The following is a 107434-nucleotide window of genomic DNA, read 5'->3' as shown; positions in this document are numbered from 1 at the left end:
GGGGCGGGTGTGGAGTTGGCGGGGTCGGGTGGGTGGTTGTTCACTGCGCGGTTGTCTTCGCACACCCATCCCTGGCTTAACGAACACCGCGTCGGAGACACGATCTGTGTGCCGGGGGCCGCGTTGGTCGAGTCCGTGCTCAAGGCAGGGGCGGAGGTCGGTTGCGAGGTGGTCGAGGAGATCACCATCACGGCTCCGCTCGTCGTGCCGGACGAAGGGCGACTGCACCTCCAGGTACTTGTCGCCGCACCTGATAGCGACGGCCTGCGCGGGGTGACGGTGTTCGCGCGGTCGAACCCCACCACCGAATGGGCCCTGCACGCCGAGGGGCGTCTCAGCCAGCTACGGGAGGAGAGCGAGGGCGATCTGTCGCACTGGCCGCCCCCTGGGAGCGAGCCCGTCGCGGTAGACGACCTTTACGAACGGTTCGAGCACGCGGGCCTGCATTACGGTCCGAAGTTCCGAGGCGTTCGAACAGCCTGGCGACTCGGCGACGAGATGTTCACTGAGGTCGGGCCCACCACTGACGTGGCGTCCGCGGGATTCCTCCTGCATCCAGCCCTCTTCGACGCCGCGGTGCACTCGGCTGCGGTGGCAGCGGACGGAAGCGAAAACAGGCTCCCCTTCTCGTGGGAGGGCGTCACCCTGCATTCGACGAACGCGTCTGCGTTGCGGGTCCGGATCACCCCGACCGGGCCGAACCGGGTCGCGGTGTTCGCGGCAGACCAGGACGGGCGTCCCGTGGTCAGTATCGACGCACTCGGTCTTCGAGCCGTAGCCGCCCCCTCGCCCGACGGGGAAGGACAGCTCCACCGTCCCGCGTGGGTCGAGACGGCCCCGTCCGTTGCCCCGGTCGAGCCGGACGCTGACTGGGCCGTGGTCGGTGGGGACGATCCCCTCACGGAGGGCGGCCGCCCTTGGGAAGTCGCTAGGTTCGCCGATCTGCACGGGCTCAGGGAGGACTTGAACTCCGGAACGCCCGCCCCCTCGGTGGTGGTCGTCCCGCTCGTGGCGGTGGAGGGTACCGATGCGGCAGCCGCGGCTCGCAGTACCACCGCGCACATCCTCGCCCTGGTCCAGGATTGGCTAGGGGATCCCCGGTTCGGTGCCTCGACACTAGTGTTCCTCAGCCGAACGGCACCGAGCGCTCCTCCGGTTCCGTCGTACACGGCAGTCGCCGCCGCGCGGGCCCTGGTGCGCTCGGCGCAGACGGAACACCCCGGCCGCTTCCACCTGGTCGAGTGCGACAGGAATGAACTTGGGACCGCCGAGTTGGCCAGAGCCCTGACTCTGGGCGAACCGCACGTTCTCCTCCGCGACGGCGGGGTGTTCGTACGAGACCTGGTGCGGGACGAGGCTGTCGGCACAGTGCCGGATTGGGGCGACAGCGCGTTGATCACTGGCGGCACCGGCGCACTCGGAAGCCAAGTGGCACGCCACCTGGTTGCGGTGCACGGGGTCCGGCGCATCGTGCTGGCGAGCCGTCGGGGTTCGGCTGCGCCGGGAGCCGAGAGCCTGGTCGCGGAGCTCACGGAACTGGGTGCCGAGGTCCATGTACGCTCGGTGGATCTCACGGACAGGGAAGCCGCCGCGTCCCTGTTGGCTGATCAACCGGTCACGGCGGTGGTGCACGCCGCGGGAGTCGTCGTGGACCGGGTCCTCGAGTCACTTCGTTCCGAGGACGTCACCGCTGTCTTCGAACCCAAGGTGGACGTGGCCCTCCACCTGCACGAGCTCACGCAGGACAGCGACCTTCGTGCCTTCGTCCTGTTCTCGTCCGTGGCCGGGGTGCTCGGTGCTCCGGGTCAGGGCAACTACGCGGCCGCCAACGGGTTCCTGGACGCGTTGGCCGAGCAGAGGCATGCCGCAGGTCTTCCGGCCACCTCCATCGCCTGGGGTCTGTGGGAGACGCCCAGTGGATTGACGGCCGCACTGGGCGAACGGGACCGGAGTCGGATGGTATCCGCGGGTGTCCAGCCGATGTCCGCGGAGAGCGGGCTCGATCTGCTGGATCGGGCCGTTGCCGCGTCCGCTCCGCTATGGGTCGGGGCGCGAATTCTTCCAGACCGACTCCCTGCGCAGGCTGGCGGTTCCTTCGCAGCCCGGACACGGCGAATCGGCTCCGCCGGTACCACGCGACCGGCGGGGAACACGCCTCGGGAGGAACGTCTCGTCGTTCGCCTTCGCCAGTTGTCCGGCGCCCAGAGGTCCCAGGCTGCGTTGTCGGCCGTTCTGACGGAAACCGCCCGGGTGCTTGGACACAACGGAACCGGCTCACTGCGTGGTGACCGGGACTTCAAGGAACTCGGATTCGATTCGCTCACGGCCGTGGAACTGCGCAACAGGCTTGACGAGGTCACCGGGATGCGTCTCCCGGCGAGCCTCGCCTTCGATCACCCGAACCCGCGTGCACTCGCCGAGTACTTGCTGTCGCTGCTTCGCGAACACGAATCCGCCACAGAGCAGGAGGAGCGCGTCCGGCGGCTGCTGGCCGATCTTCCGCTGGCACGGCTGCGCGAGGCCGGGTTGTTGGACGGACTCCTGGGACTCGTGGATGAACCGGTGTCGACGGTCCGTCGCACCGATGACCAGATCGATGCCATGGAAGCGGACGACCTGGTCGAGATGGCACTGCGGCAGAACAGCTGACGGATCTCGCAGAAGAAGGGTGGAGCATGGCAAGCCAGGACAGCCGCGTGCTGGACGCGCTCAGGGCGTCGCTCAAGGAGTCAGCACGTCTGCGCGAAGAGAATGAAGATCTGCGGACCGCGGCGGCCGAACCGATTGCGATCATCGCGATGAGTTGCCGGTACCCCGGTGGAATCGCGTCCCCGGAAGACCTGTGGGACCTAGTGGAAGCCGGCGGGGACGGCGTTGGGCCCTTTCCGCAGGACCGGGGGTGGGCCCTGTCCGACCTGTTCGACGACAACCCGGATCACCGGGGGAGCACCTATGCGCGGGAAGGCGGCTTCCTCAGCGGGGTAGGCGACTTCGACGCCGCCTTCTTTGGGATATCACCCCGTGAGGCGATCACCATGGACCCGCAGCAGCGGCTCCTCCTCGAAGCCTCCTGGGAGGTGTTGGAGAGGGCCGGAATCGCCCCGACCTCCGTGCGGGGCAGCCGAACGGCGGTGTTCGCGGGTGTCATGGCCAGCGGATACGGAACGCGTCAGTTGCTGGCCGAGGGCGGTGCCGGCGAGTACGAGGGATACCTGGGCAACGGAAGCCTCGGCAGTGTGACCTCCGGGCGCATCGCTTACGCGCTGGGGCTGGAAGGGCCGGCGATCACCGTGGACACTGCGTGCTCGTCCTCGTTGGTGGCCCTCCATCTCGCGGCCCAATCGCTACGTCGGGGCGAGTGCTCCATGGCCTTGGCCGGCGGTGTCACCGTGATGTCAACGCCTTCCCTGTTCGTCGAGTTCAGTCGACAGCGGGCCCTGGCGCCGGACGGGCGTTGCAAGTCGTTCAGTTCGACCGCGGACGGCACCGGTTGGTCCGAGGGTGTCGGTGTGTTGCTTCTGGAGCGGTTCTCCGACGCCAGGCGCCTCGGCCACCCGGTGCTGGCCGTGCTCCGGGGATCGGCCGTCAACCAGGACGGTGCCTCGAACGGCCTGACCGCACCCAACGGTCCCGCACAACAGCGGGTGATCCGGGCGGCATTGGCCGACGCCGGGCTCGGCGCCGCCGACGTGGACGTACTGGAGGCCCATGGCACCGGAACGCGCCTGGGCGACCCAATCGAGGCGCAGGCCGTGCTGTCCACATACGGTCAGGACCGACACGTACCCCTTCTTTTGGGCTCGTTGAAGTCGAACCTCGGCCATGCCCAGGCCGCGGCGGGCGTTGGTGGTGTCATCAAGATGGTCCAGTCGATGCATCACGGCATCCTGCCCAAGACGCTCCACGTCGAGGAACCGAATCCGCAGGTCGACTGGGCCGGCGGCAGGGTGCGGCTGCTCACCGAGCAGGAACCCTGGCCGATCGTGGACAGGCCACGCCGCGCAGCCGTTTCAGCGTTCGGGGTGAGCGGCACGAACGCGCACGTGATCCTTGAGCAACCGGGTGGAGCTGCGGCGGTCACGGAAGCGGAGCCCTCTGAGCCCCAGGAGCCGGGGCAGACCCTGACGATGTGGCCGGTGTCCGCGGCCGACGGTCCTGCGCTCCGGGCTCAGGCACGCGGCCTCGTCACCCGCCTGACCGATTCCGCAGAGCTCCCCGCGGACGTCGGATGGTCCCTGGCGACCACGAGGGCCGCCCTGGAGCATCGTGCCGTCGTACTCGGCACCAGCCGCGACGAACTACTGGCAGCCCTCGGCACCATCGCCGAGGGCCGGATCACCACGGCTCCGGTGGGACAGGCGGTCGAAGGCGGAGCGGTCTTCGTGTTCCCGGGCCAGGGCAGCCAGTGGGTGGGCATGGGCAAGGAGCTACTCGGGGAGTCTCCGGAGTTCCACGCCTCGATGAGACGCTGCGCCGAGGCGCTCGCCGAACACGTCGACTGGGACCTCTTCGAGGTGCTGGACGACCCCGAGGCCCTGAGTCGTTGCGACGTCGTCCAACCGGTGCTGTTCGCCGTCATGGTGTCCCTGGCAGCGCTGTGGCGGTCGTACGGAGTGCAGCCTCTGGCGGTGGTCGGCCATTCGCAGGGAGAGATCGCAGCTGCGCACGTCGCCGGGGCACTCAGCCTGCGGGATGCCGCTCGGGTCGTGGCGGTACGCAGTCGACTGATCGCGCACTCGCTGGCCGGGCGCGGGGGCATGGTGTCGATGCCCTGTTCCGCGGACGAAGCGACGGCCATGCTCCTTCCCTGGGGCGGCCGGCTCACTGTCGCCGCGTACAACGGCCCCACCAGCACGATCGTTGCTGGTGACGCGGCTGCGGTAGACGAACTGGTGAAGAGCTGCGAGGTGAGGGGAGTCCGGGCGCGCCGGGTTCCGGTCGACTACGCCTCGCACAGCGAGCACGTCGAGTCCGTTCGAGAGGAACTGCTCACCAGGCTGTCCGGTGTGCACCCGAAGGACGCCGAGCTCACCTACTACTCAGGTCTGACGGGCGGCCCACTCGAACGCACCGAACTCGATGCGTCCTACTGGTACGAGAACCTACGACAGCCGGTCGACTTCGCCCGTGCGGTGCAGGCCTTGCTCGCCGACGGACACCGCCTGCTCATCGAGTGCAGCCCGCGTCCGGTGATGGCGCCGGCGCTGCAGGGAGTGGTGGACGAGGCGCAGTCGCCGGCGGTGGTCCTCGGCTCGCTCCGCAGGGAGAAGGGTGGACTGGCGGAGTTCCTGAGGTCGCTCGCCGCGGCCCAGACACATGGGGGAGACATCGACTGGACGGCGGTGTACGGTGCCGGCCGACGGCGTGTGGACCTGCCGACCTATCCCTTCCAGCGGCGGCGGTTCTGGCTGGACGATCCCCGCGGTGCGGCGTCCGATCCCGGGGGACTCGGACTCGACCCGCTGGAGCACGGTCTCCTTGCGGCCGGTACGGCCCTGCCCGACTCGGGCGGCCACCTCTTCACTTCCCGGCTGTCAGTCTCCACCCACCCGTGGCTCGCCGATCACGTGGTCGGTGGCACGATCGTGGTGCCCGGAGCGGTCCTGGTAGAGATCGCCGTTCGAGCGGGTGATGAACTCGGCTGCCGTCGGATCGAGGAACTGAGCGGGCTCAGGCCGATAGTGCTGTCGCCGACCTCGGCGCTCCGGCTGCGTGTGACGGTGGGCGGCGCCGACCCGGAGGGCACGCGTACCTTCCACGTGCACGGGAAGGACGAGGCGGAACCCCGGGAATCCGAGTGGACCCTCCATGCGACGGGCACGCTCGTACCCGGACCGGGGGTCGGGCCGGCGGGTCCGGAGCGGTGGTCTCCGGTGGGAACGGAGCTGGACGTCGACGGCATGTACCGGGACCTGGCGAGCACCGGGCTGCACTACGGACCCGCGTTCCGAGGACTGCGCAGGGCCTGGCGTGCCGAGGGCGGTACCACGCACGCCGAGGTGACCCCGCCTGAGGGGATCGACACCGAGGGATACGTCCTGCACCCCGCGCTGCTGGACGCAGCGCTGCACGCGGTGGCCGCACGCGCTTCGGGAACGGCGGCGGAGCCGCGGCTCCCGTTCGTGTGGTCCGGTGTCACCCTGCACGCGACGCAGGGCACCCGGCTGCACGTGCGCCTCACGGAGACGGGTGACGACGGATCGGTCTCCGTCGACATCAGCGATCCGACCGGAAACCCCGTCGCGACGATCGCACGGGTGGTCACTCGGCCCCAGGGGACCTCCCCGCCGACGACAGTCCCTGATCCCCGTTCCGGCATGCTGTACCGGCCGGTATGGCAGGAACGGGAAGCCCCCGCGCCGGACGGCGTGCACTTCGTGGACCACCTCGACGAAGTGCCCGAACTGCTCGACCGCGGTGACGTCGTCGCTGTGGAACTCGGGTACGAGCCCGGTGACGGGACAGGAATCGGCGCGGCCGCCCGTGAACTGACCACCCGCACTCTCGCCCTCGTACAGGCGTGGCTCGCCGAACCGCGATTCTCCGCGGCGCGTCTGGCCCTGGTCACCCGCGGCGCAGTGGGGGGCGAGCTGACCGACCCAGTTCTGGCTGCGGCCTGGGGGCTGGTCCGCACGGCCCAGTCCGAGCACCCGGGTACGTTCGTGCTCGTCGACGTCGGGGCCGACGGTGACCTCGCCCTCGTCGGTGCGGCTGTGGCAACCGGTGAACCACAGGTTCTGGTCCACCAAGGTGCCCTCCGCACCCTGCGACTGCGGGTCGCGGACCGTTCCGCCGAGGCCGAGGAACAGCCCCGACGGTTCGCGGGCCCCGAGGGAACGGTTCTGATCACCGGGGGCAGCGGAGGCGTGGGGCGTCTACTCGCTCGGCACCTCGCGGTCCGACACGGGGTGCGGCACCTGACGATTCTGTCCCGTCGGGGTCCGAGGGCGCCCGGGGCCGACGAACTGGTCGAGGAACTCGCCACGCACGGGGCGGCGGTCGACCTCGTCTCCTGCGACGTGTCGGACCGCGATGCCCTCGACGACACCCTGAGGAAGCTGGAGCGCCCCCTGCACGCAGTGGTGCACGCGGCGGGTGTTCTGGACGACGCCGCGATCACCTCGCTGACGCCAGGGCACATCGAGGGGGTCCTCGCACCGAAGGTGGACGGCCTGGTGCACCTGGACGAACTGACCCGGGGCACGGACCTCACCCACTTCCTGGTGTTCTCCTCGCTGGCCGGCGTCCTCGGCGGGCCTGGCCAGGGTAACTACGCCGCTGCCAACGCGTTCCTGGACGCCTTCGCACTCCGGCGGAGCCGGGAGGGTCGGCCCACCATTTCGCTGGCGTGGGGCCTGTGGGAGGTCGACAGTGACATGACTGGACACCTCGACGCAGCCGATCGGCGGCGGATCAGCCACGGAGGAGTGCTTCCCCTGGCGGACGAGCCGGGCCTGGCGCTGTTCGACGCCGCCCTGGAAGACGGGGGACCGTGGCAAGCACCTGCACGGCTGGACCTCAATGCTCCCGGCGACCGGGCGGCCGCCCCACCGTTTCCCCTGACCGATCTGGCCTCTGGCTGGCCGACCGCACGCCCCACGGCGGCCCCGGCGGGGGAGGGCACGTCACTGGCTGAGGAACTCCTCGGCCTGACGCCGACCAACCGGGAACAGGTCCTGAGGGATCTTGTGTTCGGACAGGTTGCGGCGGTCCTGGGGCACGAGCAGGTGGCGCTGGATTCCTCGCGCCCGTTCAGGGAACTCGGCTTCGATTCGCTCACTGCGGTCGAGCTCCGCAACCGACTCAACGCGGCTACCGGTCTGCGGCTGCCCGCGACCTTGGTGTTCGACCATCCCAGCCCGGGAGAGCTGCTGAACCATGTGAGGGCGCAGTTGGTGGGGGACCGATCCGCCACGGACCGGCTGTTGGATGAACTGGACCGAATCGGGCAGTCCTTCGCCCGGGTGGCTGCCACGAAGGACGAGCGCGCCGAGGTGAGGTCCCGACTTGAGGAACTGCTCACCAGGTGGGGCGCCGAGCACAACGGTTCGGCTGCCAAGAAGTCCATCGAGGCGGCCAACGACGACGAGATGTTCGCTCTGATCGACGCCGAATTCGGCGCTCCGTAACCGCCCGACTAGGAAAGGTGTTGAGGCTGCCATGCGGGTGATCTTCGCGTCGTTCGCTCTGAAGACTCACTTCTTCAGCCAGGTTCCGCTTGCCTGGGCACTCCGTTCGTCAGGCCATGAGGTACGCGTGGCGAGCCAACCCTCGCTGACCGAGGCGATCACGGCCGCGGGCTTGACTGCCGTTGCCGTGGGGACGGACCACTCATGGCGGGAGACCATGTCGGGAGCCTCGGCACCCCACTCCGACTGGGACGCCGGACTCGACCTTGACCCGACGCGACCGGGAGTCCACCACTGGGAGGTGCTGCGGGGGGTCAACGCTCAGCTCACGGAACGGTTCTTCGCGTCGGCCAACAACGACTCGATGGTGGACGACCTCGTGCGGTTCGCACGAGGATGGCGTCCGGACCTGGTCATTTGGGAGCCGTTCACCCCGGCGGGCGCCATCGCCGCGGAGGCGTCGGGGTCCGCACACGCCAGACTGCTGTGGGGTGCCGACCTCTTCGTCGACCAGCGGCGGGAGTACCTCCGGGAACGACTACTCCAACCGGCTGAACAGCGCAAAGACCCGCTTGCCGAGTGGATGTCGGGCAAGGCGGAGAAATACGGGTTGTCCTTCGACGAGCGGCTGCTGCGCGGGCACTGGACCATCGACCAGATGCCGGCAAGCATCCGTCTGCCGCTCGGCGAGCGCACCCTCCCCATGCGCTACATCCCCTACAACGGGCACTCCGTCGTTCCGCCCTGGTTGCGCGAGACGCCAACCCGTCCTCGCGTGTGTGTCACCTTCGGAACCACCGCGCGGGAGGGGACCGGGGACGGGGCGGAGTCCCTGACCAGGATCCTCGAGGGTTTGGACGGTTTGGACGTCGAGGTGATCGCGACCCTCGACGCGGCCCAGCTCGGGACGATGTCGAAGGTCCCGGACAACGTGAAGCCCTTTGACTTCGTGCCGCTGACCGTCCTCCTGCCCGGTTGTTCGGCAATCGTGCACCACGGCGGTGCCGGAACATGGTCGACCGCGGTGGCAGCCGGTGTTCCGCAGTTGATCGTTCCCTCGGAATGGGATGACTACTACCGAGCAAGGCGAACCGCCGAACTCGGGGCCGGTCTCGTCGTCGCACACGACGGTCTCGACGCGGCGGCCGTGCGCGCCGGCGTTCAACGGCTGATTGCCGAACCCCGGTTCTCGGACGGTGCTGAACGACTACGGGGTGAGATGGCGGCCGATCCGGCACCGGGCGATCTGGTCCACACGCTGGAGAAGTGGACGCTGGAGCAGTTGGAATCCGGGTACTAAGGCCGTGATGACATGCGGGGAATAGTTCTGGCCGGCGGTTCGGGGTCGCGACTTCGACCACTCACGCTGGCCCTGTCGAAGCAACTCATGCCCATCTACGACAAGCCCATGGTCTACTATCCGATCTCCACGCTCATGATGGCGGGTATCACCGAGGTCCTCCTCGTCACCACCCCTGACGATCAGCAGCAGTTCCAGCGACTCCTCGGCGACGGTGGACAGTGGGGGATGAACTTCAGCTATGTCGCCCAGAATCAACCCGAGGGGATCGCGGAGGCACTGGTTCTCGGCGCGGGATTCATAGGCGATGAGCAAGTAGCCCTGATCCTTGGTGACAACATCTTCCACGGTGCCGGTCTAGGCACCAGGTTGTCGGAGCAGACCGTGGTCGAGGGGGCTCGTGTCTTCGCCTACCCGGTAGCGGACCCCACCCAGTTCGGTGTCGTCGAGTTCGACGAACTCGGCAAGGTGACCTCCATCGAAGAGAAGCCCGAGAAGCCGAAGTCCAGATACGCGATCCCGGGGCTGTACTTCTACGACCAGCAGAGCGTGGAGATCGCCCGCAAGCTGAAGCCCAGTTCGCGGGGGGAACTGGAGATCACCGCAGTGAACGAGGAGTACCTCCGTCAAGGAAGGCTCCGGGTGACGATTCTGGACCGCGGGGCAGCGTGGCTGGACACGGGCACCTTCGAGGCGCTCGTGCAGGCGTCGGAGTACGTACGGGTCGTCGAGCAGCGGCAGGGCTTCAAGATCGGGTGTGTTGAGGAAGTCGCCTGGCGCATGGGGCTGATCGACGACCATCAACTGCGTTCCCTGGCAGAGCCGCTGCTCAGGAGTGGCTACGGCACGTACCTGTTGGACCTCCTGAATGGCCCGGAGGCTCCGCACGAAACGACCAGCCGGCGGGCGCGGAGACTCCGGGTCGCCCCGTGAACCGGGCGCCTCGGCGCACGGCACGAGGAGCGCTGAGAACGTCGGGTGGGCTCATCTCGGCGGCCGGACACCGCACCACCGTCGGGTTCCCGTGAGCGGCGCGGCAACCCACTAACGCCCGCGGCCGAAGAGGCGCCGGATCGCCGCGCAGTGATCGACCGGAATCCGATGGGTCTCGTCGGGTGACTGCCGCTCCATAGCAGGCCAAATTGATGGGGAGAACTACGTGACCATTTATGTGTGGGACTACCTGGCAGAGTACGAGACGGAGAGGACGGAGATCCTGAAGGCCGTGGACAAGGTCTTCAGCTCCGGCCAACTGGTACTCGGTGAGAGCGTGGCGAGCTTTGAGTCGGAGTTCGCCGAGTATCACGGCGCCGAGTTCTGTGTGGGCGTTGACAACGGAACCAACGCACTGAAGTTGGCGCTTGAGTCCCTGGGCATCGGACCGGGTGACGAGGTCATCACCGTGTCCAACACGGCTGCGCCGACGGTCGTCGCCATCGTGAGCACGGGCGCGACGCCGGTGTTTGTCGACGTCCGCGAGGTCGACTACCTCATGGACACGGGCCTGGTGGAGGACGCGATCTCGCCGCGAACTAAGGCGATCCTCCCCGTCCACCTCTACGGCCAGTGTGTCGATATGGATGCGCTCCAGCTCATCGCCGACCGACACGGCCTCTTCATCGTGGAGGACTGTGCACAGGCTCACGGGGCCCGCCACCACGGCAGGATCGCCGGCAGCATGGGTGATGCCGCCGCGTTCTCCTTCTACCCGACCAAGGTCCTGGGTGCCTACGGCGACGGCGGCGCGGTCATCACCTCCCATGAGTCCACGCACCGTCAGTTGCGCCAGCTGCGCTACTACGGCATGGAGGAGACCTACTACGTGGTGCGAACTCCGGGCCACAACGCACGACTGGACGAAGTGCAGGCCGAGATCCTGCGCTGCAAGCTGGCCCGCCTACCGCAGTACCTGGAGGGTCGACAGGCGGTGGCGCGCCGCTACGAGGACGGACTCGGCGACATGGTCGGCCAGAACGGCCTGGTACTTCCCGCGGTGAACGAGGGGAACACCCACTCGTACTACGTGTACGTCGTGCGGCATGCCCGCCGTGACCACATCATCAGTGCCCTCAAAGAACAGGGGATTTCACTCAACATCAGCTATCCATGGCCCGTGCATCGCATGTCGGGATTTGCGCACCTAGGTTGGGAGGCCGGGTCGTTGCCCGTTACCGAATCGCTCGCCACTCAGATCTTCTCCCTGCCGATGTACCCGTCGCTTTCCGAGTCCCGACAGGACAAGGTCATCGATGCGTTGCGCGGCGTACTGGAAAGTCTCTAACGAAGTGGGAGGTGCAGGTCGATGCAGGTAAATGAGCTGGACATTGAAGGGTGCTTCGAGTTCACTCCGGAGGTGTATAGGGACCATCGCGGTCTCTTCTCCTCCCCGTACCAGGACAATCCCTTCGTGGAAGGAGTGGGGAAGTCTATATTCCCGGTGCGGGACATCAGCTACAACATCTCGGATCGTGGTGTTCTCCGCGGAATCCACTTCACCAAGGTGCCGCCCGGTCGGGCCAAGTACGTGTACTGCCCCACCGGCCGGGTGAACGACTACCTCGTTGACCTGCGGATCGGCTCTCCGACCTTCGGCGAGTGGCGAGTTGCCGAGCTGAGCGGAGAAAACCCCAAGTCGCTGATGATTCCGGATGGAGTAGGTCACGCCTTTTTGGCACTTGAGCCGAATTCCATGCTGGTCTACGTCATGGCGGGCGGGTACGTGCCCGAGCACGAGTACGCGATATCCCCCTTTGACCCGGAGGTGGGTCTGGAGATTCCGGAGGGCTATGACATCGCCCAGTCGGAGCGGGACCGCGCAGCCCCTACGCTCGCCCAGGCGAGGGAACTCGGCATGCTTCCCGACTATGAGGCGTGCAAGCAGGTGGAGGCAGAGCTGTGGAGGTGAGGAGGCCTTTGATCGTGTTGCTTGGTGCAGCCGGCTTCATCGGATCTGCAGTGCTGACGGAACTGGCGCGACTGCCAGTGCGCATCAGATGCGTCGGCCGTCGTCCCCTCGCGGCTCCGCCCGGTGTCAGGGCGGAGATCGAGGTACTCGAACGTGACCTCGTGGAGCCCGGGGCGATGGCATCCGCGGTGGACGGTGCCGACGTCATCGTTCATGCAGTGCTCTACAGCGCGGCCACGTCGACCTGGCGCATCGAAGAGGGTGACACATCAGCCGAACGCGTCAACGTCGGCCTGATGGGTGATCTCGTCGACGTCCTTTCCGGGAGCGCGGCAGAGCGGCCACCGAAGGTGGTCTACATCGGAACCGTCATGCAAGCGGGCCCCCACGACAAGGGGCTGTTGGATGGAACGGAGGTCGACCGGCCGGTCACCGAGTACGACCGTCAGAAACTCGCCGCGGAACGAGTGCTGTTGGACGGACACGGCAGCGGCGTTCTCCGCGGTGTCTCGCTCCGGTTGCCGACCGTCTTCGGCCCTGGGCGGGGAACCGGCGCGTTTGACAGGGGCGTGGTGTCAGCCATGGCTCGCAGGGCGCTGGACGGCAACCCGCTCACCATGTGGCATGACGGCACGGTCGAGCGGGATCTGGTCTACGTCGACGACGTGGCTCGGGCCGTCGTGGCGGCGGTGGACCACGTGGAGCACCTGGGCGGCCGGAACTGGCTGATCGGCACCGGCGTCGGAGAGCCACTGGGGCCGGTGTTCGAGCAAGTCGCCACCCTGGCGGCCGAGCGGACGGGGAAGCCGCGGGTTCCGGTGGTGTCCGTCGAGCCTCCAGCAGGGTCGGAGCCGACGGACTTCCACAACGTCGTAGTCGATGCCAACGCGTTCCGCGGGGTGACCGGCTGGCGCCCTCAGGTGTCTCTGGGGGAGGGCCTGCGCCGCACCGTGGAGTTCCTTGCGGAAACGGGAAAGAGGGTCGCGCCGTGAGGTCGGGCGGGTCCCCTGCGCTGCGCTCCAGAGCCGGATCGGAGCCGGAAGCCCGACTTGCCCGTTCCGCCGCGGATCGAACGGGCCGTCACCTACGCACCGAGGACGTCGTCCATTGGCTCGCAGCGCGGTACGAATCCCACGCATTCCAGGTGGAGGGCGTTCCACTCGACGAACTGAACGGGTGGCACTTCGAGGCGGACACAGGAAACCTCGTCCACGAGAGCGGCCGGTTCTTCTCCATCGTCGGCATCTCGGCCTCGGTGAGCCACGCGGAGATCCCGGCCTGGCAGCAACCGATCATCCGTCAGCAAGAGGTGGGAATCCTGGGGCTGCTCGTCAAGGAGTTCGACGGGGTTCCGCACTTCCTGATGCAGGCCAAGATGGAGCCCGGCAATCCGAACCTGATCCAGCTCTCTCCCACGGTGCAAGCCACACGGAGCAACTTCGAACAGGTGCATCGGGGTTCTTCGGTGAGCTACCTGGAGCACTTCGTGCATCCGGAGCACGTAATCGCCGATTCGCTTCAGTCGGAGCACGGGTCGTGGTTCCACCAGAAGTTCAACCGCAACATGGTGGTGGAGACTCACGCAGACGTTCCGCTGCACGATGACTTCTGCTGGTTGACCCTGGGACAGATCGGAAGGCTGCTCCGTCTGCCGAACGTGGTGAACATGGACGCGCGGTCGATCATCTCGTGCCTGCCGCTCGTACCGGACGGAGGCTCCGCGCTCCACACCGACTTGGAGGTGACGTCCTGGTTGGTGGGGGAACGCGCACGACATTCCACCGAAGTGCGGCTCATAGGACTGGACGAGGTCGACGGGTGGCATCGAGAAGCGGAAGCCGTCGCCCGCCCGGACGGACGCTACTTCCGTGTGCGGGGGGTGACCGTGCGGGCCGGTAGCCGGGAGGTGCCCTCGTGGAGTCAGCCACTTCTCGAGCCCTCCGGCGTCGGTGTTGCCGCCTTCGTCTTCCGCCGTATGGACGGTGTCCCACACCTCCTGGTCCAGGCGAAGGTGGAGGCGGGCTTTCGAAACGTGGTGGAAATGGCGCCCACCGTGCAGTGCACTCCCGAGAACTGGACGGGTCGTGCACGGATAGGCCGTCCGCGTTTCCTCGACTACGTGGTGGCCTCGGCCGATGCGGGAGCGGCCGACTACGACGTGGTGCAGTCAGAGGAGGGCGGGAGGTTCCTGAACGCGGAGATCCGCTACATCTTCGTGCAGGCCGGCGGGGACGAGTCAGCCGGTGACCCGCCATCCGGCTTCCGGTGGCTGTCCGTGGAACAACTGCGGCACATGACCGCGGGGGGGCACGTGGTGAACGTGCAGGCGCGAACCCTCCTCTCGCTCGTCAACTCCGGTGCCGTCGTTCTGTGAGCGCACCAGGGTGCGACCAGTAGCCGAGTCCGTCCTGCTTGCTCGTCAGGATCCGTTTCGTCACGGATGCGCGCGAGGAAGCGTGGCCGGGCAACCGTGTCCCGGTGAGGAGGCACGGAATACATGTCGTGGGGGTGGAAGCATGCGTCTTCTCGTGACCGGCGGGGCCGGTTTCATCGGTTCCGAGTTCGTCCGTCAGCTGATGTCCGGCCGGCTGCGGACCGAACTCGCCCCGGACTGTTGGAACACCGACCCCGAACTGCAGGTGACCGTCCTCGACAGCCTGTCCTACTCGGGCGTACGGGAGAACCTAGAGGATTTGGAGGGGACGCCGGGCTATCGGTTCGTCCATGGCGACATCCGTGACACTGCCCTCGTGGGCGAGGTGATGGACGGACAGGAGGCGGTGGTCCACTTCGCGGCGGAGACCCATGTGGACCGGTCCATCAAGGAGGCCGCACCGTTCGTCACCACCAATGTTCTGGGTACGCACGTCCTCTTGGAGGCTGCCCGCGCTCATCGGGTGCGACGTTTCCTCCACGTGTCGACCGACGAGGTGTACGGGTCGATCGATGAGGGGTCGTGGGGGACCGACCAGCCTCTCTCCCCGAACTCGCCGTACGCAGCGTCGAAGGCCGCCTCGGATCTCCTCGCCCTGTCGTTCCACCGTACTTTCGGGATGGACGTAGTGGTGACGCGTTGCTCGAACAACTATGGGCCGCGCCAGTTCCCGGAGAAGGTCATCCCCCTATTCGTGACGCGTCTGCTGGAGGGGCTGCCGGTGCCCCTGTACGGCGACGGCAGCCATGTACGGGATTGGCTGCACGTGAGCGATCACTGTCGTGGAATCGCGTTGGCGCTTTCCCGGGGCCGGGCCGGGGAGGTCTACCACTTCGGTGGGGGACGCGAGCTGAGCAACCTCGAACTCGCCGCTGAACTCGTTCGACTCACGGGTGCGAGGCCCGACCTCATTCGACGGGTTTCCGACAGGCGCGGCCATGACCTCCGCTACTCACTGGACATTGGCCGCAGTCGACGGGAACTGGGCTACGAGCCTCGGGTGCCGTTCGGTCGGGGGCTCTGCGACACCGTCTCCTGGTACCGCGACAGCCGGTCCTGGTGGGAGCCTCTGACGAACCGGGTCGAGGAATGTGCGGGGGCCGTCGGCTGAACGGGTGCGCGGGTGGGTGCCGTTCTGTTGCACGGCACCCACCCGCGGACTTCATTCCTGTCGAACGCTGGCCTCGACCCGCTCGGGTTCGAGCCCGAGCCCGTTGCCCCCGGCAAGCATGTCGTTGCACACGCGGTGGAAGTGCGTGATGATGCACTCCCGCTCGCTCAGGATGTTCTGTTGGTAGACGGACGAGTGCGTCGTTGCTCTGACGTCGACCCATTCGTCAACGTCCTGCTGGATGACCGCCTTGTAGAGTTCCCAGTAGAACTCCACCAGCCGGAGGTACTCGGGATCGTCGTTCTCGTCGGTCTTGTACCGCAGTTCCCAGGCTTCGAAGCGCGTCTTGTCCACGCTGAGCGGGACAGCTCGGAAGACCTGGGTGTGCAGGGCCTGACAGTTGGCCACGGCCGTGGGAAAGAGTTGGTAGTTGCAGATCGCATGGGCCGTGTGGTCCAGGGTGCGCTGGAGCTCTTCGAGGACGCCTAGGAACGGGACGAAGTACATGCCGTTGCGTCCGTGCACGTGTGTGGTCGAGTGCCGGGCGTCCTTGCCTTCCTTTCCGCCCATGCCGTGCAGGGCCTGAGCGTGGTAGTACTCGCCAAACGCGTCGATCGCGACCTTCCAGTTGACGTCCACCTCCCACTCGACCTTCTCGACGAGTTCCATGTCCTCCATCCGGAAGGCGCCGAGGTCAGCAGCCACTTCTGGCGCGATCCAGTCCTCAAGCGGCCCGGCCACTCCGGGGCCGGCCAGTACAGCCCACACCCAGCCACCCCACTCGCCGAGGTCGAGGCCCGGGGCACACAGACCGGCTAAGGCGTTCTTGTCGAAGTCCTGACGGTCGGGGACCCCGGTCACCCTGCCATCGGTGCTGTAGGCCCAGTTGTGCCAACGGCAGGTGAAGCGGCGTGCATTGGTGCCACTCTTCTCCACGATCCGGGCGCCCCGGTGCTGGCAGACGTTGTGGAAGCCCGTGAGGCCGCCGTCTTCCAGCCGAGTAATGACGATGCTCTCGCCGTGCCCCTCCCAGACGTGGTGGTCACCCTCCTTGGCGATCTGCTCAGACCGGCAGATGATCTGCCAACTGCGGTTGAGGACGCGAATGCGTTCTAGTTCGTACCGCTCCGGGTCGCGGTAGACATCGGCGTCGAGAATCGCCGGTCCTATCGGGGGCACGTTCGGGACGCCGGGCCCGAAGCGTGCGGGCAGGTCGCCTCGGGTGGGTTGGAAAACCATGGTGAACCTCCACTGGGTCGGAGTAGGTTCTTTCGGTCTTGGTCCGTACCGGGTTTAGGGTAAGAACAGGCCAGTGGCTAGCGTGCGTCACTGGTCACGAAACTCTCCAGAGGGAGGCTAACGCTCTACACAAAGAGATATCAAGGGGTTCCATTGTCGTTCAGGAATGCGCCGTGTAAGCGGAGTGGGGCATGTTGGATGAATAAGTGAATCGGAATCATCCGCGCCGCGGAGGGAGATGTTGCTGTAGTCAACAACTTTCTGCTTCCTGTTCTGCCTGGCCTCGGCTGTTTGAGGGGTTCATGATGGCGAGTAAAGGTATCTTCGGATTTTCCGTGAGGTTCGGAACGGGGGGAGGGTGATTCTTGGCTCGACGTGAGTCTTGGGGGCTCCCCGTCGTACCCGGACATTCCGGAATCCTCTGCGGCCCGGCTCTGTTGCTCCTCGTCAGTAGAGTTGCCGGAGTGGTGCGGGGCCGCGCGAACCGCAGCGGTGAGAGGTGTGAAATCTGCGCCCCGGTTTGAATCATTCAGCTGCGCCGACATGGTGCGCATCGACTGAATGGTGGTCTCGTGGCGTGATTTCCGGGGCGAGAGAAACATCTAGCCGGAGCGTGAGGCGAATTTTCTCGTCCGCTCGCCGCTTGGGGGCGGCTGGTGCTGAGGTGTCCGGTGAAATGAGTAACTTCGGGCGCGTAGCCGTCTGATCGTCGTCCACCCTGGTGGAGGGACGTCCGTGGCGTGTTCCGCCAGCGGACCGGTCTTCCAGCGGACGCCATCGGAGCGTTCTTGGCGCAGGACGTCGCCGAAGTCGACGAAGAGAAGTTTCGGTAGGCCGAGCACCCGTGTCACCCACCGGTCGGTATCGTCCATCCATGTGATGGCCTCACACGGCTCGAAACCGGGCCGGAACAAGGACCGTCCGTGCTCCGGGTTGAGCCAGACCCGCAGGGGGCGCCACCGGGACGAGCGGCCCCGTGCTCCTCGTGGGTCCGCTCTCGCCGTCCAGGAACTCACTGGTAGATCCCGGGACGCCTCTCCGGCCTGGTCGCATGTGGGTTGAGCGGCCTGTCGACGTCGAGGAACAGCATGGGTCGGTTCACGGCTCCTCGGGTTTTGCTGATCATCGGCCCGCCCCGGGAGGTGCGGCTGCGGAGAGCGTCTTGGCGGTGGGCCGGTGTGTGGTGATCACGAGGTGGGTGTGATCACCACATCAGAGCCGTCCTGATGCCGCTGGAGCACCTCCTGTGCTGCTGTCCGACGGTTGCCATGTCGCCCGGACCAGGGCCCGTTCGGTGCCGGCGAGGTAGACGGCCGCGGCGAGCCAGGCGCGGGCGTACGCGTCGGGGTCGGCCTCTTCGGTGCGACCGAAGACGTCCCGGCCGCGCCGGTCCGCCTCCGAGGCCAGCTCCGTCAACAGGTCCCCTGCCGCACGGAATCCGACTCGGCGCAGGGCCGCGGCGGCCCCGGCACGATCGCCGTCGCGCGCGGGTTGGGCGACGGCTCGACGGCCACCCGACACGGCGACCTCGACCAGCCGCCGCAGCCGCCACAACGGTGCCTCCGCCACCGGGTCCGGTGGGACCCCGGGGAGCCCTGCCGTCTCCGGCAGTGCGTCGCCGGGCGGCAGATGGACGCCTTCGAGGCGGTCGTAGCCCAGGTCGGCGTGGCCCGACCACTCCTCCGGCAGGCGCAGGGTCGTCGTGTCGTCGTCCGGCAGCGGCCCGACGGCCAGGGGTCGGAGCGTGGCGGCGCGGTCGGGGTCCGGACGGCCGATGACACGCAGCCGCAGCCCGGGACGGGACGCCAGCCGACGGAGGTTCGCGGTGTGCGCCAGGTCGGGATGGCCGTGGGCCGGCAGCAACCGGATCAGCAGGCCGTCCCGGTCCACCCCGCCGGGCAGCAACTCCCGGGCGAGCACGTGGTCGTTGAACGCTCCGACGATGACCAGATCACAGCCGACCAGCTCACCGGCCGACTGCCGCACCTGCTCGGGGTCGCCCACCGGAACGTTCCCGAGCCCGCCGCCCACGGACTCGGCGAGGGGCCGCGCGAACAGGGCGGCCAAGGACCCCGAGGTCCAGGACCGGCCCGGGATCGGCGTCGCCCGGACTCCCTTGCCCGCTCCGAGCCGACCGTCCGACGAGAGGGTCGCCCCCGAGACCAGCAGCCCACCGCGCGAGAGCCGGGCGTGATCGAGGCTGCCCGAGCCCAGTGCGACCGTGGCCGTCGCGGCGCCGCGCGCACGGGCGGAACCGCCCGGTTTGACGTCCGCGACGCTGAACCAGCGCCCGTCGTCGGAGATGACGTGCGTGACCACCCCGCCGAACCCGGTGGCCGAGATCACCGGCTCCCGACACACTCCGTGCACGCGCAGGGCGCCTTCCGGGCGGTAGGCGCGGCGGGCGGACCCGATCCACGCCGGGTCCGGCGGCTCCGGGCCGGTCAACAGGGTGGTGGTCAGCAGGAGTTCACGTAGGTTGTCGGCCAGGTCGGCCAGCCGGTGGCCGTCCTGGCGGGAGCGGACGCCCCGCAGTCCGCGCACCACCCGCAGCGCCGCACCCTCCGCGCGGTACAGCCCGGCGAGTCGCGCCGAGTGCGAGGCCCGCAGCAACTCCGCCTGTGCGACCGCGCCCGCCGCGGGCACCCCGGCGGCCAGTGCCGCCACCGCAGCGGACCACAGGGCGCGGGCGGCGTCCCGTTGCGCGGTCGTGAGGTCGGTCCGCGCCGGGACCCCCACGGCCTGCGCGGCTGGCGCAGCGCCCGGGGCTGCCCCCGCGCCCCCGCCGGTCGCCGCGCCCCCCTCGGTCGCCGTACCGGGGTCGGCCGTCGTACCGGGATCGGCCACCGGGCCCGCGGGGGGCACCTGGTCCGCGTCGGCCACCGGGCAGGCGCTCAGCACGGTGGCCCGGTGCAGACACCTCGGCGCCAACAGGCAACTGCACACCACCTGCTCGGCTTCCGTGACCGCTCCGGAAGGACCGGGGGTGAGGACGACCTCCGCGTCCGCACCGCACCGCACCCGCCGCTCGGCGCCCTCCACGACGACGGCAACGGCCGCAAGGGCCTCCACCGCGGCGTCCAGCTTCTTGCGCAGCCGGGAGGTCAGACCCGCCACCGCGGCAGCGGTCACCTCGGGTGCGGCCGGGGGAAGTTCGGTGTTCATCGGGACTCTCCGCGGAGGCGTTCGCCCACCCAGCGGGCGAGGGCGAGAGGACTGAGGGCGGCGACGGGCATGCCGGCCGCGACCAACTGTTGGGCGATGGGCACGGAGTAGCGCGGGCTGCCGTTGTCGTCCAGCGCGGCACAGCCCAACAGGTGCACCCCCGAACTCGCGAGGGCCCGCACCTCGCCGAGCAGCCCGCCGAGCGGGTAGCCCTCCTCGAAGTCGCTCACCACCACCACGAGGGTCCGGCTCGGCACCGTCACCAGGGAGCGGGCGTGGGCCAGACCGGCCGCGATGTGGGTGCCGCCGCCCACGCGCACCTCCAGCAGCAGGGACAACGGGTCGTCGACCCGGTCCGTCAGATCGATCACGTCCGTCGAGAACGCCAGGAAGTGCGTGCTGAGCGTGGGCACACCGCCGAGCACGGCCGCCGTCAGCGCCGACCAGATGACGGAAGCCTCCATGGACCCGGACACGTCGACCACCAGGACCAGCCGCCAGTCCGCCTCCGTACGGGAACGGGTGCTGAACACCGGCCGCTCCGGAACCACCAGGGTGCTGCCGTCGGCTCTTTTGCGGGCGTGGACGAGGTTGGCCCGCAGGGTGCGCGGCAGGTCGATCCGGCCTCCCGGACGGCGGGTCGGGCGGGGCGTGGCGAGTCCGGTCAGCGCCGGACGCATCCGGGTGGCCAGCTCCTTGGCCAGTTCGTCGACCAGTCGGCGCACCAGCGGGCGCAGTCGCGCGAGTTGCTGCTCCGGCAGCCCGCCCGCCAGCGACAGCACGGACGTCAGCAGATCGATGGACGGACGCACCGCCCCGGGGTCGAGTTCGGTCAGCACGTCGCTGCGTCCCTGGTCGGCGGCGCGCGCCAGGACCTCCTCACGCACCTCCGCGCCGAACAGCGCCTGGAGTTCCTCGGCCCATTCGCGCGCGGTCGGGAAGGACGTGTCCTGTCCGCCGCCGTGACCGCCTTCCCGGCCCAGGTCCGAGGAGCCCTCCCCGCGGCCCGTGCCGTACAGCTCGTCGAGTGCGTGGGCGTATCGACGGGCGTCCGTCGGGAGCCGGTCGTGTTCCCTGCCGAGCAGCAGCCGCCACCGGTCCGTCGCCGACAGACGCAGTACGCCGGCGCACGGCTCGCCCGCGTCGGACCCGCGCGGTACCACCGCGCGGGTGGCGTCGGCGGCCGGTGCCCCAACGACGCGCGCCCCAACGACGCGTGCCTCAACAGCTCGTGCCTCGGCGGTCAGTGCCTCCGCGGCCGGCGTCTCGGCGGGCCGGTGCGGCGCGGAGGCCGGTCGTAGGGAGGCCGCTTCCGCACGGCCGACCTCGTCCGCCGCCGTCCACAGGGCCAGGAGCTGCGGGGAAGCACCCAGCGCGAGGTCGAGACGGTCGCCCAGCCGTTCCGTCACGGTGTGCAACAGCCGGTCGCGGCCTGCGGGGGTGAGCGTGTCGAAGCCACCGCGCAGCGCCGGCAGCCGGTCCAGGAAACCCCGGTCGTCGAGCGAGTCGATCCGGTCGAGCAGCGGGTCGAGGGCGGTAGGTGCCGACTGGAGCAGCGGCGCGGCCCCGGTCAGCAGCCCGACGAGCCGACGGGCCAGCGCGCGCCGTGCGTCGGGACCGGTGGCCGTGTCGATCCAGCCGGCAGCCCGGGAACCGAGCGTCTCGGCGTCCTCCAGGTCGAACAGGACCCGGCAGGCCAGAGCGGCGCCCTGGATGAGAGGGGACGCGGAGTCCGCGAGGCGGGCCAACGCCTCGTCCATCCGCAGCCCCAGGCGGAGTTCACCGGCGCGCGCGGCCAGGGCGACCAGCGCGGCCGCCTCCTGCGGGTCGTCGCTGCCCGCCAGCCCCGGCAGGGACCGTACCGCCGACTCCAGGAGGTCGGCGGCGAGCGAACCCGCCGCCTGCCTGCCCGCAGGCGTCGTGCCGGGCAGGTGTCCCCGGCGCAGCGCCTCCAGCAGGTCCAGCCCGGTGAGGATCTCGGGGATCGTCGCGGACGCGGGCAGCACCTCGGCGGCCTCGGCCAGCCGCTGGGCGACCAGCGCGGGCAGATCGCAGCGCGCGGCGTCCCGCAGCCCCGTCAGCATGAGGGCGCAGGTGGGGCCGCCGTCGGCCGACTCCCTGCGGAAGGTCTCCCGCAGCGTGCCCTCCGCCGCCAGCGCGGCGCTCACACCGCGCACCCCGGCCAGGTCGAGCCGGACGGGCACGGCGGGGACCCACGACAGCCGCCACCGTGTGGAGAGCGCGGCGGAGTCGCCCGTACCGGACACCGCCACCGGCTCGCCGTATCCCACCCCGCACACCTCCAACCGGCGCAGGAGGATCTCGCGGCGGTGGTCGAGGGCCGAACGCAGCGGGTCGAGCCGCAGCTCGCGCGGCGCGGGATCGTCCGGTCCGGGCAGCCGCAGGGCGGCGAGTTCGGTCTCGACGGACGGCCCGAGCCCGGAGCGCGGTGTGCCCGGGGCGACCCGGCCGCGCTCGGTGCCGACCAGGACCACTTCCAGGGCCCGCGCCAGGGCCCGGCCGCGGCCGAGCGGTTCGCCCTGACCCAGGACCACCGTGAGGGCTTCGAGGAGTTCGCTGCGGCCCGGGGCCGGCAGCCCGCGCAACCGGGCCAGGTCACCGGCCACGCGCAGCGTCTCGCGGGCCTCGCCCGTCCCCGCCGTGTGCCCGGCCGCCCGCAGCTCCCGGCACACCCGGGTGATCGCCCCGGCCGCGGCGTCGTGCAGCAGCTCGGGATCGCCCCCGGCGCCGAACACCGCCTGCTGCCAGCGCGGATCGCGGATGCCTGCGGGATAGCCGGACCGGGAGTCCAGCAGGTCGAACGCGTAGGGCACCAGGGAGGTGACGACGGCGGACGGGTCCCCCGGTCGCGCCGTTGCCGTCGCTGCCGCACTGCGCGCCGCCGCCCCTTCCGCGGTCGGCGCCACCGGCACGGTCGTGCCGTCGGCCGGGGGCCGCCGGGCCGTCACATCGGCCAGTGCCGGGGCGTGGAAGGCGCCGATCACCGCCGCGACCCGCCGTCCACCCGCCGCCGCGAGGGCGATCGTGTCCCGCATGTGGGCCTCGCGCGCCAGGTCCACGGCGGACACCCCGCCGGACGACGCGGCGTCCTGGCGCAGTGCCCAGCCGACGCTCAGCGCGGCCCGGCGCAGCACCTCGGGAGCACAGCCCGGGGCGCGCACCTCCACGCTGCGGTCCCACAGGTCGTCCCCGGCCCGGCCGGTCCCGGCAGCGGTGAGCGCCTGCGCGAAGGAGGTGGGTGCGGACCGGTCGGCGGACCCGGCGACCGCCTCGCGCAGGTCCCCGGGGGCATCCGGGTCGGGGCCGTCCCAGCGCGGGTCGGCCATCGGCAGATCGCAGCAGACGACCTCCACTCCCCGCTCCCGGGCCCAGCGGACCGCGGCGAGTTCGGGGGAGAAGTCGGCGAACGGGTAGAAGCCGAGCCGCCCGCCCTGCCCGGCGCCCGCGAGTGCGACCGGCGCGAGGGTGCCGGGCGCGCCGAGGTGGACGAGCCACGGCTGGAAGTCGGTCGGCAGTTCCACGCACACCACGTCGGCGCCGGCCGCGTCCAGCAGTGCGGGCACCGCCGCGGCGAGCGCGGGGCTGTGGTGCCGTACGCCCAGCAGGTACGGCACCGCCGAGCCGGCGAGGGCGTCGAGCGCCGCCCGCGGCTCTTCTGCGAGCGCCGCCCGCGGGTCCTCTACGGGAGCCGCCCGTGGGTCTTCCACAGGTGCCGCCTCCGGGTCCTGAGTGCGTGTCACCGGAGGTTCTCCCGCAGGTCCCACAGACGGCGCCAGGTCGGCGAACCGTCCTCGGCGCGGCGGCGCACGGGGCCGTCCCAGTACCCCAACAGGCGCGCGTGGTCACCGGGATCGTCCTTGCGGACCACGCCCAGCAGATGACCGGGGACCAGGTCGAGACCGTCCCCGGCGGGCAGATAGGCGGCGGACACCCCGAGGGAGACGGCGACCTGCACCGCCTCCGCGGTGGACATCACCGTGCCGGGGCGCTCCACGTCCCAGCCCTCGGCCGAGCGCCCGGCCCGCAGGTCCCGGAAGACGGTCACCAGGACGTCGAGCACCGCGTCGTCGACGGCGAAGGCCGCGCCCGCCCGCTCGACGGCCGCGACGGCCTGCCGCTTGACGAGCGCGGTCTCGGCCTCGACGTCCGGGATCGGGTGCACCGTCTCGAAGTTGAACCGGCGCTTGAGCGCGGCGGACATCTCCGACACGCCGCGGTCGCGCAGGTTGGCGGTGGCGATGACGGTGAACCCGGCGGCCGCGGCCACCTGCGCCTCCGCCGTGCCGGACAGTTCGGGCACGCTCATCCGGCGGTCGGAGAGGATCGACACGAGCGCGTCCTGCACCTCGGGCAGGCAGCGGGTGATCTCCTCGACGCGCGCCACCCGCCCGGAGCGCATCGCGCTGAGGACCGGTGAGTCCACCAGGGCCTGGGGAGTGGGTCCCTGGGCCAGCAGGAGGGCGTAGTTCCAGCCGTAGCGCAGGGCGTCCTCGGTGGTGCCCGCGGTGCCCTGCACGGTCAGTGCGCTGGTGCCGCAGACGGCCGCCGACAGCAGCTCCGAGAGCAGCGACTTGGCCGTACCCGGCTCGCCCACCAGCAGCAGGCCGCGTTCGCCGGCGAGCGTGACCACGCACCGTTCCACCAGGGCGCGTTCGCCGACGAACTTCGGGGCGATGACGAGCTGGCGGGGCAGCGTCTCATGGGGCTCGGGCAGGCGGAGGGGATCGCCGGCGCTGCCGCAGACGAAGGTGATGACGGAACGGGGCGTCAGCAGCCAGCCGGGCGGACGCGGGCCTTCGTCATGGGCGGCGAGGAAGGCGAGTTCCGTGGCGTGGCGCTCTTCGGCGGGCGAGGTCTGCCGGGGCGGAAGGGCCGTCGCCGTGTGGGTGAGGGGCATGGATGTCCTTGCTGGGTGGGTGGGTCGGGTCGGCGTCGAAGATCCAGTGATCGTCGACGAGCGGGGGAGTCGGGAGGGGCGGGGGCACCGGTGGTGTCCGGTGCCCCCGGCGCGGTCTGGGCCGACGGCGGCGCCTCGCGTCGGTCAGCGGCGGCGACCCCGTCGCACCTTCAGCTCCTCGAACCGGGGCGCGTCGCCGTCGAGGACCCGCTGCCAGGCCCTGCGGTACAGGTCGGCGACCGGTTCCGTCGGCACGATCACGCCCAACGAGACGTGTTCGCCGTGGACCACGTCGAACAGCGGCAGCTTCCAGCGCTCCAGCGGCACCCGGGGCGCCGGCTGTTCCGCCCAGCCGCCGGGCAGGAACAGGGAACGGCCCGCCCGGGTCCGGGTGGCCCGGACCACGAGGTCGGTGGCGGCCAGTTCGGCGCGGGCCGCCTTGAGCCGGGCCGGCTTCCAGCCCGTCCACCGGGCGGTGGACCGGTCGGTCGGGTCGGGCATGGCGAGCAGCATCAGGTAGAGCGTGGCCGCGTCCTCACCGAGCCCGTACTCCTTGGCCGCCTCGGTGACCAGGTCGGGCACGGAGCGGCCCGGGTCCTGCGGCCACCAGGTACCGGACTGGTCGCCCCCGCCCCCGCCCCCGTCCTCGCTCCCGACCGGCTGTGCGGGGTCGGCGAGGAGGGCCGCGAAACGCGGGTCGGACACCAGCCGCAGGGCGACCTCGGCCTGGTAGGGGTGGCCGTCGGTGCGGGTGGCGGGCAGATGGGGGTCCTGGCCGGCCTCGTCGAGGAGGTCGACGCGGATGCCCGGGGCGGGCTGGTCGTCGTGGGTGGCCAGGACGACGGCACCGTAGCGCTCGAATCCCGGGCCGGTCTCGGTGGGTGCACCCGCCGTCTTCCGGAACGCGGGGAGGTTGATGTAGCGGCCGAGGTCGAGCATGAGGCCGGGGGCCGCCAGTCGTGCCCGTACGGCGGTGAACGCGGCCGGCAGCGCGGCGCGGACCGGATCGCCCGCGGGCAGCCGGTGGGCGAGCCAGGCCGTGAGGGCCACCGTGCTGACCAGGGTCGACACGGTGAACCCGGTGTCGTCGCCGACGGGCCGCACCCGGTCGCCGTTCACCGCCCAGCGCAGGTCCCGGGTGAGCTGCGGGGCGCCGGCCGGGTCCAGCAGCGCGGGCAGGGCTTCCCGTACGGGCCACACCGCGTGCTTGAGGGCGCGGACGGCGTCGCCGAGCAGTTCCTCGGGCACGGCGGGCCGCCTGCCGACCCGGGCGTTCCACACGGCGGCGCCCGCGGCCACGTCCGGGCCCTCGGTCCACAGCCGGACCGGGTCGGTGGGCAGCAGGGCGGCCAGGACCGCGGCGCGCACGGCGCCGTCGAGGGTGCGCAGTTCGTCCTTGGCGACCGCCGCGGGAGCGGCCTTCACCCCGATGGCGTTGCGGGCCGCGGTGGTGAGGAAGGTCCGCTCGTAGGCGTCGACCCGCGGCAGCCCGGCGATGACGAGCCGGGCCATCGTCTCGGTGGTGCCCGTCAGCCGGGCGAACTCCTCGGCAGCCGCGGGGAACCACGGCGCGGGACCGCGCGCGCCGAGCTCGGCCAGGAACTCCCCGAGCCGGACCGGGTGTTCGCCCCGGTCGAGCGGGTCGCAGGACAGCATGTGGTAGGGCTCCGGCGCGGCGAACCGGCCCGCGGGGTCGTGGAAGAGGCCGGTGAAGTCGCAACCGTCGTCGCCCGGGGACCCGTGTGAGGTCACCGCGAGGAAGGCGCCGTCCGCCAGAGGCAGCAGGCCGTTCCAGGAGCCCTCCCGCTCGTCGTTCGAGGCGGTGCGCAGCCGGTGGGCGTCCAGGCGCAGGGTCACCGTGCGCCAGCGGCCGGACTCCGTGGACCCGCCCATGCCCAAGCGGTCGAATCCGGCCAGCAGGAGCCGCAGCGCCTCGCGGTGCTCATCGGTGGTGGTGCCGGCGGCGGCCCGGTAGGCGACCGCCGACATCCGGGCGATCACGGTGGACAACTCCGGCCTACCGACGGGCAGTTCCGGTCCACCGAGATGCAGCCTGCCGTCGGCCCGGCCCGGTCCCGTGTCGGTGGCCTCACCGGCCCGGGTCAGCATGCGCAGGGCGCGGAAGACGGTGTCGGCCCGGTCGTCGCGGTGCCACCAGTGGCCGCTCGACGCATCGAAACCGCTCATCGCGTCGCGCAGCAGCAGGTCCGCGGGCCCGGCCGGGCCCTCGTCCGACGGGCCGCCCTCCAGGGCCCGGGTCAGCCGGGTCGCCGCCGCGTCCAGGACGCCCTGCTGGGCCGCCGCGTAGCGCACGACCGAGGCGATGCCCTTCAGCAGGGCGGGGTGGGTGACGGACAGCAGGGCCCGGATCGCCCGGGGCAGCGCCTCGGTGTCCTGGTCGGTGGCGGCCGCCAGCAGGGCGACGGCGGTGTCGCGGTCGATGCGGCGCAGCCCCGCCGAACCCTCCGGGTCGCGCGGGGTCAGGCACTCCCAGTACTGCACCGGCGGCAGCAGGAGGGTGCCCGCGCCGAAGGGGCCCGCCGTACGGTCGGTCTTCGCCCAGGCGGTGACGACGCCCTCCGCGTCCACCAGGTCGAGCTGCCAGCCGTTGCGCACGACCGCGGTGGGCCGCTCGGCGCCGGGGAACAGCACCAGCGTGTACGGCAGGCCGGCCGCGGCCGGGAGCGTGAGGGTGTGCCCGGCGAGGTCCTCGACCCGCACGGAGCCGTCCGGGAGCGTCAGCCTGCGCAGGCCGACGAGTCCGTGCACGGGTGCGCTGGCGGGGGCGGCACCGGTCGTGGGGGAGGGCCGCAGCCGGCCGCCCGCGAGACTGCTGCCCGCGGGGGCGTCCCGCAGGGCGTCGGCGAAGAAGGCGGGCCGGCTCATCCGGCCGCGGTCGCCGGTGACCGGGTCGTACTCGTACCAGCCGTGCGCCGCGCGGTCCTCGCCGTCCGCGTGCCACACCCAGTAGGAGGAGCCGTCGAAGAGCAGCGGGCTCTCCTCGGGCACGGTGGTGTCGCCCGCGTGCACGACGCCCCGGCCGGTGGTCCGGCCGCCGCCGGGCAGCGGCAGGGTGATCGGGAAGTTGCCCCGGTACCAGTCCATTTCGGTGCCGCGGGTGGAGCGCGGGCCCTCCAGCGCCTCGACGCGGTCGGCCCGGCCGTGCCAGTAGCCGCGCAGACCGCCGCTGCTGCTGTTCCAGTAGACGAGGAGTTCGCCGTCGACGTGGTGGAAGCCCGGGTCGCCGTGGCGCCCGCCCGCGGGGATGCGCAGGTCGTGGGTGAGCAGGGTGCCCTCGGCGCCGATCACCCGGGCCTGGGCCGTGCCGGCGACCACGAGGTGCGGCCAGGCGTCGGCGACGATCAGATCCTCCACCTGGGACTTCGGTACGAGGTCGGCCACCGCCTCCTCCCAGGCGGGCCAGCCGAGTTCGTCGAAGATCCCGGCCCGCAGGGTGCGTATCAGTACGGGGGCCAGGTCGGTGGCGACGGCCTCGCGCACCTCGTCCTCGGCGAGCGCCAACGCCTCGGCGGGCAGCCACTTCAGCCGGTCCAGCGCGGTGGGCAACTGGGGCAGACCGGCCACGGTGAAGCGTTCGACGGTCGCCGTGACCCAGCGGGCCAGCAGCGGGCGGCCGCCGGGGGACGCGGCGAGCCGACGGATGGCCCGCAGCGCGTCGTCGTGGTTGCCGAACTGTTCGGCACCCTTCAGGAAGGCGTCGTGGAACCGGGCGTCGGCGCCCAGGAACAGCAGGTCCCGGTGCCCCTCGCCCTGGGCCCAGGCGGTCAGCGGCAGGGCGTCGCCCTGCCCCGGGGCGGCCACCGGGACGTCCAGGGACAGCAGCAGGTCGATCAGGTCGATGTCGTGCGTGACCCGCAACGCGCCGCCGGACGCACGCAGTTCGGTCCGCAGGCGGTCCGCGATCCGTTCCACCAGCTCGTACAGTTCGGGCGTCCGGGTCGAGCCGCGCCAGGAGCGCGCCCGCTCGCGGAAGACCAGGAAACGTCCCAGCCAGCCCGCCGCTCCGTCCTGCGGCCGCTCCTCCTGGGGCAGCGAGGCGTCCCCCAGGCCCGCAAGGGCGCCGGAGTCCTCCAGCACCTTGAGCCACAGCTCGGGCATCCCGTCGTCGTGGCTCGCCGGGACCGTGTCCAGCAAGGTGCCGCGCACCCGCCGGTCCCGGGAGGCCAGCGCCACCAGCGCGGTCCGGTGGCCCTTCCACCAGCCGGCCGCGGCACGCAGGGTGGCCGGCAGACCGAGGAGCTCGCAGAGGTACTCCTGCTCGGCGAGGTCGGCGTCCCGGCCGGCGGCGCGGGCCAGCTTGCGCAGGTCGCCCGCCATCTGCGCGGACGGCGGGAGGCCGCCCGCCGTGCGGCGCAGACACAGCCGGGTGAAGCGCCGCAGCGCCTCCTCGGCCGGTACCCGGGCGGACAGCTCCCTGCCGTAGGCGGACAGCACCTTCACCGGCAGCGCGCCCGCCAGGGCGAATTCGAGGAACACCGCGTCCAGCCGGTCCTCCTCGATGACCAGCCCGTGCTCCGCCTCGGCCTTGCGGGCCCGGGTGAACAACTGGGCCGCGTAGGTGGTGCTCTCCTCGGTGAGGAAGACCCGGGCCGCCTGCTCGTAGAAGGTCGGCAGGAAGTGCGGGACGGAGGCCGCCAACCGCGCGCCGAGTTCCGTGTAGGCGTCCATGGCGGCCTTGGGCCGGGACTTCACCTGCCGCGCCACCCGCTCCAGGTCCGGTACGACGCCGAGCGCGTGGTGCCCGTCCGCGGGGTGGTGCACTAGCACCCACTCCGGGAAGCCCAGCGACTGGCGCAGCCCCAGCCCCACCACGGCCGGTTCCGCGTCCTGCTCCAGGCCGAGGAAACCGGCGGCGAGGTCCTCCGCCGCGCCCAGCTCACCGGCCACCAGCCGCACCACCACCCGGTCGTCGAGCCCCGGGTGGCGGTAGCTGCGCGCCGTCAGCGGAACCGCCCGCTCGCCCGCGTCCCGCGTGTCCGGCGGCAGCACCGCGCCCGCCGCGAGCATGTCCTCGTACGACACCTGCGTCCCCCCGCTCATGCGTCCTTGCCCTTCTCGACGTCCCGCCCGGCGTACAGCGCCGCAGCCATCCGCATCCCCTCCGACCAGGCCACCGGCCCCACCTCGTGCACGTGCACGGCACGGCCGTCCGGACCGCGCCAGGTGAGCCCACCGGTCTCCACCGAGTCCTCCCAGTACGGCTCCCCGATCCACACGGAGGCTTCGACGGTGCGTCCGCCGTCGCGCACCCGGGCCGTGGCGTAGCCGCCCGAGACGCGGTAGCCGAGGGAACTGGCGCGCGCGGCGAGGGCGAAGCGCGAGCGGAAGGAGCCGCCGGCGAACTCGCGTATCTCGGTGGTCTTGGGGTCGAGGTCACCGGGCCGCTGCCAGGTCGCCCGGTGGATCTGCTCGACGCGCTGGACGACGCCCAGCTCCGCGGCGAACTCCCGGAGGTCGTCGAGGTCGGGCAGCAGGACCGGGTGCGGCAGGGTCACCGTGCGCGGGGAGAGGCGGACGGTCTCGCCGTCCAGGTTCACCAGCCGCAGTTCGCCGTCCTCGGTGGTGCCCCGCAGCAGGCCGACCTCGTCGGGGTCGTCGCCGACCACGGCCAGGTCGCGCAGGGCCGCCTGCCAGGCCTCGTCCGGCCACACCCGGGCCAGCAGGCCGGTCGGCACGGGCAGCGACGACACCATCCAGGAGTCCACCTGCGCGACACACCCCGCGGCGTGTCGATCCAGCCATTCCGCGAACCGCCGCAGCCGGTCCACCTCGGGGTGGTCCTTGAGGGCGCGCGGCAGGGACTTCAGCTGCCGCCCCGCCGCCCGACCCGAAGTGGCACGTGCTGCCACCCGTCCATCCATCAGGGCGACTTCGTACCCGTCACCCGCCGACAGCCAACCCACGATCCCCGCCTCACGCGTCAAGACAGCAAGAAGAACGCACAGTTCAACCGGGAAGTGCCGGCATCACTGCGACGACAAGCGGAACGTTAGCGGCGATCACTGACAATCGACCCGGGAAGCCGCGGGCGGACTGCGGGAAGGGGGCGGCGAGCGCGGTGCGGGGAGCACTCCGGTACGCACGTCACTGCTGGTCGCCGGGGTCGACGGGCCCCGCGCCGGGGGGCTGGTTCCGGCCACTGGTCCGGTGCGCGGTCCCGGGGCGGGGGGCGCCCACCGAGGGGCGACGGCGTACGGCGGCTCGGGCCGCGGTGTCCGCCACCGTTGCGGGGATGCCGGTCACCGGTCCCGCACCGCTGTAGCCGAAGGGGTCGGCGTCCCGGTGACCAGGGGCGGACCGCGCGGTGCGGCGGAGGACCGGCGGCCGGGCGGGCGGGGCGCTGTCCGCACGGCCGCGGGCGGGTCATCGGGGTGCCGGGTGCGCCCCGGTCGTGACCGCGCGGCGCGCGGCACCGCCCCGGTCGCCCGCGCCTACTTCTGGTCCTCCGCGCCCGCGGTGCCTGAGCCGGTCGGCGAGGTCGGACGGGGCGCGGAGGAGGCGCCGGCGGCGACGGGAGCGGGGCCCTTGCGGCCGAAGAGCCCGATGAGGGCGGTGAGCGCCGAGAGGGCGCCGAGCGTGGCCCACCCGGCACCGTAGCCCGCGGTGGGGACGATCTTGCCGAAGGCGATGGGGAGGGCGAAGCCGCCGATCGCGGCGAAGGTGAGCATGAGTCCGATCGCGGTGCCGATGTGCTCGGCGTCCACGCGTGAGATCTCGGCGGGGACGCACAGCCACGCGGGGAAGCTGAAGAGGAAGACGAACCCGATCAGGGCCGAGAGGAACCACAACAGGGGGGCCGATCGAACGGGGACCAGGAAGAGGGCGGCGCTCATGGCGAGGAACGGCACGACCATGATCAAGCGGTAGTTCTTCAGCCGGTCCGCCACGTATCCGCCGAGCAGACTGCCCGGGATGCCCGCGAGGGCGAACACCGCGCCGAGCAGGCCTCCTTGGCCGCTGGTGAACCCGAGTTCGTCGATGGCGTACTCGCCGATCAGCTGGGACGCGGTGATGTAGGCGCCGTACACCCCGACCATGGCTGCGCCGTAGATCCACAGTTGCCGGTCCCACAACGCCTTGGCGAGGCCCGCTCTGGTGATCTCGGCGCCGGCGAGTCCCGCTACGTCCACAGGGGTGGCGAACCACGCGGCGACGGCTGCCGCCACGACGAGGTTGACGGCCCCGCAGAGGATCAGCATGGTGCGCCAGCCGACGGCATCGGTGAGGGCGACGCACCCGTAGAGGCCCAGTGCGGCCCCGATGCTGAACGCGGCGCCGCCGGTGATGCCCAGCGCGAAGTTGATCTCGTGGTTGCGGAACCAGACGCTGACCGCGCTCACGGACACCGAGAGGAAGATCGATCCGCCGATTCCGGCCAGTACGCGGTACACGGCGAGGTCGGTGTACTCGACGGCGACTCCGGAGAGCACGCCGCCGACGCCCTCCAGGACGATCCCCAGGACGAGCGTGCGTTTGAGGCCGAGCCGGGTCGCGAGGAGGCCGGCGGGAACGTGGACGACGCCGTACCCGATGAGGAACAGGGCGATCAGGAAGGCCAACTGCGAGAAGGACGCCCCCAGGTCCTCGCTGAGCGGGGTGAACGCCGAGGCGATGTTGAACCAGTTGAGCGTCAGGCCCACGTAGCCGGCCACCAGGAGGGCGAGCATGCGCCATCGGGCGGTGTAGACGTCTTCGGACATGGCGGGAGATCCCTTCGATGAGGTGGACCCCGGGAGCGGGGCGAGTGGGGGACCGACCGTCGACCGGTGGGGGGAGCGCGTGTTCGTGGTGCGTGCACGGGAGGGCGGTTTCCTGCACCGGCGTCGCGGGGCGGCGGCGCCGTTCGGCGCTTCGCGGCTGCTGACGCCGGGGACCGTGATCCGGCTGAGCCGGCCGCCCCCTCCGAATCCTGCTGAATCCCGGCGAATCCCGGTGAATGCGGCTGAATCCGGAGGGGAACGTGCGGGAGAGGGCGAGGGTTGTTCGGCGCGCCTCTCCCGCTGCCCGGCCGGGGGGCGACCGCCGGGCTATCGCTTCCTGACCGCGATCGCCTCGAACTCGACGATGAGCTCCGGCTGCACCAGCCCCGCGACGAACACGAAGGTCGAGGGCGGGCGGGTCGGCAGCCACCGGTCGCGGACCGACCGGATCTCTTCCAGCGCCTCCGGCCTGGCGATGAAGCCGGTGATCTTGACGATGCGGTCCATCGAACTGCCCGCCGCCTCCAGGGTGCGGGCCAGGTTGCGGAACGCCTGCTCGGTCTGTGCGAGCGGATCGTCCACCCCGACGACGTCGCCCTGCTCGTCCCAGCCGATCTGGCCGGAGGTGAAGACGAGTTCGTCCACGGTGCCCGCCCAGTGCCACGCCGTGCCCGACAGGACACCGGGCACCTCGGTGACGAGGCCGAAGTCGGCGGCCACGTCAGTCCTCTTCGACGAGCGCGATCGCCCGGACCGGCCCGGCGGTGCCGTTGGCGATCTTCAGAGGCATGGCGATCACCTGGAAGCCGTGCGGGGGCAACTGGTCGAGATTGGCCATCTTCTCCATGTGGACGTACTCCTTCTCCAGCCCCAACAGGTGACAGGGCCAGAGGAACTTGGGGTCGTGACCGTGCTCGTGGTAGTCCGCCGCCCACGCGGCGTACGGCCGGTCGTAGCTCCATGCGTCGGTGCCCACGGTGGTGACGCCCTGGTCGAGCATCCACTCCAGGGCCTCGCGGCTCATGCCGCCGCCCCTGGTCATGTACGTGTCCGTACCGAAGTACTTGTCGTTCCCGGTCATCGACAGCACGATGTCGCCGGGCTTGAGCGTGTAGTCGATGTCGCGGAACTTCTGCCGGAGCGTGTCGAGGGACACCTCCTCGCCGTCCGCGCAGTCCTGGATGTCGATCACCACCCCGTCGCCGATGCACCGCTCCAGCGGCCATTCCTCGATGGTCTTGGGCCGGGAGCCGTCCGCCATCACCGGACCGAAGTGCCAGGGGGCGTCCATGTGCGTCCCCGTGTGGTCGGTGATCTCCAGGTTGCAGATGGCGTACGCCTCACCGGGGGTGGGCCAGTCCTGCGGGTCGATGTCGTAGTTGTCCTTGTTCCACTTCGCCCCCTCGGAGTGGGGGACGAGGGTGACGCCCTTGCCGTCGAGGGTCGGATCGGTGTCGACGGTCATCGAGAGGTCGACGATTCTTCTGGCCATGGGACGGCCTCGCTTTCCGCTTGTATCCACTTAATGGATATGGAGTCAACTCTGCGGACGTTGTGTCCGAGAAGGTAGGGGTGGTGGCGGAGCCCCGTCAATGGGTGTGCGGCTCCTCTTGCGGCTCCTCCCGGTGGGAGGGGGCGCCCCGCCCCGGGCCGGTGGGCGCGCCCCGTCGCGTGCCCACCGGGTCAGGCGTCGGGCACCTGGCCGCCCGACGGGGGCCGGACGCGGCCCGGAAGGGGCAGGTCAGGGCCCGGGAGGGGCAGGTCAGGGGCTGGAGGTGACAGCCCCTGGACCGGAGCGGCGGGGTCCCGGCCCGGAGGGGCGGGGTCCCGGCCCGGAGGGGCGGGGTCCCGGACCGGAGAGGCGGGGGCAGGGCCCGGAGCCCGCCGCCCGTCCCGTCGCGCCGCGGAGCCCCGGACGAACGCCTCGACCCGGGTGCGCAGTTCCCCCGTGGGGGCGAAGCACGCACGTCGCAGCGCGGCGGCGTCGACGGCGGGCCCGGACGGCGACGGAGCGAGCACGCCTTCGGCGATCCGTTTGTTGGCGGCGGTCGCCCCCGGTGCCAGCCGGGCCGCGCGCCGGGCCAGGTCCAGTGCCGCCGCGACGTGCCCGTGCTCGTCGGTGAGTTCCGCCAGGACTCCGGCCCGCCAGGCGCGCCGGGCGTCCACGCGCCGCCCCAGCAGGAGCATCTCGCGGGTCAACGAGCCGCCCCAGACCGAAGCGAACCGCTGGACGCCCGCGTCGGAGTAGACCAGACCGAGGTCGCCGGCCGGTACGCCGAACACGGCGCTGCGGGTGGCGACGCGCGCGTCGCAGCAGCAGGCCAGTTCCAGACCGCCGCCCAGCGCCGGGCCGGTGATGGCGGCGATGACCGGGAACCCGGAGTTCCTGATGGCCCCGAACACGGCGTGCGCGGGATGGGCGATCAGTTCCTCGGCGCGCCGGGCGAACCCGGGTCCGGCGACGCTGTGCAGGTCGTAGCCCGCGCAGAACGCCGGGCCGGTGCCGGTGAGCACCGCGGCCCGGGCGTCGATGCCTTCGAACGCCCGGGCCAGCTCGTCGAGCGTCCGGGCGTCGAGGGCGTTCCGGCGGCCCGGCCGGTCGATGCTGACGACGGTGATGCCCGGTTCCGCCTCCTCGACGCGGACCCGGGGGCGTGCGCCCGGGTCACCGGCCATTCCCGCCCGCCCGCTCTTCGGCCAGCCGCAGGAAGGGTTCCAGGGCCCCGGGGTCGGCCAGGGCCGCCCGGTCCACCACCCGACCGGGATCGGCGCCCATCAGCAGCCGTTTCACCGGAACCTCCAGGGGCTTGCCCGTGCGGGTCCGGGGGACCGCATCGATCCGGTGCACCGCGTCGGGAACGTGCCGGGGGGAACAGTCCGCGCGCAGTTGGGCCGCGATCGCCCGGCACAGGTCCTCGTCGAGTTCGTGCCCCGGGGCCAGGACCACGAACAGCTCCAGCCGTGAGGTGCCGTCCGGATCGGCGAGGTCGACGGCGAGTGCGTCGACCACCGGGTCGAGGGTCAGGACGGACCGGTACAACTCGCTGGTGCCCATGCGGATCCCGCCCCGGTTGATCGTCGCGTCCGAGCGTCCGTGGACGACCACCCCGCCGTGCGGCCCGACCTCCAGCCAGTCGCCGTGGCGCCATACGGGCGGGTCGACGGCGTAGTGGGCGAAGTAGGCGTCGTGGTAGCGCGTGCCGTCGACGTCGCCCCAGAACTTCACCGGCATCGACGGCATCGGCGCGGTCAGCACCAGTTCGCCCCGCTCGCCGATCACCGGGCGGGCGTCCTCGTCCCAGGCGGCGACGGGCGCGCCGAGCGACCTGCGTTGCAACTCGCCCCGCACCACCGGCAGCGTCGGCACCCCGCCGAGGAACGAGGTGCACACGTCGGTGCCGCCGCTGCTGGAGAACAGCCAGAGATCCGGGCCCAGTTCCTCGTACACCCAGTCGAAGACCTCCGGGGTGAGCGGGGAACCCGTCGAACCGACCGCGCGCAGCCGTGCCAGTCCTCCGTGCGCACGCGGGCGTACGCCCTCGGCCCGGGAGGCGGCCAGGAAGCCGGCGCTGGTGCCGAAACACGTGGTCCGCGTGGCCTCCACCACGTCCCACATCGCGGCCGTGTCGGGATGGCGCGGGCTTCCGTCGTAGAGCACGATCGCGGCGTCGGTGAGCAGTCCCCCGACGAGGAAGTTCCACATCATCCACCCCGTGCTGGTGAACCACAGGACACGGTCGTCGGGGCGGGCGTCGACGTGCAGGTGCAGCTTCTTCAGGTGTTCCAGCACGATGCCGCCGTGCCCGTGGACGATCGGTTTGGGCACGCCCGTGGTGCCCGAGGAGTAGAGGATCCACAGGGGGTGGTCGAAGGGCACCCGGGCGAAGGAGAGCGGTGCCCGTTCGCGGCAGAAGTCGTCCCAGGTGACGGCGGGGCCGAGACCGGCGAGCGGGCCGCCCGGGCGCAGGTGCTCGACGAGGACGACCCGGTCCAGCGTGGGCAGCCCGTCGACCATCCGGCGCACCGTGTCCAGGCGGTCGACCTCGCGTCCGCCGTAGCGGTACCCGTCCACCGCGATCAGTACGGTGGGGTCGATCTGCCGGAAGCGGTCCAGGGCGCTCGCGGCGCCCGTCTCCGGGGCGACGACGGACCAGATCGCCCCGAGGCTCGTCGTCGCCAGCAGGGCGACGACCGCCTCGATCGTGTTGGGCAGGTAGGCGGCCACGCGGTCGCCGCGGCCCACTCCGGCCGCGACGAGTCCGGCCCGGGCCCGCGCCACGCGGTCGTGCAGTTCCGCCCAGGTGACGTCCACGGGGGGTCGGGACTCCGAGGCGCAGACGATCGCCACCCGCTCGGGGTCGCGCCCGGCGAGGATGTGCTCCGCGTAGTTCAGGGCGACCCCGGGGAACCAGCGGGCACCGGGCATGGTGCGACCGTCGAGCACGGTCGTGGGGTCGCCGTCGGCGCGCACCTCGAAGTGGTCCCAGATCGCCTTCCAGAACCCCTCGATGTCCTCGACCGACCAACGCCAGAGGGTGTCGTAGTCGGGACAGTGGACGCCGCGCTCCGCGGCCAGCCAGTCCTGGAAGCGGGTGAGTGCGCTGGCGGCGATCCACGGTGCGGAGGGCGTCCACAGCACCGCACGCGGCTGATCGGGCGGGTTCAGCATGCGAGGGCCCTCATCAGGTGTTCGGTGTACCGCATGAGCTGGTGGTCCTTTCCGGGAGGGGCGATCAGCTGGAGTGCCAGGTGGTGGTGGCCCGGTCCCAGCGGCACGGAGACGGCCGGGAGTCCGTGGGCGCCGGCGGCCCGGGTGAAGCGCGAGGCGTCGACCACCGCCGCGGGCCCGGTGACGGGCGGCGCCGCCATCGGCGTGGTGGGCAGCACGATGACGTCGACGTCGGTGAAGGCGCGCCGGGCGTGACGGGTCTCCAGCGACAGGGCCGATCGGGCCCGCGCGTACGCGTCCGCCGCCATGCGGCTGCCGTGGTCGAGCGCCGCCCGCACGCCCGGCTCGTCCGGCTCGATCCGGCCGGCCCAGCGGAGCGCCAGTTCGCGGGTGAGGACGGGGCCCAAGCCGCGCGGTCGCAGCGCGAACCCGACCTCGGCCACCGGGTGACCGGTGCCGGCGAGGCGGTCGACGACGCTCCGGAACGCCGCGGCGATCGCGGGGGCGAGCGGCCCGTGCTCCGTCAGGTCCGACGGCACCCCGATGCGCGGCGGGGCACCGCTGCGGTCGACGTCCGGTGCGTCCGGCACGCCCAGGGCCTCGGCGGCGGTGCGGCAGTCGCGGAGCGAGGTGGCGAAGACTCCGACGCTGTCCATCGAGGGGGCCAGCGGAGCACAGCCGTCCATCGGCACCGCGCCGTGCGACAGCTTCGCGCCGAAGGTGCCGCACCACGCGGCGGGCACCCGTACCGAACCGGCGGTGTCGCCGCCGAGCGCCAGCGGGACGATCCCGGCGGCCACCGCGGCGGCCGACCCGCCGGAGGAGCCGCCGGGCAGGGCGCCGGGGACCGCGGGGTTCGGGCACGGCGGCCGGCCGGGGGCCTGTCCGGTCATGCTCCAGCCGAGTTGGTCCATCGCGGTCTTGCCGATGACGACGGCGCCGGCCGCCCGCAGCCGCCGGACGACCGTCGCGTCCGCGGCGGCGCGGTGGATCGGCGTGCGCAGCCCCGCAGTGGTGGGCATCCCCGCGACGTCGAAGCTGTCCTTCACCGCGACCGGCACACCGGCCAGCGGCCCCAGCGCCTCGCCGCGTGCCCTTCGGCGGTCGATCTCGCGGGCGGCTTCCAGGGCCTGCCGGTCCACCGCCCAGAAGATGCCGTCCGCCGCGACGGCCGCCGCGAGCGCCCGGCGGCACACCTGCTCGGCGGACCAGGTGCCGGCGCGCACCGCCGCCGCGACTGCCGTGGCGTCCCGGGGTCCTTGACCCGGGTCGGTGCTCCGCGCCGTCACGGGGTGCTCCCGGGGAACCCCACGGGACCGGTCTCGGGGCGCCCCGCCCGACGGTTTCGGCGGGGGTGGAGCGGGCAGGGCCGGACGGGACGTCCCACCGTCCGGCCCCGCCCGGGCAGCGGCTTCACCGGGAGGTCCCGGCGGACGCCGCCAGGGCGTCGCGCGCCTTCAGGAACGGTTCGAGGGGCAGTCGGGTGAGGCCGGCGCCGACCTGGCCGCGGCCCGCTTCCCGGTGCGCGAAGCCGTTGTTGACGACCGGGGTGATCCCGGTCCGGCAGACCAGGTCGACGTCGATGCCGACGGGCGTACCCCGGAAGCCGTCGAAGGGGATCAGGAACCGCCCGCTGCTGCCGCGGCAGATCCGCCGCATCTCTTCGACCAGCGCGACGGCCTGCTCGTGGGAGCCCCCGATGAACGAGCTGATCGCCGGGGCCGCGGTCAGGGCGAACGCGCCGAGTCCGACCGTCTCGGTGATGAAGGAGTCGCCCATCGCCGGGCAGGCGTCCTCGACGGTGAAGCCGGGGAACACCTTCGGTTCGCCCACGGGCGCGGGCGCGGTGAACCAGCCGTCCGCCCCGCTCACCCGCACGCCCAGCCGGCGGCCGTTCGCGCACATCGCGGTGACCAACCCGCGGGTGTCCTCGGCCGCGTGCGCGGCGTCCCCGAGCACCTTGGCCGCCGCCATCGAGAAGGCCAGGAAGGCGTGCGGATTGCCCGAGAGGAACTCCAGGACCGCGACGGCCGTGTCCGGGTCGGGGGAGACCCGGACGACCCCCGGTGCCAGACGGGCCACGAGGGCGGCGGTGCCGGCGACATTGCGGTTGTGGCACTCGTCCCCGCGGCGCAGGCCCTCCGCCTGGAGGGCGGTGACGTCGATCCCGCCCCCGTCCTTCAGCGTCGCGTCGAGCACGGGGACGAGCACGTCCCGCATCCACCGCAGCCGGTCCAGGACGCGTTCGTTCGTCGAGCCGAACCGCAGCGCCTCGCCGAGGCCCTCGTTGAGCGGGGCGAAGGCGGTCCGGCCGTCCGCGCCCGTCACGACGACGACGGCGGTGCCGGGGGAGACGACGCCCGCCATCGCGCCCACCGCGCCGACCGAGTGGCACGGCACCAGGGACACGCCGCCGGAGTCGAACAGTTCGCCCGCCGTGCGCAGGTCCGCGGCCTGGCCTTCGAGCACGAGGGCCCCGAGCACGGCACCGCGCATCGGTCCGGGCGGTGCGTCCCCGTCCAGCGGGGGACCCGCGTGCAGGAACGTGCGGACGCCGACGGCGTCCGTCACCTCACCCGCCCACCGGACCCCCGTGGCCACGGCCGTGCCCCCGGTGAGCGCGCTCCATCCGTCGCTGTTCGTCATGCGCGCGGCGGCGTCCACAGGACGGGGTCGCTGGCCGGTGTCATCTTCGCGAGGATCAGTTCGTCGAAGGCGTTGGCCGTTCCCCACTGGTCCTGCTCCTCGGGCGTGGTGCCCCAGACCTTGGGCGTCCAGCCGTGCTCCTCGTCGATCTGGATCAGTTCGGTGGTGTACTCCATGACGAAGCCGCTCGACGGCTCCTGGAAGTACGAGTACGTGTTGTCCCCGGCGCCGTGCCGCCCGGGACCCCACAGCGGCTGGACGCCGGCGCGCATGATCCGGCCCGTTCCGCGCATGAACTCGTCGATGCCGTTGAGCTCGAAGGACACGTGGTTCAGGCTCGTGTGCTTCGACTTGGCGAAGGCGATGATGTGGTGCCAGCTCCCCGTGCGCATGAAGCAGAAGAAGTCCTGGAGCCAGTCGGAGATCTTGAACCCCAGCACCTCGCCGTACCAGGCGACCGTCCGGTTCACGTCGGTGGTGTTGAACACCACGTGACTGATGAACTTCGGCCGCGACTCACCGCGTTCGACCGGCCGGTGGGCGCGCTGCTCGACCTCGGTCGCCAGTTCCAGGGCGCGGCCGTCGCAGTCGAAGAAGGCGCAGGAGTAGCCGCCCCCCAGCTCCGGCCGGTCGCCGGGCTCGCGGATGATCTGCGCGCCGCTGCGGGCGACCCGCTCGAACAGGGCGTCCACCCCGGCCCGGTCGCGGACGTCGAACGTGGTCAGCTCGATCCCGGCGACGTCGTTCTGACGCAGTTTGACGATGTAGTTGCTGGGACACCCGGACCCGAACCAGCTCCGGCCCCGTTCCTCCTCGACCAGGTCGAGCTGCCAGAGGTCCCGGTAGAAGCCCCGTGCCACGGGCAGGTCCGCCACGGCGATCGCGACGGACCGCACGCTCGTGATCGGATGCGGCCCCGAGGGCGAGGCGTGGGCGGAGGGGGAGATGGACATGCGACTCTCGCTTTCTGGCCGAGGGCTCGGCCGTCGTCGCCCGGCAGGGCGGTGGCCACGCTCACCACGCAGTGGCGATGTACTTCGACTCCATGAATTCGAGCATTCCTTCGAAACCGCCCTCGCGACCGAGGCCGCTCTCCTTGACCCCACCGAACGGTGCCGCGGGATCGGAGAGGAGTCCCCGGTTGACGGCGACCATGCCGGCCTCCAGCCGGTCGGCGATCCGCAGCCCCCGGCGCAGGTCCGCGGTGTAGACGTACGCCGCGAGGCCGAGACGGGTGTCGTTGGCGGCGCGCACGACCTCGTCGTCGGTGTCGAAGGCGATGAGGCTGGCGACCGGGCCGAAGACCTCCTCGCGCACGACGTCCGCCCCGGGCGGGACGTCGACGAGGACGGTCGGCGCGTAGAAGGCGCCTTCCCCCGGTGGCCGTGCGCCGCCCGTGAGGATCCGGGCCCCGGCGGCCACCGCGGACTCCACCAGGGCGGCGACCTTGTTCACGGCCCGCTCGTTGATCAGGGGCCCGCATTCGCTCGCCGGGTCGGTTCCCGGGCCGACCTTCAGCGCCGCGAACCGGTCCGCGAGGCGGCGGGAGACCGTCCCGATGAGGGAGCGGTGGACGTAGATGCGGTTGGCGGCGGTGCACGCCTGGCCGCCGTTGCGCATCTTCGCGATCATCAGGCCCTCGATCACCTCGTCCGCGTCGGCGTCGTCGAGCACGATGAAGGGGGCGTTCCCGCCCAGTTCCATGCTGGACTTGAGCACCGTGTCGGCCGCTTCGTGCAGCAGGACGCGTCCCACCTCGGTGGAGCCGGTGAACGACAGGGCCCGCACCCGCGGGTCGTGCAGCATCGCGCTCACCACCTCGCCGGAGCGGCGGGTGGTGACCACGTTGATCACCCCGTCGGGGACCCCGGCCTCCGTGCACAGCCGGGCGATCAGATAGGCGGTCAGCGGGGTCTCGGTGGCCGGCTTGAGGACGACCGGGCAGCCGGCGGCCAGCGCCGGCGCGATCTTCCGGGTGGCCATGGCGGCGGGGAAGTTCCACGGGGTGACCAGCACGGCGACGCCGATGGGCTCGTAGGTCACCACGATCCGGTTGGCGCCGCCGGGCGAGACGCCGAGCTGGCCGACGGCCCGGACCGCCTCCTCGGCGTACCAGCGGAAGAACTCCGCGGCGTAGGTGACCTCGCCCCGGGCGTCGGCGAGGGTCTTGCCGTTCTCCGCCGAGATGAGCCGGGCGATCTCGTCGGTGCGCTCGGTCATCAGTTCCCAGCAGCGCCGCAGGACCTCGGCCCGGTGCCGGGGGCTGGTCGCACGCCAGGAGTCGAACGCCTCGGCGGCGGCCCGGACCGCGGCCAGGCCGTCCTCGGCGCTGCCGTCCGGCACGCGGCCGAGCAGCTTCCCCGAGGACGGGTCGCGGACGTCGATGGTGTCGCGCGGGCGGCCGGGCGGCGCCGCGCCGATGATGAGATCGGAGAACAGCGGTTCGGTGGACGTCGTCATCGAAGGTCCTTCGCTCTGCGGGCGGGGAGACGGCATCAGGCCGGGTTGCGGCCGAGGAAGAACTCGTGGTCCGGGGAGTCGGTGACGTCCAGACCGCCGGCCACGGCGGCGGCGCGCAGCTGCGCCATCTGGCCGTCGTTGATGCGGGACAGCGGTGCGCGCATGGGGCCGCCGTTGAACCCGTTGAGCCATCCCTGGTACTTCCACAGGTAGCGGTGGACCATCGCGGTGCCCGCCACGGCCTGGCCGACCACCGCGGAGTCGGCTTCCCGCACCGGGTGGATCCGCCAGTAGATCTCCATCGCCTCGTCGAACTTGCCCGCGCGCAGCAGGTCGAAGTAGCGCGCCACCCAGGGGCCGTACGCCTCGTAGTTCGAGGTGCCCATCCACTGCATCCCGTACATCGAGTGCCAGGCCGGGGAGTTGGACTCGATCGGGTCCATGACGATCACCTGGTCGCGGTACTTGTGGAAGATCTCCGCGATGCCGCCGACGCCGGGGCCGCCGACCTCGCTCTTCACCGCGACGACGTTCGGGATCTCGTCGATCATCCGGCCGATCAGCTGCGGCGAGAAGTGGCTCGGGTGCAGCCGGCGGAAGTTCCACAGGTGCATCGCGAAGACGATGACCCCGAGGTTGGTGCTGTCGGCGACGGCCTTGGTGTAGTCGAAGACCTCCTGCTCGCTCTGCGGGTAGAAGGTGAGCGGGTAGGAGAGGAGGACGTACGTCGCCCCGCGCTTCTCCGACTCCTGGACCAGGCGGATGTTGTCCTGGAGGGTCGGCAGCGCGGCGTGGACGACGGTCTGGAGACCGTCCCCGGCCTCGTCGACGGCGATCTCGGTGACGCGGATCAGCTCGTCGAAGGTGGTGCCGCACTCCGCGACGATCAGCGCGGCGGACATCCCGAGTTCCTTCTCCAGGGCGATGTCGTGGCGGACGGCGCGTTCGTTGATCTCGTTCAGATCACTGGTGAACGTCGGCATCAGGCATCCGCAGATGCCCTTCATGTTCTCCCAGGCCCAGGCGCGGGCTTCCAGACGCGAGTAGCTCATGGACGGATCTCCGTTCGACGGGGTGGACGTCGATCACGACGGACCGACGCGGGTCGGGACGCGGCGGGCAGCGGGCCTCGGCGCGTCAGAATGCGGACCGAACGTCAGATATCCAGATAGTGGATGACGTGACCGCTTAGTGGATAGTGGCGGAGGCTAGCAACCCCGTCCGGGTCGGTCAATGGGTCGCGCACGCCCTTCTCGAAGGTGACGGTGAGCGGGGCGAGTCGGACGTTTTTCGATGCTTCCGGGGGCATTGACACCCGGTTTTCCCGGTTGTAGCTTCACCGCACCCACTTAGTGGACACCATGTCCACTGTGCGGATATTGCCTGCTCGGAGACAGGAGTCTGCGGATGAACAAGGCAGAAAAGACCGAAACCCGGGTGAGCCGGCAGTCGTACTGGGGCGACGACGCGTTCCACCTGGAGATGGAACGGATCTTCCGGCGGTGTTGGCTCTTCGTCGCCCACGAGAGCGAGATCGCCCGCCCCGGCGACTACGTCACCAGGAACCTGGGCGGTGAGGACGTCATCGTGACCCGCGACGAGAGCGGGGAGATCCGGGCGTTCCTCAACTCGTGCACCCACCGGGGCACCCAGCTGTGCCGGGCCGACCTCGGCAACTCCTCGCACTTCCGGTGCAGTTACCACGGCTGGACCTTCGCCAACTCCGGTGACCTCAAGGGCGTCCCGGAACGCAAACAGGTCTTCGACGCGTCCTTCGACAAGTCCGCGTTCGGCCTGGTGCGCGTCCCCCACGTGGACACCTTCCACGGCCTGGTCTTCGCGAGCTGGAACCCGGACGCCCCGCCCCTGGCCGAAGAGCTGGGCCCCGCCGCCTGGTACCTGCGCGGGGTCCTCGACAAGGGCGGGGACCTGGTCGCGGCCGGCCCGCCCGCCCGCGCCCGCGTCCGCACCAACTGGAAGCTCGGATCGGAGAACTTCGCCGGCGACGGCTACCACCTGGCGACCACCCACCAGAGCCCGATCGAACTGGGCACCTACCTCAACACCGACGCGTTCCCCCAGCTCGAAGGGGTGTCGATGGCCGACATGCGCGGACGGTGCATCGTCGCCGGCAACGGCCACACCTTCCGCGTGCAGCACTACGACCTGCCCGGGACGGAGCCGGTCTTCCTCGGCTACCCGCCCGAGAAGTGGCAGACGATGGCCGAGGGCCTGGACGCCGGACAGGTCGACCTGATGTCACGGCTCTCGGTGCTCCACGGGAACGTCTTCCCCAACCTGTCGCTCATCGACGCCGCCGCCCTCACCTCGGGCGACGACACCCCGGCCGTGTCCTACGTGCAGTTCCGCGTGTGGCGGCCCCTCGACAGCATGCACTGCGAGCTGATGCTCTGGGCGCTCGTGCCGCAGTGGTACGACGAACAGCAGCGCACCCATTCCCTGCGGGCGAACCTGCGCATGGTCGGCCTGGCGGGCATCTTCGACACGGACGACCTCCAGAACTGGACGAGCGTCGCGGACATGAGCCGGGGCGCCGTGTCACAGACCGAGGACTTCGTCTACGAGGGCGGTCTCGGGGCACCGAAGGACACCGAGAAGTCCTGGCCCGGCGACGTCTACGACATCGACCACTCCGAGACCAACCAGCGCGAGCTGTACCGCCGCTGGGCGGAGCTGATGGACGACACCTCGTTCGCCTCCACCGGGGCGGGACGGAGGACAGCCCGATGAACGCACCCGCCCGGCACCTCCCGCCCGGCCGGACGCCCGACCCCGGGACCTCGGACGCGCTGCGCCACTTCTTCGACGTCGAGGCCCGACTGCTGGACGCGTACGCCTACCCCCAGTGGCTGCCGCTGCTGGAGGAGGAGTTCGTCTACCGCGTCCCCGTCACGGTCACCCGCGACGACCCCGCCCTGCCGCCGAACGTCCCCGGGGCCTACCTGGTCGACGAGTCGCGGGAGTCACTGGCGTCCCTGTGGGCCCGCCGCTTCGAACCGGAGCACATCGACTTCGCCTGGGGCGAGGTCCCGCTCCACCGCATCCGGCGGTTCGTCACCAACGTGGTGGCGGAACCCGGCGAGCGGGACGGCGAGTTCCTCGTCACCAGCAACGTGCTGATCAGCGTCACGCACCAGTCGCACCCCGCCGTCCTCGCCCCCGCGGGCCGCTGTGACGTGGTGCGCCGGCGCCCCGACGGTTGGGGGCTGGTGAGCCGCACCGTCGCCCTGGACGAGAGCGTCGTCCGGCTGCCGCACCTGCGGATGGTGATCTGAATGACCCCGCAGGTCCCCGGGGCCGGCGGCCTCCCGGGCGACGCGGAGGACGTCGTCGAGACGGAGTTCACCGTGGTCAACGAGTTCACGGCCGTACGCATCAGCAAGGTGCGGACCCGCAACGGCCACCGGGTCGAGATCCGGTCGCTGCGACTGGGCTTCCACGTCCGGCTCGACCCGCTCGCCCTCGAAAGCCTCAGCTGGCAGTCACCCGACGTGTTCTCCCGGTTCCTCGACCAGCCCTTCGGGCCCGCGGCCGGCCCCGCCCCCCGGTGACCCGCCCCCGGCACGCCCGCCCGCCCGCCCCGGCACGCCGCCCCGACCGCTCCCACCACCCCGACCGCTCCCACCACCGCTACCGAGAAGGACACCCAGGATGCTCCTCCTGACTGACGACGAGGTCCGGAACTGTCTGCGGATGGACCGGCTCGTCGACGCACTGCGCGACGGCTACCGCATCGAAGCCGCAGGCTCCGTACAACTCCCCGACCGCGTCAACCTCGCCGCCGGGCCCGGCTTCTTCCGCCTCATGCCGGCCGTCGTCGGCGGCGCCGGGCTCATGGGCTTCAAGGTCTTCAACCAAGTCGGCGCCGGCGGCGTCCAGTACCTGATCGGCCTGTACGACGAGCGCTCGGGCGAACTGCTGGCCCAACTCGACGGAGCCTTCCTGACCGCGGCCCGGACCGGCGCGGCGACCGGCGTGGCAGCGGGCCTGCTCGGCCCGCGCGGCCCGGTCGAGGTCGGACTGATCGGCTCCGGACTGGAGGCGGAGACCAACCTCGCGGGCACCTGCGCGGCCCTCGACGTCACCGCCGTGTCGGTGTTCAGCCCGAACGCCGAACGCCGGAAGCGGTTCGCCGAACGGATGGCCGAGCAGTTGGGGATCCCCGTCGTCCCGGTGGACCGTGCCGAACGGGCCGCCGCGGCCCCGGTGGTGGTCGTGGCGACCAACACCGGCATGGGCACCGGGCGGGTGGCCCTGCGCGGACAGTGGCTCGGCCCCGGCGCGACCGTGCTGTCGATCGGCTCCACCATGCCGGAGCTGCGGGAACTCGACGTCGACGTGATCGACCGCGCCGGCCTCGTCGTCAGCGACGCACCCGCGCAGGCGCGCGGGGAGTCCGGTGATCTGATCGCCGCCGACGAAGCCGGGGTCCTGGACGGCAAGCTGAGGTCGCTCGCCGAACTCACCGCGGACGGGGCGCACCGGGCGGACCCGGCGGACATCGCGGTCTACAAGTCCGTCGGCACCGCGCTGCAGGACCTCGTCGCGGCCCGCCTGGTGTACGAGCACGCCCGCACCGCCGGCACCGGCCTCGAAGTCGACCTGCTGCGGGTCAAGAAGCCGGCCGGCTCATGAGCGCCCCCGCCGCCGGCCGGCGCGCGGCCCTGGTCACCGGAGCCGCCAGCGGGATCGGCGCCGCGACCGCCCGAGCCCTCGGCCGGGCCGGGTACGCCGTCGCCGCCTGCGACCTGTCCGGCCCCGGCGCGCACCGGACCGCCGACGACATCCGCTCCACCGGCGGGACGGCCATGGCCTACCGCACGGACGTCACGGACGGGTCCGCGGTCGCCGAGGCGGTGCGCGCCGCCGAACACGACCTGGGGCCGCTGGACGTCGTCGTGCACGCGGCCGGCATCTTCGACCAGAACCAGCCCTTCACCGAACTACCCGACGAAACATGGGAGTTGGTGCTCCGTGTGAACGTCCGGGGCACGGCCAACGTGCTGCGGGCCGCGCTGCCCGCACTGACCGGTCGGGGCCGCGGCAGCATCATCACCGTGGCCTCGTCGGCGGGACTCGTTCCCCGGGGCGGCGGAGCCGCCTACATCGCCTCCAAGCACGCGGTGGTGGGCCTGACCCTGAAGGTGGCCGCCGAGGTCGCGGCCCAGGGCGTCCGTGTCAACGCGGTCGCCCCCGGCTGGATCCCGACCCGGCTCTTCGAGACCAGCGCGACCGCCCTGCGCGCCGGGTCGGCCCGGCCCGGCGCCGTCCCGGACGAACCGGCCCCCGTCGGCGGCACGATCCCGATGCGGCGCCCCGGCACGGCCGACGAGGTCGCGGACGGGATCGTCTTCCTCGCCGACGAGCGCTCCCGCTACATCACCGGCGCCGTCCTGCCGATCGACGGCGGCTACCTCGTCGCCTGACGAGGCCGTGCCCCCTCCCGAAACCGCCGGCGTCCCGGCACCATCCACGATCCAGAGGTACTGCCATGAAAGTCACCGCCCATCTCACCAAGTGCCGTGGGTACGGCAGTTGCATGCTCGAAGCCCCGACCGTGTTCGATCTGGACGAGGACGACAACCGGGTCGTCGTGCTCGACGAGGAACCGCCGGAGGAACTGCGCGCCAGGACCGAACGCGCGGTGCGGTCCTGCCCGGCCCGTGCGCTCCAGGTGACCGGCTGATGGCCCGTACCGAGCACGTGACGATCGTCGGTGCCTCCCTGGGCGGGATGTCGCTCGCCCAGGAACTGCGCCGGCTCGGCTACGACGGACGGGTCACCCTGATCGGGGCGGAGCGCACCCGCGCCCACTACGACCGCACTCAACTGTCCAAGGACCTGCTGACCGGCCGCGCCGAACCCGAGTCCCTCTACCTGGCGACCGAGGACGAGATCGCCGAACTCGCGCTCGACCTGCGCACGGGCCGTCGTGCCACCGGGCTGCGCACGGGCGAGGGGGGCGCGACCGTCACCGTCGACGACGGATCGTCCCTGGCCGCGGACGTCGTCGTGATCGCCACGGGTTCCGCCGCCCGCCGGCCCCGCTTCCCGTCCGACCTGCGGGGGGTCCACTGCCTGCGCAGCCTCGGGGACGGCCTCGCGCTGCGCGCCGCGCTGGCCGACGCGAAGGACGTGGTGGTCCTGGGGGCGGGCTTCATCGGCTGCGAGGTCGCCGCCGCCGCACGGGAACTCGGCCGCAAGGTGACGGTGGTCGACGTCCAGCCCGTGCCGATGCACGCCGTGCTGGGACCCGTGGTCGGCGACCACTTCACCCGGCTGCACCGGGCCCGGGGCACCGTCTTCGCACTCGGGACCGGCGTCGACGGGCTGGTCGGGGACGACCAGGTCCGGGGGGTGCGGCTGACCGACGGCCGGGTCCTGGACGCGGACCTGGTGGTCGTCGGGTTCGGCGGTGTCCCCGAGACGGGGTGGCTGGAGGGGGCGGGCGTCGCGGTGGACCACGGCGTGCTGTGCGACGACGCCGGCCGGACCGACGTTCCCGGTGTGTTCGCCCTCGGGGACGCGGCCCGCTGGTACTCCCCCCGCCACGGCGGCCCCGTACGGTCCGAACACTGGAACCACGTCGGCCTCCAGGCCACCGTGGTCGCCGAGAACATCGTCGCCGGCGCGGTGAGCAACGAGTCCGCCGCGGCGGCCCGGCTCGACGAGCTGCCCTCCTTCTGGACCGACCAGTTCGGCACCCGGATGCAGCTGGTGGGGGCGCCCGCCCCGGACGACCGGGTCCACGTCCTCGCCGGCGAACCGGGGGAGTCCGGTCTGGTCGCCGTGTACACCAGGGACGGACGGGTCACCGCCGCCGTGGCCGTGGACGCGCCGCGCGCCCTGGTCCGTCATCGCGCACAGGTGGCCGCGAACGCCCCGTGGCCGCCCGCTCCCTGACCGACGACGAACACCGCGGCCGACCGCAGACGCCCGGAGGGTGACGTGCCCTCCGGGCGCACGGGCGTCGCGGTGCTCGCCCGCCCCGCTACCGGGATGCGATCTTGCCCCGCCACCCGAGCAGTTGGGACAGCGAGGCGGCCAGACCGAGCACGACGTCACGAACCTCCGCGGGCGCGGGCCCGCCCGTGCGCGCGGTGATGAGGGACGCCGACCCCACGACGACCCCTGCGGCGTTGCGCACCGGAGCGGCGGTCGCCGTCGTCGCCGCGGCGATGTCCGGGTCGGTGGTCACCGCTCCGGCGCTCCGCACCTCTTCGAGCACCCCGAGCAGTTCGGCCGCGTCGGCGATGGCCGTCTCGTCCTCGACGGACGTGAAGTGGTCCACGTAGGCGGCGCAGAAGTCGTCCGGCGCGAAGGCCAGGAGGACCAGTCCGCGCGCACCGATGTGCAGCGGGTACGGGCGGTAGGTGTTCGCGTACGAGAGGCCGGGAATCGGAACCCGCGGCTCGACGCTCGCGATCGCGATGGAGGCGTACGCTTCCCGTTCGGCGATCTGGACGAAGCCGCCCACGCGGTCGGCCGCGGTCCGCATCAGGGGCTCACCCGTGTGGAAGAGGGGATGTTCGTTCAGGTACGACGACCCGATCGCGAACAGTCGCCGACCCACGTAGTGCAAGCCGGTCGCCTCGTCGCGGTGCACGAATCCGTGCTCACGGAGGTACACGAGGGTGCGGTGCGCGGTCGCCCACTTCGAGGAGGTGCGTTCGGCGAGCTCCGAGGCCCGCATCGGCTTCTCGGCGAGGTACTCCAGCATCTGCATGGCCCGGTGCATGCTCTGCATCGAGCTGGACGTGGAACCGCGAGCCGAGTCCCCACTTTCGAACATCGCCAGAATCTACCACGGGCGCCCGCCCCGCTGATCATCGGAGCCGGGCCGGAACTCCCGGTGGAGGCTGAGGCGCAAGTGCACACGGGCGATCGACTTGCCGTGCCGACGGGGCTACCGACGGGGAGTCCACAACGGCACCCGGAAGGCGACAGCGAAAAGGGCGGGAGTCAGTGAGACTGACTCCCGCCCTTTTTCGTCGGCATTCGCGCTGGTCAGCGGTAAACGATGCTGACCGACTGGCGAGTGCCCCCGGCAGGATTCGAACCTGCGCACACGGCTCCGGAGGCCGTTGCTCTATCCCCTGAGCTACGGGGGCGGTGTCGCGTGCCGTTGTGGCGGCGACGGGTAGAACCCTACCAGCTCAGGCCGGGTGGTCCTGAACGGGTTTCGGTGCCCCGGCGGCGGTCGCGCAGGGCCCGTGGACGGGATCGTGTACCCCGGTGGGGTGGAAGTGGGGAAAAGCCGGACGCGACCGTCGTCGCCGACCTACTCTCGACGTGTGCCAGGCGCCTCGGGCCGGGTGCTTGTTGTGGACGACAACAAGGTCATCCGGCAGCTGATCAGGGTCAATCTCGAACTGGAGGGGTTCGAGGTCGTGACCGCGGCTGATGGTGCCGAATGCCTGGACATCGTGCACGAGGTGCGCCCCGACGTGATCACCCTGGACGTGGTGATGCCCCGTCTCGACGGCTTGCGGACCGCGGGCAGGTTGCGGGCGGACCCCCGTACCGCGCAGCTCCCGATCATGATCGTCAGCGCCTGCACCCCGCACGAGGTGGAGAGCGGCCTCGACGTGGGGGTCGACGCCTTCCTCTCCAAACCGTTCGAGCCCGGCGAGCTCGTCGGCATCGTCCGGAGCCTGCTCGGCCGGGACCACGGAACCGGGCCGGAGCGGGACGCCGAACCCGAGGAGCCCGAACCCGCCCCCGTCGGCGGAGAACACGAGTAACGACCCGGCGCGGCACGTCCCCGGTCACCCTGCGCCACGCCCGCCACGACCGTGCCGTCCCACACCCCGAAACCCCTGAGCGTGCGTGCGCCCACCTCCCCTACCCTGGTCGCGTGACCCCCGTCGAGCTGTCCCGAACCGTGCTGCACGCCGTGCGGTGCGCCGTGGACGCCGGGGAACTGGCCGTCGACGGGGAAGCGCTGCCCGGGCGGGTCGTGGTCGAACCGTCCCGGCCCGGCGGCAGCGGCGACTACGCCACGAACGTCGCCCTCCAACTCGCCCGCCCGGCCGGCCGCCCCGCGCCCCAGGTCGCCGAGGTCATCCGCCGCCGCCTGCTGGACGAACACGGCGTCGCCCGGGTCGAGATCACCGGGCCGGGGTTCCTGAACCTCACCCTCGACCGCACCGCGCACGGCGACGGTGACCGCGACCTCGTCGCCCGCGTCCTGGCCGAGGGCGAGCGCTACGGACACGTCGAGCCGGGGAGCGGCACCCCCGACACCCCCCGCACGCCGGGTGCCCCTGGTGCTCATACCGGGCCGGCCGTCGAGCTCGCCGTCCCGGACGAGCTCCGGGCCCGCATCGTCGCCGAGACCGTGGAACGGCTCCTCGCCAGCCAGGGCGTCCGAACGGTCCGCGCGACCACGGGCACCGTGCTGCGCCCCGTGCCCGCGCGCGGGGTCCGGGAGCCCGCGGCCGGGGACCTGCCCGCCGTCGCCGCCCTGCGCTGGGCGTTGCTGCACCCCGCCCCGCACGATGCGCCGAGGGACCCCGCCGACCACCTGCCGCGCCGCGAGGGCAACCCGCTGTTCCGGGTCCAGTACGCCCACGCCCGTACCCACGCCCTGCGGCGCAACGCCCGTGACCTGGGGTTCTCCGCCGAACCGGGGGAGTGGGCCGGCGCGGACGCTCCTGCCGCGCGGGCGCTGAGCGAGTCGCTGGCGTCCTACCCCCGCGTCCTCACCGCCGCCGCCGGACACCGTTCGCCCGACCGCCTCGCGCGGCACCTCGTGGACCTGGCCGACGGCTTCCTGCGGTTCCAGGCCGAGTGCCCGGTGCTGCCCGTCGGGGACGAAAAACCCTCGGCCGCCCACCGGGCCCGGCTCGCGCTCGCCGAAGCCGCCGGGACGGTGCTCGCCGGTGGCCTCACCCTGCTCGGCATCGACGCACCCGAACACCTCTGAGATCTGAGAGAAGCCACGCAGACATGAGCCGTTCCGCCCACCCCGCCGGGCCCCGCCACGCCGACGTCCTCCCCGAGGGCCACTACGCCGCCCCGCCCACCGACCTGAACGCCGTCGACGGCAAGGTGTGGGCCCGTACCGTCGAGCGGGACGCGGACGGGGTGCTGACCGTCGGCGGGCTCCCGGTCACCCGGCTGGCCGAGGAGTTCGGGACCCCCGCCTACGTGCTGGACGAGAGCGACTTCCGGGCCCGCGCACGGGCCTGGCGGGACGCCTTCGGCGCCGACGCCGACGTGTTCTACGCGGGCAAGGCGTTCCTGTCCCGGGCCGTCGTGCGCTGGCTCCACGAGGAGGGGCTGAACCTCGACGTGTGTTCGGGCGGCGAGCTCGCCACCGCCCTGTCCGCGGGGATGCCCGCCGAGCGCATCGCCTTCCACGGCAACAACAAGTCGGTCGAGGAGATCGAGCGGGCGATCACCGCCGGGGTGGGCCGGATCGTCCTCGACTCCTTCGCGGAGATCGTGCGGGTCGCCCACACCGCCGACCGGCTCGGGGTGCGCCAGCGGGTGCAGATCCGGGTCACCGTCGGGGTCGAGGCCCACACCCACGAGTTCATCGCCACCGCCCACGAGGACCAGAAGTTCGGCATCGCACTGGCCGGCGGTCAGGCCGCCGAGGCCGTGCGACGGGTGCTCAAGCTCGACGGGCTCGAACTCGTCGGCATCCACTCGCACATCGGATCGCAGATCTTCGACATGGCCGGCTTCGAGGTCGCGGCCCGCCGGGTCGTCCAACTGCTCGCCGCCGTGCGCGACGAGCACGGCGTCGAACTCCCCGAGATCGACCTCGGCGGCGGGCTCGGCATCGCGTACACCGCCGCCGACGACCCCCGCGAGCCGCACGAGATCGCCGGGGCGCTGCGCGAGATCGTCGGCCGCGAGTGCGAGGCGGCCGCGCTGCGCACGCCCAGGATCTCCGTCGAGCCGGGCCGTGCGATCGCCGGCCCCACGGCGTTCACCCTGTACGAGGTCGGCACGATCAAGCCGCTCGACGGGCTGCGCACCTACGTCTCCGTGGACGGCGGCATGTCGGACAACATCCGCACCGCGCTATACGACGCCGAGTACAGCGTGTCGCTGGTGTCCCGGACGTCCGACGCCGAACCGATGCTGTCGCGGGTCGTCGGCAAGCACTGCGAGAGCGGCGACATCGTGGTGCGGGACGCGTTCCTGCCCGCCGACCTCGCGCCCGGCGACCTCATCGCCGTGCCGGCCACCGGCGCCTACTGCCGGTCCATGGCCAGCAACTACAACCACGTGCTCCGCCCGCCGGTCGTCGCCGTCGCGGACGGCGCGGCGCGGGTGATCGTCCGCCGGGAGACGGAGGAGGACCTGCTGCGGCTCGACGTCGGCTGACGGGCCGCGCCCGGAGTCCGGTGGTGCGTGACGTCGGTCACCACCGGCGGGGTGCGGTGCCCCGGACGCCGAAAGATCTGCGTCCGGGGTGCCGCGTCCCGTGAAATTGATGTCTCATGATACGGACAACGGGCAGAAACTCCCGTCCGGTGAGTGAGACTGGACCAACCGTAGAAGTACGAGAAGCGAGGTCGGATGATGCGTACGCGTCCGCTGAAGGTGGCGCTGCTGGGCTGTGGGGTAGTCGGCTCAGAGGTGGCGCGCATCATGACGACGCACGCCGACGACCTCGCGGCCCGGATCGGCGCTCCCGTGGAGCTCGCCGGGGTCGCCGTCCGTCGGCCCTCGAAGGTCCGCGCCGGGATCGATCCCGCGCTGGTCACCACCGATGCCACCGCCCTCGTCAAACGCGGTGACATCGACGTCGCCATCGAGGTCATCGGCGGCATCGAGCCCGCCCGCTCGCTGATCCTCACCGCCTTCGAGCACGGTGCGTCCGTGGTCTCCGCGAACAAGGCGCTGCTCGCCCAGGACGGCGCCGCCCTGCACGCCGCCGCCGAGCAGCACGGCCGCGACCTCTACTACGAGGCCGCCGTCGCCGGGGCGATCCCGCTGATCCGGCCGCTGCGCGAGTCGCTCGCCGGCGACAAGGTCAACCGGGTGCTCGGCATCGTCAACGGCACCACCAACTTCATCCTCGACAAGATGGACTCCACCGGCGCCGGCTACCAGGAGGCCCTCGACGAGGCCACCGCGCTCGGCTACGCGGAGGCCGACCCGACCGCCGACGTCGAGGGCTTCGACGCCGCGGCCAAGGCCGCCATCCTCGCCGGGATCGCCTTCCACACCCGGGTCCGCCTCGACGACGTGTACCGCGAGGGCATGACCGAGGTGACCGCCGCCGACTTCGCCTCCGCCACCCAGATGGGCTGCACCATCAAGCTGCTCGCCATCTGCGAGCGCGCCGCCGACGGAGGTTCCGTCACCGCACGGGTGCACCCCGCGATGATTCCGCTCAGCCATCCGCTGGCCTCCGTGCGCGGCGCGTACAACGCGGTCTTCGTGGAGTCCGAAGCCGCCGGCCAGCTGATGTTCTACGGTCCCGGTGCGGGTGGCGCGCCCACCGCTTCGGCCGTGCTCGGCGACCTCGTCGCCGTCTGCCGCAACAAGCTCGGCGAGGCCACCGGCCCCGGCGAGTCCGCGTACACGCGCCTTCCCGTCAGCCCGATGGGAGACGTCGTCACGCGGTACCACATCAGCCTCGACGTGGCCGACAAGCCGGGCGTCCTCGCCCAGGTCGCGACGGTCTTCGCCGAGCACGGCGTGTCCATCGACACCGTCCGTCAGCACGGACGGCCCGACGGGGACGGGGACGCCTCCCTCGTCGTCGTCACCCATCGCGCGCCCGACGCCGCCCTCAGCGGCACCGTCGAGGTGCTGCGTCGACTCGACACCGTGCGGGGTGTCGCCAGCATCATGCGGGTTGAAGGAGAGTAACCAGCAATGACCCACCAGTGGCGCGGAATCATCGAGGAGTACCGGGACCGTCTCCCGGTCACCGAGAACACGCCGATCGTGACGCTCCGTGAGGGCGGCACGCCGCTCGTCCCGGCGCAGCTGCTCTCCGAGCGCACGGGCTGTTCCGTGCACCTCAAGGTCGAGGGCGCCAACCCGACCGGGTCCTTCAAGGACCGTGGCATGACCATGGCGATCACACGGGCCAAGGAGGAGGGTGCGCAGGCCGTCATCTGCGCCTCCACCGGCAACACCTCCGCCTCCGCGGCGGCCTACGCCGTGCGCGCCGGCATGGTCAGCGCGGTGCTCGTGCCGCGCGGCAAGATCGCCCTCGGCAAGATGGGGCAGGCCCTGGTGCACGGGGCGAAGATCCTCCAGGTCGACGGGAACTTCGACGACTGCCTCACGCTGGCGCGGGCGCTGTCCGACAACTACCCGGTGGCCCTGGTCAATTCGGTCAACCCGGTACGCATCGAGGGTCAGAAGACCGCGGCCTTCGAGATCGTCGACGCCCTCGGCGACGCCCCCGACATCCATGTGCTGCCGGTCGGCAACGCGGGGAACATCACCGCGTACTGGAAGGGGTACGGGGAGTACGCGGCCGACGGTCCGTCGACCCGGACGCCCCGCATGTGGGGGTTCCAAGCGTCCGGCTCCGCGCCCATCGTGCGCGGCGAGATCGTCAAGGACCCCTCGACCATCGCCACCGCCATCCGGATCGGCAACCCGGCCTCCTGGCAGCTCGCGCTCGACGCGCAGCGGGAGTCCGGCGGGTTCATCGACGAGGTGACGGACCGTGAGATCCTGCGCGCCTACAAGCTGTTGGCCTCGCGCGAGGGCGTGTTCGTGGAGCCCGCCTCCGCCGCTTCGGTCGCCGGCCTGCTGAAGGCCGCCGAGCAGGGCAAGGTCGACCCGGGACAGACCATCGTCTGCACGGTGACCGGGAACGGCCTCAAGGACCCGGACTGGGCCGTCGCCGGCGCCCCGCAGCCGGTGACCGTCCCCGTCGACGCGGAAACCGCGGCCCAGCGCCTCGGCCTGGTCTGAGCGGGCCCCGACACCACGGCCGCAGTCCCGCAGCCACGGCTGCGGTCGGCGGTGGGCGCCCCGTCCCGTACCGGGGGGGCGTCCACCGGCGCGGCCGTGGCGTCGGGCCCGCGGAACGGCCGTGACGTCGACACCGGCGGGTGGTGCGCGGCGGGTTCCCGCCGGTTTTCCGTACCCCCGCGACGCCCGGGTGCACCCGCCGTGTCCCCGTGCCCCGGCCGGGGGAGAGCGCGAAGTGCACCGATCGTCGGGTTACACCGGTTCGGGGATGCATGGGGGGCTTGCGACACGCATCGTGCGCCTCCCGTGCGCCCTATGTCGCGACGGAACCTTCCTTCGATAGGCTGTACCGAACCCGTCCGCCGCATATGCCGCGGCGCCGCCCCACGCGGCCAGAGGGTGTTCTGCACGTTGTTGAGAATCCAGCAGTTCAAGGAGAGTCGTCGAGCGATGGCCGGTCCCGCCTTCCGCGCCGCCGCCGTCCGGGTGCGCGTCCCCGCCACCAGCGCCAATCTCGGTCCGGGCTTCGACGCCCTGGGCCTCTCGCTGGGGCTCTACGACGACGTCGTCGTCCGGGTGGCCGATTCCGGGCTGCACGTGGACATCGCCGGCGAGGGCGGCGAGACCCTCCCCCGCGACGAGAGCCATCTGCTCGTGCGCGCGATGCGCACCGCGTTCGACCTGCTCGGGGGGCAGCCGCGCGGCCTGGAAGTCGTCTGCGCCAACCGCATCCCGCACGGTCGGGGCCTCGGTTCCTCCTCCGCCGCGATCTGCGCCGGGATCGTCGCCGCCCGGGCCGTGACCATAGGCGGCGACAGCAAGCTCGACGACGACGCCCTGCTGGAACTCGCCACCGAGATCGAGGGCCACCCCGACAACGTCGCCGCCTGCCTGCTCGGCGGTTTCACGCTGTCCTGGATGGACGGCGGCGCGGCCCGTGCGATCAGGATGGACGCGGCCGATTCCATCGTTCCGGTGGTTTTCGTCCCCGGGAAGCCCGTCCTCACCGAAACCGCCCGCGGACTGCTGCCGCGCACCGTCCCGCACGTGGACGCCGCCGCCAACGCGGGCCGGGCCGCACTCCTCGTCGAGGCCCTGACCAGGCGCCCCGAGCTGCTGCTGCCCGCCACCGAGGACCGTCTGCACCAGGAGTACCGCGCCCCGGCGATGCCGGAGAGCGCCGCCCTGGTCGAGCGGCTGCGCGCGGACGGCATCCCCGCGGTGATCTCCGGCGCCGGCCCCACGGTCCTGGCGCTGGCCGACGGCGAGGTCGCCGACAAGGTCGCCCGACTGGCCGGCGAGGGGTGGGCCGCGAACCGGCTCGCGCTGGACGAAGCGGGAGCGAGCGTGCTGCCGCTTGCGCACTGACACCGGCTTGCCGGATGTGGAGAGGGGGAATGTTTGTTGGGTCCGGTAGTGTTAATCTCAAGTCTGCACCCGACCCCACCATGACGAGGTGCTTCGTGTCCCCGTCCGGGACAACCATTCTTCCGGGAGCCCCCCAAGCCGTTACGTGCACTGCGCGCAACGGTCTGCGTTAAACGCTCCGGAACCGGCTCGACCCAGCCGCGCGGCACTGCAATTCCGTGGCACGGCTCAGGGGAGCGCCACTCATCAGCAATCTCCTCCGCCGCTTTGGGCGGACCACCGCCCCGGCGCGGTCCACACCACAAGGACCAACGCCGGACAGCACAACCGGTCGCCGAGCCAGACAGGCCGACGCCCGCTCCAGGGAAGGACCCTTCGTGAGCGACACCACCGATCTGATGGGCGTGAGCGCCGACAGCACGGTCGACACCGCTGCCGCGCCCGCCACGGACGCCTCCGCCACGTCCGCAACCGGTGCTTCTGCGCGGCGCCGTCGCGGCACCGGCCTTGAGGGCATGGTGCTGGCCGAACTCCAGCAGGTCGCCTCCGGCCTCGGCATCAGGGGCACCGCGCGGATGCGCAAGAGCCAGCTGATCGAGGTCATCAAGGAGGCCCAGGCCGGTGCCGGCGCGCCGGCGAAGGGCGCTGACGCCCCCGCCGAGACCAAGCCGAAGCGCCGCGCCACCTCCAAGGCCCGCACCGGTGAGGACACCGCCGCCGACGCCCGGGCCGACAAGTCCGAGGCGCAGCCCGACCGTACGGCCGCCGAGCCCACCGCCGCGTCCGCGAAGACCACCGCCGAGGCGCCCGTCCGCAAGGCCGTCGCCCAGCAGCAGATCGAGATCCCCGGTCAGCCGGCCAGTGACGACACCCCCGTCGTCGAGCGCCGCCGGCGCCGCGCCACCGCCGAGGCGCAGAGCCCCGAGACCGTCACCGCCGAGGCCAAGGCCGAGCCGTCCGCCGACAAGGGCGGCGACAGCGGTGCGGACGGAGCCGAGGGCCGCGGGGGCCGCCGGGACCGTCGGGGTCGTGACCGCGACCGTGACCGCCGCGGCAAGGGCGACGACCAGGGCCAGCAGCAGAGCGGCAACCAGCAGCGTCAGCAGCAGGGCGGCCGTCAGGAACGCCAGGACCGGCAGGAGCGCCAGGAGCGCCAGGACCGGGTCAACAACGGCCCGCAGGACGACTTCGACGACGAGGCCGGTGGCCGTCGCGGCCGTCGCGGCCGCTACCGCGACCGTCGCGGTCGTCGGGGCCGTGACGAGATCGGCGGCGTCGAGCCGCAGATCAACGAGGACGACGTCCTGATCCCCGTCGCGGGCATCCTGGACATCCTCGACAACTACGCCTTCATCCGGACCTCCGGGTACCTGCCCGGCCCCAACGACGTGTACGTGTCGCTGGCCCAGGTCCGCAAGAACGGCCTGCGCAAGGGCGACCACATCACCGGTGCGGTCCGTCAGCCGAAGGACGGCGAGCGCCGCGAGAAGTTCAACGCGCTGGTCCGACTGGACTCCGTCAACGGCATGGCGCCCGAACTCGGCCGCGGCCGGCCGGAGTTCAACAAGCTGACGCCGCTCTACCCGCAGGACCGGCTCCGCCTGGAGACCGACCCGGGCGTGCTGACCACGCGGATCATCGACCTCGTGTCGCCGATCGGCAAGGGCCAGCGCGGTCTGATCGTGGCCCCGCCGAAGACCGGCAAGACCATGATCATGCAGGCGGTCGCCAACGCGATCACGCACAACAACCCCGAGTGCCACCTGATGGTCGTCCTCGTCGACGAGCGTCCCGAGGAAGTCACCGACATGCAGCGGTCGGTGAAGGGCGAGGTCATCTCCTCGACCTTCGACCGTCCCGCGGAGGACCACACCACCGTCGCCGAACTCGCCATCGAGCGCGCCAAGCGCCTGGTCGAGCTGGGTCACGACGTGGTCGTGCTGCTCGACTCCATCACCCGCCTGGGCCGCGCCTACAACCTGGCGGCGCCGGCCTCCGGCCGCATCCTCTCCGGTGGTGTCGACTCGACCGCGCTCTACCCGCCGAAGCGGTTCTTCGGCGCGGCGCGCAACATCGAGGACGGCGGCTCGCTGACCATCCTGGCCACCGCGCTGGTCGACACCGGCTCGCGGATGGACGAGGTGATCTTCGAGGAGTTCAAGGGCACCGGCAACATGGAGCTCAAGCTCGACCGGAAGCTCGCCGACAAGCGCATCTTCCCCGCGGTGGACGTGGACGCGTCCGGCACCCGCAAGGAGGAGATCCTGCTCAGCGGTGAGGAGTTGGGTGTCGTCTGGAAGCTGCGTCGGGTGCTGCACGCGCTGGACCAGCAGCAGGCGATCGAACTGCTCCTGGACAAGATGAAGCAGACGAAGTCCAACGCGGAGTTCCTGCTCCAGATCCAGAAGACCACGCCGTCTTCGGGCAACGACTGACCGTCGTGTTCGAAGGGCCCCGGCACCGCCCCGCGCGGTTCCGGGGCCCTTCGCGTTCCCACGCGACGCGCCGTGCCCGCCCGGTACGCCCCGGTGGACCTCCCCTGTCCGGCACAGGTGCGCTGCACGACCGCGCAGTTCCCCGCGCCCCTATCGGGGCACTCTTCCCCCACCGCCGCGGGGCGGCGCCCCATAGGGGCGCGAGGAACGGCGCGAGCAACCACCCCCCACCCGCACAGGACAACGAACCGCCGCCGAAGAAAGGGGGCGCGGGGAACTGCGCAACACCACCCCGCCCCCGCACGGGACACCGCACCGCAAGGTGAACGCACCCACAGGCACCGTGCGATGCGAAACCCACCCAGCCGGCTGGGTAGGATCGGCGGGCTGTTGCTGTGGGGACCGACGAGCGGGAGCTGGCGTGGGGACGGGACAGGCCGAGGTCCGGCGCCGAAGCCGGGTGGGACGGCTACTGCCAGCCGTAGCGACCGCACTCGCGCTACTGGGCTGCGGAGTCTTCGCGGTCACCTCCCACGCGGGCCCGCCCGAACCCCCGGAGCTGACCGCCGAGGTCGTACAGCCCCCGCCCGGCACGGTCACCGCCCCCCCGACGCCCACCCCCTCGCCGGAGGCCACCCCCGCACCGCGCGCCACGGGCGCCACCAACAGCACCGCCTCCTGGATGGTGCAGCTGGTGTACGCGCCCCCGGGGCGGCCCGCCGGCAAGCACTTCGTCTGCGGCGGCACCCTCGTCGCACCGAACAAGGTCCTCACCGCGGCGCACTGCCTGGACGACCCCCGCACCGGCGAGCGACGCGACTGGGACCGCTTCGGCGAGGTCGCCGTCGGCACCCACCACAGCGTCACGGTCGCCAACGACGCCCGGCGGGTGGACGTGGTCCGCACCTGGACCCATCCGGATTACGACCCGCGGGAGTTCGCGCACGACGTGGCGCTGCTGACCCTCGCCCGCCCGGTCGCCCAGACGACGCTGGAGCTGGCCGGACCGGACGACGCGACCCTGTACGCGCCGGGGCGCAAGGCCATCGCCTACGGCTGGGGCCTGACCCCCTCGCGCGAGGACACGGCCACCATCTCGCCGCTGCTCCAGAAGGTCACCCTGCCGCTCAACGCCGACCCGGTGTGCCGGGTCAACCTCGGCCCGGGGTACCGCACGGACGGCGGCATGCTCTGTGCGGGTCGGCTCGGCACGGGGGACGACGTCACCGGGGGGAGCGTCTGCCCCGGCGACTCGGGCGGCCCCCTGGTCGCCGGCAACAAGGTCGTCGGGGTGGTGTCCCGGGGCATGAGCCGCGGCGGCAAGCAGGTCTGCAACCTCGTCGGCACCTACGAGGTGTTCAGCAAGGTCTCCGCGTACCAGCCGCTGATCCGGCCCCGCGTCGACGACACCGACCTCGACCGGGACGGGAGCGCCGACGTCTTCGTGCGGACGCGCGCCGGCGGTGCGGCGCACGTCCTGCCGTCGAAGGGCCGCGGCTTCGCCGCCCGCACCGACCTGCCGGGGGAGTGGAGCGCGTACGACGTGGCGCTCCAGACGGACCTGAACCGCGACGGCCGCCAGGACTTCGTGCTGCGGCGGGCCGCGGACGGGGCCGTGCACTGGCGGTACCGGACGTCCGCGAACGGGCCCTGGCGGGACACCCCGATCGCCCGCGGCTGGGCTGACCGCAAGTTCCTCGTCGTCCCCGGTGACGTCACCGGGGACCGGCTGCCCGACCTGCTGTCCGTCACCGCGGACGGCACGCTGTACGTGCACCCGGGCAACGGCGACGGTTCGCTGGGGGGCCCGGTGCGCGCGGGCGAGGGCTACCGGGGCTACAACTCGCTCCGCGGCCGCGGGGACTTCACCGGGGACGGCAGGACCGACCTGTTCGCCCGCACCCGGGACGGCAAGCTGCACCTCCTCGCGGGCACCGGTCGGATCGCCGAACCGTTCGCGGCGCGACGGCACGTCCGCGACTGGCACGGGTACAACGGCCTGCTGGCCCCCGGGGACGTGACGGGCGACGGCCGGCCGGACTTCCTGGCCCGCTCCCGCGCCGGGAACCTGTTCCTCTACCCGGGCACCGGCAAGACCTCGCGGGGCGTCTTCGCGACCCCGATCCGGATCGGCGGCGGCTTCCAGCGGTACGACCTCCTCAGCTGAGTCGCACCGGGCCCGGTCACCCTCCGTGTCCGGCGCGGCCGGGGCCCGGTGTTCGGCCGACTGGTGGACGCCCGGCTGCGGGCCGACCCTGGAGGTGAGGACCCCAGAGCCCGAGATCCGAGGTGCCGATGCCCCAGGAGCGCACGGACGACCAGCCCCCCGGGCCCGGCGGGAGCAGCCCCCGGCGCCGCGGCGGGCGCAGGCGTGCGCTGCGGATCACCGCCTGGACGGCGGCCGGCCTGATCGTCCTCGGCGGCTCCGGCCTCGGGTACCTGTACGTCAAGCTCAACGGCAACATCCGGGGCATCGACATCAACGCCGTGCTCGGGACCGACCGGCCCCGTGACCGTGCCGACGGCTCCATGGACGTGCTGGTCCTCGGCTCCGACGCGCGCTCCGGCGCCAACGCCGCCTACGGCCACGAGGACGGGGCCGCCCGCTCGGACACCGCGATGATCGTCCACGTGCACCGGGGGCACCGCTCGGCGAGCGTCGTCTCCATCCCCCGGGACACCCTGGTGGACCGTCCGGCCTGCGCCGACGGCCGGGGCGGCACGGTTCCCGCGGCCCGCTCGCAGATGTTCAACGCCGCCTACGAGGTCGGCGGCCCGTCCTGCACGGTCAAGACCGTCGAAGCGATGTCCGGCATCCGGATGGACCACTACGTGGAGGTGGACTTCACCGGCTTCAAGAAGCTGGTCGACACCCTGGGCGGGGTACGGATCACCACCACCCGGGCGATCGACGACCCGAAGAGCCGACTGCGCCTGCCGGCCGGCACCCACACCCTCGACGGCGAGCAGGCCCTCGGCCTGGTCCGCACCCGGCACGGCGTGGGCGACGGCAGCGACCTGGGACGCATCCAGCTCCAGCAGGCGTTCCTGCGGTCCCTGATCGCCCGGATCGACGGCATCGGACTCTTCTCGAACCCGACGAAGCTGTTCGACGTGGCCGACGCCGCCACCGGCGCCCTGACCACCGACTCCGAGCTCGACTCGGTCACCAAGCTCGCCGGGTTCGCGGGCGGGCTGAAGAACATCGGCGCCGACGACGTCGACATGATCACCCTGCCGGTCGCCTACGACCCGGCCGACCCCAACCGGGTGCTGCCGCTGGCCCGCCAGGGAGCCCTGGTCTGGTCCGCCCTCAAGGCCGACCGGCCCGTGCCGGCCGCCGCGACGGTCGGTTCGGCCGCGGGACGGGGCGATGCCGGACGGGTGATCACCGCCCCGTGAGCGAACGCGTACGGTCCCCCATCCGGTACCAACCGCCATCGGATCGATCACACCACGGTCCCTTCCGGTCGCATGCCGTCACGATCGGGGGCCTTCGGGGGCATGGGCGGTCCCGTCCGGAATATCCGGTCCACCGTCCCGGTTTTGGGGGATGCGGCCAGTGCTGGCAGACTGGTACGTCGGCCCCGGTTCACGCCCGCGCAGCAGGCGCAGGCGACCCGGCGCCCTCCCGATCCTAGGAGACACCGTGAAGCGCGACATCCACCCCGAGTACGTCGAGACGCAGGTCAGCTGCACCTGTGGCGCGTCGTTCACCACCCGTAGCACGATCCAGGCCGGTTCCATCCGCGCCGAGGTCTGCTCCGAGTGCCACCCGTTCTACACGGGCAAGCAGAAGATCCTCGACACCGGTGGCCGCGTGGCCCGCTTCGAGGCCCGCTTCGGCAAGGGTGCTGCCAAGAAGTAGCGAGCCCACTGCGCCGGTTCCCGGCCGCCCACGGGCGGGTCGGGACCGGCGTTTTTTCCTGGCACGGTCCGACGCACGGCCCGACCGCCGTCCGCTCCGCCCCGCACCCCGGCCGCGGAGCACCCACCGGGCCCCGCCGGGAAGCCCGCCCCCGCCCGGCAGCCGACCCCGGCCGCACCCAGCATCACGCAGATCAGGAGCCCGGAGATGTTCGAGGCCGTCGCGGAACTCGTCGACGAGCACACCCACCTGGAGCATCAGCTCGCCGATCCCGGGGTGCACGCCAACCAGGCGAACGCGCGCAAGCTCAACAAGCGCTACGCCGAGCTCACACCGATCGTCACCGCGTACCGGTCCTTCAAGCGCGTCGGCGAGGACATCGCCACCGCCCGCGAGCTGGCCGCCGACGACCCCGACTTCCTGGCCGAGGTCAAGGAGCTGGAGCGCGAGCGCGAGGCCCTGACCGAGAAGCTCCGGCTGCTGCTCGTCCCGCGCGACCCCAGCGACGACAAGGACGTCATCCTGGAGATCAAGGCCGGCGCCGGGGGCGACGAGTCGGCCCTGTTCGCCGGGGACCTGCTGCGCATGTACCTGCGCTACGCCGAGCGGGTCGGCTGGAAGACCGAGATCATCGACGCCACCGAGTCCGAACTCGGCGGTTACAAGGACGTCCAGGTCGCCGTCAAGACGAAGGGCGGCCAGGGGGCCACCCAGCCCGGCCAGGGCGTGTGGGCCCGCCTCAAGTACGAGGGCGGTGTGCACCGCGTGCAGCGGGTGCCCGCGACCGAGTCCCAGGGCCGCATCCACACCTCCGCCGCCGGCGTGCTCGTCACCCCGGAGGCCGAGGAGGTCGACGTCGAGATCAACCCCAACGACCTGCGGATCGACGTCTACCGCTCCTCGGGGCCCGGCGGCCAGTCCGTCAACACCACCGACTCGGCCGTCCGCATCACCCACCTGCCGACCGGTGTCGTCGCCTCCTGCCAGAACGAGAAGAGCCAGCTCCAGAACAAGGAGCAGGCCCTGCGCATCCTGCGCTCGCGGCTGCTCGCCGCCGCCCAGGAGGAGGCCGAGCGGGAGGCCGCCGACGTCCGCCGCAGCCAGGTGCGCACCGTCGACCGCTCGGAGAAGATCCGCACCTACAACTTCCCCGAGAACCGCATTTCCGACCACCGTGTCGGTTTCAAGGCGTACAACTTGGACCAGGTGCTCGACGGGGAGCTCGACGCGGTCATCCAGGCGTGCGTCGACGCGGACTCCGCGGCCAAGCTCGCCGCCGCCTGACCCCCGGGCGCCGACCGAGCCCCGGCGCCCACCGACAGCTCAGCTCCGGAGGACTAGCGTGCAGCCACCCATTGGGGGTCGACCCCCAGGCCCCCGCAGTCTGCTGCTCGCTGAAGTGGCCCAGGCCACCCAGCGCCTGGCGGACGCGGGCGTGCCCTCGCCGCGCAACGACGCCGAGGAACTGGCCGCCTTCGTGCATGGCGTCAAGCGGGGCGAGCTGCACACCGTCCCCGACTCCGACGTCGACGCCCGCTACTGGGAGGCCATCAACCGCCGGGTGGCCCGCGAACCCCTCCAGCACATCACCGGACGCGCCTATTTCCGGTACCTGGAGCTCCAGGTCGGACCCGGGGTGTTCGTGCCCCGGCCGGAGACCGAATCGGTCGTCGGCTGGGCCATAGACGCGGTGCGCGCCATGGACGTCGTCGAACCCCTGATCGTCGACCTGTGCTCCGGCTCCGGGGCCATCGCCCTCGCCATGGCCCAGGAGGTGCCCCGCTCCCGGGTGCACGCCGTCGAGCTCTCCGAGGACGCCCTCGTCTACACCCTCAAGAACACCGAGGGCTCCCGCGTCAGCGTCCACCAGGGCGACGCCCTGGCCGCCCTGCCCGAGCTGAACGGACAGGTCGACCTCGTCATCTCCAACCCCCCGTACATCCCCCTCACCGAGTGGGAGCACGTGGCGCTGGAGGCCCGCGAGTACGACCCCCAGATGGCGCTGTTCTCCGGCGACGACGGCCTCGACACCATCCGCGGCCTCGAACGCACCGCCCACCGACTGCTGCGCCCCGGCGGCATCGTCGTCGTGGAGCACGCCGACACCCAGGGCGGGCAGGTGCCGTGGATCTTCAGCGAGGAAGCCGGCTGGGCCGACGCCGCCGACCACCCCGACCTCAACAACCGGCCCCGATTCGCGACCGCGCGCAAGGCACGCCCGTGACGTCCCGGCCCCCGAACCACACCCAGAACGCGCACGAGGAGGCCCGCTAGATGGCACGGCGATACGACACCAACGACGCGACCGACCGCATCACCGGTCTGCGTGAGGCCGGGTCCGCCGTCCGCCGGGGCGAGCTGGTCGTGCTGCCCACCGACACGGTCTACGGCATCGGCGCCGACGCCTTCAGCTCCGAGGCGGTCGCCGACCTGCTCGACGCCAAGGGCCGCGGGCGCAGCATGCCCACCCCCGTGCTCATCGGCTCCCCGAACACCCTGCACGGGCTCGTCACCAACTTCTCCGAGCTGGCCTGGGAACTCGTGGACGCGTTCTGGCCCGGTGCCCTCACCCTGGTCGCGCGGCACCAGCCGTCCCTCCAGTGGGACCTCGGTGACACCCGGGGCACCGTCGCCGTCCGGATGCCGCTGCACCCGGTCGCCATCGAACTGCTCACCGAGGTCGGCCCGATGGCCGTGTCCTCCGCGAACCTCACCGGGCACCCCGCCCCCGAGAACTGCGACGCCGCCCAGCAGATGCTCGGCGACGCCGTCTCCGTCTACCTCGACGGCGGCCCGACGCCCGGCATCGTGCCCTCGTCCATCGTGGACGTGACCGGCGAGGTGCCCGTCCTGCTCCGCGCCGGCGCCCTCGACGCGGACGAGCTGCGCAAGGTGGTACCCGACCTTGAGGTGGCCAATTGACGGCCCCTGAGGGGCGTGGCATAGGCACGGGGGTCACCGGCACCGGGGACACGTTCCGCATCCTCCACGTCAGCACCGGCAACGTGTGCCGCTCGCCCATCACCGAGCGGCTGACCCGGCACGCCTTGGTGGGGCGGCTCGGTGACCCGCTCGGCGGCGGCGTCGTCGTGGAGAGCGCGGGCACCTGGGGCCACGAGGGCGCGCCCATGGAGACCAACGCCGAGACGGTCCTCGCCGACTTCGGCGCCGACCCCACCGGCTTCACCGGACGCGAACTCCTCGACGACCACGTCATCCGCGCGGACCTCGTGCTGACCGCCACCCGCGACCACCGGGCGCAGGTCATCTCGATGGGCCACTCCGCGGGGCTGCGCACCTTCACCCTGAAGGAGTTCACCCGGCTGGTGCGCGCCATCGACCCGGCGACCCTGCCCGACCCCCGGGACGAGGGGGTCGTCGAACGGGCCCGCGCCCTGGTGCGGGCCGCCGCCGCGCTGCGCGGCTGGCTGCTGGCACCGTCCGTCGACGCCGACGAGGTGTTCGACCCGTACGGGGCGCCGCTGCCGTTCTTCCGTTCCATCGGCGACGAGATCCACGAGGCGCTGGACCCGGTGGTCACCGCGCTGACGGGCGTCACCGCCCGGCGCTGAACCGGCCGCCGGCCCCGGACCGGGCGGCGGCAGTGAGGGAGAGCCGGGCGGGTGGCCCACGCCCGTCCGGAGGCCGCCCCCACGGTCGTACGGGCCCCGCAGTGATCATCGCCGGCCCGTCCCCGCTCGGCCGCGGCCCGAGGACCGCACAGGGTCTACTGGCGGCGGCGGGGACCACGGTGGACTACCGGTACGGAAGGCCGCGCACTGCGGCTGGAAGCGGCCGCGACGACCCTCCGGGGGAGGGTCGGACCGGAATCGGCGCGGAGCGCGGTACTGTTCGCGGCGCCGCACCGTGGCAAGATCGTCGGAACGTCCGTCCGGGACGAGGTGCGAACACTCGTCCGTGCACGGCCGGCCTTCCCGCAGTACCCCGACCCGCGGGGGTGACGCATTTCCGCCGGGGCACACGCGCGCGGAGCGGTACGGCGGGCGACGATGACGGGGACCATAGGTTCTCCGTGCAACCATGCTCGCTACCCGGAAGTCCCCATACCCATGCACCCGAGGCTAGGCTGTGGGGCTGAGCTGGCCGAAGACACCTGTGGGGAAGCCTGTGCGTGAATACCTGCTGACGCTCTGTGTCACGGCTGCGGTGACCTATCTGCTGACGGGCCCGGTGCGGAAGTTCGCCATCGTGGCCGGGGCGATGCCGGAGATCCGCGCCCGTGACGTGCACCGGGAGCCCACGCCCCGGCTCGGCGGTATCGCGATGTTCTTCGGGCTCTGCGCGGGCCTCCTCGTCGCCAACCACCTCACCAACCTCAGTGAGGTCTTCGACGGTTCCAGCGAGCCGCGCGCCCTGCTGTCCGGCGCCGCCCTGATCTGGCTGGTCGGTGTCCTGGACGACAAGTTCGAGCTCGACGCGCTGATCAAGCTGGGCGCCCAGATGATCGCCGCGGGCGTCATGGTCATGCAGGGTCTGGCGATCCTCTGGCTGCCCATCCCCGGTGTCGGCATGGTCGCGCTCACCCAGTGGCAGTCCACGCTGCTCACCGTGGCGCTGGTCGTGATCACGATCAACGCGGTCAACTTCGCCGACGGGCTGGACGGGCTCGCCGCGGGCATGGTGTGCATCGCGACCCTGGCCTTCTTCCTCTACGCGTACCGCCTCTGGTTCGGCTACGGACTGGAGGCCGCGGCCCCGGCCACCCTGTTCGCGGCGCTGCTGCTCGGCATGTGCCTCGGCTTCCTGCCGCACAACATGCACCCCGCGCGGATCTTCATGGGCGACTCGGGCTCCATGCTGATCGGTCTGGTGCTCGCGGCGGGCGCCATCTCCATCACCGGTCAGGTCGACCCGGACAGCCTGTTCGGCCCCGGACAGGCCGGCGGTCTGCGGGAAGCGGTGCACGCCACGGTGCCCGTCTACATCCCGCTCATCCTGCCGCTCACCATCATCGCGCTGCCCGCCGCCGACCTCGTCCTGGCGATCGTGCGGCGCACCTGGCGCGGCCAGTCGCCGTTCGCCGCCGACCGCGGACACCTGCACCACCGGCTCCTCGACAGCGGTCACTCGCACAGCCGCTCGGTGCTGATCATGTACTTCTGGGCCGCGCTGATCTCTTTCGGCACGCTCGCCTACTCGGTCAACGCCGCGTCCATGTGGATCGTCCTCGGCGTCGCCGTGCTCAGCGCGGTGGGCCTGGTGCTGCTCCTGCTGCCCCGCTTCACCCCGCGTGCGCCGCGCTGGGCGGAGGCGTTCGTACCGCCCCGCTACCGGCGCCGCAAGCTCCCCCTCGGCGCCGCTGAACAACTCGCCGGCGCCGAGGGGGAGTCGGAGCCCGCCGCGGTGACGGTCTCCGGATACCCGGGCACGAGCCGTACCGAAGTCCCCGTGGGGGCCGGTGTGGGCGTCGCCGCGGGCACATCGCACGGGGTGCGGGCGGCGGGGGATAACGGTTCCGGCACATTCGCGGGAACGGAGGGTGTCCCGACGGTGAAGGACGGGGGCGCCACCCGCGCCGCGGGCGACACCGAAGGCGTCAACGGGGCCGCAGCGACGGGGGGTTCGTCCGCACCCGTCCGGGCCGGGGGCGTCAACGGAGCGACGGCATCCGGCCTCCGGCACCGCTTCCGCGACCGCCGCCGGGCCGACACTTCGCGCTGAAACGGCGCCCGTCGCGGGCGTCACGGGCCGGTGGAGCGGTTCCTCCAGCGGTCACCGCAGTCCGCACCGGGCCGTCGCATGCGCGAAAAGTGCTCGATCGCTGACGCTTTGTGGCCATCTTGCCGCGCCGTACCGGCCAGTCAAACGCCCTCAATACCAGTCAAAGGGCCTTCTGTCATGCACATATGGGCTGGTTCACTCTCATGTGTGACTGCTGGCACACTTCACAGGTAAAGACCTCATCAAATAGTTTGTGATACCGTTCACGAGAACCCGGGGTAGCGCCGGAGGACCGTAGTGCGACGGCCTTCTGGACCGACTTTCTGTCTCGATTTCCGGGTTTACGCTCGTCCATGACGACACCTGCCCCCATCCAGTAAGCGGAGTTGCCGCCATGCCGTCCCAAGACGCACGCACCGTCATCCATGCCGTCGTACCCACCGCAGTCGTGGGAGCCGTAGCCGCGGGCATCAGTGCCGCGGTCGCCGGCGGCAAGGGAGCGCTCGGAGCGGCCGTGGCGACCGTCGTCGTGATCCTCTTCATGGGAATCGGACTCGTGGTGCTCCTGCGCATCGCGAGGTCGCTCCCGCAGCTGTTCCAGGGCATGGGCCTGATGCTCTACACGACCCAGATCCTGTTGATGTTCGTCTTCATCACCGCGTTCAAGGACACGGATCTCTTCCACCCGAAGACGTTCGCGGCCACGCTCGTCGTGGCCACACTCGCCTGGATCGGGGCTCAGGCCCGCGCCCACATGAAGGCCAAGATTCTCTACGTGGAACCCGAGGATTCGAAGGGTGAGAAGCCCGCGAAGACCGGTTCCTCGTCGTGAGGGGTAGGGCCGGTATAAGGGCGGGACGGACTTACTGCTATCGTCCGGTGCCAACTGCGGCATCGCGGGCGCGGGCATCCAAGTTGACGCCTGCTCTAGCGCGAGGCTTGATGCCCGACCGCCGCCCCCACACCCGTAACACCAGTCCAGTGCCGTACTGCGGCTGCGTGCCGCGCCGACACAACGAGGTTGCCGTACCTATGCGCCACGAAGGAGCCCGCGGTGAGTGCTGACCCGACGCAGGTGCTCGCCTTCGAGACCGATTGCCACATCTTCGACGGTTGTGGCTTCCCGGCTCCCGGCCTGCACTCGTTCCTGTTCAAGCCCATCTGGGGTGACGCGGACAGCAACCTGTACTTCAACAAGCCGATGCTGCTTGCGATCCTCGGGTCGATCATCATCATCGGCTTCTTCTGGGCTGCCTTCGCCAAGCCCAAGGTCGTTCCGGGCAAGCTTCAGATGGTGGCCGAGACCGGCTATGACTTCGTCCGCCGGGGCATCGTCTACGAGACGCTCGGCAAGCGCGAGGGCGAGAAGTACGTCCCGCTGATCGTGTCGCTGTTCTTCTTCGTCTGGATGATGAACCTCTGGGCGATCATCCCACTGGCCCAGTTCCCGGTGACGTCGATCATTGCCTACCCGGCGGCCCTCGCCGGCATCGTCTTCGTCCTGTGGGTCTCCCTCACCTTCAAGCGACACGGCTTCGTGGGAGCCCTCAAGAACTTCAGTGGGTACGACAAGTCGCTGGGTCCGGTACTGCCGCTGGCCATGGCCATTGAGTTGTTCTCGAACCTGCTGGTGCGTCCGTTCACCCACGCCGTTCGACTCTTCGCCAACATGTTCGCCGGTCACACGCTATTGGTGCTCTTCACCATCGCGAGCTGGTACATGCTCAACGGTCTGGGCATCGTCTACGCCGGCGTCTCCTTTGTGATGGTCCTGGCCATGCTCGTCTTCGAGCTGTTCGTCCAGGCCCTTCAGGCTTACGTGTTCGTGCTTCTGACGTGCACCTTCATCCAGGGTGCGCTCGCTGAGCACCACTGAGCCCCCCTCCGCTCCACATTCGTCCGGTGGCCAACCCCCACCGGTCCGGTAAAGAAAAGGAAGAACTGGCATGTCCCAGACCCTTGCCGCTGTCACCGGCTCGCTCGGCTCCATCGGTTACGGCCTCGCCGCCATCGGCCCCGGCGTGGGCGTCGGCATCATCTTCGGTAACGGCACCCAGGCCCTCGCCCGCCAGCCCGAGGCCGCCGGTCTGATCCGCGCCAACCAGATCCTCGGCTTCGCCTTCTGTGAGGCGCTCGCCCTCATCGGCATGGTCATGCCGTTCGTCTTCGGCAAGTAATCGGCTCGTCACGACCAGCCACTAGACGAAAGGCACTGATATGAGCCAGCTGCTCATTCTGGCGGCCACCGAGGAGCAGAACCCCCTCGTTCCGCCGATCCCTGAGCTCGTCATCGGCCTGATCGCCTTCGTCATCGTCTTCGCCGTCCTCGCCAAGAAGCTCCTCCCGAACATCAACAAGGTTCTGGAGGAGCGCCGCGAGGCCATCGAGGGCGGCATGGAGAAGGCCGAGGCCGCCAAGACCGAAGCCCAGAGCGTGCTGGAGCAGTACAAGGCCCAGCTCGCCGAGGCCCGGCACGAGGCCGCGCGCCTGCGTCAGGACGCGCAGGAGCAGGGCGCCACGCTCATCGCCGAGATGCGCGCGGAAGGCCAGCGGCAGCGTGAGGAAATCATCGCCGCCGGTCACACGCAGATCGAGGCCGACCGCAAGGCCGCCGCTCAGGCGCTGCGCCGGGACGTCGGTCAGCTCGCCACCGAACTGGCCGGGAAGCTCGTCGGCGAGTCCCTTGAGGACCACGCCCGACAGAGCCGCACCATCGACCGGTTCCTCGACGAGCTCGACGTGAAGGCCGAGGCCGCCCGGTGACTGCGCTGCACGGAGCCAGCCGTGAGGCCGTGGCCACGGCGCGTGAGCGGCTCGACGCACTGACGGACAGCACGTCCGTCGACGCGTCGCGGCTCGCTGACGACCTGGCCTCGGTCACCGCGCTGCTCGACCGCGAGGTGTCCCTGCGCCGGGTCATCACCGACCCGGCGCAGTCCGGGGACGCCAAGGCCGGCCTGGTCGGTCGCCTCCTGGACGGGCAGGTCTCCGGCGAGACGGTCGACCTGGTCTCCGGACTGGTGCGCTCCCGCTGGTCGCGCTCGCGCGACCTGGTGGACGCGCTGGAGGAACTGGCGGACGTCGCCGACCTCACGGCCGCCCAGCGTGCCGGCACGCTCGACGACGTGGAGGACGAGCTGTTCCGGTTCGGCCGGATCACTTCCTCGGACACCGGGCTGCGTGCCGCGCTCACCGACCGGACCGCGACGGCAGCCGCCAAGGAGGAGCTGTTGAGCACCCTGCTCAGCAGCCGCGCCCAGGCGCAGACCACCCGACTGGTCACGCGACTGGTCACCCGGCCCCGGGGACGTAGCCTGGAAGCGGGACTCGAGTCCCTGTCCAAGCTCGCCGCGGAGCGCCGTGACCGCATGGTCGCGATCGTCACCTCGGCCGTACCGCTGAGCGATCAGCAGAAGCAGCGCCTGGGTGCGTCCCTGGCGAAGCTGTACGGGCGTGCGATGCACCTGAACCTGGACGTGGACCCCGCGGTCCTCGGCGGAATCCGGGTGCAGGTCGGTGACGAGATCATCAACGGCGGCATCGCGGACCGCATCGACGAAGCCAGCCGCCGCATGGCCGGCTGAGCAACAGAACAACGTACGTCCGACGGCCCTGGTTGGGCCGTACAGAAGGATTCCTGGGGGTCGCCCCCAGACCCCCAAAGAACTTCGGGCCCAACAAGGAGAGCAGGGAACCCAGATGGCGGAGCTCACGATCCGGCCGGAGGAGATCCGGGACGCGCTGGAGAACTTTGTCCAGTCGTACCAGCCGGACGCGGCCTCGCGCGAGGAGGTCGGTACGGTCACCCTTGCCGGCGACGGCATCGCGAAGGTCGAGGGACTGCCCTCGGCCATGGCCAACGAACTGCTGAAGTTCGAGGACGGCACCCTGGGCCTCGCGCTCAACCTCGAAGAGCGCGAGATCGGTGCCATCGTCCTCGGCGAGTTCAGCGGCATCGAGGAGGGCCAGCCGGTGCAGCGCACCGGTGAGGTGCTCTCCGTCGCCGTGGGCGAGGGTTACCTCGGCCGCGTCGTCGACCCGCTCGGCAACCCGATCGACGGCCTCGGCGACATCGAGACCAGCGGTCGTCGTGCCCTTGAGCTGCAGGCCCCCACGGTCATGCAGCGCAAGTCCGTGCACGAGCCGATGGAGACGGGCTACAAGGCCGTCGACGCGATGACCCCGATCGGCCGCGGCCAGCGTCAGCTGATCATCGGTGACCGCCAGACCGGCAAGACCGCCCTGGCCGTCGACACCATCATCAACCAGCGCGACAACTGGCGCTCCGGCGACGTGAACAAGCAGGTGCGCTGCATCTACGTCGCCATCGGCCAGAAGGGCTCCACCATCGCGTCCGTGCGACGCGCCCTGGACGAGGCCAACGCGCTGGAGTACACGACCATCGTCGCCGCCCCGGCGTCCGACCCGGCCGGCTTCAAGTACCTGGCGCCGTACACCGGTTCGGCCATCGGCCAGCAGTGGATGTACGAGGGCAAGCACGTCCTCATCATCTTCGACGACCTCTCGAAGCAGGCCGACGCCTACCGCGCCGTGTCCCTGCTGCTGCGTCGTCCGCCGGGCCGTGAGGCGTACCCCGGTGACGTCTTCTACCTGCACTCCCGTCTGCTGGAGCGCTGTGCCAAGCTCTCCGACGACATGGGCAAGGGCTCGATGACGGGCCTCCCGATCGTGGAGACCAAGGCCAACGACGTCTCGGCGTTCATCCCGACCAACGTCATCTCCATCACCGACGGCCAGTGCTTCCTGGAGTCCGACCTGTTCAACGCCGGCCAGCGTCCGGCCCTGAACGTCGGCATCTCGGTCTCCCGCGTCGGTGGCTCCGCCCAGCACAAGGCGATGCGCCAGGTTTCCGGCCGACTCCGCGTCGACCTGGCCCAGTTCCGTGAGCTGGAGGCGTTCGCCGCCTTCGGTTCCGACCTGGACGCCGCGTCGAAGGCGCAGCTGGAGCGCGGTCAGCGCATGGTCGAGCTGCTGAAGCAGCCGCAGTACCAGCCGATGGCCACCGAGGACCAGGTCGTCTCCGTGTGGGCCGGTACCACGGGCCGCATGGACGACGTCCCCGTCGTCGACATCCGCCGCTTCGAGACGGAGCTCCTGGACTACCTGCACCGCGAGGAGCAGGGTCTGATGACCTCCATCAAGGAGGGCGCGAAGATGTCGGACGACACCATCACCGCCATCTCCGACGCGGTCGCGGCGTTCAAGAAGCAGTTCGAGACCTCGGACGGCAAGCTGCTCGGCGAGGACGCGCCTGCCGTCAACGTCTCCAAGTGACGTAGGAAGGGACCTGACTCATGGGAGCCCAGCTCCGGGTCTACAAGCGTCGCATCCGATCCGTCACCGCGACCAAGAAGATCACCAAGGCGATGGAGATGATCGCCGCCTCGCGTGTCGTCAAGGCGCAGCGCAAGGTGGTGGCCTCCGCGCCGTACGCGACCGAGCTGACACGCGCGGTCACGGCGGTGGGAACGGGTTCGAACACCAAGCACCCGCTGACCACGGAGGCGGAGACGGCTCGCCGCTCCGCGGTGCTGCTCCTCACGAGCGACCGCGGACTGGCCGGCGCCTTCAACTCCAACGCGATCAAGGCGGCGGAGCAGTTGACCGCCCGCCTCGAAGCGGAGGGCAAGGAGGTCGTCACGTACATCGTCGGCCGCCGCGGTGTGGCCCACTACAACTTCCGTGAGCGCGAGGTCGCGGAGCAGTGGACCGGCTTCACCGACGAGCCCACGTACGCGGACGCCAAGACGGTCGCCGGACCGCTGATCAGCGCGATCGAGCAGGACACGGCCGATGGCGGGGTCGACGAGCTGCACGTCGTCTACACGGAGTTCGTGTCGATGATGACGCAGAACGCGGTCGGCAGCCGGCTGCTTCCGCTGAGCCTGGACGAGGTCGCCGACCAGGCGCCCACCAAGGGCGAGATCCTCCCGCTGTACGACTTCGAGCCGTCGGCGGAGGACGTCCTCGACGCCCTGCTGCCGCGGTACGTCGAGAGCCGGATCTACAACGCGATGCTCCAGTCGGCCGCTTCGAAGCACGCCGCCACGCGGCGCGCGATGAAGTCGGCCACCGACAACGCGGGTGAGCTGATCAATACGCTCTCCCGACTTGCCAACGCGGCCCGCCAGGCCGAAATCACCCAGGAAATCAGCGAGATCGTCGGCGGCACCGCAGCCCTGGCCGACGCGAACGCGGGGAGTGACAGGTAATGACGACGACAGTTGAGACGGCCGTTGCCACGGGCCGCGTCGCCCGGGTCATCGGCCCGGTCGTCGACGTGGAATTCCCCGTCGACGCCATGCCCGAGATCTACAACGCCCTGCACGTCGAGGTCGCCGACCCGGCCAACGAGGGCGAGAAGAAGACGCTGACGCTCGAGGTCGCCCAGCACCTCGGCGACGGTGTCGTCCGTGCGATCTCCATGCAGCCCACCGACGGTCTGGTCCGCCAGGCCCCGGTGACGAACACCGGCAAGGGCATCACGGTGCCGGTCGGCGACTTCACCAAGGGCAAGGTGTTCAACACCCTCGGCGAGGTGCTGAACCACCCCGAGGAGAACGCCAACGTCGGTGAGCGCTGGCCGATCCACCGCACCGCCCCGGCCTTCGACCAGCTCGAGTCGAAGACCGAGATGTTCGAGACCGGTCTGAAGGTCGTCGACCTCCTCACCCCGTACGTCAAGGGTGGAAAGATCGGTCTGTTCGGTGGTGCCGGTGTCGGCAAGACCGTGCTGATCCAGGAAATGATCATGCGTGTCGCCAACCTCCACGAGGGCGTCTCCGTCTTCGCGGGCGTCGGCGAGCGCACCCGTGAGGGCAACGACCTCATCGACGAGATGGAGGAGTCCGGCGTCCTCGACAAGACGGCGCTGGTCTTCGGCCAGATGGACGAGCCCCCGGGCACCCGACTGCGCGTGGCCCTCGCGGGTCTGACCATGGCGGAGTACTTCCGCGATGTGAAGAAGCAGGACGTGTTGTTCTTCATCGACAACATCTTCCGCTTCACCCAGGCCGGTTCCGAGGTGTCGACCCTGCTCGGCCGGATGCCCTCCGCGGTGGGTTACCAGCCGAACCTGGCCGACGAGATGGGTCTCCTCCAGGAGCGCATCACCTCGACCCGTGGTCACTCGATCACCTCGATGCAGGCGATCTACGTCCCCGCGGACGACCTGACCGACCCGGCCCCGGCCACCACCTTCGCCCACCTCGACGCGACGACGGTGCTCTCCCGTCCGATCTCGGAGAAGGGCATCTACCCGGCCGTGGACCCGCTGGACTCCACGTCCCGCATCCTGGACCCGCGGTACATCGCGAAGGAGCACTACGACGCGGCCATGCGCGTCAAGACGATCCTTCAGAAGTACAAGGACCTCCAGGACATCATCGCGATCCTCGGTATCGACGAGCTGGGCGAGGAGGACAAGCTCGTCGTCCACCGTGCCCGTCGCGTCGAGCGGTTCCTGTCCCAGAACACCCACGCCGCCAAGCAGTTCACCGGTGTGGACGGTTCGGACGTGCCGCTGGACGAGTCCATCACCGCGTTCAACGCGATCTGCGACGGTGACTACGACCACTTCCCGGAGCAGGCGTTCTTCATGTGCGGTGGCCTTGAGGACCTGCGCAAGAACGCCAAGGAGCTGGGCGTCTCCTGAGCCCCGTGCTCATGGGTGAGGGGGCCCTGCCCGGCCCCCTCGCCCACGCCTCTACACTTTTGACCCAACACCCGGCACACCCGCCGGGTGGTGACCCGAGGAGCACCCTTGGCTGCTGAGCTGCACGTCGAGCTGGTCGCCGCGGACCGGAATGTCTGGTCCGGCGAGGCCACCCTGGTCGTCGCGCGCACCACCTCCGGCGACATCGGCGTCATGCCCGGTCACCAGCCGCTGCTCGGTGTGCTGGAGTCGGGCCCGGTGACGATCCGTACGAGTGACGGCGAGACCGTCATCGCCGCCGTCCACGGCGGGTTCGTTTCGTTCGCCGACAACAAGCTGTCGCTGCTGGCCGAGATCGTCGAGCTGTCGGACGAGATCGACGTCCAGCGCGCGGAGCGGGCGTTGGAGCGCGCGAAGAGCGAGGCGGACGCCGCCGCCGAGCGACGCGCCGATGTCCGCCTGCGTGCGGTGGCGGTGCGCTGACCTGGCGCACTGTGTGACATGACTCAGCCGCGGCCCGGTCCGGAGACTCTCCGGACCGGGCCGCGGCTGAGGCGATGCTGGATCCGTTCCGCTGTTCCGTTACTGATGAGGCGAGGAGGTCGGTGCCGATGATCCTCGCTCTTCTCGTAGGCGGTATCGCGGTAGTCGCACTGGTTGTGGTCGGGCTCTTCGCCTTCGGACTGCGCCGCAGGCTGATCCAGAGGTCGGGGGGAACCTTCGACTGCAGCCTCCGCTGGGACACCCCCGAGCCCGCCGGCGTAGGGCCGGCCGACACCTCGGGCAAGGGGTGGGGGTACGGCATCGCCCGGTACAGCGGTGACCGGATCGAGTGGTTCCGGGTCTTCTCCTACGCGCACCGCCCGCGGCGGGTGCTGGAGCGTTCCGCCATCGAGGTGATCGGCCGCCGGGACCCCGAGGGCGAGGAGGAGTTGGCGCTCCTCTCCGACGCGGTGGTCCTCGCCTGTTCGCACCGGGGCGTGCGGTTGGAGTTGGCGATGAGCGAGGACGCCCTCACCGGTTTCCTGGCGTGGCTGGAGGCCGCGCCGCCCGGACAGCGGGTGAACGTCGCCTAGCCGCCCTGCGGGCTGACACGCATCACGTCGACCGGGCCGGGTCGCCCGCTCCGGTCGCGGGCGCTCGCCGTCAGGCGAGGCCGGCATGACACTGCGGTGGATCAACCGCAGTTGCTCCCGGGCACCGGGGACCTGCGGCAGGTCCCGTCCGGTGAAGGCCCGCACCAGGGCCCGGTCGGTGACCGCGCAGATCATGTGGTTGACCCCGGCCGGGGCGATCTCCGTCGCGATCTTCGCCACGCACTCCTCGGGCGTGCCGGACACCGAGAGCCGCTCCGCCACCTCCGGCGAGGTCAACTCGATGCCCCGGGCCAGATCCCCGGCGCGGATCGCGTCGATCGCCGGCGCCAGTTCGGCGGGGTCCACCCCGTTGCGCCGCACCTGCTCCTCGGGCATGGCGGAGGCGTAGATCCCCACCATGCTGCGGGACGCTTCCCGGGCTGCGGCGGAGTCCTCGGCGACGGCGAAGACCACCCGGGCCCCGATGTCCAGCGCGGTGACGTCCTTGCCCGCGCGCTCGGCGCCGATCCGCAGGTGGCGCATCAGGTACGCGTAGGAGTCCCGGGTGTCACCGAGCGCGTGATGGCAGCCGTCGGAGAGCTCGGCCGCCGCGGAGACTCTCGGCCCAGCCGGATCCTGCTGGCGCAGCGCCCGACGGCTCGCAAGTGCACGTTTTCGGCCTGCGCCGTGCGGTCGGCGCGGGACGACGGAAGGCCCGGTACGCGCTGGGCGTACCGGGCTCGGAAGCCGGGGAGGCGGGGGGCGATCCTGACCCTCCGGCTTCGACCGTGTGGCCGGTGTGGGACCGGCCGGTGCGATCCGGAGGTGCCGGTGTGGGACCGGCACCCCCGGGCGCGGGTTACTTCAGACCAGCGTCGAGCGCGGTGATGAGTTCACCGTTGCTGGTGTCGCCGTCAGCCGACCAGAAGAAGGCGCCGCCGAGCTTCTGGCCCTTGGCCCAGGCCATCTTGGTCTTGATGGTGGCCGGGGTGTCGTAGCTCCACCAGTTGCTGCCGCACTTGGCGTACGCGGTGCCGGCGACCGTACCGGTCGACGGGCAGGAGTTCTTGAGGACCTTGTAGTCCTCGATGCCCTGCTCGTACGTGCCCTGGGCGGGCCCGGTGGCGGTGCCGCCCGGCGCGTCCTGGGTGACGCCCGTCCAGCCGCGGCCGTAGAAGCCGATGCCGAGGAGCAGCTTCTTGTCGGGCACGCCCTGCGCCTTGAGCTTGGCGATGGCGTCGGCCGAGGTGAAGCCCTGCTGCGGGATGCCGTTGTACGTGCTCAGCGGCGAGTGCGGAGCCGTCGGGCCCTTCGCGGCCCACGCGCCGAAGAAGTCGTACGTCATCACGTTGTACCAGTCGAAGCTGGCGGAGGCACCGGCGTAGTCAGCCTTGTCGATCTTGCCGCCGTTGGAGGCGTCGGCGGTGATCGCGGCGGTGACCAGGTTGTTGGCACCGAACTTGGCACGGGTCGCCGCTGCGATCTTCTTCAGCGCGTCCGGACCACTGTTGTCGCAGGTGAGACCACAGGCGTTCGGGTACTCCCAGTCCAGGTCGATGCCGTCGAAGACATCGGCCCAGCGCGGGTCCTCGACCATGTCGTAGCACGACTGGGCGAAGGCGGCCGGGTTCTGCGCGGCCTGGGTGAAGCCGCCGGACCAGGTCCAGCCGCCGATGGAGAAGAGCACCTTGATGTGCGGGTACTTCGCCTTCAGCTTGCGCAGCTGGTTGAAGTTGCCGCGCAGGGGCTGGTCCCAGGTGTCGGCGACACCGTCGACGGACTGCTCGGCGGTGTACGCCTTGTCGTAGTCCGCGTAGGAGTCACCGATGGTGCAGCGACCGTTCTGGACGTTGCCGAAGGCGTAGTTGATGTGCGTGATCTTCGCCGCGGTCCCGGAGGTGTCCAGGTTCTTCACGTGGTAGTTGCGCCCGTAGACGCCCCACTGGGTGAAGTAGCCCATCTTGATCTGGCCGCCGCCGCCGTTGCCGCCGTCGCCGGGGGTGCGGACGGCGGTCGCGGCACTGGCCGGACCGGTCTGGTTGCCGGTGTCGCGGGCCTGGATGCTGTACGAGTAGTCCGTACCCGCGGCCAGCGTGGTGTCGGTGTAGCTGGTGTCGCCGGAGGCGGCCGGGTTGACCGTCGCGACGACCGCGCCGTCCCGCAGGACGTCGTAGTTCTTGATGCCCTTGTCGTCCGTCGCCGGACCCCACGACAGCTTCACCGAGGTGGCGGTGAGGCCGGAGGTGGTGGGCTTGCCGGGAGCCGTGGGGGGCTCGTCGCCCGGGACGACGCCTCCGTCACAGGAGCCGCCGTTCAGGGAACAGTTGCTGGGGGAGCCGCTGCCGGAGCCGTTGAACCCGAAGGTGACGGACTTACCGGGCTCGACGGTCCCGTTCCAGCCCAGGTTCTTGGCGGTCCAACGGTTGCCGTTGTTGGTGACCGTGGCGTCCCAGGACGAAGTGGCCTTGGTACCGGTGGGGAAGTCCCATTCCACGGTCCAGTTGCTGAGCGTGGTGGTACCGGTGTTCTTGACCGTCCAGCTGCCGCCGAAACCGCTGCCCCAGTCCTGGGTCTTGGTGAAGGTGGCAGTGGCACTGGTGGCCGCAGCAGCCGGCGTTGCCAGGGCGACCAGTGCGGAAAGGGGCAGTGCCAGGGTCGCGAGCCCTGCCACAGCTTTGGTTCTGAAGCGCATGCTGCGCCTCCTCGGGTGAGTCCGGTAGTGGGGATGGTGGAACCCAACCTGCGCCGCCCGTGAGTACGCGCCGTAGTGATCTCATGACCATGACACGCTCACCGCAGTGCCGCGAGAATAGAAAGGTCTGGACCATCGGTCAAGAGGTCTGGACCAACGAAGCGAGGGCATCGCAGGTCAGAGCCTTGGGAACCCCATGGGATCACCAACTGACGCATGCTCACCATCCGTCACAGTGGACGTCGGTGCCCCCGAGTCACTTCCAACTCCCGGCTTTCACCACCCACTGTGACACTCCGGGGGGCGCGGCACGGCGCACTTCCCGGTATCGTCCCGGTCGCCCGCGCTCCGGCGCACGTCTTCGCAGGTCCGGGCCGTTGGTGGCGCTCGTCACACCGGGGTCGCGGTGGTGTGCGGGGCGCCGCGGAGGGGTAGGGGTCGGCCGGGGCAGGCGCAACGCCTACCCGCACAGCCCCAGTTCACGGGCGAGCACGGCGGCCTGGACGCGACTGCGCAGCTCCAACTTCCCCAACATCCGGCTGACGTGCGTCTTCACGGTGGCCTCCGCCATCTCCAGCCGCGCCGCGATCTCGGCGTTGGACAGCCCCTCCCCGATGCACTGGAACACCTCGCGCTCCCGTCGCGTCAAGGTGTTCAGCACCGCCTGGTCCGCCGACGAACTCCGGCCGGAGCGGGCCGGGTTCGCGAACTCGGCGATCAGCCGTCGGGTCACCGCGGGGGCGATCAGACCCTCGCCCCGCCCCACCGCCCGCACCGCCGCGATCAGGTCCCCGGCCTCGGTGTTCTTCAGCAGGAAGCCACAGGCCCCGGCCCGCAGCGCACCGAACACGTACTCGTCGAGGTCGAAGGTGGTCAGCACCAGGACGTCCGCCAGGCACTCGGCCACCACCTGGCGGGTCGCCGACACCCCGTCCAGGACCGGCATCTGCACGTCCATCAACACCAGGTCGGGCCGGAGTTCCCGGGCCAGGTCCACGGCCCGTTGCCCGTTCTCCGCCTCGCCCACGACCTCGATGTCCTCGGCGCTGCCGAGGATGAGCACGAGACCGGCCCGCACGGCTGACTGGTCTTCGGCGACGAGCACACGGATCACGGGGTCACTCCTTGGCCTGGGACGGGCCTGAGGTGCCCGGTGCGGCGGACGTGCTGGATGCGGCGAACGGGCGTGCCGGGCCTGACGGGCGTGCCGGGCCTGACGGGCGTGCGGGGCTTGACGGGCCTGACCTGCCCAAGGGGGCGGCTGTGCCGGGCGGGCCGGCCGTGTCGACGGGGAGGATGGCGCGAACGCGCCAGATCTTGCCGTCCCCGGGCCCGTCGTCCGGTTCGGGACCCGCTCCGAAGAAGCCGTGCAGCAGCGCGGTCCGCTCCCGCATCCCCACCAGACCGGCCCCCGAACCGGGTGCCCGGGGCCCGTCCCGTTCGCCGTGCGGGCTGGTGACCGTGACCGTCAGGGAGTCCGCGTCCCGGGTCAGTCCCACGTGCACCCGGCCGGGCGAGGCGTGCTTGAGGGCGTTGGTCAGGGACTCCTGGACGATCCGGTACGCGGCCAACTCCACCGGCGCGGGCAGCCGCTGGTCGTCCACGGGGCGGGCGTCCGTCAACAGCACGTCCAGACCATTGGCACGGGCACCCGTCACCAGGGCGTCCAGTCCGTCGAGCGTGGGCGCCGCCGCGGGCTCCAGATCGCCGGCGGAGTCCCGCAGCAGACCGATCAACCGACGCATCTCGGCCAGTCCGGCGACGCTGTTCTCCCGGATGACGCCCAGCGCGGTCCGGGTGGTCCGCTCGTCGTCCAGGGAGAGCGCGGCCGTCGAGTGGATGGCGATGGCCGACAGGTGGTTGGCCACCAGGTCGTGGAGCTCGCGAGCCATCCGGGCGCGTTCGGCGCTCACGGCCTGGACCCGGTCCATCTCGGCCAGCAGCGCCGTCTGTTCCGCGCGCAGCCGTTCGGCCTCCGCGGTCTCGCGGTGGTTGCGGACCAGGACGCCGGTGGTGGCCGGGGCGATGGAGATCAGGGCCGTCACCACGCCGATCAGGATCGCCTCGGGCGTCCGGAACCAGGCGAGGAAGCCGATCGTCGCGGCCACCGAGATCAGTCCGCACGTCACCGGGATGCGCCGGGCGTTGGCGGGCGTGCCGTAGACGACGGCGGCATAGACCAGGTCGGTGAACATCACCAGGGTCGCCAGGTTGCCCGTGGTGAACTGGTCGGCGGTGACCGCCGCGGTGCCGACGGACAGGGCGAGCTGCGGCCGGGTCCGCCGCATGGTCTCCATCGCCGCGGCCACCACCATCGGCACCAGGGACCACCCCTCGCCGAGCGGCCGGTCGAACTGGAGGCGCAGCCCGAGCGCCCACATCAGGAGCCCGCCGAGCAGCCCGCCGAGGGCGACCACGGCGTCCAGCCGCATCGAGTCCGGCGGCAGCGCCGACGGAAGCCGACGGCTGCGCGGAATCCGGTGGGCGGACGCATGGGACGGGCTCGACATGCCCCCATCCAACACGCACCGGCTCCCGGGGACATCACCGCGCGGGCGGAACGCCTCGCTGGTCACTACACACAAGGATGCAGTCCGAGGTCGGTCCCGGCGACGACGAGCCGGGGCGGTCCGGGCGGGAGCATGGAGGCAGTACCGGCGGGGGAACGGCCGGGGGCAACGGAGGATGCGGACTGTGATCGTCACCCTGATCGTCATCTGTGAGGTCGGCTTCTGGGTCCTGCTGGCCGCCGGACTCTGCCTGCGGTACCTGGCCCGGATGCCCCGGCTCGGCGCCGCGGTGCTGCTGTGCGAGCCGCTGCTCGAAGTGGTGCTGCTGGTGGTCACCGCCGTCGACCTGAAGAACGGCGCCGCACCCGACTGGAAGCACGGACTGGCCGCCGTCTACATCGGCTTCACCGCGGGGTACGGGCACTACACCATCAGCCGGATCGACGCGCGCTTCCAGCACCGCTTCGCGGGTGGCCCGCCGCCGGTGCTGCCCCCGAAGTCCGGGCGGGCCCGGGCCCGCCACGAGCGTCGGCTGTGGCTGCGCACGGTCGTCGCGGCGGGGGTCGCCTACGCCCTGCTCCAGGGCGCGATCTGGTACGTCGGGGACGGCGGCGGGGACACCTCCTCGCTCGCCGGCTGGCAGGGCGCCGCGCTGAAGGCCGTCCTGATCCACGGCCTCGTCGCCCTCGCCTACACCCTCTGGCCGGGCAAGGAGCCCGTCGACGCGGGCTCCCGCGAGCCCTGACCGTCGTCGCGCCGGGGAGCCCTCAGCGTTCGCCGCCCGGGACCCACAGCACGTCGCCGTCCGGGTTGGCGACCCGGGCGAGGATGAACAGCAGGTCGGAGAGGCGGTTGAGGTAGGTGGCGGTCAACGGGTTCATGGTCTCGCCGTGCGCCTCCAGTGCCGCCCAGGTGGACCGCTCGGCCCGCCGGACCACGGTGCACGCCTGGTGCAGCAGGGCCGCGCCGGGCGTGCCCCCGGGCAGGATGAAGCTCCGGAGCTTGGTCAGCCGTTCGTTGAACCGGTCGCAGTCCTCCTCCAGCCGGTCCACGTAGAACTGCTCCACCCGCAGCGGCGGGTACGCGGGCTCCGCGACCACCGGGGTCGACAGGTCGGCCCCGACGTCGAAGAGGTCGTTCTGCACCCGGGTGAGGACGGTGACGACCTCCTCGTCGAGGTCCCCGAGGGCGATGGCGGTCCCGAGCACCGCATTGGCCTCGTTGGCGTCGGCGTAGGCGGCGATCCGCAGATCCGTCTTGGCCGTGCGGCTCATGTCCCCGAGGTTGGTGGTGCCCTGGTCCCCGGTCCTGGTGTAGATGCGCGTCAGATTGACCATGGGGCTCAGCGTAGTGAGGTGCGCTCCTCCCGGAAGACCCGCGTGCCCGCGGTCACGGCCGCCGCCGCGAGTCCCAGCGCGATCAGCGCCCCGACCAGCACGTCCCCGGTCGCGTACTGCCCGGCGTAGGCGTCCCGCACCGCCTCCACCAGGTAGCGCAGCGGCACCAGGTGCGACAGGGCGTCCAGCCAGCCCGGGGCGAGGGACATGGGGAGCATCAGCCCCGACAGCAGCATCACGGGCAGCGTCACCGCGTTCACCGTCGGCCCGAACTGGTGGGCCCCGGTCAGCCGCATCGCCAGCGCGTACGACAGCGAGCCCAGGGCCACCGTCAGCAGCGCCACGAAGGCGAAGCCGATGAGCAGGCCGACCACCGGCGCGCGCAGCCCCATCAGCAGTGCGGCGCCGACCAGCAGCACCGACTGGCAGGTGAGCAGCGCGGCGTCGAGCAGGACCCGGCCGAGCAGCAGCGCCAGCCGACTGACCGGGGTGACCCGCATCCGGTCGATCACCCCCTGGCCCTTCTCGACGATGACCGAGAACCCGGCGAACGACGCGCCGAACAGTGCGAGCTGGAGCAGCAGCCCCGGGGCGAGGACCTGCCAGGAGTCACGGCCCCCGTCGAGCGGCAGACCGGTGAGCAGGGGGCCGAAGAGGACGAGGTACAGCAGCGGCATCACCATGCCGAACAGCATCTGGAAGCGGGAGCGCAGCACCTTGCGGGCGTAGCGGCCGAAGACGAGCGCGGTGTCGGAGAGCAGGGCGGGCACGGGGGTCTCCTGCGGGATCGCGGGACGGGACGGGGCGGGGCGGGCGGGTCACACGGCGACGGGCGCGGTGTCCCGGGGGAGCGGATCGCGGCCGGTGACGGCCAGGAACGCGTCCTGGAGGGAGGCGTCGATCGATCCGGCGTGCGCCAGCTTGAGCGCGGTCGGGGTGCCGTCCGCGACCACCACGCCCCGGTCGACGATGACGAGCCGGTCGGCGAGCGCGTCGGCCTCGTCGAGGTAGTGGGTGGTCAGGACGATCGTGGTGCCGTGCACTGCGCGCAGGGTGCGGACCAGGTCCCACAGCACGGCGCGTCCGGCCGGGTCGAGTCCGGTGGTCGGCTCGTCCAGGAAGAGCACCTCGGGACGGTGGGTGAGGCCCATCGCGAGGTCGAGACGGCGCCGCTGGCCGCCGGAGAGGGCGGCCGTGGGCCGGTCGAGCAGTGCGTCGAGGCCCAGTTCGGTGGCGAGCACCTCGGCCCGCGCCACCGCTTCGGCCCTGCCGAGCCGGTACAGCCGGCCCTGGGTGACGAGTTCCTCGCGGACGCTCAGGGTGGGGTCGAGGCCACCGGACTGGGCGACGTAGCCGGTGCGGGCGCGCACGCCAGCCGGGTCGGTGGCGAGGTCGTGGCCGGCGACGGTCGCGGTGCCGCCGGTGGGGCGCAACAGGGTCGTCAGCATGCGCAGGGTGGTGGTCTTCCCGGCGCCGTTGGGGCCGAGGAGACCGAGGATCTCGCCGCGTCCGACGGTGAGGTCGACGCCCCGGACGGCCTCCACGGGGCCGCGCGGGGTGCGGAAGGTCCGGGCGAGGCCGGACGTCGTGATGACTGCCATGACCCCAGAAAAACAGAGGCAGTGAAATTTTGCAATGACTCCAAGATTTAAGGGACGGCAAAAAGCGAACGATGTCCAGGGGTGGATAGGCTCGGACCATGGACGACGCACGGACACGCGACGACGGGGGCACATCCGTGGGGGACGTGGGCGGCGCGGGCGGTGCGGGCGGTGCGGACGACGGCAACGGCGCGGGCTGCGGCAGCGACGGGGGCACCGCACCGGAGGCGGCGGGCGCGCCCGAGGGGCTGCGGGAGCGCAAGAAGCGGCGCACCCGGCAACACATCTCCGACGTCGCCACCGGACTGTTCCTGGACCGCGGCTTCGACGCCGTCACCATCGCCGAGATCGCCCAGGCCGCCGACGTCTCCGTGAACACGGTCTACAACTACTTCCCGGCCAAGGAGGACCTCTTCCTCGACCGGGCCCCGGACCTCGCCGACCGGCTCGCCGGCTGGGTGCGCGGGCGGCTCCCCGGGGAGTCCGCAGCCCGGGCCGTGCTGCGCCACCTGCGCTCCGAGGTGGAGGCGGTGTCGCCCCGGGTCGGTCTGACCGAGGGGTACGACCGCTTCCTCGTGGTGGTGGAGGACGCCGCCGGGCTGCGCGCCCGACTGTGGCTGCTCGACCAGGAGATGTTCACCCGACTGGAGCGCGCCCTGCGCGAGGAGACCGGTGCCGCGCCCCGCGACCGGCTGCCCTCCCTGATGGCCGGACAGATCGACTGGGTGCACCGGACGGTCATGGGCGTCATCCGCTGCGGCCTGATCGAGGGCGGCAGCCCCGAAGCCGTGTCGCGCGAGGCCCTGGACGCCCTGGACGACATGGAGGAACTGCTCGGCGAACGGGTCCTCAACTACGCCGTGCGCACCACGGGATGAGCCCGCCCGGCCGGGGGCGGCACGCGGTACGGGGCGAGGGGGGTGTGATGTCGGTCATTCGGGGCGTGACACGCATCTCTTCCCTGTCATCAGGGCCCGCAGTGCCGCTAGGGTCCGCCGAAGGGGTGCGGGGAACTCAACGTCAACAGCGGGTGAGGGGTGCAACGTGGCACGCAAGCTGGCCGTCATCGGAGCCGGTCTGATGGGCTCCGGAATCGCGCAGGTGTCCGCCCAGGCGGGCTGGGACGTCGTCCTGCGCGATGTCACCGACGAGGCGTTGACCCGCGGCACCGACGCCGTCCGTGCGTCCTACGACAGGTTCGTGGCCAAGGGCAAGCTCGACGCCGTGGACGCGGAGGCCGCCCTCGCCCGGATCACCACCACCACCGACCTGGACGCGGTGGCCGACGCCGATCTCGTGGTGGAGGCCGTCTTCGAGAAGCTGGAGGTGAAGCACGAGATCTTCCGCGCCCTCGACAAGATCGTCGGTGATGACACGGTCCTCGCCTCCAACACCTCCGCCATCCCGATCACGAAGATCGCCGCGGCCACCGAACGACCCGAACGCGTCGTCGGCACCCACTTCTTCTCGCCGGTCCCGATGATGCAGCTGTGCGAACTCGTCCGCGGGTACAAGACCAGCGACGCGACCCTCGCCACCGCACGGGAGTTCGCCGAATCGGTCGGCAAGACCTGCATCGTCGTCAACCGCGACGTCGCCGGCTTCGTCACCACCCGGCTCATCTCGGCCCTCGTGGTCGAGGCCGCGAAGCTCTACGAGTCGGGAGTGGCGAGCGCCGAGGACATCGACCTCGCCTGCAAGCTGGGTTTCGGCCACGCCATGGGCCCGCTCGCGACCGCCGACCTCACCGGCGTCGACATCCTGTTGCACGCCACCGGGAACATCTACACCGAGTCCCAGGACGAGAAGTTCTCCCCACCCGAGTTGATGCGCCGAATGGTGGACGCCGGTGACATCGGGCGCAAGAGCGGGCAGGGCTTCTACAAGCACTGAGCGGCCCGCCGCCACTCATGGAGCGGGCGGCCGGGACACGCGGTCCGGGGGTCGGGCGACCCTCCGGTCGGCGGAACCGATCTGACGCACCCTCACCCCGGGGATCACTCCTCGGGGTGAATTCGATATCGGTTCGCTTACAACCAGCAACTACGGTCGCCCACCGGCAGTCAGTTGCAGTGACATGGCCGGACAGCAGTACGGACCACCCGGGCGGGCCCGCACCACCGACCACTGACCGCGGTCACCCATCCGGGTCACGGCCCGGGTCACCTTTCGCCGACACGGAGCACGGGGAGCGCATATGCACATCAGGGGCGACCACGCCGAGCTGGTCGTCGGGGGCCGCCTCGACGTCCGCAGCGCGGCGGACGCCCGTACGGCCTTGCACTCGGCGGTCGACGACGGCGCCGGTGACCTGGTGCTCGACCTGTCCGAACTCGACTCCTGGGACGCCACCGGACTCGGCGTCATCATGGGCGCGCACCGCCGCGCGGGACGGTGCGGCCGGCGGCTCGTGCTGCGCGACGTGCCGCCGCAGATGCAGCGCCTCCTGGTCGCGACCCGGCTGCACCGCATCCTCGCCATCGAGGGCGGCATCGGCGTCGAGTCGCTGCCGCGCGTGTGACCACGGCGATTCTCATCGGACTGTGACGTCCAGGGCCCCCCGAGACGCGCCCGTTCGGGGATACTGGCGCGAGATCCAGTGCCCTGGCACCCGCCCGCACGGCAACCCGCGGGGAGGGGAGCCGCGTCGGTGACGGCAGCGCGGACCAGCGGGTGGGGCGCGGTACACAACGCTCTTGGGGGGCTTTGACCATGGACCCGACCAATCGGGAACCGGAGCAGCACGACCCGGACGCCCCTGGGAACCGGGAAGCGTACGAGGACGTGTCCGACCGTCACGATCAGGCCACTTCCGGTGCCCGCGGTCAGCAGCGCCCGGAACCGGTCGACGGCGGACCGACGACGAACCGGTTCCTGCCCGCCGTCCGGGAGGACCGGTCGCCCGTGCCCGTCGCCGGCCGGGCCGCACCGCCCCGGCCCCGACCGCCCCGCGACCCGCTCACCCCGGACCTCGGCGGCCCGCACCCCGCTCGCCGCCCCGCCCGACTGGTCGCCGGCGACCTGTCCCTGCTCGTCAACCCCGTCGACGGCAGCGAGATCGCGACCTGCCCGCCGGGCGAGCGCCCCGGCCCGCCCGAACGGCACACCGCCGAGGCCCGCGAGGAGGTGCGCCGCGCCGCCACCCCGCCCGTGCCGGCGGGTCCCGCGCTGGCCCGACCGCCCCTGCTGGAACGCCAGGAGGAACGCGAACACCTGGTCCGACTGATCGCCCGGGGCGGTTCGGTGCGGCTCGTCGGAGCCACCGGCTCCGGCCGGACCGCGCTGCTCGACGCCGTCGCCGAGGACTGCGCCGACCTCGCGCCGGACGGGGTCATCCGCCTCACCGGCTTCCGCCGCACTGTCACCGACCTCTTCCACGACCTGTACGCCGCGGTGTTCGACAGCGCGGGGCACCGCCCCGACCGGGCCACCCTCGTCGAACGGGTCCGGGAGATCGGCGCCGTCGTCATCGTGGACGACCTGTCCTTCGGCGGCACCCCGCTCGACGAACTCCTCGACGCCACGCCCGAGTGCGCGTTCCTGCTCGCCGTGGACCCGGACACCCCCGCGCCCACCGCCGACGCACCCGTCGAGGACGTGACGCTGGACGGCCTCAGCCGGGCCGCGAGCACCGAGCTCCTGGAACGGGCCACCGGGCGCGTCCTCACCGAGGAGGAGAGCAACTGGGCCGGGGACCTGTGGTTCGAGTCGGAGGGGCTGCCCCTGCGGTTCGTGCAGGCCGGCGCCCTGCTGCGCCAGCGCGACGCCCGGCGCCTGCGCCTCACCGCCGACGACCGGGCCGACGCCGGTGCCGACGCCGACACCGCGGGCGGTACCGAGGACGGGCAGCCCGACGGCGCGCGGGACCTCCCGCTGCCGTCGCCCGCCGAAGCCGCCGCGCCCGCCGCGCTGCTGGCCGCGGACCTCAGTGAGTCGGCCCGGGCGGCGCTGCGGTTCGCCGTCGCCCTGGACGGCGAGGTCCCGCACCAGGCGCACCTGCCCGCCCTCGTCGGGGACACCCATGCCGATGCGGCCCTCGCCGAGCTCGCCGCCGCCGCACTGGTCACCCCGGTCGGGGCCCGGCACCGACTGGCCGCCGGCGTGCGCACCCAGTTGCTGGCCGCCGGCTACCCCGACGCCCCGGAACTCATCGACACCGCCGACGGCACCGCCACCACCGGTGACCCGCACGCCCTCATCGTGGCCCGCCACTACGCCTGGTGGGCCGGCCACCCCTCGGTGACGCCCCGAAGGGTCGCCGCCGAAGCCGACGCCGTGTTGACCGCGCTCACCGCCGTCGCGTCCCCCGCCACCGCGAGTGCCCCCCTGGACCCGGCGGACGAGGAGGGCGGCCCCAGCGCACCGGTCGGACTCGCCCGGGCCGCCGCGCCCGTCCTCGCCGCCGGCGGCGACTGGAACGCCTGGGAGGCCGTGCTCCGGCTCGGCGTGGAAGCCGCCCGGCACACCGGAGAGGTCGCCGACGAGGCGTACTTCCACCACGAGTTGGGCGTCCTCGCCCTGTGCGCCGGGCAGTTGGGACGGGCCCGGGCCGAACTGGAGGCGTCCGTCGCGCTGCGCGGCGCGGTCGCCGACCGCCGCGGCGCCGTCGCGGGACGCCGGGCGCTCGCCCTGGTCACGGACCGCTCCGGGCAGACGCCCGCCGCCGCATGGGGCGGCGCCCCCGGGGCGAAGGCGGCCGCGGCGCGGTACGAACAGCCCGCCGTGCCGTCCGCCGCTGCCACCCGGGCCATACCCCTGGCCCCGGCCGCCACCGCCGCCACCGCCTTCACTCCCGTCACGGGTGCCGCGGACGGCTCGACGACGCTGGTCAGTTCGGTGCGACCGCCCGTCGCCGGGTTCTCCGCACGGGTCCGCAGGGCGCGCCGGGTGGTGCTCCACGGCACGCGGCGCAACCTCGCCGCCGCGGGGGCCGGTGCGCTGCTCGCGGCGGTGCTCGGCACGGTGGTGACGCTCGGCATGATCTCGGAGGACGCCCCCGTCCCCGCCGACCAGGTCAGGACGAACCCCTCCGCCAGCCAGGGCGTCGACGACGGGCGCGGCTCCGACGACGACGGTAAGGAGACGGCGGACGCCGACACCTCGGGGGACACGGGGGACACCCAGAACGTGGCGGACGAGACCGACCAGCGCACCGGCTCCACCAGCCGTCCCGTGGTTCCCGGCGCCACCTCGGCCACCCCCTCCGCCCCGAGCACCCCGCAGTCCCCGAGGCCGAGTTCCAGCGGGCGGCCCACGAGTTCGGCGCCCGGCGGCGGTCCGACCGAGCCGAGCAGCCCCGCCACCTCCACCGGGACGGGTTCGTCCCCCAGCGGTGAGACCACGCCCCCGCCGACGACCCGGCCGCCCTCGCCCAGCGCGCCGCCGACCACACCGACCGGTCAGCCGCCCACCACCGTCCCGCCGACCACGGGCCGGCCGAGCACCCCTCCCTCACCGCCCGCGGCGAGTTCCACCACCACCGACCGGTCCAGCGGTCCGACCGGTCCCGTCCGGGTGTCCCCGCCCGCCGAGGCGGTCGACGGCGCCGACGCCCCGGACCCGGTGCAGTGAACGACGCCGGCCGCGGGCGGGGTCGATGACCCGCCCGCGGCCGGGAGGCTGGTGCGCGGATTGCCGGGGGACCGGCTAGAACAGGCGGAGTTTGTCGTCCTCGATGCCGCGCAGCGCGTCGTAGTCCAGGACCGTGCACCCGATGCCCCGGTCGGTCGCGAGGACCCGGGCCTGCGGCTTGATCTCCTGCGCCGCGAACACCCCGCGCACCGGCGCGAGATGGGGGTCGCGGTTGAGCAGTTCCAGGTACCGGGTCAGCTGCTCGACCCCGTCGATCTCGCCGCGCCGCTTGATCTCCACCGCGACGGTGCCGCCCGTCGAGTCCCGGCACAGGATGTCCACCGGGCCGATCGCCGTGGGGTACTCCCGGCGGATCAGCGTGTAGCCCTCGCCGAGGGTCTCGATGCGGTCGGCGAGCAGCTCCTGGAGGTGCGCTTCCACCCCGTCCTTGATGAGTCCCGGGTCCACGCCGAGTTCGTGGGAGGAGTCGTGGAGGACCTCCTCCATGGTGATGATGAGCTTCTCCCCGCCCTTGTTCACGACGGTCCACACCCCACTGTCGTCCCCCGTGCCCTCCTTCAGGGTGCAGGGCGGCGACATCCAGTTGAGGGGCTTGTAGGCCCGGTCGTCGGCGTGGATGGACACACTGCCGTCCGCCTTGATCAAGATCAGGCGGGGGGCCGACGGAAGATGGGCGGTGAGCCGGCCCGCGTAGTCCACGGAGCAGCGGGCGATGACGAGACGCATGGTCGACCACGCTACTGGACGCCCGGCGCTCCACGCGATTCGCCCTGGAAGGACCCCGTACGCGAGTGGCCGGTTGTGGCCGCGTTCTCCTGGTGCGGTCTGGACACGGTGCTTACCGTGGAAGCGGGAGGTCGCGGAGCGTGCACGCTGCGTAGGCGGACTCCTGCCCTGTCCGTGAACCCCCGGGACCGGGGGTGCGAGAGGAGAACCCATGTCGCTCGACGTCTCACCGGCGCTCCTGGAGCAGGCCGAGCGAGGCGAGGTCGACGAAGCCGCCTTCGTCGACTGCGTCCGGACCTCCCTGCCCTTCGCATGGGAGATGATCAGCTCCCTGGTGGCCCAGCTGAAGGTGGACGGCGGCGAGTTCGCCGACAACCAGACGCCCCCGCCGGACGAGCAAGCGCGCGGCCAACTGCTGCGCGCGCTCGCCAGTGACGCGATTCGCGGCACGCTGGAGCGGCACTTCGGAGTGAGGCTCGCGTTCCAGAACTGCCACCGTGTCGCGGTGTTCCCGCTGGACCCGGGGGTGGACGCGACGCTGGCCCGCTTCACCTCGATCCGCAACCAGCTCCTCAACCAGTCGCCGGAGCTGCGTGACTGCTGACGGCCGCCCAGCGGCCCGCCGTCGTGGACCCGGCACCCGCCGCGACAGGTCCACGACGGCGGGCCGTGCGCACCACGGTCCGTGGGGCGAGCCCGCGGCCGTCGGTTCGCGCTGCCCTCACCGCAGTTGCGGCAGCACCTCGGAGCCCAGCCGGCGGATGTTCTCCTCGGTGGCCGCCAACTCGCCCGACCCCTCCGTCAGGAGGGCGAACCGGGTCAGTCCCGTGCGCTCCGCGGTGGCCGCGAGCGTGTCGGCGCAGTGCTGCGGGGTGCCCACGGGATGGAGGGAGCACAGCAGGTCCGTGTAGGCGACCGGATCGCGCATGGAGCGGGCCCGGCCGTCGACCGTGACGTGCGCCGTGAGGCCCTGGCGCAGCCAGCCCGGCATCGCCTTGCGCAGCGACTCGGACGCCTCGGCACCACGGTCGGCGATCTGGACGACCCCCGCCGAGACGTGCGCCGCGTCCAGCACCTCTTCGACGCCGAGCCCGGACGCCCGGGCGTGCGACCGCCACAGGGCCAGCATCTGCCCCTTCTCCTCGTCGGAGGCGTGCATGCCGAGCAGCATCGGCAGCCCCCGTTCCGCGGCGAGGCGCACCGAGCCCGGCGACGTACAGGCGACGACGACTTCCGGCCCCTTCGTGCCGCAGGGCCCCTGCGCCGGCTGCGGTACGACGTCCACCGGACGGAACCGGAACCGGTCCGTCTGCGCGCCGACCCGGGACTCCGTCAACCAGCGCATCAGCAGATCGAGGGATTCCGGGAAGCCCGTCTCGAACGCCGGCAACCCGGCGCCGAAGACCTCCAGGTCGACCCACGGCCCGCCCCGTCCGACCCCCAGCGAGAAGCGCCCGCCGGAGGTGATGTGCAGCAGCGACGCCTGTTCGCCGAGGGCCACCGGATGGACCGTCGGCAGCACGCTGACGGCCGTTCCCACCCGGAGCGTCCGGGTGCGGCCCAGCAGCAGCGCCGCCAGGGTGATGGCCGAGGGGCACGTGCCGTACGGCACGAAGTGGTGCTCGGCCAGCCACACCGCGTCCAACCCCGACTCCTCGGCGACCTCCGCCGTCCGCACCGCCCGGTGCAGCGCCTCCCCCTGGCTCTGCCCAGGGAACTGGGCCGCCAGGACGAAACTTCCCACGCGCATGTCTCTCCTCCTTGGCACCGGTCCCGGTGCTCCCCCTCGTTCCCCCTAGGCAACAACGCACCACCCGTGCCGAAGGCACGGCCGCCCGGAGGATTGACGGATTGTCGGGGTATTACGGGGCGATTGCGGGAACCCGGACGTGCACCCGCCGTTCGGCGTGGCGCGTAGGCTGGACGGGACCTGTCGCTGTTCCCCTGAGATCGTGAGGTGCGCCCGTGTCGCCGCGTCGTAATCGCCCCAAGGGCGGCAAGGACTTCGCAGGAGCCGGGTCCGGCGACGACCACGACCGGTACGGCGGTTTCGAGTCCGTCCACACCTGGCGTGGTGAGGAGTGGTCCGTACGCCATGTGGCGGGCGCGAGCACGGTGGGCAAGACGTACCGGTGCCCCGGCTGCGACCAGGTGATCGCCTCCGGGGTGCCGCACGTGGTCGCCTGGCCGCAGCACGCGGGCGTGGACGACCGACGGCACTGGCACAAGGCCTGCTGGTCCGCCCGCGACCGTCGGGAGAGCCGTGTGCAACGGGGGCGCGGCGCCCCGCGGCACTGACGCCGGGCCCGTCCTTCGTGGTCCGTGCCGCCCGGGTATCGTCACCTCCGGTGGACGTCACCACACCACGGTGGACGTCACGGCGGAACAGGGGTGGTACCGCATGTCCTTCTCCCTCCAGCGCCAGGCGCGGGTCCTGACGGTCGCGTTCACGGCCACGGCCGCACAACTGGGCGCCGTCGCCCTCGTCTTCGCCGTCTTCGTGGCGAGCACCGCCACCGAGTCGCCCTTCCTGCCGGTCCTGACGCTCTACGCCCTCGTGTACGCCCCGCTCGTCGTCCTGGCCCTCGCCCTGCTGGGCACGGCGCTCTACGCCCTGCCGGTGCTCGTCCTCGCGGACCGGGCCGTCGCCGCTCGGGGCGGGTCCGTCGGGCGCTGGCGGGCCGGCTTCGCCGTGGCGTTCGGCGCGATGTACGCCCTGGTGCTCACCTTCGAGGCGCCGGCGGACTACCCCTGGGCGTGCGGAGCGCTCGTCCTCGCCAGCGTGCTGCCGCTGCTCGCGATCGCCCGGTCGGACCGTCGTCGCGCCGGTGGCCGGGAACCGAGCACCGCGGGCTGGGCCACCCGGTTCTGGGGGTTCGCCCTGGTGGCCGTGCTGACCCCGGCCCTCAGCAGCGCAGCCCTCACGACGTTCGCCTAGCCGGACCGGCACTCCGGCCACCGGCTTCTGGCACCATGAACCGCACTGCGCAAGGCAACGGTCAACGACCGGCAAAGCCCCTCTGAAACCCCAGGTCAAAAAGGGTGCTCCCCGCGCGAGCGGGGGTGGACCGGCGCACCGCGGCGACCTCACCGGCTGGCGAGCGTGCTCCCCGCGCGAGCGGGGGTGGACCGGACTTCAGAGACCTGGTCGAGGCCCACGGGAAGTGCTCCCCGCGCGAGCGGGGGTGAACCGCCGACCTTTGACGGCATCGTCTGGGGCGCCAAGTGCTCCCCGCGCGAGCGGGGGTGGACCGACGATGTCTCCCGCGCTGAAGGCGGTGCAGCGGTGCTCCCCGCGCGAGCCGGGGTGGATCGCCCCCACGCACTGCGCCCCCGGCGCCCTCCGAAGGGAGAGGCGCCGGGGGCGCAGTGCGTGCGGGTGTCCGGGTCAGACGTCCCGGCGGTCGAGCAGGGCGAAGGCGCCCACGACCGCGGCGACCGTCAGGACGATCAGGAAGACCAGCTGCGGGGTGCCGGTGCTGTCCCCGTCGAGCATGAAGATCTTCGCGAGGGCGTTGGGCGCGGCGTAGTCCGCCATCGTCTCGCCGAAGTCACGGGTGCTCGGGGAGATCATCAGGAAGGCGGGCATGATCGAGGGGACCAGCACCGCACCGAGCATCGTGGTGATCGCGCCCGCCGAGTGCCGCAGCATCGCACCGACGGCGACGGACAGCACGCCGATCAGCGAGACGTACAGGGACCCCTTGAAGACGGTGCCGAACCAGGGCTCGCTGCTGGAGCCGCCGTGCATGCCGGCGGTCACCACGCCCACGAAGCTGGTCGCGAGGACCGACACCGTGAACGCCACCGCGAAGAAGATGAGGAACTTCGCGGCGAGCACCCGCCAGCGCGCGGGCGAGGCGGTGAGCGTGGTGCGGATCATGCCCGTGCCGTACTCGGAGGAGATCACCAGGACGCCCAGGGTGATCAGGCAGATCTGCCCCAGCACCAGTCCGAAGAACGCGGGGATCGTGTACGGAGTGTCCACGTAGTCGTCGCCGCTCGTCTGCCCCGCGACGAGCAGTCCGAGCCCGATGACCAGGGCGAGGAACGTGCCGAGCGTCCACATCGTGGAGCGCACCGACTTGATCTTCGTCCACTCGGAGGTGAGGGCGTGTCCCAGGTGGGTGCGCGTGATGGGGATCGGCGAGGTGTACGCGCCGCCGGGCTGCTGCCAGGCGGCGGCCGGGGCCGCCGGTGCCTGCTGCGGGGGCGGCGTGGGCGCGGTGCTCATCAGGATCCCTCGGTGATCTGCTGGGTCGGGGCGGAGGCGCGGGGGGCCGCGGGGGCCACCACCGGCGGGGCCGGGGTCGCGTACGGGTTCGGCACGGTCGGTGCGGGTCCGGCGCCCTGCGGCGGCAGCGCGAACGGCTGTCCGCCCTGCTGCGGCGGCGGGGGCGCGTACCAGCCGGGCTGGCCCTGGCCCGCCACCGGCATCTCGGGTGACGGCAGCGCGCCGGGCGGCAGCTGCTGCTGGAGGCCGGCCTTCAGGTCGACGGTGGAGCGGTAGTCCACCACGCCCTGGGTCATCCGCATGTACGCCTCCTCCAGTGACGCCTGGTGCGGCGACAGCTCCCAGAGGCGGACGTCGTGGCCGTGCGCGAGGTCGCTGATCCGGGGCAGCTTCAGCCCCATGACCCGCAGGGCGCCGTCCGGCTCGGACAGCACCTGGCCGCCCGCCTCGGTCAGTGCCGCCGTCAGCTTCTCGCGCTGCTCGGGCTCGCTGTCCGGGGTGCGCACGCGGGCGAAGTCGGCGGAGTTGTGCGAGATGAAGTCGCCCACGCTCATGTCGGCGAGCAGCTGACCGCGGCCGATGACGATGAGGTGGTCGGCGGTGAGCGCCATCTCGCTCATCAGGTGGGAGGAGACGAAGACGGTGCGGCCCTCGGCGGCCAGCGACTTCATCAGGTTGCGCACCCAGAGGATGCCCTCCGGGTCGAGACCGTTGACCGGCTCGTCGAAGAGGAGGACCTGGGGGTCGCCCAGGAGCGCCGCGGCGATGCCGAGGCGCTGGCCCATGCCGAGGGAGAAGCCCTTGGACCGCTTGCGGGCCACCTCCTGGAGGCCCACCACCCCGAGGACCTCGTCCACCCGGCGGGCCGGAATGCCCGAGAGCTGCGCCAGGCACAGCAGGTGGTTGCGGGCGTGCCGACCGCCGTGCACCGCCTTGGCGTCGAGCAGGGCACCGACCTGGCGGGGGGCGTTGGGGAGCTTGCGGTAGGGGTAGCCGCCGATCGTCACCTGTCCCGAGGTGGGCTCGTCCAGCCCGAGGATCATGCGCATCGTCGTCGACTTGCCGGAACCGTTGGGTCCCAGGAAGCCGGTGACGGAGCCGGGCCGCACCTGGAAGGAAAGGTTGTACACGGCCGTCTTGGCGCCGTAGCGCTTCGTCAGGCCGACTGCCTCGATCATGCTCCGCACACCCATCCGCAGGTTCAGGACGTCGGGGCACACGCCCCCGTAAGGATTAGGAGGATATCCGGGCCTTGACGGTTCCAGCCAAAAGCGGATCAGCCGTCGAACGGCGGGATCTCGTCCCTGCCGTCCGCCCGGACCCTCCCCCCACCCCCGTCCCGCCGCCCTCTCCCTCCCCGGTGCCCGCGGTCCCCTACTACCCTGCGCCCCGTCCTGCCCGGTGCGCACGGGCTCAGGCGTCCCGGCGCTTCAGCAGCACGTAGCCGCCGATCAGGGCGGCGACCACCCAGACGACCATGATCGCCAGACCGCCCCAGGGGCCGTACGGGGTGTCGTCGTTCGGCGGGGTGACCACCTGCATCACCTTGGCGCCCGCCTGGTCCGGGAGGAACCGTCCGATCTCCTTCGTCGCCGACACATTGGCGAGGATGGCGGAGACCAGGAAGAAGAACGGCATCAGGATGCCCAGCGACAGCATCGGACTGCGCAGCATCGTCGCGACGCCCATCGAGAACAGCGCGATCAGGGCCATGTAGAGACCGCCGCCGATCACCGCCCGCAACACCCCCGGGTCGGAGATCGCCGCGCGGTGCTCGCCGAGCGCCGCCTGCCCCAGGAAGAACGTCGTGAAGCTGGTGACCAACCCGACCACCAGGGCCAGCGCCGTCGCCACCGCCAGCTTCCCGGCCAGGAACAGACCCCGCTGCGGCACGGCGGCCAGCGAGGTGCGGATCATGCCGGTGCTGTACTCGTTCGAGACCACCAGCACCCCGAACACGATCATCGCGAGCTGTCCGAGACTCATCCCGGCGAAGCTCACGATCGTCGGGTCGAAGGCGTACTGGTCCTCCCGGCTCAGATTGCCGAACTCGTTCTTCGCCAGCACGCTGATCAGCACGCCGAGCGCGACCGTCACCACGAACGCCAACGACAGCGTCCACACCGTGGACGCCACCGACCGGATCTTGGTCCACTCCGACCGGATCACCTGGCCCGCCGCCATCTCAGGCCCCCTTCCCGTCGCGCCGCTGCCAGTCCTCGCCCCACCCGGGCCCGGGCGGTGGCGCCGCGCCGCCGTCGGGCACGCCGGGATCGTGGGCGTGGTACTCCACCGAACCGGCGGTCAACCGCATGAACGCCTCCTCCAACGAAGCCTGCTGGGGACTCAGCTCGTGCAGCACCACCCGGTGCTCCGCGGCCAGCTCGCCCAGCTTCTCGGACCCGTGCCCGTCGACCTCCAGGGCGCCGCCCGCCGCCTCGACGACGGTGATCCCGTTCTGGTGCAGCACGTCGAGCAGCCGTTCGGGCTGCGGGGTGCGCAGTCGGACGTACGAGCGGGAGTTCTCCCGGATGAAGTCCGCCATCGACGTGTCCGCGAGCAGCCGCCCCTGACCGATCACCACCAGGTGGTCGGCGGTGAGCGCCATCTCGCTCATCAGGTGGGAGGAGACGAAGACGGTGCGGCCCTCGGCGGCCAGCGACTTCATCAGGTGCCGGATCCAGTGGATGCCCTCCGGGTCGAGACCGTTGACCGGCTCGTCGAACATCAGCACGCGCGGGTCGCCGAGCAGGGCCCCCGCGATGCCGAGCCGCTGCCCCATGCCCAGCGAGAACCCCTTCGCCTTCTTCTTCGCCACCGCCGTCAGGCCCACCGTGTCGAGCACCTCACCCACCCGGGCCCGCGGGATGCCGTTGGACTGCGCCAGGCACAGCAGGTGGTTGTACGCACTGCGCCCGCCGTGCATCGCCTTGGCGTCCAGCAGCGCACCGATCGCCGTGAGCGGGTCCCGTAGCCGGTCGTAGTGCTGCCCGTCGATCCGTACCTCGCCCGCGGTCGGATGGTCGAGTCCCAGCATCATCCGCATCGTGGTCGACTTCCCGGCCCCGTTGGGACCGAGGAACCCGGTGACGATCCCGGGTCGCACGGTGAACGTCAACCCGTCCACCGCCAGCTTGTCACCGAACCGTTTGGTCAGCCCCTGGAGCTCGATCATCCCCCCACGCTAAGCGGTGCGGATCGCTCCTGCCTGTTGTACGGACCTACAGAACCCGGACCGGTGACCAGGTGCCGCTCCGTCAGCCCGCCGGCCCCCGCACGCGCATGTGCCCGGCGCGGCCGTCGGGGCCGTACCGGGCACATGAAGCCGGTCCGCGTGAGGGAACGCGGAGCAGCGACTACCGGGTCTGCTGCGCCGGGACACCCCGCGACACGGGCTCGTCCTCGACCGGGGAGCTGGCCGCGGCCACCGCCGCGCCCGTGAGCGTCGCCAGCATCTCGCGCACATTGGTGAGCTGCGCGTTGATGGAGTCGCGACGGTTGGTGAGGGCCGCCAGCTCACGCTCGGATTCGCTGCGGATGCGGTCCGCCTTGGCGTTGGCGTCGGCCACGATGTCCTCGGCCTGGCGCTGCGCCGTCTCCACGGTCTGGCGGGCGCGGCGCTCCGCGTCGGTGCGCAGCTTCTCGGCCTCCAGGCGCAGCTGCTCGGCGCGGTGCTCGATCTCGGCCAGACGCTTCTCGGCCTTCGCCTGACGCGACGCCAGGTCCCGCTCCGACTGCTCGCGGCGCTTGGCCAGATTGGTCTCGAAGTCGGCGGCGGCCTGAGCGGCCTTCGCACGGGTCTCCTCGAAGAGGGCGTCCGCCTCCTCGCGCTTCGACTGGGCGTCCTTCTGGGCCTCGGCCCGCAGCGAGGAAGCCTCGCCCTTCGCCTTCTCGACGATCCGCAGGCCCTCGTCCTCGGCCTTCGCCTTGCGGTCCGCCGCGAACGTCTCGGCGTCGTTGCGCACCTGCTGGGCCGCCGACTCGGCCAGCTCCCGGTGCTGCTCGGCGGCGCGCCGGGCCTCTTCGCGCAGGTCCTTCGCCTCCTCCTCGGCGAGGCGGAGGATCTTCTCGACGCGCGCGCCGAGGCCGGCGTACGACGGCTCGGCGTCGCTGACCTGTGCCTGGGCGTTCTGCGTTTCGAGGTGGAGTTCCTCGATCCGCTTCTCCAGCGCGGTGATCCGGGTCAGGGCACTGTCGCGATCGGAGACGAGCTTGGAAATGCGTTCGTCCACCTGAGCGCGGTCGTACCCACGCCGCACAAGCTCGAAGCCGTAGGGGGAAGTGTCGCTCATGGGGTTCCTGTCGAATGAGACCGGTGAGGTGATAGGGGGAATCCTAGGGGGCGGAACGGCGTGTCATCGAGCGGATACAGTTTTGATGCGGAGAATGACACCCCTTTTGGGTGGCGGAGCCCACCGGTAGGGAGCCGAGACACCGTCAACCACAGCCAACAAGCACGGACATCGGTGGGGCAAGGGCCCGGAGGCCACGAGACGCCATCGATTTCGGCCGAATCGCGCAGTCGTGCGTTGCGCCCGTAGTGGACTGGCCGTCAGTGTGGTGGCCGTTTCCGGCTCGTCCGTCAGGTTGCGGTTCGTCGTGGTTGCTCGCGCAGTTCCCCGAGCCCCCCATGGGGCGCTCCAGTGCGAGGGCGCCGCCCCGCCCCGGGTCCGCCCTGAAGGGGCGCGGGCAACCGCAGCGCACCCGCAGGCGACCCCGACGGCCCGCGCGCCCGGCTAGCTTCCGGACGGCTTGCCGTTCGGCCGGGCGGCTCCCGCCGCGGCGGGAGCCTTGACCCCCGCGGCGCCGGCCGGTTTGTTCCCGCTCGGCGGCGCCTCGAAGGACTCCAGCGCCTCCAGCACGTCCTGGACCCGGGAGATCTCCGCATTGATGTCCTGCCTGCGGCGCACCAACACGTCGAGTTCCCGCTGTCCTTCGTCGACCGTCTGCTTGGCCTGCTGCTCGGCCTCGGACCGGAGGCGCTCGGCCTCCCGGGTCAACTCGGCCTTCTTCGCCTCGGCCTCCTTCAGCAGGCCCTCGGCCTTCTTCACGGCCGCGATCCTGACCCGACCCGCCTCGGAGTTCGCGTCCGCCATCAGGTCCTTGGCCTTGGCCTGCGCCTCGGCCAACTGCTCCTCGGCGGCCTTCACCAGCGCGTCGCACCGTTCGCCCGCGGACCGCATGGCCTCCGACGACTCCCGGCGCGCCCGCTCGTGCAGTTCCTCGATCTCGCCGGTGATGCGCTCGCGCAGCTCCTCCGCCCGCTCCCTTATGGCAGTGGCGTCCCGGCGCGCGCCGACCAGCAGTTCGTCCGCGTCCGTGCGGGCCCGTTCCACCAGCGAGTTGCCCTCGACGGTGGCCTCCGCGACGAGCCGTTCGGCCTCCGCACGGGCCGCCCCGACCATCGTGTCGGCCTGCTCCTCGGCGTCCGCCGTGGTCGTGCGGGCCTTCTCCTGCGAGTCGTTGGTGAGCTTGTCCGCCTCCGACACGGCCTCCGTGATGAGCGCGTCGACCTGCTCGGCCGCTTCCGAACGCCGCTTGTTGGCGTCCTTGCGGGCCTGGTCCATCGTCCGCTCGGCCGCGTTGCGCGCCTCGCCGAGCACCTGCTCGACCTCGGTACGGGCCTGGGTGCGGATCCGCTCGGACTCCGTGCGGATGCGCTCCGCGTGCTGCTGCGCCGACGCGACCGTCTCCGACGCCTGGGCCCGCAGCCGCTCCGCCTCGCCGGTGGCCTCCGCGACCATCTGCTCGGCCCGTGCCATCGACTCGCTGCGGGTGCGTTCGGCCGTCGCCGTCGTCTCCGTGCGCAGGCGCTCCGCCTCCCGGTTCGCCTCCCCGACGAGCTGGTCGGCCTGGCCCGCCGCCTCGGAGCGGATGCGGTTCGCGTCCTCCCGGGCCTCGGCCCGGGTCCGTGAGGCGTTCTGCTCGGCCGTGCCGATGGTGTCGGCGGCCTCGGTCCTGGCCCGCTGCGCGTGCTCGGAGGCGTCCGAGCGCACCCGCTCCGCCTCCGCGATCGCCTCGCTGACCGTGCGCTCCGCGAGCGCCTTCGCCGCCTCGGTCTCCTCCTGGGCCTCCCGGCGCACCCGGGACGCGTCCTCGCCGGCCCGCTCCCGCTCCGCGTACGCATCGGCGCGGACCCGGTCGGCTTCCTCCTGGGCCTCCGTCCGGGTGCGCTCCGCCGCGTGTTCGGCGGCGCTGCGCAGTCCGGTGACCTCCTCCTGCGCCTGTTCCTGGAGCCCGGCCACCGCGTCCCGTACGGACTGGGCCGTCTGTTCGGCGCTGCTGACCAGCTCCGTGGCGCGGCGGTCCGCCTCCTCGCCCAGCCGGGTCGCCTCGGTCTGCGCCTCCTCGACCCGTCCGCGCGCCGAGGCGAGCAGTTCCTCGCTGCGGGTGCGGGCCCGCTCCCGCTCCTGGTCGGCCTCGGTGCGGGCCGCCCCGAGCAGTTCCTCGGCCTCCCGGCGCCGTCGCGCCGCCTCTTCCTGCGCGGCGGTCAGCGCCTCGGCGGCCTCGGTGGCCGTCCGCTCGGCCGCCGCGGCGGCCTCCGCACGCACCCGGTCGGCCTTCTCCCGGGCGTCGACCGACAGCCGTTCCGCCTCCGCGGCGGCCTCCGCGCGCACCCGCACGGCGACGTTCTCGCCCTCGGCGCGGGCCGTGGCGGCGTCCGCCGCGGCCTCGGTGCGCAGCCGCTCCGCCTCCTCCTCGGCCTGTGCCTGGAGGGTGCGGGCGCGTTCCGCGGCCTCGGTGCGCAGCCGCTCGGCTTCCTCGGTGGTCTCCCGACGCACCCGGGACGCCTCGTCCCGCGCGTCCTTCAGCGCCTGCTCGGCGGAGGCCAGCCGGTCCTCTGCCTCGCCGCGCAGGCGGGCCAGCTCCTCGTCGGCCTCCGCGCGCTGGGCGGATACCGCCCGCTCGGTCTCCTCGCGCAGTTCCCGGGCCACCCGCTCGGCGGCCGAGGTGGTCTGCTCGGCCTGCTCCTCGGCCTCCGCGCGCTGCCGTTCGGCCTCGCCGCGGGTGCGCTCCAGGGTCTCCTCGGCCTGTTTGCGCAGGGTCGTGGCGCGTTCGATCGCCTCGGTGCGGACCCGCTCGGCCTCGGTCTGCGCGGCCTTGCGCAGCTCGTCCGCGTCGGCCCGCGACTTCGCGAGGAGTTCCTCGGCGGTCTTGGCCGCCTCCTCGATCTGCTGCACGGCCTCGCGCCGGGCCTCGCCCCGGATGCGCTCGCCCTCCGCGACGGCGTCGGCCCGCAGCTGCTCGGCCTCGCCGCGCAGCCTGCGGGCCTCCTCCTGGAGCTCGACCGTCTTGGCGCGGTACTCCTTGGTGTCGTCCTGGGCCGCGCCCTTGAGCTGCTCGGCGATGTCGTTCGCCTCGCCGCGCAGCCGCTCCGCCTCGGCCTCGGCCTCGCCGCGCAGGCGTTCGGCCTCCTCGGCGGCGGCCTTGGTGGTGGCCCGGGCGTCCTCGGTGGCCTTGGTCAGCACCTCCTCGGCGGTGCGGGCGGCCTTGCCGAGCTGGGAGGCGGTCTCCTCGGCGGTGACCGTACGGGCCTTCTCGGCGGCCTCGGCGACGATCTTCTCCGCCTCGGCCCGGGCGTCCTCGACCAGCTGCTCGGCCTCGGCCTTGGTGTTCTCGGCCTCCTTGGTGGCCTCGCCGACCAGCCGGGCGACCTGCTCCTTGGCGGTCCGGGTGCGCTGCTCGTTGGCGGACTCGGCGCTCGCGAGCCGTTTCGCGGCGGCGTCCTTGGCCTCGGTGAGGAGCTTCTCGGACTCGGTGCGCGCGGTGCGCAGCGCGGTCTCCGCCTCCGTCATCCGTTCCTCGGCGGCGCGCGCCTGTTCGGCGGACTGACGGCGGGCCTGGTCGGACTCGGCGGCGGTGGTGCTGCGCAGTTGTTCGGCGCGGTCGGTGGCCTCCTGCGCCTGTGCGGAGGCCGTGTTGAGCATGCGTTCGGCGTCGGCGCGGGCCCGTCGCATCAGGGCTTCGGCGTCGGTGCGGGCGGACTCCGCCTCGGCGACGACCCGCTGCCGGGCCTCGTCGGCGACGCGCTGGGCCTCGCTGCGGGCGGCGGCGAGCGCCTGTTCGGCCTCGGCGCGGGACTCGTCGAGCAGTCGGCGGGCCTGCTGTTCGGTCCGGGCGCGCAGTTGTTCCGCCCAGGCGACGTTCTCGTTGACGTGGGACTCGACGGTGGCGCGGCGCTCGGAGAGTTCCTGGTCGAGCTGCTGACGGCGCGAGACGGCCTCGGCGTGCAACTCGGACTGGAGTCTGGCCTGCTGTTCCGCGTGCTCCTGGCGCAGTCGCTGGGTCTGGGCGCGGACGTCGCGCAGCTCGCGCTCGGTGTCGGCGCGCAACTGCTCGGCCTGGACCTGGGCGTTGCGCATCATCTGCTCGGCTTGGTAGCCGAGGTCCCCGCCGTCGTAGGCGGGGCGCGTCGCGAGGGTGCGCCGCGCTTCGTGCAGCTTGGCCCGTAGCACTTCGACCTGGTAGCCGCGGTCCTCGGCGTGCTGAACGGCCTTCTCCCGCTCGGTCTTCAGCCGCTCCATCTCGGCCTCGAACCGAGAGAGGTGGTCGACGTCAGCCCGCTCTCGCTCCTGGCGTTCGTAGCCCCGCACTGCGCGGTCCCATCCGTCCCCTGGTCGTAACGCTCTCCAACGAGCACCGTTCATCCGCCCGAACGGGGCCCCCGGGGAAATGGTGTCAGATCACCGGCGGAGCCTGGGCAGCCGCCCCGACGCACGCCCCGACACCCGGACCCCGGCCATGGACCGCCCCAACGATGTGGCGGCCGTTGCCAACCCTACCGGCCCCCGTCTCCCTCTTGGCCTGGCCGACGACGTTTTCCTGCCGGGGCGCCCTGGTTGCCGCCGCGGTCCGCACGGTGCGAAGGCCCCGGTGACCGCGGGGAGGGGAGGGGGAGCGGGTGCGGCGGAGGGCCGGAACGCGGGGGGCGCCCGGCCCGGGCGTGCCGTCGCGGGGCCGGCCGGGCGGCGCAGACGTACGGACCGCGCGGTACGTCCCCGCCCCGTCCGACCCGCCCGGGGTCCACGGGGACGGGAACCGGTTCAGGGGGCGGGGTGTCCCCCGGGCGGGTCGGACGGGGCGGGGGGCGCGGAGGTCACCAGTTCGGTGAGGATCCCGTGGCAGTCCTTGGGGTGCAGGAAGGTGATCCGGGAGCCCATCGAGCCGCGCCGGGGCTCCTCGTACAGGACCCGTACGCCCTTGTCGCGGATGTCCGCCGCGTCGGCGTCCACGTCGGCGGTGCCGAACGCGACGTGGTGGACGCCCTCCCCGTTCTTGGCCAGCCACTTGCCGACCGGGGAGTCCTCACGGACCGGTTCGAGCAGCTGCAGGTAGGTGGCGCCGCCGTCGTCCGTACCGTTGATCCTCAGCATCGCCTCACGGACGCCCTGCTCCTCGTTGATCTCGGAGTGGTACACCTCGAAGCCGTACGTGGCACGGTAGAACTCGACCGTCTTGTCGAGGTCGAAGCAGGCGATCCCGATGTGATCGATACGCGTCAGCATCCCCCTAGTCCATCGGTCCGCACGGGGTCACGCAAGGTGTGCGCCGTCACACTCGACGGGCGATGACCCCGGGGCGTACCGCTCAGTACATTTGAAGTAAACCCTCGTTCACTTCTCAGCAGCACGCTGAAAGGGGATCACCCGTCATGTCGGGAACGACCGGTACCACCTCAGTGATCGTCGCGGGAGCACGCACGCCCATGGGCCGTCTGCTCGGCTCCCTGAAGTCCTTCTCGGGCGCTGACCTCGGCGGATTCGCCATCAAGGCCGCACTGGAGCGGGCCGGGATCGACGGCGACCAGGTGCAGTACGTGATCATGGGGCAGGTGCTCCAGGCCGGCGCCGGCCAGATCCCCGCCCGGCAGGCCGCCGTCAAGGCGGGCATCCCGATGGACGTGCCCGCGCTCACCATCAACAAGGTCTGTCTCTCCGGGCTGGACGCGATCGCGCTGGCCGACCAGCTGATCCGCGCCGGTGAGTTCGACGTGGTCGTCGCGGGCGGCCAGGAG

At 71.6% G+C, this 107434-nt stretch carries 82 protein-coding genes, 1 tRNA gene, 1 pseudogene and 1 CRISPR repeat array (1 of these 85 only partly in view); of the genes and pseudogenes, 50 read left to right on the top strand and 34 right to left on the bottom strand.

Annotated elements, in window-relative coordinates:
* The first annotated feature begins 9 nt into the window (after window positions 1–9).
* The 9 genes from ACFYOU_RS30545 (at window position 10) to rfbB (ending at window position 15879) form a co-directional block, all read left to right on the top strand.
* Window positions 10–2649 (top strand): SDR family NAD(P)-dependent oxidoreductase, encoded by a 2640-nt coding sequence (locus ACFYOU_RS30545; protein WP_391310191.1) that lies wholly within the window; start codon window positions 10–12, stop codon window positions 2647–2649.
* A gap of 26 nt (window positions 2650–2675) precedes the next feature.
* The gene (locus tag ACFYOU_RS30540) at window positions 2676–8129 is read left to right on the top strand and encodes an SDR family NAD(P)-dependent oxidoreductase (protein ID WP_391310178.1); all 5454 of its coding nucleotides are present in this window, start codon (window positions 2676–2678) and stop codon (window positions 8127–8129) included.
* Between the two features lie 31 nt (window positions 8130–8160).
* The gene (locus tag ACFYOU_RS30535; protein WP_391310176.1) at window positions 8161–9429 is read left to right on the top strand and encodes an activator-dependent family glycosyltransferase; all 1269 of its coding nucleotides are present in this window, start codon (window positions 8161–8163) and stop codon (window positions 9427–9429) included.
* Window positions 9430–9441: 12 nt separating this feature from the next.
* Window positions 9442–10362: a glucose-1-phosphate thymidylyltransferase RfbA gene (gene rfbA, locus ACFYOU_RS30530; protein WP_391310173.1), complete on the top strand. Its 921-nt coding sequence runs from the start codon at window positions 9442–9444 to the stop codon at window positions 10360–10362.
* A gap of 226 nt (window positions 10363–10588) precedes the next feature.
* The gene (locus ACFYOU_RS30525; protein ID WP_391310171.1) at window positions 10589–11710 is read left to right on the top strand and encodes a DegT/DnrJ/EryC1/StrS family aminotransferase; all 1122 of its coding nucleotides are present in this window, start codon (window positions 10589–10591) and stop codon (window positions 11708–11710) included.
* Between the two features lie 21 nt (window positions 11711–11731).
* A complete protein-coding gene (locus ACFYOU_RS30520; RefSeq protein ID WP_391310170.1) occupies window positions 11732–12334 on the top strand; it encodes a dTDP-4-dehydrorhamnose 3,5-epimerase family protein in 603 nt (200 codons plus the stop codon).
* A 14-nt stretch (window positions 12335–12348) separates the two neighbouring features.
* Window positions 12349–13326, top strand: a complete 978-nt coding sequence (locus ACFYOU_RS30515; RefSeq protein ID WP_391310189.1) for an NAD-dependent epimerase/dehydratase family protein — start codon at window positions 12349–12351, stop codon at window positions 13324–13326.
* The gene (locus tag ACFYOU_RS30510) at window positions 13323–14708 is read left to right on the top strand and encodes an NDP-hexose 2,3-dehydratase family protein (protein ID WP_391310168.1); all 1386 of its coding nucleotides are present in this window, start codon (window positions 13323–13325) and stop codon (window positions 14706–14708) included. Before ACFYOU_RS30515 ends, ACFYOU_RS30510 begins: the two co-directional genes overlap by 4 nt.
* Before the next feature lie 142 nt (window positions 14709–14850).
* Window positions 14851–15879, top strand: a complete 1029-nt coding sequence (rfbB, locus tag ACFYOU_RS30505) for a dTDP-glucose 4,6-dehydratase (RefSeq protein WP_391310166.1) — start codon at window positions 14851–14853, stop codon at window positions 15877–15879.
* Window positions 15880–15930: 51 nt separating this feature from the next.
* Here the strand turns inward: rfbB and ACFYOU_RS30500 are convergent, their stop codons facing one another.
* From ACFYOU_RS30500 to ACFYOU_RS30425, 16 genes are all read right to left on the bottom strand, one after another.
* Entirely contained in the window at window positions 15931–17118 is a 1188-nt protein-coding gene (locus ACFYOU_RS30500; protein WP_391310164.1) for an SRPBCC family protein, read from the bottom strand.
* Window positions 17119–18330: 1212 nt separating this feature from the next.
* Window positions 18331–20283 carry a hypothetical protein gene (locus ACFYOU_RS30495; RefSeq protein WP_391310162.1) on the bottom strand — a complete coding sequence of 651 codons (1953 nt, stop codon included), beginning with the start codon at window positions 20281–20283 and terminating at the stop codon, window positions 18331–18333.
* Window positions 20280–24011, bottom strand: coding sequence for a DUF5682 family protein (locus ACFYOU_RS30490; protein ID WP_391310159.1), 3732 nt, complete (start codon window positions 24009–24011; stop codon window positions 20280–20282). The genes ACFYOU_RS30495 and ACFYOU_RS30490 overlap by 4 nt, the downstream gene beginning before the upstream one ends.
* A 29-nt stretch (window positions 24012–24040) precedes the next feature.
* On the bottom strand, window positions 24041–25201 hold the full coding sequence (locus ACFYOU_RS30485) for an AAA family ATPase (protein ID WP_391310157.1): 1161 nt from the start codon (window positions 25199–25201) through the stop codon (window positions 24041–24043).
* Window positions 25202–25345: 144 nt separating this feature from the next.
* Complete coding sequence (locus ACFYOU_RS30480; protein ID WP_391310155.1) at window positions 25346–30262, bottom strand: DNA-binding protein; 4917 nt, start codon at window positions 30260–30262, stop codon at window positions 25346–25348.
* A complete protein-coding gene (locus ACFYOU_RS30475; RefSeq protein ID WP_391310187.1) occupies window positions 30259–31125 on the bottom strand; it encodes a DUF4132 domain-containing protein in 867 nt (288 codons plus the stop codon). The genes ACFYOU_RS30480 and ACFYOU_RS30475 overlap by 4 nt, the downstream gene beginning before the upstream one ends.
* Window positions 31126–31653: 528 nt before the next feature.
* On the bottom strand, window positions 31654–32922 hold the full coding sequence (locus tag ACFYOU_RS30470) for an MFS transporter (RefSeq protein ID WP_391310153.1): 1269 nt from the start codon (window positions 32920–32922) through the stop codon (window positions 31654–31656).
* A gap of 327 nt (window positions 32923–33249) precedes the next feature.
* Window positions 33250–33642 (bottom strand): RidA family protein, encoded by a 393-nt coding sequence (locus tag ACFYOU_RS30465; protein WP_385492060.1) that lies wholly within the window; start codon window positions 33640–33642, stop codon window positions 33250–33252.
* 1 nt (window position 33643) lies between these two features.
* The gene (locus tag ACFYOU_RS30460) at window positions 33644–34414 is read right to left on the bottom strand and encodes a cyclase family protein (protein ID WP_391310151.1); all 771 of its coding nucleotides are present in this window, start codon (window positions 34412–34414) and stop codon (window positions 33644–33646) included.
* A gap of 191 nt (window positions 34415–34605) precedes the next feature.
* On the bottom strand, window positions 34606–35598 hold the full coding sequence (locus tag ACFYOU_RS30455) for an enoyl-CoA hydratase-related protein (RefSeq protein ID WP_391310149.1): 993 nt from the start codon (window positions 35596–35598) through the stop codon (window positions 34606–34608).
* Window positions 35588–37591, bottom strand: a complete 2004-nt coding sequence (locus tag ACFYOU_RS30450) for an acetoacetate--CoA ligase (protein ID WP_391310147.1) — start codon at window positions 37589–37591, stop codon at window positions 35588–35590. The genes ACFYOU_RS30455 and ACFYOU_RS30450 overlap by 11 nt, the downstream gene beginning before the upstream one ends.
* Window positions 37585–38880, bottom strand: coding sequence for an amidase family protein (locus tag ACFYOU_RS30445; RefSeq protein WP_391310146.1), 1296 nt, complete (start codon window positions 38878–38880; stop codon window positions 37585–37587). Before ACFYOU_RS30445 ends, ACFYOU_RS30450 begins: the two co-directional genes overlap by 7 nt.
* A 124-nt stretch (window positions 38881–39004) precedes the next feature.
* Complete coding sequence (locus ACFYOU_RS30440) at window positions 39005–40237, bottom strand: DUF1116 domain-containing protein (RefSeq protein ID WP_391310144.1); 1233 nt, start codon at window positions 40235–40237, stop codon at window positions 39005–39007.
* A complete protein-coding gene (locus tag ACFYOU_RS30435; protein WP_385755172.1) occupies window positions 40234–41190 on the bottom strand; it encodes a VOC family protein in 957 nt (318 codons plus the stop codon). Before ACFYOU_RS30435 ends, ACFYOU_RS30440 begins: the two co-directional genes overlap by 4 nt.
* A gap of 61 nt (window positions 41191–41251) precedes the next feature.
* Window positions 41252–42697: an NAD-dependent succinate-semialdehyde dehydrogenase gene (locus ACFYOU_RS30430; RefSeq protein WP_389773290.1), complete on the bottom strand. Its 1446-nt coding sequence runs from the start codon at window positions 42695–42697 to the stop codon at window positions 41252–41254.
* 35 nt (window positions 42698–42732) lie between these two features.
* Window positions 42733–43749 (bottom strand): dihydrodipicolinate synthase family protein, encoded by a 1017-nt coding sequence (locus tag ACFYOU_RS30425; protein ID WP_391310141.1) that lies wholly within the window; start codon window positions 43747–43749, stop codon window positions 42733–42735.
* Window positions 43750–44104: 355 nt separating this feature from the next.
* Between ACFYOU_RS30425 and ACFYOU_RS30420 the strand changes: the two genes are divergently transcribed.
* From ACFYOU_RS30420 to ACFYOU_RS30390, 7 genes are all read left to right on the top strand, one after another.
* Complete coding sequence (locus ACFYOU_RS30420; RefSeq protein WP_391310139.1) at window positions 44105–45448, top strand: Rieske 2Fe-2S domain-containing protein; 1344 nt, start codon at window positions 44105–44107, stop codon at window positions 45446–45448.
* Window positions 45445–45993, top strand: a complete 549-nt coding sequence (locus tag ACFYOU_RS30415) for an aromatic-ring-hydroxylating dioxygenase subunit beta (protein WP_391310137.1) — start codon at window positions 45445–45447, stop codon at window positions 45991–45993. Before ACFYOU_RS30420 ends, ACFYOU_RS30415 begins: the two co-directional genes overlap by 4 nt.
* Window positions 45994–46269: a hypothetical protein gene (locus ACFYOU_RS30410; RefSeq protein ID WP_389773279.1), complete on the top strand. Its 276-nt coding sequence runs from the start codon at window positions 45994–45996 to the stop codon at window positions 46267–46269.
* Between the two features lie 100 nt (window positions 46270–46369).
* Window positions 46370–47353 carry an ornithine cyclodeaminase family protein gene (locus ACFYOU_RS30405; protein WP_391310135.1) on the top strand — a complete coding sequence of 328 codons (984 nt, stop codon included), beginning with the start codon at window positions 46370–46372 and terminating at the stop codon, window positions 47351–47353.
* A complete protein-coding gene (locus tag ACFYOU_RS30400; protein WP_391310132.1) occupies window positions 47350–48144 on the top strand; it encodes an SDR family oxidoreductase in 795 nt (264 codons plus the stop codon). Before ACFYOU_RS30405 ends, ACFYOU_RS30400 begins: the two co-directional genes overlap by 4 nt.
* 65 nt (window positions 48145–48209) lie before the next feature.
* Entirely contained in the window at window positions 48210–48404 is a 195-nt protein-coding gene (locus ACFYOU_RS30395; RefSeq protein WP_385492101.1) for a ferredoxin, read from the top strand.
* Window positions 48404–49621, top strand: coding sequence for an FAD-dependent oxidoreductase (locus ACFYOU_RS30390; RefSeq protein ID WP_391310130.1), 1218 nt, complete (start codon window positions 48404–48406; stop codon window positions 49619–49621). Before ACFYOU_RS30395 ends, ACFYOU_RS30390 begins: the two co-directional genes overlap by 1 nt.
* A gap of 88 nt (window positions 49622–49709) precedes the next feature.
* Here the strand turns inward: ACFYOU_RS30390 and ACFYOU_RS30385 are convergent, their stop codons facing one another.
* Both ACFYOU_RS30385 and ACFYOU_RS30380 read right to left on the bottom strand, forming a co-directional pair.
* A complete protein-coding gene (locus tag ACFYOU_RS30385) occupies window positions 49710–50510 on the bottom strand; it encodes a helix-turn-helix domain-containing protein (protein ID WP_391310127.1) in 801 nt (266 codons plus the stop codon).
* Between the two features lie 247 nt (window positions 50511–50757).
* Window positions 50758–50829, bottom strand: a tRNA-Arg gene (locus tag ACFYOU_RS30380).
* A gap of 135 nt (window positions 50830–50964) precedes the next feature.
* Between ACFYOU_RS30380 and ACFYOU_RS30375 the strand changes: the two genes are divergently transcribed.
* The 25 genes from ACFYOU_RS30375 to ACFYOU_RS30255 all read left to right on the top strand — a co-directional run bounded on the left by ACFYOU_RS30375 (window position 50965) and on the right by ACFYOU_RS30255 (window position 78727).
* The gene (locus ACFYOU_RS30375; protein ID WP_389769464.1) at window positions 50965–51462 is read left to right on the top strand and encodes a response regulator; all 498 of its coding nucleotides are present in this window, start codon (window positions 50965–50967) and stop codon (window positions 51460–51462) included.
* A gap of 113 nt (window positions 51463–51575) precedes the next feature.
* A complete protein-coding gene (gene nrtL / locus ACFYOU_RS30370; protein ID WP_391310125.1) occupies window positions 51576–52646 on the top strand; it encodes an ArgS-related anticodon-binding protein NrtL in 1071 nt (356 codons plus the stop codon).
* Window positions 52647–52669: 23 nt separating this feature from the next.
* On the top strand, window positions 52670–54061 hold the full coding sequence (lysA, locus tag ACFYOU_RS30365) for a diaminopimelate decarboxylase (RefSeq protein ID WP_391310123.1): 1392 nt from the start codon (window positions 52670–52672) through the stop codon (window positions 54059–54061).
* 195 nt (window positions 54062–54256) lie between these two features.
* Entirely contained in the window at window positions 54257–55558 is a 1302-nt protein-coding gene (locus tag ACFYOU_RS30360) for a homoserine dehydrogenase (RefSeq protein WP_389769248.1), read from the top strand.
* A gap of 6 nt (window positions 55559–55564) precedes the next feature.
* The gene (gene thrC / locus ACFYOU_RS30355; protein ID WP_389769251.1) at window positions 55565–56623 is read left to right on the top strand and encodes a threonine synthase; all 1059 of its coding nucleotides are present in this window, start codon (window positions 55565–55567) and stop codon (window positions 56621–56623) included.
* A 450-nt stretch (window positions 56624–57073) separates the two neighbouring features.
* Complete coding sequence (thrB, locus tag ACFYOU_RS30350) at window positions 57074–57991, top strand: homoserine kinase (RefSeq protein WP_391310120.1); 918 nt, start codon at window positions 57074–57076, stop codon at window positions 57989–57991.
* A 377-nt stretch (window positions 57992–58368) separates the two neighbouring features.
* Window positions 58369–60426 (top strand): transcription termination factor Rho, encoded by a 2058-nt coding sequence (gene rho, locus ACFYOU_RS30345; RefSeq protein WP_391310117.1) that lies wholly within the window; start codon window positions 58369–58371, stop codon window positions 60424–60426.
* Window positions 60427–60847: 421 nt separating this feature from the next.
* Window positions 60848–62593, top strand: a complete 1746-nt coding sequence (locus tag ACFYOU_RS30340) for a trypsin-like serine protease (RefSeq protein WP_391310115.1) — start codon at window positions 60848–60850, stop codon at window positions 62591–62593.
* 128 nt (window positions 62594–62721) lie between these two features.
* The gene (locus tag ACFYOU_RS30335) at window positions 62722–63828 is read left to right on the top strand and encodes an LCP family protein (protein ID WP_389769261.1); all 1107 of its coding nucleotides are present in this window, start codon (window positions 62722–62724) and stop codon (window positions 63826–63828) included.
* Between the two features lie 247 nt (window positions 63829–64075).
* Window positions 64076–64294 (top strand): 50S ribosomal protein L31, encoded by a 219-nt coding sequence (rpmE, locus tag ACFYOU_RS30330; protein ID WP_385492129.1) that lies wholly within the window; start codon window positions 64076–64078, stop codon window positions 64292–64294.
* A 207-nt stretch (window positions 64295–64501) separates the two neighbouring features.
* The gene (gene prfA / locus ACFYOU_RS30325; RefSeq protein WP_391310112.1) at window positions 64502–65578 is read left to right on the top strand and encodes a peptide chain release factor 1; all 1077 of its coding nucleotides are present in this window, start codon (window positions 64502–64504) and stop codon (window positions 65576–65578) included.
* A 58-nt stretch (window positions 65579–65636) separates the two neighbouring features.
* A complete protein-coding gene (gene prmC / locus ACFYOU_RS30320; RefSeq protein ID WP_385492133.1) occupies window positions 65637–66518 on the top strand; it encodes a peptide chain release factor N(5)-glutamine methyltransferase in 882 nt (293 codons plus the stop codon).
* Window positions 66519–66568: 50 nt separating this feature from the next.
* Entirely contained in the window at window positions 66569–67216 is a 648-nt protein-coding gene (locus ACFYOU_RS30315) for an L-threonylcarbamoyladenylate synthase (protein WP_385492136.1), read from the top strand.
* Window positions 67213–67866: a protein-tyrosine-phosphatase gene (locus ACFYOU_RS30310; RefSeq protein WP_389769269.1), complete on the top strand. Its 654-nt coding sequence runs from the start codon at window positions 67213–67215 to the stop codon at window positions 67864–67866. Before ACFYOU_RS30315 ends, ACFYOU_RS30310 begins: the two co-directional genes overlap by 4 nt.
* Before the next feature lie 556 nt (window positions 67867–68422).
* Entirely contained in the window at window positions 68423–69976 is a 1554-nt protein-coding gene (locus tag ACFYOU_RS30305; protein ID WP_391310108.1) for an MraY family glycosyltransferase, read from the top strand.
* A gap of 394 nt (window positions 69977–70370) precedes the next feature.
* A complete protein-coding gene (locus ACFYOU_RS30300; protein ID WP_391310105.1) occupies window positions 70371–70808 on the top strand; it encodes a hypothetical protein in 438 nt (145 codons plus the stop codon).
* Window positions 70809–71030: 222 nt separating this feature from the next.
* A complete protein-coding gene (gene atpB / locus ACFYOU_RS30295) occupies window positions 71031–71852 on the top strand; it encodes a F0F1 ATP synthase subunit A (protein WP_391310103.1) in 822 nt (273 codons plus the stop codon).
* 70 nt (window positions 71853–71922) lie between these two features.
* On the top strand, window positions 71923–72153 hold the full coding sequence (locus ACFYOU_RS30290) for a F0F1 ATP synthase subunit C (RefSeq protein ID WP_391310101.1): 231 nt from the start codon (window positions 71923–71925) through the stop codon (window positions 72151–72153).
* Window positions 72154–72193: 40 nt separating this feature from the next.
* Window positions 72194–72739 (top strand): F0F1 ATP synthase subunit B, encoded by a 546-nt coding sequence (locus tag ACFYOU_RS30285; protein ID WP_391310099.1) that lies wholly within the window; start codon window positions 72194–72196, stop codon window positions 72737–72739.
* 5 nt (window positions 72740–72744) lie between these two features.
* Window positions 72745–73560 (top strand): F0F1 ATP synthase subunit delta, encoded by an 816-nt coding sequence (locus ACFYOU_RS30280; RefSeq protein WP_391310184.1) that lies wholly within the window; start codon window positions 72745–72747, stop codon window positions 73558–73560.
* Between the two features lie 115 nt (window positions 73561–73675).
* The gene (gene atpA / locus ACFYOU_RS30275; RefSeq protein ID WP_389769282.1) at window positions 73676–75271 is read left to right on the top strand and encodes a F0F1 ATP synthase subunit alpha; all 1596 of its coding nucleotides are present in this window, start codon (window positions 73676–73678) and stop codon (window positions 75269–75271) included.
* 20 nt (window positions 75272–75291) lie between these two features.
* Window positions 75292–76209, top strand: coding sequence for a F0F1 ATP synthase subunit gamma (locus ACFYOU_RS30270; RefSeq protein ID WP_389769285.1), 918 nt, complete (start codon window positions 75292–75294; stop codon window positions 76207–76209).
* Window positions 76209–77651, top strand: coding sequence for a F0F1 ATP synthase subunit beta (atpD, locus tag ACFYOU_RS30265; RefSeq protein ID WP_387009879.1), 1443 nt, complete (start codon window positions 76209–76211; stop codon window positions 77649–77651). The genes ACFYOU_RS30270 and atpD overlap by 1 nt, the downstream gene beginning before the upstream one ends.
* A gap of 108 nt (window positions 77652–77759) precedes the next feature.
* The gene (locus tag ACFYOU_RS30260) at window positions 77760–78134 is read left to right on the top strand and encodes a F0F1 ATP synthase subunit epsilon (RefSeq protein ID WP_389769288.1); all 375 of its coding nucleotides are present in this window, start codon (window positions 77760–77762) and stop codon (window positions 78132–78134) included.
* 128 nt (window positions 78135–78262) lie between these two features.
* On the top strand, window positions 78263–78727 hold the full coding sequence (locus ACFYOU_RS30255) for a DUF2550 domain-containing protein (protein ID WP_389769291.1): 465 nt from the start codon (window positions 78263–78265) through the stop codon (window positions 78725–78727).
* A gap of 78 nt (window positions 78728–78805) precedes the next feature.
* Here the strand turns inward: ACFYOU_RS30255 and ACFYOU_RS30250 are convergent.
* From ACFYOU_RS30250 to ACFYOU_RS30235, 4 genes and pseudogenes are all read right to left on the bottom strand, one after another.
* Window positions 78806–79339, bottom strand: a pseudogene (locus ACFYOU_RS30250) (LLM class flavin-dependent oxidoreductase); the annotation flags it as partial.
* A gap of 247 nt (window positions 79340–79586) precedes the next feature.
* A complete protein-coding gene (locus ACFYOU_RS30245; RefSeq protein WP_389769297.1) occupies window positions 79587–81419 on the bottom strand; it encodes a glycosyl hydrolase family 18 protein in 1833 nt (610 codons plus the stop codon).
* Window positions 81420–81879: 460 nt separating this feature from the next.
* Window positions 81880–82533: a response regulator gene (locus tag ACFYOU_RS30240; RefSeq protein ID WP_391310093.1), complete on the bottom strand. Its 654-nt coding sequence runs from the start codon at window positions 82531–82533 to the stop codon at window positions 81880–81882.
* A gap of 4 nt (window positions 82534–82537) precedes the next feature.
* Entirely contained in the window at window positions 82538–83929 is a 1392-nt protein-coding gene (locus ACFYOU_RS30235; RefSeq protein WP_391310091.1) for a histidine kinase, read from the bottom strand.
* Between the two features lie 184 nt (window positions 83930–84113).
* On the opposite strand from ACFYOU_RS30235, the gene ACFYOU_RS30230 reads away from it, so the two are divergent.
* The gene (locus tag ACFYOU_RS30230; RefSeq protein WP_389769469.1) at window positions 84114–84674 is read left to right on the top strand and encodes a hypothetical protein; all 561 of its coding nucleotides are present in this window, start codon (window positions 84114–84116) and stop codon (window positions 84672–84674) included.
* 22 nt (window positions 84675–84696) lie between these two features.
* Here the strand turns inward: ACFYOU_RS30230 and ACFYOU_RS30225 are convergent, their stop codons facing one another.
* The 3 genes from ACFYOU_RS30225 to ACFYOU_RS30215 are packed head-to-tail and all read right to left on the bottom strand — an operon-like array spanning window position 84697 to window position 86867.
* On the bottom strand, window positions 84697–85266 hold the full coding sequence (locus ACFYOU_RS30225) for a cob(I)yrinic acid a,c-diamide adenosyltransferase (protein WP_389769306.1): 570 nt from the start codon (window positions 85264–85266) through the stop codon (window positions 84697–84699).
* A gap of 5 nt (window positions 85267–85271) precedes the next feature.
* Window positions 85272–86036 (bottom strand): ABC transporter permease, encoded by a 765-nt coding sequence (locus ACFYOU_RS30220; protein ID WP_391310087.1) that lies wholly within the window; start codon window positions 86034–86036, stop codon window positions 85272–85274.
* Window positions 86037–86084: 48 nt separating this feature from the next.
* Window positions 86085–86867, bottom strand: a complete 783-nt coding sequence (locus ACFYOU_RS30215) for an ABC transporter ATP-binding protein (RefSeq protein WP_389769309.1) — start codon at window positions 86865–86867, stop codon at window positions 86085–86087.
* A 98-nt stretch (window positions 86868–86965) separates the two neighbouring features.
* On the opposite strand from ACFYOU_RS30215, the gene ACFYOU_RS30210 reads away from it, so the two are divergent.
* The 4 genes from ACFYOU_RS30210 to ACFYOU_RS30195 all read left to right on the top strand — a co-directional run bounded on the left by ACFYOU_RS30210 (window position 86966) and on the right by ACFYOU_RS30195 (window position 92438).
* On the top strand, window positions 86966–87745 hold the full coding sequence (locus ACFYOU_RS30210) for a TetR family transcriptional regulator (RefSeq protein ID WP_391310084.1): 780 nt from the start codon (window positions 86966–86968) through the stop codon (window positions 87743–87745).
* 166 nt (window positions 87746–87911) lie between these two features.
* A complete protein-coding gene (locus ACFYOU_RS30205; RefSeq protein WP_391310081.1) occupies window positions 87912–88760 on the top strand; it encodes a 3-hydroxybutyryl-CoA dehydrogenase in 849 nt (282 codons plus the stop codon).
* A gap of 304 nt (window positions 88761–89064) precedes the next feature.
* Window positions 89065–89388, top strand: coding sequence for an STAS domain-containing protein (locus tag ACFYOU_RS30200; protein WP_389769317.1), 324 nt, complete (start codon window positions 89065–89067; stop codon window positions 89386–89388).
* A 191-nt stretch (window positions 89389–89579) separates the two neighbouring features.
* Window positions 89580–92438 (top strand): ATP-binding protein, encoded by a 2859-nt coding sequence (locus tag ACFYOU_RS30195; protein ID WP_391310078.1) that lies wholly within the window; start codon window positions 89580–89582, stop codon window positions 92436–92438.
* Between the two features lie 75 nt (window positions 92439–92513).
* Here ACFYOU_RS30195 and nucS read toward each other — a convergent pair whose 3' ends face one another.
* Window positions 92514–93185: an endonuclease NucS gene (gene nucS / locus ACFYOU_RS30190; protein ID WP_389769322.1), complete on the bottom strand. Its 672-nt coding sequence runs from the start codon at window positions 93183–93185 to the stop codon at window positions 92514–92516.
* 211 nt (window positions 93186–93396) lie between these two features.
* Between nucS and ACFYOU_RS30185 the strand changes: the two genes are divergently transcribed.
* Window positions 93397–93789 (top strand): SCO5389 family protein, encoded by a 393-nt coding sequence (locus tag ACFYOU_RS30185; protein ID WP_387007897.1) that lies wholly within the window; start codon window positions 93397–93399, stop codon window positions 93787–93789.
* Between the two features lie 117 nt (window positions 93790–93906).
* On the opposite strand, the gene ACFYOU_RS30180 is transcribed toward ACFYOU_RS30185, so the two are convergent.
* Window positions 93907–94935 (bottom strand): LLM class flavin-dependent oxidoreductase, encoded by a 1029-nt coding sequence (locus ACFYOU_RS30180; protein ID WP_391310075.1) that lies wholly within the window; start codon window positions 94933–94935, stop codon window positions 93907–93909.
* 215 nt (window positions 94936–95150) lie between these two features.
* On the opposite strand from ACFYOU_RS30180, the gene ACFYOU_RS30175 reads away from it, so the two are divergent.
* Window positions 95151–95483 carry an ATP/GTP-binding protein gene (locus ACFYOU_RS30175; RefSeq protein ID WP_387007901.1) on the top strand — a complete coding sequence of 111 codons (333 nt, stop codon included), beginning with the start codon at window positions 95151–95153 and terminating at the stop codon, window positions 95481–95483.
* A 103-nt stretch (window positions 95484–95586) separates the two neighbouring features.
* The gene (locus ACFYOU_RS30170) at window positions 95587–96123 is read left to right on the top strand and encodes a hypothetical protein (protein WP_391310072.1); all 537 of its coding nucleotides are present in this window, start codon (window positions 95587–95589) and stop codon (window positions 96121–96123) included.
* A gap of 104 nt (window positions 96124–96227) precedes the next feature.
* A CRISPR array of direct repeats spans window positions 96228–96500; the repeat unit is 29 nt; unit sequence GTGCTCCCCGCGCGAGCGGGGGTGGACCG.
* Window positions 96501–96573: 73 nt separating this feature from the next.
* Here ACFYOU_RS30170 and ACFYOU_RS30165 read toward each other — a convergent pair.
* The 7 genes from ACFYOU_RS30165 to mce all read right to left on the bottom strand — a co-directional run bounded on the left by ACFYOU_RS30165 (window position 96574) and on the right by mce (window position 106925).
* Entirely contained in the window at window positions 96574–97419 is an 846-nt protein-coding gene (locus ACFYOU_RS30165) for an ABC transporter permease (protein WP_389769344.1), read from the bottom strand.
* Window positions 97419–98597: an ATP-binding cassette domain-containing protein gene (locus ACFYOU_RS30160; protein ID WP_391310070.1), complete on the bottom strand. Its 1179-nt coding sequence runs from the start codon at window positions 98595–98597 to the stop codon at window positions 97419–97421. Before ACFYOU_RS30160 ends, ACFYOU_RS30165 begins: the two co-directional genes overlap by 1 nt.
* A 235-nt stretch (window positions 98598–98832) precedes the next feature.
* On the bottom strand, window positions 98833–99603 hold the full coding sequence (locus tag ACFYOU_RS30155) for an ABC transporter permease (protein ID WP_391310068.1): 771 nt from the start codon (window positions 99601–99603) through the stop codon (window positions 98833–98835).
* Window position 99604: 1 nt separating this feature from the next.
* Window positions 99605–100594, bottom strand: a complete 990-nt coding sequence (locus ACFYOU_RS30150) for an ATP-binding cassette domain-containing protein (RefSeq protein ID WP_391310065.1) — start codon at window positions 100592–100594, stop codon at window positions 99605–99607.
* Window positions 100595–100775: 181 nt separating this feature from the next.
* The gene (locus tag ACFYOU_RS30145; RefSeq protein WP_387007922.1) at window positions 100776–101711 is read right to left on the bottom strand and encodes a cellulose-binding protein; all 936 of its coding nucleotides are present in this window, start codon (window positions 101709–101711) and stop codon (window positions 100776–100778) included.
* Between the two features lie 444 nt (window positions 101712–102155).
* The gene (gene scy, locus ACFYOU_RS30140) at window positions 102156–106013 is read right to left on the bottom strand and encodes a polarized growth protein Scy (protein ID WP_391310062.1); all 3858 of its coding nucleotides are present in this window, start codon (window positions 106011–106013) and stop codon (window positions 102156–102158) included.
* 450 nt (window positions 106014–106463) lie between these two features.
* Window positions 106464–106925, bottom strand: coding sequence for a methylmalonyl-CoA epimerase (gene mce / locus ACFYOU_RS30135; RefSeq protein ID WP_389769358.1), 462 nt, complete (start codon window positions 106923–106925; stop codon window positions 106464–106466).
* Window positions 106926–107071: 146 nt separating this feature from the next.
* On the opposite strand from mce, the gene ACFYOU_RS30130 reads away from it, so the two are divergent.
* Window positions 107072–107434 carry the start of an acetyl-CoA C-acyltransferase gene (locus tag ACFYOU_RS30130; RefSeq protein ID WP_391310059.1) on the top strand. 840 nt of this gene lie beyond the right edge of the window, so 363 of the gene's 1203 nt are visible here — the first part of the coding sequence; the start codon lies at window positions 107072–107074; its stop codon lies beyond the right edge, outside the window.

This window comes from Streptomyces sp. NPDC005955 (genome assembly GCF_042871255.1).
Lineage (GTDB): Bacteria > Actinomycetota > Actinomycetes > Streptomycetales > Streptomycetaceae > Streptomyces.
The sequence above is the reverse complement of the archived record's forward strand: the minus strand, read 5'-3'. Positions and strand labels throughout refer to the sequence as shown.

What these genes read in the sequence shown, in the direction of transcription:
- ACFYOU_RS30540 (WP_391310178.1), top strand. Translation starts at nt 2,676, where the DNA reads ATGGCAAGCCAGGACAGCCGCGTGCTGGACGCGCTCAGGGCGTCGCTC.
- ACFYOU_RS30535 (WP_391310176.1), top strand. Translation starts at nt 8,161, where the DNA reads ATGCGGGTGATCTTCGCGTCGTTCGCTCTGAAGACTCACTTCTTCAGC.
- rfbA (WP_391310173.1), top strand. Translation starts at nt 9,442, where the DNA reads ATGCGGGGAATAGTTCTGGCCGGCGGTTCGGGGTCGCGACTTCGACCA.
- ACFYOU_RS30520 (WP_391310170.1), top strand. Translation starts at nt 11,732, where the DNA reads ATGCAGGTAAATGAGCTGGACATTGAAGGGTGCTTCGAGTTCACTCCG.
- rfbB (WP_391310166.1), top strand. Translation starts at nt 14,851, where the DNA reads ATGCGTCTTCTCGTGACCGGCGGGGCCGGTTTCATCGGTTCCGAGTTC.
- ACFYOU_RS30500 (WP_391310164.1), bottom strand. Translation starts at nt 17,118, where the DNA reads ATGGTTTTCCAACCCACCCGAGGCGACCTGCCCGCACGCTTCGGGCCC.
- ACFYOU_RS30495 (WP_391310162.1), bottom strand. Translation starts at nt 20,283, where the DNA reads ATGAACACCGAACTTCCCCCGGCCGCACCCGAGGTGACCGCTGCCGCG.
- ACFYOU_RS30485 (WP_391310157.1), bottom strand. Translation starts at nt 25,201, where the DNA reads ATGCCCCTCACCCACACGGCGACGGCCCTTCCGCCCCGGCAGACCTCG.
- ACFYOU_RS30480 (WP_391310155.1), bottom strand. Translation starts at nt 30,262, where the DNA reads ATGAGCGGGGGGACGCAGGTGTCGTACGAGGACATGCTCGCGGCGGGC.
- ACFYOU_RS30470 (WP_391310153.1), bottom strand. Translation starts at nt 32,922, where the DNA reads ATGTCCGAAGACGTCTACACCGCCCGATGGCGCATGCTCGCCCTCCTG.
- ACFYOU_RS30460 (WP_391310151.1), bottom strand. Translation starts at nt 34,414, where the DNA reads ATGGCCAGAAGAATCGTCGACCTCTCGATGACCGTCGACACCGATCCG.
- ACFYOU_RS30455 (WP_391310149.1), bottom strand. Translation starts at nt 35,598, where the DNA reads ATGGCCGGTGACCCGGGCGCACGCCCCCGGGTCCGCGTCGAGGAGGCG.
- ACFYOU_RS30450 (WP_391310147.1), bottom strand. Translation starts at nt 37,591, where the DNA reads ATGCTGAACCCGCCCGATCAGCCGCGTGCGGTGCTGTGGACGCCCTCC.
- ACFYOU_RS30440 (WP_391310144.1), bottom strand. Translation starts at nt 40,237, where the DNA reads ATGACGAACAGCGACGGATGGAGCGCGCTCACCGGGGGCACGGCCGTG.
- ACFYOU_RS30435 (WP_385755172.1), bottom strand. Translation starts at nt 41,190, where the DNA reads ATGTCCATCTCCCCCTCCGCCCACGCCTCGCCCTCGGGGCCGCATCCG.
- ACFYOU_RS30430 (WP_389773290.1), bottom strand. Translation starts at nt 42,697, where the DNA reads ATGACGACGTCCACCGAACCGCTGTTCTCCGATCTCATCATCGGCGCG.
- ACFYOU_RS30425 (WP_391310141.1), bottom strand. Translation starts at nt 43,749, where the DNA reads ATGAGCTACTCGCGTCTGGAAGCCCGCGCCTGGGCCTGGGAGAACATG.
- ACFYOU_RS30420 (WP_391310139.1), top strand. Translation starts at nt 44,105, where the DNA reads ATGAACAAGGCAGAAAAGACCGAAACCCGGGTGAGCCGGCAGTCGTAC.
- ACFYOU_RS30415 (WP_391310137.1), top strand. Translation starts at nt 45,445, where the DNA reads ATGAACGCACCCGCCCGGCACCTCCCGCCCGGCCGGACGCCCGACCCC.
- ACFYOU_RS30410 (WP_389773279.1), top strand. Translation starts at nt 45,994, where the DNA reads ATGACCCCGCAGGTCCCCGGGGCCGGCGGCCTCCCGGGCGACGCGGAG.
- ACFYOU_RS30405 (WP_391310135.1), top strand. Translation starts at nt 46,370, where the DNA reads ATGCTCCTCCTGACTGACGACGAGGTCCGGAACTGTCTGCGGATGGAC.
- ACFYOU_RS30400 (WP_391310132.1), top strand. Translation starts at nt 47,350, where the DNA reads ATGAGCGCCCCCGCCGCCGGCCGGCGCGCGGCCCTGGTCACCGGAGCC.
- ACFYOU_RS30395 (WP_385492101.1), top strand. Translation starts at nt 48,210, where the DNA reads ATGAAAGTCACCGCCCATCTCACCAAGTGCCGTGGGTACGGCAGTTGC.
- ACFYOU_RS30390 (WP_391310130.1), top strand. Translation starts at nt 48,404, where the DNA reads ATGGCCCGTACCGAGCACGTGACGATCGTCGGTGCCTCCCTGGGCGGG.
- ACFYOU_RS30385 (WP_391310127.1), bottom strand. Translation starts at nt 50,510, where the DNA reads ATGTTCGAAAGTGGGGACTCGGCTCGCGGTTCCACGTCCAGCTCGATG.
- lysA (WP_391310123.1), top strand. Translation starts at nt 52,670, where the DNA reads ATGAGCCGTTCCGCCCACCCCGCCGGGCCCCGCCACGCCGACGTCCTC.
- ACFYOU_RS30360 (WP_389769248.1), top strand. Translation starts at nt 54,257, where the DNA reads ATGATGCGTACGCGTCCGCTGAAGGTGGCGCTGCTGGGCTGTGGGGTA.
- thrC (WP_389769251.1), top strand. Translation starts at nt 55,565, where the DNA reads ATGACCCACCAGTGGCGCGGAATCATCGAGGAGTACCGGGACCGTCTC.
- thrB (WP_391310120.1), top strand. Translation starts at nt 57,074, where the DNA reads ATGGCCGGTCCCGCCTTCCGCGCCGCCGCCGTCCGGGTGCGCGTCCCC.
- ACFYOU_RS30335 (WP_389769261.1), top strand. Translation starts at nt 62,722, where the DNA reads ATGCCCCAGGAGCGCACGGACGACCAGCCCCCCGGGCCCGGCGGGAGC.
- prfA (WP_391310112.1), top strand. Translation starts at nt 64,502, where the DNA reads ATGTTCGAGGCCGTCGCGGAACTCGTCGACGAGCACACCCACCTGGAG.
- ACFYOU_RS30315 (WP_385492136.1), top strand. Translation starts at nt 66,569, where the DNA reads ATGGCACGGCGATACGACACCAACGACGCGACCGACCGCATCACCGGT.
- ACFYOU_RS30300 (WP_391310105.1), top strand. Translation starts at nt 70,371, where the DNA reads ATGCCGTCCCAAGACGCACGCACCGTCATCCATGCCGTCGTACCCACC.
- ACFYOU_RS30290 (WP_391310101.1), top strand. Translation starts at nt 71,923, where the DNA reads ATGTCCCAGACCCTTGCCGCTGTCACCGGCTCGCTCGGCTCCATCGGT.
- ACFYOU_RS30285 (WP_391310099.1), top strand. Translation starts at nt 72,194, where the DNA reads ATGAGCCAGCTGCTCATTCTGGCGGCCACCGAGGAGCAGAACCCCCTC.
- atpA (WP_389769282.1), top strand. Translation starts at nt 73,676, where the DNA reads ATGGCGGAGCTCACGATCCGGCCGGAGGAGATCCGGGACGCGCTGGAG.
- ACFYOU_RS30270 (WP_389769285.1), top strand. Translation starts at nt 75,292, where the DNA reads ATGGGAGCCCAGCTCCGGGTCTACAAGCGTCGCATCCGATCCGTCACC.
- atpD (WP_387009879.1), top strand. Translation starts at nt 76,209, where the DNA reads ATGACGACGACAGTTGAGACGGCCGTTGCCACGGGCCGCGTCGCCCGG.
- ACFYOU_RS30255 (WP_389769291.1), top strand. Translation starts at nt 78,263, where the DNA reads ATGATCCTCGCTCTTCTCGTAGGCGGTATCGCGGTAGTCGCACTGGTT.
- ACFYOU_RS30245 (WP_389769297.1), bottom strand. Translation starts at nt 81,419, where the DNA reads ATGCGCTTCAGAACCAAAGCTGTGGCAGGGCTCGCGACCCTGGCACTG.
- ACFYOU_RS30235 (WP_391310091.1), bottom strand. Translation starts at nt 83,929, where the DNA reads ATGTCGAGCCCGTCCCATGCGTCCGCCCACCGGATTCCGCGCAGCCGT.
- ACFYOU_RS30225 (WP_389769306.1), bottom strand. Translation starts at nt 85,266, where the DNA reads ATGGTCAATCTGACGCGCATCTACACCAGGACCGGGGACCAGGGCACC.
- ACFYOU_RS30215 (WP_389769309.1), bottom strand. Translation starts at nt 86,867, where the DNA reads ATGGCAGTCATCACGACGTCCGGCCTCGCCCGGACCTTCCGCACCCCG.
- ACFYOU_RS30210 (WP_391310084.1), top strand. Translation starts at nt 86,966, where the DNA reads ATGGACGACGCACGGACACGCGACGACGGGGGCACATCCGTGGGGGAC.
- ACFYOU_RS30200 (WP_389769317.1), top strand. Translation starts at nt 89,065, where the DNA reads ATGCACATCAGGGGCGACCACGCCGAGCTGGTCGTCGGGGGCCGCCTC.
- ACFYOU_RS30195 (WP_391310078.1), top strand. Translation starts at nt 89,580, where the DNA reads ATGGACCCGACCAATCGGGAACCGGAGCAGCACGACCCGGACGCCCCT.
- nucS (WP_389769322.1), bottom strand. Translation starts at nt 93,185, where the DNA reads ATGCGTCTCGTCATCGCCCGCTGCTCCGTGGACTACGCGGGCCGGCTC.
- ACFYOU_RS30185 (WP_387007897.1), top strand. Translation starts at nt 93,397, where the DNA reads ATGTCGCTCGACGTCTCACCGGCGCTCCTGGAGCAGGCCGAGCGAGGC.
- ACFYOU_RS30180 (WP_391310075.1), bottom strand. Translation starts at nt 94,935, where the DNA reads ATGCGCGTGGGAAGTTTCGTCCTGGCGGCCCAGTTCCCTGGGCAGAGC.
- ACFYOU_RS30170 (WP_391310072.1), top strand. Translation starts at nt 95,587, where the DNA reads ATGTCCTTCTCCCTCCAGCGCCAGGCGCGGGTCCTGACGGTCGCGTTC.
- ACFYOU_RS30165 (WP_389769344.1), bottom strand. Translation starts at nt 97,419, where the DNA reads ATGAGCACCGCGCCCACGCCGCCCCCGCAGCAGGCACCGGCGGCCCCG.
- ACFYOU_RS30160 (WP_391310070.1), bottom strand. Translation starts at nt 98,597, where the DNA reads ATGATCGAGGCAGTCGGCCTGACGAAGCGCTACGGCGCCAAGACGGCC.
- ACFYOU_RS30155 (WP_391310068.1), bottom strand. Translation starts at nt 99,603, where the DNA reads ATGGCGGCGGGCCAGGTGATCCGGTCGGAGTGGACCAAGATCCGGTCG.
- ACFYOU_RS30150 (WP_391310065.1), bottom strand. Translation starts at nt 100,594, where the DNA reads ATGATCGAGCTCCAGGGGCTGACCAAACGGTTCGGTGACAAGCTGGCG.
- ACFYOU_RS30145 (WP_387007922.1), bottom strand. Translation starts at nt 101,711, where the DNA reads ATGAGCGACACTTCCCCCTACGGCTTCGAGCTTGTGCGGCGTGGGTAC.
- mce (WP_389769358.1), bottom strand. Translation starts at nt 106,925, where the DNA reads ATGCTGACGCGTATCGATCACATCGGGATCGCCTGCTTCGACCTCGAC.